Annotated in this window: 95 protein-coding genes and 2 pseudogenes (2 of these 97 running past the window's edge); 50 read left to right on the top strand and 47 right to left on the bottom strand. The window is 64.8% G+C overall.

What is annotated here, in order from left to right:
* The 9 genes from JN280_RS31265 to JN280_RS31225 form a co-directional block, all read right to left on the bottom strand.
* Positions 1-713: the beginning of a TIGR02680 family protein gene (locus tag JN280_RS31265; protein ID WP_244742330.1), read on the bottom strand. It extends 3,412 nt beyond the left edge of the window; only the first 713 of its 4,125 coding nucleotides appear in the window; the start codon lies at positions 711-713; its stop codon lies beyond the left edge, outside the window.
* A gap of 41 nt (positions 714-754) precedes the next feature.
* Complete coding sequence (locus tag JN280_RS31260; RefSeq protein WP_202308031.1) at positions 755-2,044, bottom strand: TIGR02678 family protein; 1,290 nt, start codon at positions 2,042-2,044, stop codon at positions 755-757.
* Complete coding sequence (locus JN280_RS31255) at positions 2,041-3,696, bottom strand: TIGR02677 family protein (RefSeq protein ID WP_244742328.1); 1,656 nt, start codon at positions 3,694-3,696, stop codon at positions 2,041-2,043. Before JN280_RS31255 ends, JN280_RS31260 begins: the two co-directional genes overlap by 4 nt.
* A gap of 102 nt (positions 3,697-3,798) precedes the next feature.
* Entirely contained in the window at positions 3,799-5,166 is a 1,368-nt protein-coding gene (locus JN280_RS31250; RefSeq protein WP_202308029.1) for an FGGY-family carbohydrate kinase, read from the bottom strand.
* Positions 5,167-5,292: 126 nt separating this feature from the next.
* A complete protein-coding gene (locus JN280_RS31245; protein ID WP_446720856.1) occupies positions 5,293-6,327 on the bottom strand; it encodes an ABC transporter permease in 1,035 nt (344 codons plus the stop codon).
* A 14-nt stretch (positions 6,328-6,341) separates the two neighbouring features.
* Positions 6,342-7,328, bottom strand: coding sequence for an ABC transporter permease (locus JN280_RS31240; protein WP_202308025.1), 987 nt, complete (start codon positions 7,326-7,328; stop codon positions 6,342-6,344).
* On the bottom strand, positions 7,325-8,827 hold the full coding sequence (locus JN280_RS31235) for a sugar ABC transporter ATP-binding protein (RefSeq protein ID WP_244742326.1): 1,503 nt from the start codon (positions 8,825-8,827) through the stop codon (positions 7,325-7,327). Before JN280_RS31235 ends, JN280_RS31240 begins: the two co-directional genes overlap by 4 nt.
* A gap of 86 nt (positions 8,828-8,913) precedes the next feature.
* Positions 8,914-9,933 (bottom strand): rhamnose ABC transporter substrate-binding protein, encoded by a 1,020-nt coding sequence (gene rhaS, locus JN280_RS31230; protein WP_202308023.1) that lies wholly within the window; start codon positions 9,931-9,933, stop codon positions 8,914-8,916.
* A 126-nt stretch (positions 9,934-10,059) separates the two neighbouring features.
* Positions 10,060-10,866, bottom strand: a complete 807-nt coding sequence (locus JN280_RS31225) for a DeoR/GlpR family DNA-binding transcription regulator (protein WP_202308022.1) — start codon at positions 10,864-10,866, stop codon at positions 10,060-10,062.
* Positions 10,867-11,049: 183 nt separating this feature from the next.
* Here JN280_RS31225 and JN280_RS31220 point away from each other — a divergent pair, with 183 nt between their 5' ends.
* The 5 genes from JN280_RS31220 to JN280_RS31200 all read left to right on the top strand — a co-directional run bounded on the left by JN280_RS31220 (position 11,050) and on the right by JN280_RS31200 (position 18,491).
* Complete coding sequence (locus JN280_RS31220) at positions 11,050-13,152, top strand: bifunctional rhamnulose-1-phosphate aldolase/short-chain dehydrogenase (RefSeq protein ID WP_202308021.1); 2,103 nt, start codon at positions 11,050-11,052, stop codon at positions 13,150-13,152.
* 91 nt (positions 13,153-13,243) lie between these two features.
* Positions 13,244-14,536 carry an L-rhamnose catabolism isomerase gene (gene rhaI / locus JN280_RS31215; protein WP_202308020.1) on the top strand — a complete coding sequence of 431 codons (1,293 nt, stop codon included), beginning with the start codon at positions 13,244-13,246 and terminating at the stop codon, positions 14,534-14,536.
* Positions 14,537-15,030: 494 nt separating this feature from the next.
* The gene (locus JN280_RS31210; protein ID WP_202308019.1) at positions 15,031-17,061 is read left to right on the top strand and encodes a phage tail sheath C-terminal domain-containing protein; all 2,031 of its coding nucleotides are present in this window, start codon (positions 15,031-15,033) and stop codon (positions 17,059-17,061) included.
* A gap of 12 nt (positions 17,062-17,073) precedes the next feature.
* On the top strand, positions 17,074-17,598 hold the full coding sequence (locus tag JN280_RS31205) for a phage tail protein (RefSeq protein ID WP_202308018.1): 525 nt from the start codon (positions 17,074-17,076) through the stop codon (positions 17,596-17,598).
* A 29-nt stretch (positions 17,599-17,627) separates the two neighbouring features.
* Positions 17,628-18,491, top strand: coding sequence for a T4 family baseplate hub assembly chaperone (locus JN280_RS31200; protein ID WP_202308017.1), 864 nt, complete (start codon positions 17,628-17,630; stop codon positions 18,489-18,491).
* A gap of 340 nt (positions 18,492-18,831) precedes the next feature.
* Here the strand turns inward: JN280_RS31200 and JN280_RS31195 are convergent, their stop codons facing one another.
* Positions 18,832-19,230 (bottom strand): hypothetical protein, encoded by a 399-nt coding sequence (locus tag JN280_RS31195; protein ID WP_202308016.1) that lies wholly within the window; start codon positions 19,228-19,230, stop codon positions 18,832-18,834.
* 57 nt (positions 19,231-19,287) lie between these two features.
* On the opposite strand from JN280_RS31195, the gene JN280_RS31190 reads away from it, so the two are divergent.
* From JN280_RS31190 to JN280_RS31105, 18 genes are all read left to right on the top strand, one after another.
* Positions 19,288-20,607: a DUF4255 domain-containing protein gene (locus tag JN280_RS31190; RefSeq protein ID WP_202308015.1), complete on the top strand. Its 1,320-nt coding sequence runs from the start codon at positions 19,288-19,290 to the stop codon at positions 20,605-20,607.
* Positions 20,608-20,609: 2 nt separating this feature from the next.
* Positions 20,610-22,589, top strand: a complete 1,980-nt coding sequence (locus JN280_RS39655; RefSeq protein WP_244742324.1) for an ATP-binding protein — start codon at positions 20,610-20,612, stop codon at positions 22,587-22,589.
* Between the two features lie 3 nt (positions 22,590-22,592).
* Positions 22,593-22,856, top strand: a complete 264-nt coding sequence (locus JN280_RS31180; protein ID WP_202308014.1) for a hypothetical protein — start codon at positions 22,593-22,595, stop codon at positions 22,854-22,856.
* Positions 22,853-24,106, top strand: coding sequence for an eCIS core domain-containing protein (locus JN280_RS31175; protein ID WP_202308013.1), 1,254 nt, complete (start codon positions 22,853-22,855; stop codon positions 24,104-24,106). The genes JN280_RS31180 and JN280_RS31175 overlap by 4 nt, the downstream gene beginning before the upstream one ends.
* A gap of 63 nt (positions 24,107-24,169) precedes the next feature.
* Entirely contained in the window at positions 24,170-25,708 is a 1,539-nt protein-coding gene (locus JN280_RS31170) for an eCIS core domain-containing protein (protein ID WP_202308011.1), read from the top strand.
* Positions 25,709-25,748: 40 nt separating this feature from the next.
* Positions 25,749-27,878, top strand: a complete 2,130-nt coding sequence (locus JN280_RS31165; RefSeq protein ID WP_210387825.1) for an eCIS core domain-containing protein — start codon at positions 25,749-25,751, stop codon at positions 27,876-27,878.
* A 341-nt stretch (positions 27,879-28,219) separates the two neighbouring features.
* Positions 28,220-28,873: a hypothetical protein gene (locus tag JN280_RS31160; RefSeq protein WP_202308007.1), complete on the top strand. Its 654-nt coding sequence runs from the start codon at positions 28,220-28,222 to the stop codon at positions 28,871-28,873.
* 16 nt (positions 28,874-28,889) lie between these two features.
* Positions 28,890-29,177, top strand: a complete 288-nt coding sequence (locus JN280_RS31155; RefSeq protein ID WP_202308005.1) for a hypothetical protein — start codon at positions 28,890-28,892, stop codon at positions 29,175-29,177.
* A gap of 2 nt (positions 29,178-29,179) precedes the next feature.
* Positions 29,180-30,313: a phage late control D family protein gene (locus JN280_RS31150; RefSeq protein WP_202308003.1), complete on the top strand. Its 1,134-nt coding sequence runs from the start codon at positions 29,180-29,182 to the stop codon at positions 30,311-30,313.
* Positions 30,314-30,323: 10 nt separating this feature from the next.
* Positions 30,324-31,040, top strand: a complete 717-nt coding sequence (locus JN280_RS31145; protein ID WP_244742321.1) for a phage baseplate assembly protein V — start codon at positions 30,324-30,326, stop codon at positions 31,038-31,040.
* A 5-nt stretch (positions 31,041-31,045) separates the two neighbouring features.
* Positions 31,046-31,351 carry a hypothetical protein gene (locus JN280_RS31140; RefSeq protein WP_202308002.1) on the top strand — a complete coding sequence of 102 codons (306 nt, stop codon included), beginning with the start codon at positions 31,046-31,048 and terminating at the stop codon, positions 31,349-31,351.
* Positions 31,348-31,728, top strand: a complete 381-nt coding sequence (locus JN280_RS31135; protein ID WP_244742319.1) for a GPW/gp25 family protein — start codon at positions 31,348-31,350, stop codon at positions 31,726-31,728. Before JN280_RS31140 ends, JN280_RS31135 begins: the two co-directional genes overlap by 4 nt.
* Positions 31,729-31,735: 7 nt before the next feature.
* On the top strand, positions 31,736-34,240 hold the full coding sequence (locus JN280_RS31130) for a hypothetical protein (RefSeq protein ID WP_202308000.1): 2,505 nt from the start codon (positions 31,736-31,738) through the stop codon (positions 34,238-34,240).
* A gap of 1 nt (position 34,241) precedes the next feature.
* Complete coding sequence (locus JN280_RS31125; RefSeq protein ID WP_202307998.1) at positions 34,242-37,742, top strand: hypothetical protein; 3,501 nt, start codon at positions 34,242-34,244, stop codon at positions 37,740-37,742.
* Position 37,743: 1 nt separating this feature from the next.
* Positions 37,744-39,987: a hypothetical protein gene (locus JN280_RS31120; RefSeq protein WP_202307996.1), complete on the top strand. Its 2,244-nt coding sequence runs from the start codon at positions 37,744-37,746 to the stop codon at positions 39,985-39,987.
* Positions 39,988-40,020: 33 nt separating this feature from the next.
* On the top strand, positions 40,021-43,290 hold the full coding sequence (locus JN280_RS31115; RefSeq protein WP_202307994.1) for a DUF6519 domain-containing protein: 3,270 nt from the start codon (positions 40,021-40,023) through the stop codon (positions 43,288-43,290).
* 119 nt (positions 43,291-43,409) lie between these two features.
* Positions 43,410-43,793: a hypothetical protein gene (locus JN280_RS31110; RefSeq protein WP_202307992.1), complete on the top strand. Its 384-nt coding sequence runs from the start codon at positions 43,410-43,412 to the stop codon at positions 43,791-43,793.
* Between the two features lie 108 nt (positions 43,794-43,901).
* The gene (locus JN280_RS31105) at positions 43,902-45,314 is read left to right on the top strand and encodes a helix-turn-helix transcriptional regulator (RefSeq protein ID WP_202307990.1); all 1,413 of its coding nucleotides are present in this window, start codon (positions 43,902-43,904) and stop codon (positions 45,312-45,314) included.
* A 108-nt stretch (positions 45,315-45,422) separates the two neighbouring features.
* Here the strand turns inward: JN280_RS31105 and JN280_RS31100 are convergent, their stop codons facing one another.
* Genes JN280_RS31100 through JN280_RS31090 form a run of 3 tightly spaced genes read right to left on the bottom strand, consistent with a single transcriptional unit; the run spans position 45,423 to position 49,451 of the window.
* Positions 45,423-46,550 carry an acyl-CoA dehydrogenase family protein gene (locus JN280_RS31100; RefSeq protein ID WP_202307988.1) on the bottom strand — a complete coding sequence of 376 codons (1,128 nt, stop codon included), beginning with the start codon at positions 46,548-46,550 and terminating at the stop codon, positions 45,423-45,425.
* The gene (locus JN280_RS31095) at positions 46,550-47,740 is read right to left on the bottom strand and encodes an acetyl-CoA C-acyltransferase (RefSeq protein ID WP_202307986.1); all 1,191 of its coding nucleotides are present in this window, start codon (positions 47,738-47,740) and stop codon (positions 46,550-46,552) included. Before JN280_RS31095 ends, JN280_RS31100 begins: the two co-directional genes overlap by 1 nt.
* Positions 47,741-47,777: 37 nt before the next feature.
* Positions 47,778-49,451, bottom strand: a complete 1,674-nt coding sequence (locus JN280_RS31090) for an acyl-CoA synthetase (protein WP_202307984.1) — start codon at positions 49,449-49,451, stop codon at positions 47,778-47,780.
* A 143-nt stretch (positions 49,452-49,594) separates the two neighbouring features.
* Between JN280_RS31090 and JN280_RS31085 the strand changes: the two genes are divergently transcribed.
* Complete coding sequence (locus JN280_RS31085; protein ID WP_202307982.1) at positions 49,595-50,578, top strand: AraC family transcriptional regulator; 984 nt, start codon at positions 49,595-49,597, stop codon at positions 50,576-50,578.
* A 269-nt stretch (positions 50,579-50,847) separates the two neighbouring features.
* Here JN280_RS31085 and JN280_RS39650 read toward each other — a convergent pair whose 3' ends face one another.
* Entirely contained in the window at positions 50,848-51,411 is a 564-nt protein-coding gene (locus JN280_RS39650) for a hypothetical protein (protein ID WP_244742317.1), read from the bottom strand.
* Between JN280_RS39650 and JN280_RS31080 the strand changes: the two genes are divergently transcribed.
* A complete protein-coding gene (locus JN280_RS31080; protein ID WP_244742315.1) occupies positions 51,385-53,325 on the top strand; it encodes a DEAD/DEAH box helicase in 1,941 nt (646 codons plus the stop codon). The genes JN280_RS39650 and JN280_RS31080 overlap by 27 nt on opposite strands.
* 129 nt (positions 53,326-53,454) lie before the next feature.
* Here JN280_RS31080 and recQ read toward each other — a convergent pair whose 3' ends face one another.
* Positions 53,455-55,260 carry a DNA helicase RecQ gene (gene recQ / locus JN280_RS31075; protein ID WP_202307978.1) on the bottom strand — a complete coding sequence of 602 codons (1,806 nt, stop codon included), beginning with the start codon at positions 55,258-55,260 and terminating at the stop codon, positions 53,455-53,457.
* A gap of 555 nt (positions 55,261-55,815) precedes the next feature.
* Here recQ and JN280_RS31070 point away from each other — a divergent pair.
* The 4 genes from JN280_RS31070 to JN280_RS31055 all read left to right on the top strand — a co-directional run bounded on the left by JN280_RS31070 (position 55,816) and on the right by JN280_RS31055 (position 58,427).
* A complete protein-coding gene (locus JN280_RS31070) occupies positions 55,816-56,415 on the top strand; it encodes a YdeI/OmpD-associated family protein (protein WP_202307976.1) in 600 nt (199 codons plus the stop codon).
* A gap of 31 nt (positions 56,416-56,446) precedes the next feature.
* Positions 56,447-56,671, top strand: coding sequence for a hypothetical protein (locus JN280_RS31065; RefSeq protein WP_202307973.1), 225 nt, complete (start codon positions 56,447-56,449; stop codon positions 56,669-56,671).
* A 156-nt stretch (positions 56,672-56,827) separates the two neighbouring features.
* Positions 56,828-57,199, top strand: a complete 372-nt coding sequence (locus tag JN280_RS31060) for a YciI family protein (protein ID WP_202307971.1) — start codon at positions 56,828-56,830, stop codon at positions 57,197-57,199.
* On the top strand, positions 57,192-58,427 hold the full coding sequence (locus JN280_RS31055; protein WP_244742312.1) for an RNA polymerase sigma factor: 1,236 nt from the start codon (positions 57,192-57,194) through the stop codon (positions 58,425-58,427). The genes JN280_RS31060 and JN280_RS31055 overlap by 8 nt, the downstream gene beginning before the upstream one ends.
* 84 nt (positions 58,428-58,511) lie before the next feature.
* On the opposite strand, the gene JN280_RS31050 is transcribed toward JN280_RS31055, so the two are convergent.
* Both JN280_RS31050 and JN280_RS31045 read right to left on the bottom strand, forming a co-directional pair.
* A complete protein-coding gene (locus JN280_RS31050; RefSeq protein WP_202307967.1) occupies positions 58,512-60,161 on the bottom strand; it encodes an acetolactate synthase large subunit in 1,650 nt (549 codons plus the stop codon).
* Positions 60,162-60,288: 127 nt separating this feature from the next.
* The gene (locus tag JN280_RS31045; RefSeq protein ID WP_202307965.1) at positions 60,289-60,789 is read right to left on the bottom strand and encodes a peptide deformylase; all 501 of its coding nucleotides are present in this window, start codon (positions 60,787-60,789) and stop codon (positions 60,289-60,291) included.
* A gap of 164 nt (positions 60,790-60,953) precedes the next feature.
* Here JN280_RS31045 and JN280_RS31040 point away from each other — a divergent pair, with 164 nt between their 5' ends.
* Positions 60,954-61,370, top strand: coding sequence for a VOC family protein (locus JN280_RS31040; RefSeq protein WP_202307963.1), 417 nt, complete (start codon positions 60,954-60,956; stop codon positions 61,368-61,370).
* Between the two features lie 424 nt (positions 61,371-61,794).
* Here JN280_RS31040 and JN280_RS31035 read toward each other — a convergent pair whose 3' ends face one another.
* Both JN280_RS31035 and JN280_RS31030 read right to left on the bottom strand, forming a co-directional pair.
* Positions 61,795-62,760: a helix-turn-helix transcriptional regulator gene (locus JN280_RS31035; RefSeq protein ID WP_202307962.1), complete on the bottom strand. Its 966-nt coding sequence runs from the start codon at positions 62,758-62,760 to the stop codon at positions 61,795-61,797.
* 214 nt (positions 62,761-62,974) lie between these two features.
* A complete protein-coding gene (locus tag JN280_RS31030; RefSeq protein ID WP_202307961.1) occupies positions 62,975-64,504 on the bottom strand; it encodes an ABC-F family ATP-binding cassette domain-containing protein in 1,530 nt (509 codons plus the stop codon).
* Between the two features lie 599 nt (positions 64,505-65,103).
* On the opposite strand from JN280_RS31030, the gene JN280_RS31025 reads away from it, so the two are divergent.
* The 3 genes from JN280_RS31025 to JN280_RS31015 all read left to right on the top strand — a co-directional run bounded on the left by JN280_RS31025 (position 65,104) and on the right by JN280_RS31015 (position 68,167).
* Entirely contained in the window at positions 65,104-66,489 is a 1,386-nt protein-coding gene (locus JN280_RS31025; protein WP_446720793.1) for an NfeD family protein, read from the top strand.
* A 12-nt stretch (positions 66,490-66,501) separates the two neighbouring features.
* Positions 66,502-67,278 (top strand): slipin family protein, encoded by a 777-nt coding sequence (locus JN280_RS31020; RefSeq protein WP_202307959.1) that lies wholly within the window; start codon positions 66,502-66,504, stop codon positions 67,276-67,278.
* A gap of 511 nt (positions 67,279-67,789) precedes the next feature.
* Positions 67,790-68,167: a c-type cytochrome gene (locus tag JN280_RS31015; RefSeq protein WP_202307958.1), complete on the top strand. Its 378-nt coding sequence runs from the start codon at positions 67,790-67,792 to the stop codon at positions 68,165-68,167.
* Between the two features lie 53 nt (positions 68,168-68,220).
* On the opposite strand, the gene JN280_RS31010 is transcribed toward JN280_RS31015, so the two are convergent.
* From JN280_RS31010 to JN280_RS30995, 4 genes are all read right to left on the bottom strand, one after another.
* Complete coding sequence (locus tag JN280_RS31010) at positions 68,221-68,784, bottom strand: thioredoxin family protein (RefSeq protein ID WP_202307957.1); 564 nt, start codon at positions 68,782-68,784, stop codon at positions 68,221-68,223.
* A gap of 169 nt (positions 68,785-68,953) precedes the next feature.
* Positions 68,954-69,784 carry an FAS1-like dehydratase domain-containing protein gene (locus JN280_RS31005; RefSeq protein WP_202315143.1) on the bottom strand — a complete coding sequence of 277 codons (831 nt, stop codon included), beginning with the start codon at positions 69,782-69,784 and terminating at the stop codon, positions 68,954-68,956.
* Between the two features lie 208 nt (positions 69,785-69,992).
* Complete coding sequence (locus tag JN280_RS31000; protein WP_244742309.1) at positions 69,993-70,676, bottom strand: DUF6064 family protein; 684 nt, start codon at positions 70,674-70,676, stop codon at positions 69,993-69,995.
* Between the two features lie 21 nt (positions 70,677-70,697).
* Positions 70,698-71,615: an aldo/keto reductase gene (locus JN280_RS30995; RefSeq protein WP_202307956.1), complete on the bottom strand. Its 918-nt coding sequence runs from the start codon at positions 71,613-71,615 to the stop codon at positions 70,698-70,700.
* Positions 71,616-72,118: 503 nt separating this feature from the next.
* Here JN280_RS30995 and JN280_RS30990 point away from each other — a divergent pair.
* The 6 genes and pseudogenes from JN280_RS30990 to JN280_RS30965 all read left to right on the top strand — a co-directional run.
* Entirely contained in the window at positions 72,119-73,375 is a 1,257-nt protein-coding gene (locus tag JN280_RS30990; RefSeq protein ID WP_202307955.1) for an ABC transporter substrate-binding protein, read from the top strand.
* Positions 73,376-73,489: 114 nt separating this feature from the next.
* Positions 73,490-74,395: a carbohydrate ABC transporter permease gene (locus JN280_RS30985; protein WP_244742305.1), complete on the top strand. Its 906-nt coding sequence runs from the start codon at positions 73,490-73,492 to the stop codon at positions 74,393-74,395.
* Between the two features lie 9 nt (positions 74,396-74,404).
* Positions 74,405-75,253, top strand: coding sequence for a carbohydrate ABC transporter permease (locus JN280_RS30980; protein WP_202307951.1), 849 nt, complete (start codon positions 74,405-74,407; stop codon positions 75,251-75,253).
* Between the two features lie 2 nt (positions 75,254-75,255).
* Positions 75,256-76,317, top strand: coding sequence for an ABC transporter ATP-binding protein (locus JN280_RS30975; protein WP_202315140.1), 1,062 nt, complete (start codon positions 75,256-75,258; stop codon positions 76,315-76,317).
* Complete coding sequence (locus JN280_RS30970) at positions 76,304-77,083, top strand: formylglycine-generating enzyme family protein (RefSeq protein WP_244742302.1); 780 nt, start codon at positions 76,304-76,306, stop codon at positions 77,081-77,083. The genes JN280_RS30975 and JN280_RS30970 overlap by 14 nt, the downstream gene beginning before the upstream one ends.
* Positions 77,056-77,949 (top strand): annotated as a pseudogene (locus JN280_RS30965) (ScyD/ScyE family protein); the annotation flags it as partial. The gene JN280_RS30970 and the pseudogene JN280_RS30965, both read left to right, overlap by 28 nt.
* A gap of 85 nt (positions 77,950-78,034) precedes the next feature.
* On the opposite strand, the gene JN280_RS30960 reads toward JN280_RS30965, so the two are convergent.
* The 3 genes from JN280_RS30960 to JN280_RS39645 form a co-directional block, all read right to left on the bottom strand.
* Positions 78,035-78,520: an adenosine-specific kinase gene (locus JN280_RS30960; RefSeq protein ID WP_202307947.1), complete on the bottom strand. Its 486-nt coding sequence runs from the start codon at positions 78,518-78,520 to the stop codon at positions 78,035-78,037.
* A 307-nt stretch (positions 78,521-78,827) separates the two neighbouring features.
* Entirely contained in the window at positions 78,828-79,724 is an 897-nt protein-coding gene (locus JN280_RS30955) for a sigma-70 family RNA polymerase sigma factor (RefSeq protein ID WP_202307945.1), read from the bottom strand.
* Positions 79,725-79,772: 48 nt separating this feature from the next.
* Positions 79,773-80,198: a hypothetical protein gene (locus JN280_RS39645; RefSeq protein WP_244742299.1), complete on the bottom strand. Its 426-nt coding sequence runs from the start codon at positions 80,196-80,198 to the stop codon at positions 79,773-79,775.
* A 50-nt stretch (positions 80,199-80,248) separates the two neighbouring features.
* On the opposite strand from JN280_RS39645, the gene JN280_RS30945 reads away from it, so the two are divergent.
* Complete coding sequence (locus JN280_RS30945) at positions 80,249-80,968, top strand: DUF1428 domain-containing protein (protein WP_202307944.1); 720 nt, start codon at positions 80,249-80,251, stop codon at positions 80,966-80,968.
* 93 nt (positions 80,969-81,061) lie between these two features.
* Here JN280_RS30945 and JN280_RS30940 read toward each other — a convergent pair whose 3' ends face one another.
* The 9 genes from JN280_RS30940 to JN280_RS30900 form a co-directional block, all read right to left on the bottom strand.
* Complete coding sequence (locus tag JN280_RS30940; RefSeq protein ID WP_202307943.1) at positions 81,062-82,378, bottom strand: aspartate aminotransferase family protein; 1,317 nt, start codon at positions 82,376-82,378, stop codon at positions 81,062-81,064.
* A gap of 300 nt (positions 82,379-82,678) precedes the next feature.
* Positions 82,679-83,353 (bottom strand): cysteine hydrolase family protein, encoded by a 675-nt coding sequence (locus JN280_RS30935; protein WP_202307942.1) that lies wholly within the window; start codon positions 83,351-83,353, stop codon positions 82,679-82,681.
* Positions 83,350-84,378 carry a branched-chain amino acid ABC transporter permease gene (locus JN280_RS30930; protein ID WP_202307941.1) on the bottom strand — a complete coding sequence of 343 codons (1,029 nt, stop codon included), beginning with the start codon at positions 84,376-84,378 and terminating at the stop codon, positions 83,350-83,352. The genes JN280_RS30935 and JN280_RS30930 overlap by 4 nt, the downstream gene beginning before the upstream one ends.
* Positions 84,379-84,385: 7 nt before the next feature.
* On the bottom strand, positions 84,386-85,276 hold the full coding sequence (locus JN280_RS30925) for a branched-chain amino acid ABC transporter permease (RefSeq protein ID WP_202307940.1): 891 nt from the start codon (positions 85,274-85,276) through the stop codon (positions 84,386-84,388).
* Positions 85,273-85,986, bottom strand: a complete 714-nt coding sequence (locus JN280_RS30920) for an ABC transporter ATP-binding protein (RefSeq protein ID WP_202307939.1) — start codon at positions 85,984-85,986, stop codon at positions 85,273-85,275. The genes JN280_RS30925 and JN280_RS30920 overlap by 4 nt, the downstream gene beginning before the upstream one ends.
* Positions 85,979-86,713, bottom strand: coding sequence for an ABC transporter ATP-binding protein (locus JN280_RS30915; RefSeq protein WP_202307938.1), 735 nt, complete (start codon positions 86,711-86,713; stop codon positions 85,979-85,981). The genes JN280_RS30920 and JN280_RS30915 overlap by 8 nt, the downstream gene beginning before the upstream one ends.
* A 120-nt stretch (positions 86,714-86,833) precedes the next feature.
* Positions 86,834-88,006: an ABC transporter substrate-binding protein gene (locus tag JN280_RS30910; protein ID WP_202307937.1), complete on the bottom strand. Its 1,173-nt coding sequence runs from the start codon at positions 88,004-88,006 to the stop codon at positions 86,834-86,836.
* A gap of 100 nt (positions 88,007-88,106) precedes the next feature.
* Entirely contained in the window at positions 88,107-88,760 is a 654-nt protein-coding gene (locus JN280_RS30905; RefSeq protein ID WP_202307935.1) for an isochorismatase family cysteine hydrolase, read from the bottom strand.
* Positions 88,750-89,556 (bottom strand): N-formylglutamate amidohydrolase, encoded by an 807-nt coding sequence (locus tag JN280_RS30900; RefSeq protein WP_202307933.1) that lies wholly within the window; start codon positions 89,554-89,556, stop codon positions 88,750-88,752. The genes JN280_RS30905 and JN280_RS30900 overlap by 11 nt, the downstream gene beginning before the upstream one ends.
* 172 nt (positions 89,557-89,728) lie before the next feature.
* Here JN280_RS30900 and JN280_RS30895 point away from each other — a divergent pair, with 172 nt between their 5' ends.
* From JN280_RS30895 to JN280_RS30885, 3 genes are all read left to right on the top strand, one after another.
* Complete coding sequence (locus tag JN280_RS30895; protein ID WP_202307931.1) at positions 89,729-90,592, top strand: MurR/RpiR family transcriptional regulator; 864 nt, start codon at positions 89,729-89,731, stop codon at positions 90,590-90,592.
* A 4-nt stretch (positions 90,593-90,596) separates the two neighbouring features.
* Positions 90,597-91,895 carry a glutamine synthetase family protein gene (locus JN280_RS30890; RefSeq protein ID WP_202315136.1) on the top strand — a complete coding sequence of 433 codons (1,299 nt, stop codon included), beginning with the start codon at positions 90,597-90,599 and terminating at the stop codon, positions 91,893-91,895.
* 281 nt (positions 91,896-92,176) lie between these two features.
* Positions 92,177-92,932: a glutamine amidotransferase gene (locus JN280_RS30885; RefSeq protein ID WP_202307929.1), complete on the top strand. Its 756-nt coding sequence runs from the start codon at positions 92,177-92,179 to the stop codon at positions 92,930-92,932.
* 50 nt (positions 92,933-92,982) lie between these two features.
* On the opposite strand, the gene JN280_RS30880 is transcribed toward JN280_RS30885, so the two are convergent.
* From JN280_RS30880 to JN280_RS30850, 7 genes are all read right to left on the bottom strand, one after another.
* On the bottom strand, positions 92,983-93,891 hold the full coding sequence (locus JN280_RS30880) for a carbohydrate kinase family protein (protein ID WP_202307927.1): 909 nt from the start codon (positions 93,889-93,891) through the stop codon (positions 92,983-92,985).
* 28 nt (positions 93,892-93,919) lie between these two features.
* Entirely contained in the window at positions 93,920-95,164 is a 1,245-nt protein-coding gene (locus JN280_RS30875) for a Gfo/Idh/MocA family protein (protein WP_202307925.1), read from the bottom strand.
* Between the two features lie 24 nt (positions 95,165-95,188).
* Positions 95,189-96,199 carry a LacI family DNA-binding transcriptional regulator gene (locus tag JN280_RS30870; RefSeq protein ID WP_202307924.1) on the bottom strand — a complete coding sequence of 337 codons (1,011 nt, stop codon included), beginning with the start codon at positions 96,197-96,199 and terminating at the stop codon, positions 95,189-95,191.
* Positions 96,196-97,152: an ABC transporter permease gene (locus JN280_RS30865; protein WP_202307923.1), complete on the bottom strand. Its 957-nt coding sequence runs from the start codon at positions 97,150-97,152 to the stop codon at positions 96,196-96,198. Before JN280_RS30865 ends, JN280_RS30870 begins: the two co-directional genes overlap by 4 nt.
* Positions 97,149-98,138 carry an ABC transporter permease gene (locus JN280_RS30860; RefSeq protein ID WP_202307922.1) on the bottom strand — a complete coding sequence of 330 codons (990 nt, stop codon included), beginning with the start codon at positions 98,136-98,138 and terminating at the stop codon, positions 97,149-97,151. Before JN280_RS30860 ends, JN280_RS30865 begins: the two co-directional genes overlap by 4 nt.
* Positions 98,138-99,640, bottom strand: coding sequence for a sugar ABC transporter ATP-binding protein (locus tag JN280_RS30855; protein WP_202307921.1), 1,503 nt, complete (start codon positions 99,638-99,640; stop codon positions 98,138-98,140). Before JN280_RS30855 ends, JN280_RS30860 begins: the two co-directional genes overlap by 1 nt.
* Before the next feature lie 74 nt (positions 99,641-99,714).
* Positions 99,715-100,740: an ABC transporter substrate-binding protein gene (locus JN280_RS30850; protein WP_202307920.1), complete on the bottom strand. Its 1,026-nt coding sequence runs from the start codon at positions 100,738-100,740 to the stop codon at positions 99,715-99,717.
* 524 nt (positions 100,741-101,264) lie between these two features.
* On the opposite strand from JN280_RS30850, the gene ugpB reads away from it, so the two are divergent.
* From ugpB to JN280_RS30820, 6 genes are all read left to right on the top strand, one after another.
* On the top strand, positions 101,265-102,575 hold the full coding sequence (gene ugpB / locus JN280_RS30845; protein WP_202307919.1) for a sn-glycerol-3-phosphate ABC transporter substrate-binding protein UgpB: 1,311 nt from the start codon (positions 101,265-101,267) through the stop codon (positions 102,573-102,575).
* Positions 102,576-102,879: 304 nt separating this feature from the next.
* A complete protein-coding gene (ugpA, locus tag JN280_RS30840; protein WP_202307918.1) occupies positions 102,880-103,764 on the top strand; it encodes a sn-glycerol-3-phosphate ABC transporter permease UgpA in 885 nt (294 codons plus the stop codon).
* A gap of 85 nt (positions 103,765-103,849) precedes the next feature.
* A complete protein-coding gene (gene ugpE / locus JN280_RS30835; RefSeq protein WP_202315134.1) occupies positions 103,850-104,698 on the top strand; it encodes a sn-glycerol-3-phosphate ABC transporter permease UgpE in 849 nt (282 codons plus the stop codon).
* Between the two features lie 4 nt (positions 104,699-104,702).
* The gene (gene ugpC, locus JN280_RS30830) at positions 104,703-105,737 is read left to right on the top strand and encodes a sn-glycerol-3-phosphate ABC transporter ATP-binding protein UgpC (protein WP_202307916.1); all 1,035 of its coding nucleotides are present in this window, start codon (positions 104,703-104,705) and stop codon (positions 105,735-105,737) included.
* A 332-nt stretch (positions 105,738-106,069) separates the two neighbouring features.
* Entirely contained in the window at positions 106,070-108,796 is a 2,727-nt protein-coding gene (locus tag JN280_RS30825) for an ATP-binding cassette domain-containing protein (RefSeq protein ID WP_202307914.1), read from the top strand.
* Positions 108,797-108,814: 18 nt separating this feature from the next.
* Positions 108,815-109,276: a cyclic nucleotide-binding domain-containing protein gene (locus JN280_RS30820; RefSeq protein WP_202307912.1), complete on the top strand. Its 462-nt coding sequence runs from the start codon at positions 108,815-108,817 to the stop codon at positions 109,274-109,276.
* An 849-nt stretch (positions 109,277-110,125) separates the two neighbouring features.
* Here JN280_RS30820 and JN280_RS30815 read toward each other — a convergent pair.
* Positions 110,126-110,512, bottom strand: coding sequence for a DUF3307 domain-containing protein (locus tag JN280_RS30815; RefSeq protein ID WP_202307910.1), 387 nt, complete (start codon positions 110,510-110,512; stop codon positions 110,126-110,128).
* A gap of 215 nt (positions 110,513-110,727) precedes the next feature.
* Between JN280_RS30815 and JN280_RS30810 the strand changes: the two genes are divergently transcribed.
* Complete coding sequence (locus JN280_RS30810) at positions 110,728-112,137, top strand: adenylate/guanylate cyclase domain-containing protein (RefSeq protein WP_202307908.1); 1,410 nt, start codon at positions 110,728-110,730, stop codon at positions 112,135-112,137.
* Positions 112,138-112,199: 62 nt separating this feature from the next.
* On the opposite strand, the pseudogene JN280_RS30805 reads toward JN280_RS30810, so the two are convergent.
* The 4 genes and pseudogenes from JN280_RS30805 to JN280_RS30790 all read right to left on the bottom strand — a co-directional run.
* Positions 112,200-112,948 (bottom strand): annotated as a pseudogene (locus JN280_RS30805) (MBL fold metallo-hydrolase).
* A gap of 2 nt (positions 112,949-112,950) precedes the next feature.
* Complete coding sequence (locus JN280_RS30800; RefSeq protein WP_202307906.1) at positions 112,951-114,006, bottom strand: ABC transporter ATP-binding protein; 1,056 nt, start codon at positions 114,004-114,006, stop codon at positions 112,951-112,953.
* Positions 114,003-114,785: an ABC transporter permease gene (locus JN280_RS30795; RefSeq protein ID WP_202315132.1), complete on the bottom strand. Its 783-nt coding sequence runs from the start codon at positions 114,783-114,785 to the stop codon at positions 114,003-114,005. The genes JN280_RS30800 and JN280_RS30795 overlap by 4 nt, the downstream gene beginning before the upstream one ends.
* 2 nt (positions 114,786-114,787) lie before the next feature.
* On the bottom strand, positions 114,788-115,343 hold the 3' portion of the coding sequence (locus JN280_RS30790) for an ABC transporter permease (protein ID WP_202307904.1). The gene runs 281 nt beyond the window's last position; 556 of the gene's 837 nt are visible here — the last part of the coding sequence; the start codon falls outside the window, past its right edge; the stop codon is at positions 114,788-114,790.

Genomic DNA, 115,343 nt, shown 5'->3' with positions numbered 1-115,343 from the left:
AGCTGGCCCAGCGCTTCGGCGACGTCGCCGAGCAGTTCGGGCGCCAGCGGCGGCAGGGCCTCGGTCAGGGCATTCGAGAGCGCCATCTCGTCCGGTTTCCTGGAGAGCTGCGGTTGGCGGAGCTGGATCAGCGTGTCCATCAACGCGTCGTAGCGCTTGCCTCCCAGGTGGAACAGACGCTCGTCGACGGCGCGGCGGTAGCTCGCCGCGGAATCGAACACCTGACCGCGGCCTTCGAGCGCGTCGCGCAGGCGCTCCCTGGTCAGTACGACCCGTTGCGGGCTCGTCAGCCACAGATCCTGGTTGATGCGCGGCGCGCCGTCGTCATCTTCCAGCAGGAAGAACCAGATGTCGACCTGCTGGCGGGCAGCCGTCGCCGAAAGGCCGGCGCCGAGCGAGAGGAACCGTGGCGTGCCGTCTTCCGTGACGCGGCCGAACTCGATCCAGGCATATCCGATGCGCCGGTCGTAGCTGTTCATCAGAAGGTTCCAGGCCATCTTCTTGCTGCCGTCCCCATCGGGCTCGATGCGCGAAGACTTGAGTTGCGCGTCGAACAGGAGCGGCAGTGTCAACGACAGCACCTTGGACTTGCCGGTGCCATTGTTGCCGCGCAGCAGCAGATGGCCGTCGCGGAACCAGAATTCCTCGCTGTCGTAGTGGAAAAGCTCGACCAGACCCAGGCGCAAAGGTTGCCAGCGCTGCCGTGTCGGCATCGGCAAAGCAGGCTTCCCCGGTTGCGGAGCGAACAGGTTCATCACTGATCGAACCGAAGGCCGCCGACCGCCGCCGGCACAGTGCGCGTTTCGCGGATTTCGGCGTCGCCCAGCGCAAAACGCGCGAGCGCCGGCAGCGGATGCACGGCGCCGGCCTTCCGCTCGGCGAGTCGCAGCTTTTCCAGTCGCTCTATCGCGATGCGGGCGAGCTCGCCCTCGGCGCCCGGCTCGCGGGCCGACTTGCGCCAGTAGCGTCCGTACCGGGCCTTGGCCTCGTGCAGGAAGTCGGCAATGTCATGCTCGTGAATGCTTCGGGCGGAGGCTGGCGCCGCACCATCCCCGTCTGCCTGGTGCTGCCTCTGCCGGGAGGCCAGATACTCGGCGACCAGCAGCGTCACATGGGCATCGGTACCCTCGGCCGGCATGGCCACGTCGGTCAGCAGACCGGCTTCGTCGACGAGTGCCAGCCCTTCCGCGCGTTGCTCGGCCACCAGGCCGGCGGCCTCGCACAGCCGACTGGCCATCGGCCCGCGCTGGTTGAGGAAATAGGCCCGTGCTTCCGGGTCCAGCGTCTCGACATAGACCACCGGATCATCCAGCAGCCGGCGCGCGAGCTGGTGGCGCAGCGCCGTGCGCCTGCCTTCCTCGCTGTCGGCCACATGTTCGCCGACCAGGGCGCGCAGCCGCTCTTCGAGCGTTGCGGGCGCCTCTTCCGGCGTCCAGGTGGAGGGGCCACGCACGGCCGCCAGCATGCCCGCGAGCAGACGGCGCTGCACGTCGTAGAGCGCATCCGCCTGATCGCTCCCGGCATGAACGAATGTTTCTTCGTCGCCGGCCACGCGGTGCAGAACCCCGAGACCCAGCAATGTGCGGCATACCGATACGAGGTCGCGCCGCTCGTGTTGCGCCTCGAGGGTGAAGGTGAAGTCGAGCGACGGGTCGGCGGCGAGCTCCAGCAGCCTTTCTCCCAACAGGCGCAGGGTGATCTGCGGGTCGGCGCGTTCGAGCACCGCGCAGGCGAGGCAAAGCAGAACGTAACGGCGGCGGTTGTAGCCGGGGAGGCCGCGTGTGACGTCGGTCAGGTCACCCGGCCGCTTGTAGAGCCGCGCACCCTCGCGCTCGACCTGCAGCAGCCAGCCCGTCTCGCGCGAAAACCATTCGCGCAGGGCTTCGGCCTGCCGACGTATGGCGACGAAATCCTCATGCGCAGGGCCCATCAGCGGCGTCATCACAAGGGCACGCACGCCGGAGCGAAACTCCTCACGCTGGAACCGCTGCTGAAGGACGCCGATGCCGCGGCTGTCGTTGGAGCCGTTCGTCGTCGCCCTCATAGGCCGTCCTGCAAGGGTGTGATGGTGATCAGATGGTCGCGCCCGGCAAAGACGCCATTGGGCGTATCGATCGTAGCGCGGCTGTCCGGGCCGAGCGGCTTCAGGTGGATGTGCAGCAAGCCATCGCCCGTTTGCCGTTCCACCGGCTTCTCCGGGCCGGCCTGTTCGCCCAGCGCCTCTCCGAGCAGGCCCAGGAACAGGCCGAAGGCATGCGTGTCGAGTTCCCCCAGCTCCGAAAGCCGCGCGGGTTGGCTGGTGGCGAGGCGCTTGCGCGCCGCCTCGACTTGCTGCGATTCCTCTGCGAGCTGGAGCGCCAGGAACGCGCGTTCTTCTGCGCGGTCGCGCACGCGCGGCAGCGGTCCGCGCGGAGCCGCTTCGCCATATTCGCGCAAGCGCGGATGTATGACGAGCGGCGCGGCATCGGCCCAGGAGGTGGTGGCCGACAGCCCGGCGTCAGCGTCGCCGCCGAGAGAGAAATGCCGCGCCGGATTGAGGGCGAAGGCGGCTCGCGCAAGCCGGTGCGCTTCGCTATCGTCGGCGCAGGCGGCGAACCAGCCGGCGAGCACGCGGAAGTCTGCCGAGCGATCACTGCGGCCACCGCGCCGCTCATTGAGCGCGGCGATCGCGGCCAGGAGCTGCGGAATGGCCGAGCGTGCTCGCGCCCTCAGCAATTCGGCCTGTGGCGGCTCGTGGCCGGTGCTGAGGAACCAGCCGCGCAGCCCTTTCCAGCGTTCCCGCCAGGCTCGCAGGTAACCTTCCCGCGAATCGGCACGGTCCTGCGCGCTGCCCGGAGCAGCGTCGCGCGATTCGCGCTCGGCCACCTGCCCGAGCAGCGCATCGACGTCCGGCTCCAAGGCGAGGATGAGGCGCGCGATGGTGTCGGAACGGCGCACGAGATCGCCCATGAAGCGTTCCAGATAGTCGATCAGCCGCTTCTTGTAGTTTGCCACGGCCCCTGCCTCGGCCTGCTGCAGCTCGATGCTGCGTGCGACACCGGCCATGAATGCCTGCGCGTTTTCGGCCAGGCCCTCGAACACACGAACGAGATCCCGCAGCGTTTCGTGGATCTTGGCGACGTCGGGTTCAGCGGCGCCGGCCAATGCCCTCAGAGCCTGCAGCCGGCTCGCGATGTCTTCAAGCGCCACCGTTTGCAGTTCGGCGCGCCGCTGCAGGGTCTGCACGAACACCGCCAACGCCGATTCCACGGCCTCGCCGCCCTGCGAGAGTCGGTAAAGAAAGCGTGCACGGTAGAAGTCGCTGAGGCTGGAAACCCGTGCGGTGTCGGGATGGGATTCGAGATTGCCCCATTCTGCAAGTTGGGCGAGCGCCGCATTGACTTCCTCGATGCGCGGCGTTCCGCCCGGCCATCGGGCCTCGGCAAGTACTTCGTCCGGTCTCAACTGCAGGCGATATTGCCGCTTGGCCGCGGCGAAGACGTCCATGATACAGCGGTAGAATGTGGCCTTTTCCGCGCTCACGTGGCGAAACAGCTCGGCCGAGTTATTCGCAACCTGCATGAGCAGCCACTTCCTCGCAAACCCAACGGATGTTTTTGCTTTGTTCTTGCGCCACGTCAAGGCTGCGCGTCGATCGTTCAACAGATATCCGTGAGCGCCGCGTCCCGCGCAGGGGGGCAGCGGCGCCGGCCGCATCGGCCCGACGTCACGCGGGAGAAGGACACATTGCGTGGCCTCGGAACGTTCCATTTCGGCTTGTGCCTGATGCTTCTGGCGAGAAACAACGGGCTCTGGGTCCTATCGCCGAAGCTCGTTGCGCCACGCCGCCGCGCATCGTTCCCACTGCTCGAGCCCGGCCGGGTCGAATGTTACCATCGGCCCTGCATCGTGCCCGGTTGCCGAAGCCAGCAAGGCAGCGCCGATGGTGGTTCCGGTCGTCATCATTGCCGATGCCAGTACCGGCCGGCCGGTCGCGGCGGCGAGCATGCCGACGAAAAGGCGGTTCGCGACAAGCGGCCCCTCAACGATCGTCGGGCCATCGGCGCCGATGAGATCAAGGCAGGTTGCCGTCATCAGCGCGACATAGAACGACGCCGCGACAGCGCGTTCGGCCGGCGAGGCGGGTTCCGACGGAATCCATTTGGATCGATGGCCTGGGAAGGGGCCTGAACCTTGCAGAACGGAGGGCAGCAACATCGTCTCCTGAGCAAGGACGCGTTCGACATCGGCGTCGGTCCAATGCGCGCCATCACCGTCCATCAAAACCTCGAACTCGCGGCCGCCCATGAAGCGGGCGGAGGGCACCGGATCGCCTGATGCATCGACGTTGATGAGCGTGTCTCTCGCCGCATCGAGCGTTACCTTGTTTCCGCCCATCGCCATCGAGACCACCCATGTGCCCGATGAAACGACCGCGAAGGGCTGGCTGCGCGACAGGAGATGCGGCAGGAGCGAGGCGTTGGAATCGTGAATGCCGCAACAGACTGACGTGCCGGCGGCCAGTCCTGTCTTCTCCGCGATATCAGGGAGGAGGGGGCCCAGCCGGTCACGCGCCGGGCGGATCGGGGGCATCAGGGCCCGCCACCCATGGCCGTCGACGAGGGAGGAATAGTCGCGGGCCGCCGGGCTCCAGAGATCGGTATGACAGCCGAGCGAGGTGACTTCGTTGGCAAGCACGCCCGACAGGCGCCAGGTCCAGTATTGAGGGTAGGTCACGATCGAGGCGACGTGAGCGAACTGATCCGGGAACGTCTTCGACAGCCAGAAGACCTGGGCCCCGAGATTGAGCCCGCCCGGCAGGCGAGGGGAGCCCGTTTCCTCGAAAGGTGGCCGTACCGCCGCATAGGCGGCAGCGGCCGCGTCAGGGCCGCTATGCTCGTAGTCGAGAACCGGAAGGGCAAGATCGCCCCGCGCGTCGAGCAAGGCGGCGGTTGCTCCATGGGTCGTTACCGAGATTGCGTCCACCTGATATCCGCGGTTGAGCACCGAAAGGCTCTCCAGGATGAAATCCCAAAGCGCATCGGTGTCGAAGTGAGGATAGGGAGCGCCGGGAAGCACGGTATTGGGGCGCGTGCGCACCGCCATCTCCCGTGTCAACTCGAGATCGACCAAGGCGACTTTCGCATTGGTCTTGCCGATGTCGATGACGGCGACGTAGCGGGTCATTTCCAATGGGACCTGGCTTGGAGGCGCTCAGGGGCGTTATCCGGCTTTGCCCCCATGGCCGCAGGAGCCCACCGGCGTTTCGTCGCTGGATGATGGGGCAGGGCGTCCGTCGTGTGATCCATGACGCTACCTGACGGGGCGTATGCGGATCTTGTCGACGATGCGCGGGATAGCGATGACGGCGATGAGCAGCGCGCCGATATAGACGCTGACGACCTGGCCGGGAATATTGTTGAGCGACATGCCGAAGGTGACCAGGCCGAGCACCAGAACGGCGAGCACGACGCCGAGAATGGAGCCGACGCCGCCCGCGATGGAAACGCCGCCAAGGATGACCATGGTGACGATATCGAGCTCCCAACCGACGCCGATGTTGGAGCGCATGGAGCCGAGACGCGCGGTGAGGAGCGTCGCGGCGAGGCCGGAAAGAGCGCCCGACGTCACGAACAGCAGGAAGCGCAGACGGTCGACCGGGATGCCGGAAAACCGCGCGGCGACCGGGTTCGAGCCGATGGCGAAGAGCTGGCGGCCGACCGCGGTCTTGTGCAGGAACAGGCCGAACAGCACAGCCAGCACGAGAAAGATCAGGAACGACAACGGAACGGGCGGCACGAACAGCCAGGGGATTCCTGTCTCCTTCATCTTGATGAAATAGCTCTGCCCGAGGTCGAGGAATTCCTGCGGATATTTCGTCTTCGCCTGATCGCCGAGAATGACCTGGGTCAGGCCGCGAAAAAGCGACATGGTGCCGATGGTGATGACGATCGACGGCAGGCTGAACCAGGTGACCACGAAGCCGTTGAAGATGCCGCACAGGAGCCCGACGCCGATGCCGACGGCGAACAAGGCAAACGGCCCGAAGCCGGCTTCCGCGGCATAGCCGATGGCCATGGCGGCGAGCGCCACGATCGCGGCGACCGAAAGGTCGATCTGGCGCACCAGGATGAGCAGCGCCATGGCCAGCGCGATGATCGCCTTCTCGGAGAAATTGAAGGTCGCATCGGCAAGATTGAAGACGTCGAGAAAGTAGGGGGACACGATCGTGTTCACGACAACTGTCGCCGCCAGCAGGATGACGAGGATCACCTCCCAGCGCAGCAGCACGTCGCGCAAGCTGTGCGGCGGTGCATCGAGGACGGCATAGCGATCTTGGGGCGGCATCGGCGCGTTCATGATCACACTCGTTTCAGGCGCCGCGCCTCTGGCAGGATCAGCTTGTCCGGCCTGCGTTCCGCCCGCGCGTTGATGACGACCGCGGCCAGGATCACCGCGCCCGAGATCGCCATCTGCCAGAAGGGCGAAATCTGCAGCACAGGTAGCGCGGTCATGACGATGCCGAGGAAAAGCGCGCCGAGCAACGTGCCGGCGACCGAGCCGACCCCTCCGCCGATCGAGACGCCGCCGATGACACAGGCCGCGATGACCGTGAGTTCGTAGCCGCTGGCGATTTCGGAATAGGCGACGCCGTAGCGCGCGACCCAGAGATAGCCGCAGAGGCCGGCGACCGCGCCGGAGATCGCGTAGGAGAGGAGTTCCTGGCGCCGCAGGTCGATGCCGCAATAGCGCGCGGCGACGGGGTTGCCGCCGACTGCATAGAGGCCGCGGCCGGCACGCGTATGGTTGAGGAACGCCCAGAACAGGAACGACACGACGATGGCGATCCAGACGGGGCTCGCAAGGCCGAGGAAGACCTGCTTCGGAAAGGCCTGGAAGGCGGCGCCCATCTCCGAGGCGTTTACCTGGTCTCCGCCGGCGATGATGATGATCATGCCGCGGAACACCGCCAGGGTGCCGAGTGTCATCACGATCGGCGGAATGCCGAGAAAGGCGATCAGCAGGCCGTTGAAGAGGCCGAGCACCAGCCCCGACAAGACACCGGCAAGGATCATGAGGACCAGCGGTGTATCAGGATAATACTGGCTGACGAGTGCCGCCAGCATGCCCGACAGAGCGAGGTTCGCTGCCACGGAAAGGTCGATGCCGCGCGTCAGGATGACCGTCATCTGGGCAAGCGCCATCATGAACAGCACCGATGTCTCGGTGAGCATATCGCTGATGTTGTCCCAACGCAGGAAAACCGGCTGATAGCTGCCGATCGCGGCGACCCCGACCACCAGGACAAGTGCGAGGATCAATTCGCGATAGTCGAACAGGCGCTTCACGCGGCCTCCTTCGCAGCGCCCGTCGCGGCGCCGACGATCGCCTCGGCGCTCCACTGGCCGCGCCGGAACTCGTCGACGATCCGCCCTTCCTTCATGACGAGCACGCGGTCGGCCAGGCCCATGACCTCCGGCAGCTCCGAAGTGATGAGGATCACCGCGAGCCCATCGCCTGCCAGTTCGCCGATGAAGTCGTGGACCGCCGCCTTCGAGCCGATATCGATGCCTTTTGTGGGCTCATCGAGCACGATCACCTTCGGCTGCGTCGCCAGCCATTTGGCGATCACCACTTTCTGCTGGTTGCCGCCGGAGAGCTCGCCGAGCTTCTGTTCCCAGTTAGCTGCCTTGACGGAGAGGCGTCTGCCGAGGCGGCGCGTTTCGGCCTGCTCGGACGGGCGGGACAGGAACAGTCCGCGGACATGCTTGGCCAGATTGGCGAGCGTGAGGTTTTCGCGGATGCTGAGTGAAAGGATCGCACCCTGTTCCTGCCGATCCTCCGGAACATAGGAGATGCCGGCAGCGATGGCGTCAGACGGGGTGCGAATGGAAAGCTGCCGGCCGGCCAGCCTGATCGTGCCCCGGGTTCTCGGCGTTATGCCGAACAGGCCCTGCATGGCTTCCGTGCGGCCGGCGCCGACCAGTCCGTAAAGGCCGAGGATCTCACCCTTCCTCAGGTCGAAGGAGACGTCGGCATATTCGGTCGCATTGGAGAGGCCGGCGACCGACAGGATGACATCGCCAATGGCCACGTCGCGTTTCGGGAAAACCTGGTCGACCGGACGCCCCACCATCATGCGGACGAGCTGCGGCTCCGTAACGGAGGCGATGTCTCCTTCGCCGACCTTCTCGCCGTCGCGCAGGCAGACGAAATCGTCGGCGATGCGGAAGATCTCGTCAAACTTGTGCGAAATGAAGACGATCGCGCGGCCCTCGGCCTTCAACTGCGCGACGATACGGAAGAGGTCGTCGATCTCGTTGGCCGAGAGAGCAGCCGTCGGCTCGTCCATGATCACGACGCGGGCTTCGTGGGAGAGGGCGCGGGCAATCTCGACAAGGTGCTTTTGCGCGACGGACAGCCGCTTGAGCTTGAAATCGGTGGGTATCGCGGCGTCGATGCGCCTCAGGAGATCCGCGGACCTGGCATGCATCTCGCTCCAGTCGATCAGGGGCGCCCGGCCTTTCGGCATATGGCCCATGAAGATGTTCTCGGCGACCGACAACTCGTCGAACATCACCGTTTCCTGGTGGATTGCGGCGATGCCGGCTGCCCAGGCATCGCGCGGCGAGGAGAAGGCCTTCACTTCGCCGCCAACCCGGATCTCGCCCTTGCTCGGGTGGTAGATGCCGGTGAGGATCTTGACGATCGTCGACTTGCCGGCGCCGTTTTCGCCCAGAATTGCGGTGACGCGGCCGGGCCGCAAGGAAAAGCTTACGTCATGCAACGCCCGCACGCCGGGGAAGCTCTTGGAGACGCCGGAAAGGGTGAGGATGGCTTCAGACACGGCGGTTGGTGCGAAATCCACATTTCGGTGCGGTCATGACCGGAACCTCCGGTCATGACCCTGGCTCGTGCTTGCGGATGCGTCGATCAGAAGATCTTGGCGAATTCCTCGACATTGGTCTTGTTGAACTCGAAGGGTTCGCCCATCACGGCCTCGCCGTCGGCGCCCACGGTGGTCTCGCCCTTCTTGCCCATCGAGAGCTTGGCGCCCTCGGTCGCTTCCTTGCCGTTGAGCAGATCGGCCATGATCATGGTCGAGGAATAGCCGTATTCCACCGGGTTCCAGATCGCGAAGGAATCGCAGGCGCCCTTCAAGACATAGTCCTTCATTTCCGAAGGCAGGCCGAGACCGGTGATGAACACCTTGCCGACGAGGCCCCCGTCGACGATCGCCTTGGCGCCGGAGCGGATGCCGATCGTCGTCGGAGAAATGACGCCCTTCAGGTTCGGATGGGCCTTCACCAGCCCCTGCATCTCGCGGTAGCTCTTGTCGTCCTGGTCGTCGCCATAGACTGTCGCGACCAGCGGCATTTCCTTGTATTCCGGTTTCTTCCACTCCTCCTTCATGGCCTCGATCCAGGAGTTCTGGTTGGTCATGGTGGAGGCGGCCGACAGGATCGCGACTTCGCCCTTGCCGCCGAGAGTCTTCGCGATCATCTGCACCTGCTTGGCGCCGATCAGCGGCGTCGAGGAAGCAGAAAGGTGCACGATGCGGCCGGCCGGCGCGATCGCCGAATCGAAGCTCATCACCTTGATGCCGCGCTCCATCGCCTTCTTGCCGACCGGCACCAGTGCGTCGGCATCGTTGGCGGAGACGATGATGCCGTCGACCTTTTGCGCGATCTGCGCGTCGATCACCGCGATCTGCTCTTCCGCGGTCGGCTTGGCGGAGGCGGTGTAGATGATCTCGATGCCGCCGAGTTCACTGGCGGCCTCCTTGGCGCCGTTGGCGCAGGCATCGAAATAGCTGTTGCCGAGATTCTTGACGATCAAGGCGATGCGCTTGTTCGCCTGCGCCCGCGACGGGCCTGTCAGTATGGCGGGCGCAGCAGCGACGAAGGCTGCTCCCCCTGCGATTTTCAAGATAGTGCGACGCGTCGTTTTCATGGCAATTCACCTCCCTGCCATTGTCAGCTTTCCCGAACCGGCGCCTGCCTGTCCCCTGGCGTTGATCTGTCAGGGACGTCGATCAAGCGTCAACCAAGGCTCCTCCAATATTGTCCGGCATGCTCCTCAGCCATGCCGGGCCTTCTGATCCTGCGTTGCCGCTGACGTCGCGACAACCAGTTTCACGCCCGCCGCCTCGAGCATCTTCGCATCACGGTCCTCGAGGCGAGCGTCGGTGACCACCGTCGCGATACGTGACAGCCCGCACAGGATGAGGCTGGAACGTTGCCGGAACTTGGATGAATCGATCAGCACGACCAGTTCATCGGCCTGGTCGATGAGCTTCTGTTCCGCCTGGATCAGCAGCGGATCGCCTTCCATGAGGCCCTGCGGACCAAGACCCTGTGCGCCCATGAACATGCGTTTGGCGTAGAAATTGCGCGTGACGTCGTTTTCGAACGGCGAGAGGATGACGTTCTGCTCGCGATAGATGACGCCGCCCGATACCATGACGGTGTTCTTCGAGTGCCTCAGCAGATGATCGGCGATCGGAAAGGAGTTGGTGAAGATCGTCATGCGCCGGTTGGCAAGGAAATGCACCATCTGAAACGTCGTCGTACCGCCATTGATGATGATGGACTCGCCGTCCCTGCACAGTTCGACGGCTTCCTTGGCGATGGCGCGCTTCTCGGCCTGGTGAAGCGTCTCGTTGACGCTGTAAGGGCGACCGGCAATGCCCATGAACTGGGGCGGGGTGAGGGCCTCCGCGCCGCCGCGCACGCGGCGCAGCCGCTTCTGAAGATGGAGTGCGGCGATATCGCGCCGGATCGTGGCCTCGGAGGAATCCGTGAGTGCAACCAGTTCCGCGACCGTCACCACAGGTTTTTCCTGGACGGCCGACAGAATGATCCGGTGGCGCTCTTTTTCGTGCATTGCTCCTCCCAGCCAGACAATCTAGGCAGCGGTTCCGTATATTGTCAATCAAGTCCGATCACGAATTTCAATTGTGCGGTGCAGAATGATCGATGGTGATCGTTACTGATTGACATTTGAAAGATCGGCGTGCGAATTTGACTCCAACAAGGGTGCGGCCATCGATCGGGAGGAATGCCTGTCATGCCTGAACAGCGAACCGCCTCGCGACTCGCCAACCTCTGGGATGACGAGAAAGCCGCTTCGATGACGGAAGCCGAGCGGCTGCTCTACCGTTCCAACCTGCTCGGTTCGGACAAGCGGATCACCAATTACGGCGGCGGCAACACGTCCGCGAAAGCGGTGGAGCGCGACCCGCTGACCGGTGAGGCGGTCGAGGTCCTGTGGGTCAAGGGTTCGGGCGGCGATGTCGGCACGATCAAGCTTGACGGTTTCGCCACGCTCTACATGGACAAGCTCGAGGCCCTGAAGAAACTTTATCGCGGCGTCGAGCATGAAGACGAGATGGTCGGCTATCTGCCGCATTGCACCTTCAATCTCAATCCGCGCGCGGCCTCGATCGACACGCCGCTGCATGCCTATGTGCCGAAGGATCATGTCGACCACATGCATCCCGATGCCGTCATTGCCATTGCAGCCTCCACGAACAGCAAGGAATTGACGCAGACGATTTATGGCGGCGAGATCGGTTGGCTGCCATGGAAACGTCCAGGCTTCGAACTCGGTCTCTGGCTTGAGAAATTCGCCCGCGAAAACCCCGATGCCGTCGGCGTCGTGCTTGAGAGCCACGGCCTGTTCACCTGGGCGGACAGTGCCAGGGAGTGCTACGAAACGACCATCCGCATCATCAACCGCGCGATCGAGTGGTTCGAGACCGAGACCCGCGGCAAGCCGGTCTTCGGCGGCGCTGCGGTGAGGTCGCTGGCGGCGGACGAGCGCCGCGCCGTCGCGGCGAAACTCATGCCGGCGATCCGCGGCATGATATCCGCGTCGGGACACAAGGTCGGGCATTTCGACGACCAGGACGCCGTGCTCGAATTCGTCGGGTCGAAGGATCTGCGCAAGCTTGCGGCCTTGGGCACCAGTTGTCCCGACCACTTTCTGCGCACCAAGATCAGCCCGCTGGTCATCGAATTCGATCCGGAAAAACCAGACCTCGAGAAGGCGCTGGCCGCTCTGCCTCAGGCGGTCGAAGCCTATCGCCAGGGCCATGCGGCCTACTACCAGCGCTGCAAAATGGCGGACTCGCCTGACATGCGCGACCCGAACGCCGTCGTCTATCTCGTGCCCGGCGTCGGCATGATCACCTTCGCCAGGGACAAGGCGACGGCGCGCATATCAGGGGAGTTCTATGTCAACGCCATCAACGTGATGCGCGGGGCCTCCACGGTATCGGCCTATATGGGCTTGCCCGAAAGGGAAGCATTCGGCATCGAATACTGGCAGCTCGAGGAAGCGAAACTTCAGCGCCTGCCGAAACCGAAACCGCTCGCCGGACAGATCGCGCTGGTAACGGGCGGCGCCGGCGGTATCGGCAAGGCAAGTGCTGCGCGCCTGCTTGCGGACGGTGCCTGCGTGGTGCTCGCCGACATCGACGAAGCGGTACTGAACGCAGTAGTGGCTGAGCTTGGCGAGAAGGCAGGCAAGGATTTTGTCCGTGCAGCAAGGGTCGATGTGACCGACGAGGCTGCCGTCATCGCCGGCTTCGCGGAGACGGCGGTGGAATTCGGCGGCGTCGACATCCTGGTCTCCAATGCCGGCCTCGCCTCGTCCGCGCCGGTCGAGGAAACGACGCTCGCGCTCTGGAACAAGAACATGGACATCCTGTCCACGGGTTATTTCCTGGTCAGCCGCGAAGCGTTCAAGCTGTTTCGTGCGCAGGGTATTGGCGGCAAGGTCGTGTTCGTCGCCTCGAAGAACGGGCTCGCCGCCTCGCCGAATGCCGCCGCCTATTGCACGGCGAAAGCCGCCGAGATCCATCTTGCCCGCTGCCTCGCACTGGAGGGCGCGGAGGCACAGATCCGGGTGAATGTCGTCAATCCCGATGCGGTCCTGCGCGGCTCGAAGATCTGGACCGGCGAATGGAAGGAACAGCGCGCGGCAGCCTATAAATTGTCGACCGACGATCTGGAAGAGCACTATCGTTCGCGATCCATGCTCAAGCGATCGGTGTTTCCGGAGGACATCGCCGAGGCCGTATATTTCTTCGCGTCCGAGTTGTCGGCCAAGTCGACCGGCAACATCATCAATGTCGACGCCGGCAACGCACAGAGCTTTCCGCGGTAGTGTCGGCCCTCCGTCGTTACGTCGGGAGTAACGCAGCCGGACAGGAGGCTTCGGCGATCGATGGGGGCGGTGATCGATTGGGAGGATATCAATGCCGGAGCAACTTATCTCCGCTGACGTCGTGGCGACAGAAAACGCGTCCCGTGAAGCAGGTCTGAAACGGGACTATGAAGCGCTTGGCGAGCAACTTTCCCGTCGCGGCATCCAGATCGACAACATCAAGAAGAAGGTCGCCGAATTCGCCGTCGCGATACCGTCCTGGGGAGTGGGGACCGGCGGGACGCGTTTTTCGCGTTTCCCCGGCGGTGGAGAACCGCGCGATATCTTCGACAAGATCGAGGACTGCGCGGTCATCGCGCAGCTGACGCAGGCGACACCGAGAGTGTCACTGCACATCCCCTGGGACAAGGCCGATCCGGGGCGACTGAAACAGGCCGCGTCGCGCTTCGGCCTTGCCTTCGACGCGATGAACTCGAACACCTTCTCCGACGCAAGGGACCAGAGGCTTTCCTACAAATTCGGTTCGCTGAGCCATGCCGACGCCGCCGTCCGCAGGCAGGCGATCGAGCACAACATCGAATGCATCGAGATCGGCAAGGGCATCGGTTCCAGGGCGCTGACGGTGTGGATCGGCGACGGTTCGAATTTTCCGGGCCAGGTGAATTTCGCCAAGGCGTTTCGCCGCTATCTCGACGCCATGCAGGAAATCTACGCCGTCCTTCCGGACGACTGGCGGCTCTTCACCGAACACAAGATGTATGAGCCGGCCTTCTATTCGACCGTCGTGCAGGACTGGGGAACGAATTATCTGATTGCCCAGGAGCTAGGGCCGAAGGCCTATTGTCTGGTCGACCTCGGCCACCACGCGCCCAATGTGAACATCGAAATGATCGTGTCGCGGCTGATCCAGGTCGGCAAGCTCGGCGGCTTCCATTTCAACGACTCGAAATATGGGGACGATGATCTCGACGCGGGCTCGATCGATCCGTACCGGCTCTTCCTCGTCTTCAACGAACTGGTGGAAGCGGAACTGTCTGGAGCGAAGGGCTTCGATCCTGCTCATATGCTGGATCAGAGCCACAACGTCACCGATCCGATCGAAAGCCTGATGCTGTCCGCGATAGAGGTGCAGAGGGCCTATGCGCAGGCGCTTCTGGTCGACAGGCAGGCATTGGAGGGCTACCAAGAAGAGAACGACGCGCTGATGGCCACGCAAAGCCTGAAGGTAGCATTCCGCACCGACGTCGAGCCGATCCTCGCCATGGTACGCCGGGAAAGGGGCGGCGCCGTCGATCCCGTTGCCGCCTATCGCGCCGCCGGCTATCGCGCCAAGGTGAGCGCAGAACGGCCAACCGTTGCGGCGGGAGGAGGGGGAATTGTCTGATTGATGCACTGGGCCGTGCGAACCGGCCGAAGCATCGCCGGATAGGTCACCCAGGTTCCCTCGATGATCCGCAAAATGTGACCGGATGTCTTGGTAGACCGCACCGATGAGGGCCGACGGTCGCGGCGCCTATCATCTGGCGCTGAAGCTTCCTGACATCTTCATAGGGTGGACGCCAATTGATCGAGGTGAATTCGCCTGTAACGCCGGTCTTTTTGTTGTTGCCTGGAAAATCGGGGCGTCGGCCAAGTCAGGCCGCCAGTTTCGGCTACGGATACCTTATCCGGCAAATGTACTCTTCTGAAGATTTCCCGTCTTTGCAAGAGATTGGAAGCTGGACAATTTGACTTGCGCGTGTAAGATATCGTGCGGGCTTCAAGCTAAAAGTCGAAAGACAAGTATTCTGGTACCCTGCGCACTGTAACGGGGGGCGCAGCTATACGTCGTTCATTCGAGCGCAGGCGGATGGCAACCCTCGGCTGGCGGAGGATGTCATGCCTGTTCATCCGACTTATCCCGGTGTCTACATCGAAGAAATCCCGAGCGGCGTAAGACCCGTCGCGGCGGTGGCGACGTCGATCGCCGCTTTTGTCGGCTCGTTTCGGAAGGGCCTGCTCGACGAAGCCGTGCAACTGCTGAGCATCGCCGATTTCGAGCGCGAATATGGCGGGCTCGACCGCAACAGCGAGACCTCCTACGCGATCCAGCAGTTCTTTCTCAATGGCGGCACCGAGGCATGGGTGGTCAGGGTGGCCGACACGCTTACCGGAGCCGGCGCTGCCCCGCCGACGAACGCCAGATCGGCCACGGTCACGCTCACGCAGGATCCCGGCGGCGGAACGGCGATACTGAACGTCACGGCCGGTCGCCGCATCCGGGGCGAGAGCGCCGAAAATCCCGGCGCCTGGGGCAACTTCCTGCGCGTCGATGTCGACTACGGCACTGCGGACCCGCTTGCGCAGTTCAACCTGACAATCAGCGAGGTGCGGATCGACGGTGACCGCACTGTGGTCCTGCAGACCGAGACGTTTCGCAATCTCACCTTGGAACCGGACACGGTCAACAACGCCATCGAGGTCGTGAACCAGGGATCGCGGCTGGTGCAGATCGAGCTTGGCTCGGCCCTGCCGGCTCCCTTCGTGGCGGACTTCAGGCCGGCCGTCGGCGGTACGCTCGGCGACCTGCTGCCGATTCCCGCGACGATCCCCGCCGACGGCAGTGCCTTCGGCGTCGATATAGGCAGCGGCGCAATCGCCGGCACCATCGACTATGGCGGGGCTGCCGCACCCACGACCTATGCCGCGCTTCTGCCCTTCGTGCAGAATGCCGTACGCCGTGCCGCCAGCGACGCGACGGTGCCCAACAATCTGAAGCCGCTCCTGAGCGGGGCGACCGTCACGCTCGTCGGCAACAGCACGGCAAACAATGCCTCACGCTTCCACGTCCAGCTGGGGCGCGCGGCACGGCCTTTCGACCCGACGCTGCAGATCGCCCTTACCGGGGCTGGAGCCGACACCATCAATCTCTCCAACGCCAACGGCGCCCTGGAGAACGCGCAGCAATTCGCCCTGGCCGACGGCCATGACGGCACGCCGGCAGCGGCCGGCACGACGTTCCGGCCTATCCCCCTTGCCTTCTTCCAGGGCTCGGCGGCGGCCCGCACCGGCATCTTCGCGCTGGAGGACGTCGATCTCTTCAATATCCTGTCCATACCGGAAGCCACGTTTCTGGCCCCGGACCAGAGCCAGACGCTCTATGCCGCGGCGGAAGCCTATGTCGAGAGCCGTCGCGCCATGCTGATCGTAGACATCCCGGACGCTGTCCGGCGGCTGGATCAGATGCATACCTGGCTGACCGAGAACGAGAGCCTGCGCCATCCCAACGCCGCCGTCTATTTCCCCCGCACCAACGTGCTCGATCCGCTGAACGGCAACCGGCCACGCTCCATCGGGGCGAGCGGTACCGTCGGTGGCCTCTGGGCACGCACGGACTCCCAGCGCGGCGTCTGGAAGGCGCCGGCAGGGACCGATGCGAGGCTGCGCAATGTGGAGAGCCTGGGCTATCTCCTGACCGATCTGGAGAACGGGACGCTCAACCCGCTCGGCGTGAACTGCCTGCGCAATTTCCCCGTCTACAGCAACATCTGCTGGGGCGCCCGCACGCTGGAAGGGGCGGATGTCATCGCTTCGGACTGGAAATACGTGCCCGTCCGGCGCACGACGCTGTTCATTGAGGAAAGCCTCTACCGCGGCACCAAATGGGTGGTGTTCGAACCCAACGACGAGCCGCTCTGGGCGCAGATCCGGCTGAATGTCGGTGCCTTCATGCACGATCTCTTCCGCAAAGGCGCCTTCCAGGGCACGACGCCGCGCGAGGCCTATTTCGTCAAATGCGACGGCGAGACCACGACGCAGACCGACATAGACCTCGGCATCGTCAATATCGAGGTCGGGTTTGCGCCGCTGAAGCCCGCCGAGTTCGTCATCATCAAGATCCAGCAGATCGCCCGGCAGACGGTAGAGTAAGGAGGAAAGGTCATGGCGTCCTTCAGCACCAATCCCCGCCGTTTCGACCCTTACAAGAACTTCAAGTTCCGGGTGAAGTGGGACGGCCGTTACGTTGCGGGCATCAGCAAGGTCGGAGCGCTGAAGCGCACCACCGAAGTCGTCGAGCACCGCGAAGGCGGCGACCCTTCTACCGGCCGCAAGTCTCCGGGACGGACCAAATACGAAGCGATCATGCTCGAGCGCGGCGTCACCCACGATCTCGAATTCGAGCAATGGGCCAACAAGGTGTGGAATTTCGGGGCAGGGCTGGGCTCCGAAGTATCGCTTGCCGACTTCCGCAAGGACGTCATCATCGACGTCTTCAACGAGGCAGGACAGAAGGTGCTGTCGTACCAGGTGTTTCGATGCTGGGTTTCGGAATACCAGGCTCTGCCGGACCTAGACGCAAACGCCAATGCCGTGGCGATCCAGACCATCAAGCTCGAGAATGAAGGCTGGCAGCGCGACGTCTCGGTGACCGAGCCTTCGGAGCCGAGCTTCGTCGTTCCGGCATGACGATCGCCGCATGATCGGGATGAAGGGCGATGATGTCGGACAGGGCCACGATCTTCTTGTCGCATGGTCTCCGGGCAGCAGGCGTGCGGGCGTTCGACGCGGAACTGCGCGGCCTGACCGGCCATGAGGAGGCCCTGATCTCCGAGTGTCCCGGGCGTCTCACACCCGCCGAATGCACGACGGCCCTGCTCGCCGCCGTGACGACGCGGATCGGCCCCGTTGGGCAGGTCACGCCGGAGATGGTGGCCGAGCTCGTCATCGGTGATCGCGAACGGCTCCTGCTCAATCTCTGCCGCCTGACCTTCGGCCCGCAGCTCGATCTCGTCGCGACATGTCCGAGGGAAGGATGCGGCGCGGTCGCGGAGGTTCCGGTGTCCCTGGACGACATCGTCGCAGGACGCCCGGATGCAAGCCGCGACATCGAGCAAGAAATCCGGCTCGTCGCGCCCGCGGGCCAATGGCGTGTCCGCTTCAGGCTTCCTTCGGGGCGCGATCAGGAAAGAGCCGCCCGCTTGCACGATCGAGCCGCGGCTGCACGGGCACTCGTCGTCGATTGCGTGCTGGAGATCGCCGATCCGTCAGGGACGCCCGTCTCGCCGGCCGATCTGCCCGCCGCCTTCGAAATCCCGCTTTCCGACGCCTTCCATCATCTCGATCCGTCCGCCGAAACGACCACCGGCATCGCCTGCCCGAGTTGCGGCGTCGAGATCCAGGCGATGCTCGACGGCTTCACCATCCTTCATTCCAGCCTTGCCCGGTCGTCGGGTATCTTCGGCGATGTATTCCGCATGGCGCGCAGCTACCACTGGAGCGAGGCGGAGATCCTGGCTTTGCCGCGTGAACGGCGAATGCGCTACCTCGAGGTTGCGGCGGAGATGGAGGCGGCGGGATGAGCGGCTTCGTCGAGCGCCTCGTCGCACGCGGCTCGGGCCTGGCAGCTGTTCCGGGCTTTGCTACGCTGAAGCCACGGCCGCTGTCTCGATTCGAGAGGCCTCCCGAGATTTCCGACGGATCGGGGAGCGAGGAAGTTCATGGGACTGGCTTCGTTCCCGACAGGATAGCCCCTTTCGCGGCCGTGCCGGCGACAGGTGCGATCGCACCGGGGGCCGAGCCCGATGCCCGCCCGGCGCCGCCTCCCGTCAACGCAGCTGTCGGACCAACCGGTGCACAGGCGGCATCACGCCCATTCATCGGCCGGGTCGAGGTGGAGGAGGTGCGTCCAGGTCGCCGGATTCAGTCGGCGACTGCGCGATCCGATCCCGGTTCGGGGACCGTTCCGGCTTCGGAGCCGGCGCCGGCGCGACCCGACGCGGCAGCAGTCCCGACCAACCGCGAGCCCGTCGCACCGTTGCAGCCGACGCCGGCATCGACACCGCGCGCGATGGTAGAGCCGGCACCGTCGCCAGGCGCGCCGGTGCCGATGACGGCGATACGCTCGACGCAGCCGCCGCCGGAGCTGCCGTCGACGGAGCTGCCGTCACCGGCGGCAACGATAGACCGGCGCCCTGGCCGTCCGATCGGGACGGCGGAGGATGATCCCGCGCCGCCCGTCACGGTCACCGTCGGGCGAATCGACGTCCACTTCGTCCAGCCTCGGCCTGCTCCTGCGCCGCCGCCCCAGGCACCGCGCACGCGCGGCTTCGAGGCCTATGCCCGCGTCCGCCGCGGCCAACCACGTCAGGAGCGCTGATGGCCACGCATGCCGCGATCGCCGCTGTCAGCAGGACGCTCCGCACCTTGCTTCTCGACCGCATGGTGGTGCCCGTCTCGGTGACGCTCGCCCCGCCGGACGTGACGGTCGACGGCATCGATGGCGCGCGCGTCAATCTCTACCTCATGCAGCTCATCGAGAATGCCGGCCTCAAGAACCAGGAGATCCCGGGCAGCGGCCATCCCGCCGCCTACGGACATCCGCCGCTGTCGCTCAACTTGCGCTACCTCGTGACGACGCACAGCGCGATGGAGACCCAGCCGGACGCCGATCTCAATGCCCAGACGCTGCTTGGCGATGCCATGCGCGTGTTCAACGACTTCTCCAATCGGATCGACCAGCTGGCCATCGTCAATCCGGCCGCCGGAACGGTGGGTGACCCGCTGCTCGATCCGGTGCTCCAGGACGAATTCGAGCGGCTGCGGATCGTGCTTCACCCGGCTTCGCTCGACGACATAACCAAAGTCTGGTCGGCGGTGTCGGGCACCAATTTCCGCCGCTCGGTCGTCTATGAGGTCACCGTCGTGCAGATCGAGACGCCGCAGCCCAGGGTTCGGCCGCAGCCGGTCGAAACGCGCCGCATCCTCATGACCGTCCGCCGCCGGCCGGAAGTCCTCGACGCCTATGTCACGCCGGCACCGAACGGCCCGATCGGCGAGATCCGGGCCCGCATCGGCGACGAGATCACCATCCTTTCGCAAGGATCGCTCGCCGACAGGCTCTATGTCAGGCTCGGCACTCTGGAACCGATACGGGTCAGCCCGCCGGCCGACGGGCGTATTCTGATCACGCTGCCGGACGCGCAATATCCGGCCGATCTCGACAATCCGCTGCCGCGGCCTATCCCACCGGAGCGGCAGCTCCAGCCGGGACCGACCGAGGTTCAGATCATCGCCGGTCACCCGGCCGAAGGGGTCGAGGGCGGCCTTGGCCGGGGCACGCCTGTCGCGGCTATGCGGCGCTATCCGTCCAACCTCGCCCTCATCCAGCTTTGCCCACGCATCACGTCAATCGTGCCGGTCGCCGGCAACGCTGCCACGGTGCTCCGGGTCAACGGTCAGCGCCTGTGGCATGCTCGCGCCCGCACGGCGGAAGTGATCGTCGGCGACGCTGCCATTCCGGTGCGCCCACCGCAGCCCGGCGATCCCTGGGCGGCGCCGACGGCGACGGCCGTCGAAGTCCCGATGAGCGCGGCGATGGAGATCCTCGACGTCTCGGCGACGCCGTATCCGGTGGCCGTGCAGGTCGACGGTGCGCGCAGCCGCGACACCGGTATGCTGTTCACGCTGGGACCCTAGCCATGAAGGTCGCAGCCAAGCCGAAGCCGGAACGAGAACCAGAGACGGATCAACCGACATGGTACGACCGCAACCGGCTGGCGATCGAGGCGGGTCTCGCATGGATCGATGCACTCCTCGACGACCGGCTGGCGCCGGTCCGCCTTCCTCGTGAGACCGAAGTCGGTTCGGCCCCTAGATCGCCGGCCGCGCTCGCGGCCCGGGGGGCGTATGACAGAGCCCGCGAGGAAATGCTCAGGGCCGGCGAGCCCGCGCCGATCGACCGTGTCTCGGCCCTGTTCCGGCTGTCGCCCTTCGAGGAAGACGTACTCCTGCTCGCGCTCGCGCCGCTGCTTCGCGCGAATTTTGCCTCCCTCTACGCGCAGATCCACGGGCGCGCTGCGCTCGACAAGGCAACGCCGCATCTTGCCATGGCACTCCTTGCCGCCGCGGGACCGGAAGGCGAGGCAAGAGCCTGGGAGCGTCTTTCGCCGGAAGCTCCCCTGCGCCGGTTCCTGCTGGTCGAGAGTGCGGACCGGACGCTGACGCCGCTGACGGCGATCACGCTCGACGAACGCGTCAGGCGGCTCCTTACGGGCGAACACTCGGAGGAGCCGCGCACGCAGCCGATGCTCTTTGAAGCGGAGCCGGCGTCCTTCCCCGAGCGTCATAGGGCAGGCGTCGAGCGGTTGGCGGTACGGCTCGAGACGGCTCGGCGACCCCTGGCGGTGATCGTCGGCCCGAAACGCAGCGGCCGGGCCGCCGCGGCGGCCGCGCTCGCCGCCCGCTTCGGCCTCGGCCTCGCCGTCTTCAAGCCGCGGCCGTTCGAACCGACGCAGGATCTTGTCGCGCTGGTCGGACGTGAGGCTGTCCTCGGAGGGCTTGCGCTGATGGTCGACGCCGGCCAGCCCGATGTCGTGGCACTCTTGCATCACCGCATCGACGCGCTCGTTATCGCAATCGCCGAGACGCGCCCCGATCTGCCGTTCGACGTTCCGCATCTGCGCCTCGAGGCGCTCGACCAGGCCGACCATGCGGCGCTGTGGCGCGAGACGCTCGGCCCTGGCTCCGCCGAGACCGACGAGCGGATCGACGCGCTTGCCGACCAGTTCAGGTTCGGCCCGGGCGAGATCGCGGCGATCGTCGCAGAAGGCGGCGATCTCCGGCAATCCTGCCGCGACCGCGCCGGGCGGGCGCTCGAAGAACTCGCCGAGCGGATCGTGCCGCGCTACCGCTGGGATGACATGGTCATGCCCGCCGAGATCCTCCACGATCTGCACGCGGTGACCGCACAGGTCCGCCACCGCTCGCTCGTCTATGTGAAACACGGTTTCGCGAAGAAGCTCGTGCGCGGGCGCGGCGTCTCGGTGCTGCTGTCGGGCCCGAGCGGAACCGGCAAGACCATGGCAGCCGAAGTGATCGCCGGGGAGCTCGAACTCGACCTCTTCCGGATCGACCTGTCGGGGGTGGTCTCGAAATATATCGGCGAGACCGAGAAGAACCTCAAAGCCGTCTTCGATGCGGCGGAAGCGAGCGGTGCGGTACTCTTCTTCGACGAGGCCGACGCGCTGTTCGGCAAGCGCAGCGAAGTCAAGGACAGCCATGACCGCTATGCCAATATCGAGGTCAGCTATCTCCTGCAACGCATGGAGAGCTATGGAGGGCTTGCCATATTGGCGACCAACATGAAGGGGCATCTCGACAGCGCCTTCCTGAGGCGGCTGCGCTTCGCCATCGATATCCCTTTCCCGGACGCCGCGCTGCGGCGGGCGATCTGGATGAAGGCCTTCCCGGAAGAGACGCCGAAGGCGGCGCTCGACTTCGACGCGCTGGCGCGCCTCGACATCGCCGGCGGCAACATAGCGGTGATCGCCGTCAATGCGGCATTTCTCGCAGCGGCAGAAGGCGTACCGCTCGCCATGCGCCATGTCGCACGTGCGGCACGGGCGGAGTTCCGCAAGCTGGACAAGGAGTTCCGCATGTTCTGGCCGGAGGCTTCGTGAGCCATGACCGACAGAGCGGACCATAACCCATCCGTCTCCCTGGGCAGCATCCGGGTCAGCGGCAATGGCGATGCCCGTTCTGCAACGCGGGGCGCTCGGGACGTGGCCGCCGCACTCGCCGAAGTTCTGCGCGGCAGCGCGATCGTCGGCAACGGGCTTAACATCGAAAGCCTGAACGTGACTTTGCCGGCGGGGGCGGGCCGGGCCGAGATCCTGCGCGCCGTCCGCGCGGCGCTCGCCAGGCATGTGGAAGGCCGTCGGCGATGAGAGCGGCCCTCCACGCGCCAGCGCCGACGAGCGTTCCTGCCCCGAGGCTTGCCGCGCCGCAGCGCGCCATCCTCAGGAAAACGGTCCTCGGTCCGGTCGACGACCCTCTGGAACGGGAGGCCGATCAGGTCGCGGATGCGGTGGTGGGCGATCATGCCGTCGGGGGCTTCGGCCAGGCGCCGGCTGGAACGGCTCAGCGCAAATGCGCGGAATGCGAGGACGAGGAAGGAATTCAGCGCAAATGCGCTGCCTGTGAAGCAGAAGAAAAGATCGAGAGAAAGCCGGCCGAGGCAGCCGCGCGAGCCGTGTCGCAGGGCGGCGAGCCCCTGTCGCCCGAAGCCCGCGCCTATTTCGAGCCACGCTTCGGACGGGGCTTTTCCGGTGTGAGGATACACACCGGCGGCCGGGCAGCCGCCGCGGCCGGGGCGATCGACGCCCGCGCCTATACGCTCGGCTCAGACATCGCCTTCGCATCAGGAGAGTTCGACCCGCAACGGGACGCGGGCCGGCGGCTCCTCGCCCACGAGCTGACGCATGTCGTGCAGCAGCAGCGCGGTGCTGCGCCCGCGCTGCGCAGGACGCTGACCGCCACGTCGCGGTGCCCGCCCAATGTCCACGGCGCGCCTGCCGATCCGATCGCCGAGCTGACGGCGGATGACGAGCGCGCCCAGCTGATGGCGCTCGGCACGTCGAATGTGCTGGCGCTCGAAGCGCTGACTTTCGCCGACCCGACTTTCGGCCGTTCCTACGTGTCGGATGCCTATGAGCGACGCTTCGGGCTTCCGCCCGCCGCGGCGCGCGGAAGGTTCCGAAACCGCTTCACCGGACGCACGCATGCCACGCAGAACGAAGCGATGCGCGAGGAGATGCTGTCGCTTTCCGATCGCTTCCGCCAGTTGCACGATTTCCTCAGCGGCCCGATCCGATACCGCTGTCCCGGCACGGGCGCCATCACGCTGCCGGGCTGTGCCTCGGCGCGGTGCGGCGGCTCGATCGCCTTGTCCTGTCCCGGAGGCAGGCAGATCGCGATCTGTCCGACCTTCTGGACCTTCCCGCTGATGCAGACCGTCGATCAGCGCGGCGGCAACATGATCCATGAGTCCGTGCATATGCGCCTCGGCTTCCGCGGCCATGGCCTTGCGAATGCCAATCAACGCGGCCGTAATCCGGAGTGCCACGCGGCCATCGTGGCCGACGTCTATGGGTTTCAATCGGACGACACGACGGATTGCACGCCACTCATTCCGTGAGCGTGGAGGAAGAAGCGCAGCACTGAGGGTCGGAAGGAGCGGGAGCATGAAAGGAAAATGGCGGTGAGGGGTTCCTTCGGGTCGTCATTTGCGCTGCAAGCGCCGCCAATACGGCTCGATGCTTTGCGCCCGGCGTCTAGAGCCGTTCAGCCGAAGGCCAAGCTCGGACCGGTAGACGACCCCCTGGAGCGCGAGGCCGACCAGATCGCGGAGGCGGTGATCGGCAAGGGCACAGTTGCCGCCTTCGGACAGGCACCGGCCGGGACAGCACAGCGCAAATGCGCGGAATGCGAGGAAGAGGAAACGCTTCGGAGGAAAGACGACAAGCGCGTGAGTGCGCGGCCGGGCGGGAGAGCTGCGGCCGAGACAGCTGCCGGTGCCGTCGCGACCGGCGGCATGCCGATGTCGGCGGAGGCTCGAGCCTATTTCGAGCCGCGTTTCGGCCGGGATCTTTCGGATGTAAGGATACACACCGGCAGCCGGGCCGCGGGCGCGGCGAATGCGATCCATGCGCGCGCCTATACGCTCGGCTCCGACATCGCCTTCGCAGAGGGCGAGTATGCCCCGGCGGCGCCGGTCGGCCGGCTGCTCCTCGCCCACGAACTGGCACATGTGATCCAGCAGGCCGATGGCGCCGTTCCGGCGGTTCGGCGTGCCGGCTACGGTACGGGAACGCCGCCCAATTGGGGCGCCGTCACCACCGCGATTGTGCCGCCGGATGAACGAGAACGCGTCGACCAGGCCATAGCAAAGGTCGATGAAGTGGTGAACGACCCGTCCGGATTCTCCGAATGCCACGATCATTTCAGGGAGCGTTGTCCGGGAGGGACCGCCGGGACGCTGGCCAGCGTCTGGGGCAGGGCCACGATCTGGAAGATCACCAACGGCACGGACGAAAACGCCCGCGGCTCTGTCGGCGGTTCCGACATAGCCTACACCGACATGGGATACGATCAGGGTGCGGAAGGCCTTGCCGGATCCTTCCTGCACGAGGCGGGTCACAATTGCGGCGTTCCCGGCGGATCGACCCACTGGCATGCCGCACAGATCCGCTCCTACTGTATGGGACCGGGCCGTAACGAACTCAGCGTCGGCGCCGGGGTCGAACTTACCGGAGAGCAGCCGATCGTTCTGCTCTCCTATCGCCGCTTTCTCGGCGATTGGGCGTCGGGCCGCCTGCGCGCCACGCTGGGCCTCGATCTGAACGTGTTCGGCACCGCATCCGAGCTTGGTGCGGTCGGCGCCGAGACGCCGGAGGAGCGTCGTGTGCCGACCGAGTTCGGCGGTGCTCTCGCCGGAATCCAGGCGCGGGCGGGCGGCTGGGGAGGCACGCGTTATGGCGGCTTTTCATTCCGCCTCGAGACCGGCGTCGGGGCCGGGCGCTTCGCATTGCGTCCGGCCACGCCCGAAGAGGCGCCTTCCACCGCCATCGCGCCTGCCTGGATCCTTCAAGTCGGGCCGCGGGCGGAATTCCTCATTCCCTACGGCGACGCGTATGTCTTCCCTCTGTCGGTCGGCGCCGCCTATCGCTGGACACAGCCGCTGAACTCGGAAGCCGAGGCGCTGCATGGACTGATCGGATCATTGGAGGTGCAGTTTTGACCGGCAGGGAAGGCGAGGCCGAAATGCGAGGTCTTGGGCGATGATCGCAGCAAGGGCATACGGGACAGTTTCGCCATCGCCGCAGATGGCCAGACCCGCGCCCGCGCTTCAGAGGAAGGCGCGCGTCGGCCCGGTCGATGACCCGCTCGAACGGGAGGCCGACCGGATTGCCGATGCCGTGGTGAGCGCTGACATCGTCGGCCCGTTGGGGTGGGCTCCGGCTGCGACAGCGCAGCGCAAATGCGCCGAATGCGAAGAAGAAGAGCGCGGAAACATCCAGCGCAAGTGTGCGGAATGCGACAGCGGGGAACTGACACGGAAGGAGCCCGCCGAAGCGGCCGCCCGGGCCGTCGCCGCCGGCGGCGCGCCGATGTCGGCGGAAGCGCGCGCCTATTTCGAGCCGCGCTTCGGCCGCGATTTCTCTAGCGTGCGGATCCATACCGGCGGCCGCACCGCTGCCGCAGCGGATGCTATCCAAGCCCGCGCCTATACGCTCGGCGCCGACATCGCCTTCGCTGCGGGCGCCTATGCTCCCGGCGAACCGGCCGGCCGGCGGCTCATCGCCCATGAACTGGCGCATGTCGCGCAGCAGAGAGGATTCTCGACCATCCGGCGTGCGCCCGAAGATGAAACGGCAAAGAAGGAAGCGCCCACGACTACGGAAAAACCATCGGAGAAGGTGACCTTCACGGCCAAGGACCTGCTCATCTATCCGCTGTTCATCGATCTGTGGAGCGACATCTTTGCCCAGAAGCTGACCGACGAACAGAAGAAGGAGTTCAGGCTCAAGGGCAAGGAAGGCGCCGCGATCTGGAACCTGATCTTTGCCGGCATGCCGGCGGGAAAGTCGCTCGACGCGGGCTCATCCTTCGGCGACTTCCTGGGGGCCTGGCTGAAGCATGCGGAAGACATCCACAAGATCGCCGGCGGCGAGAGCTTCTATCTCGACCTGTTCAGCAGCTTCGTCCGCATCAATCTCGATTCCTATCTCGGCTCCGATCTGTTCAAGAGCCGGCTGAAGAAGCATGCCGCGAGCCTCGTCTCGATCTTTGCGCTGGCGCAGGCGACGCTCTCCACCGTCCAGGCCGTGAAGAAGCCTTCGGCGAAAACAGGCGAGTTTGAAGCGACACAGCTCGAAAAGCAGACATTGCTGTTGAAGACGATCTTCAACCTCGTCCTGGCGGAACAGATCAAGGCGCCGGATTTCTTCGCGACAGGCCCGCTCAAACTGTCGACGCACCCTGCCTATGCGGCGACCTCGGCCACCGCCGGGGGCGGGCCGGCCGAACTCATTCTGGAACACAAGAAAGGAGAGGGAGAGGGCCAGGGCGGCGAGCAGCGGAAGCTCGGCCTGACGCTCAACCTGCCGCAGATCGTCAGCCTGTTCCGGGAAGGTGGTCCCTCTGCGAAGGACCAGGCCGACCTGCAGAAATATCGGGGCTGGCAGGGAAGCCTATGGTTCAGCTACGACCTCACCGACCCCACGGCGCTGCAGCGCCAGGCAGGCAAGCTGCCGTCCGAAGCCTTTCACGTCGGCACGCTTTTCGGCGGCGGCGGCTTCCTCGGTGAGATCGAAGGCGGCGCGCGCTACAGCGGGGACCAGGCAAGGCAACTCACGGGCTGGTTCCTGCGCGGCGGTTTCGGCTACAGCGGCAAGAAGGGCGCCATCATCAAGAAGATGGGCTTCACCGCCGTTTATACCGACTGGACCGAGCAAGACATCTTCGCGCCCCGCCTCGGCGAGGGCGGCGCGCCGGTTGGTGGGCGCGCAGGTCAATTCACGCCCTTCGCCAATCTCGAATTCGGGCGGCGGCACAAATTCGGCGTCGGCGCCGCGCTCGGCTTCGTCACCGGCACGCATGAGAAGTTCAATGTCTCCGATTTTCGCGGGGATTTTTCCTACACCTATCTTGGCGACCGCTCGGAGGAAAGCCTGCCTGTCTTCAAGATCGACCTGTCAGGCTCGGTCAGCCGGCTCGATTGGTGGAATCCGGATTCGCCCCTGCTGGGCGGCGTTCGACTGCGCACGAGCTTCGACCAGTACTTCGTCGCAGGTCAGGTCAGCACCGGGGCAGGCAAGATTCCCGAGCAGCGCGCCGTCCAGATCGGAGAGAAGGAAAAGGTGCTTGTGCCGACCACGGTGCTGTTCACAGGAGGTGTCTATTTCTGAGGGCAACGGCCCAGGATAACTCAAGCTGCCAGGCTGCGGCCGGCGACCAACCGTCTTGACGGAAGTGAGACGGAATGGATGTCGCTGCCAAATTTTCATGGAAGCGTGGCCAATATTGTGCAAGTTTTCATAAAAATTAGTTCTACAACCTTGGATTTCACAATGGATGATGTCGTCAACTATCGATCGGTATAAATGCGATGAACAACACGCATTACTTATAGATATTTTGCGAACGTTATCGTTCGGCGAATAAGATTGCAGAATTTGGTTTTTCCGCCCGTCAAACAATGCTACTCTCACTGGTAATTCCTTGGGGGGCGTTCCGAGGAGGGCAGGCGATGGGGTCGGAGTTTCCACGCAGTCCGCGCGTGCTCAAGGGCGGTATCGTCGCCTATCGGCTGCCCGACCTGTTCCCGACCGTCATCGTCTTTCAGTACAATCCCGACGAGGTGTCGCGTTCGCTCCAGTTGCAGGGCAGCAGCGGCGGAGGGCGGGGAGACGCCAATCGCGTGAACGGGCCGCCGCAGGAAACGCTGACCTTTTCCGTGGAGATCGATGCGGCCGACCAGCTCGAACGGCCGTCGGAAAATGCCATCACCGTCGAGAACGGGCTTCATCCGGTTATCGCAGCGCTCGAGCGGCTGGTCTACCCCTCCTATCCGGTGGTGATCGCCAACGAGGCTCTGGCGCTGGCCGGCAGCGCCTTCATCCTTGGCGAGCAGGCACCGCTCGCGCTTCTGATCTGGGGGCCCAGGCGCGTTCTGCCGGTCCAGATCCAGAGCCTGTCGATCAAGGAAGAGGCATTCGACCAGAAGCTCAACCCGATCCGCGCCAAGGCGGACCTGTCCTTGAAAGTGCTGACCTATCGCGACCTCGACGTCACCAATCCGGGCTACTGGGTCTATCTCGCTTCCTTCACGCAGAAGGAGGCGATGTCCGCCCTGAACCTGCTCGGCGACAAGACGGGACTGGAAGCGATCACACCGATCTAGACGACCAGGAGGCGCCATGTTCTTCAGGGGCAGCCGCTACGAACACATCGCTGATGCATTCATCGACGGGCCCGATGGCCGCATGATCCGCTACAAGCGCATGCGTTTCATACCCGTGGGCTCGGCCAGCCTATCGATGAAGGTGAATGAGGGCGACCGCACCGACCTTCTGGCGTGGCGCGCCCTCGGCGATCCGGAACAGTTCTGGCGTCTCTGCGACGTCAATCTCACCCGCCGGCCCGTCGATCTCTCGGAGCCGCCCGGCCGGCGCATCGGCGTGCCGGGCCCCGATGGAGGCGTGTGAGCATGGGCCTGCTGCCATCCTATTTCGTCGTCCAGGTCGCGATGGCGCCGCTGCCGGTTATCTTCTTCCAGGCGTTGCGCGAAATCGAGGTGGAGACCTCGGTGGGACAAGCCTCGGTTTTCCGCCTGCACTTCGATCTGAGCCGCAACATGTTCGGCGATTTCGATGCACTGGCGATCGACATCTTCCGCCCGCTGGTGCCGATCACCATCCGCGTCTCGCTCGGTCTCGGCATTCCGCAGGCGCTGGTCAACGGCTACGTCAAGGACGCGCGGTTGAGTGCCGCCAACCAGCCCGGCGCCTCGCGGCTGGAAGTGGTGGGAATGGACGCACTCGCCACGATCATGGCGCATATCCAGCAGCCCTTCACCTGGCCGAACCTGCCGGACAGCGCGATCGCAGCCGCCATCTTCGGCAAATATGCGATGATCCCGTCGGTTTTCCCGACGCCCCCGCTCCGAACCATGCTGGACACGACGTCGAACCAGCGCGACTTCGACTCGTCCTATCTGTTCCAGATGGCGAGCCGCAACAATTACGAGCTTTACGTCCAGCCCGATCCGGTGGTCGGCCTCGATATCGGACATTTCCATCCGCCTTTGACCCATATGCCCCCGCAAGGCGTGCTCTCGATCGATTTCGGCACCCAGACCAACCTCAGCAATTTCTCCGTTTCCAACGACATGCTGGGGCCGACATCCGTGATGGGCGTTTCCGTCGATCCGCGCAGCCGGGCGCCGATCCCGACGGTCGCCCCGGTCTCGACCGAATTGCCAATGGGGCTGGAGCCGGCCCTCAACCGCATCATCCCGCCACCGGTCACGCGCCCCGCCGCCACCGACGCGGCAAGCCCGGCCGAAGCCCAGGCCCAGGCCTTCGCGCGAGCCAGCGAATCGAGCCGCGCGATAACGGCGAGCGGCGAGGTCGACGGGATAAAATATGCGCGCCCGCTGCTGGCCGGCCTGCCGGTACTCGTGCGGGGTGCGGGCCGGCAGAACAGCGGCCTCTATTACGTCCAGTCGGTGACCCATCGCATCTCGCGCGACAACTACAGCCAGAGCTTCTCGGCATGGCGCAATGCCGTCGGGCTGACGGGAGCCGAGGTGTTCATCGATCCACTGGCAGCGGTGGCGTGAGGAGGGGCTGGTGTTCGGCGACGGCATGACGACTGGAGCGGGCAAGGGTGACGGGCGCAACCGCGTCTACGGCAAGTTCGCCGGAACCGTGATGAACAACAACGACCCCCTGTTCCTCGGCCGGCTGCAGGCCTTCGTGCCGGAGGTTCTCGGCGAGATACCGACCGGCTGGGCCAAGCCGTGCACGCCTTATGCCGGACCGACGTCCGGCTTCTTCTCGGTGCCGCCGGTCGGAGCCGGCGTGTGGATCGAGTTCGAAGCGGGCGACGTGTCGCGGCCGATCTGGGCGGGATGCTATTGGGGCACCGGCGAACTGCCGATGAAGCCGCCCGGAAGCCCGAGCGAGCCGATGACGAAGATCTGGCGCAGCGAACTCGGCCTGACCACCGTCCTCGACGACAAGACGCAGACGATCACTCTGACCGACGCGCTCGGTTTGAATTCCGTCGAAGTCAGCGTCGCGACGGGCACCGTCACCATCAAGGGTGCCGTTCGTGTCGTCTCCAGCGCCCCGCTGATCCAGGAAGGCAGCGACTCGGCCGCGCATCCGGCCGTGCTCGGCGACCAGCTGCTCAGCTATCTGGCGCAATTGGTGGGGCTCTTCAACACGCATGTACATCCGGGCGAGCTGGCTCTTGGCATACTGCCCGTCACGCCGGCGCCGCCGGTCGCGCCCATGCCGCCGCCGAGCCCGAGCCTGGTGTCCCTCAAGGTCTTCCTGGAGTAGCGGGCATGGCAGACAAGCTGATCCCCGGAAATCTCAGTGCCGCCGGCAGCGTCGGCTTCACCGACCCTCGCTTCACCGACTCCATGGCCGAGGACATCGAGCAGGAGCTCAACGCGCTGATGACCGCGGACGGGCTGCCGTCGCTCGACCTCAACGCGTCCGACACGACCGTGCGCGACCGCAGGCGCCTGTTTGTGGCGATCGCGCGCGGCATCGTGCGGCATCTCGAGAACAACAAGTCCGCCATCAAGGTGTACTGCGAGCACGATGAAACCAAGCCGGTGACGGTCGTCGATGTGGATTACGGATGATGCTGGCTGACCGCCCATTCCTGGATTTCCCCTTCGCCGTCAGCGAATCGGGAGCGAGCGCGCTTACCGGCCGCGACGACCACCTGCGGGATCTCATCTATCTCGTCCTGTTCACCGCGCCCGGCGAGCGGGTCAATCGGCCGGAATTCGGCTGCGGGGTCAAGCAGCTGGTTTTTGCCCCGGCATCGGATGCGCTGGCCGCGGCGACGGAGCAGCTGATCCACGGCGCGCTGATCCGCTGGCTGGATCCGGTGGTCTCTGTCGAGAAGGTCTCGGTGCTGGCGTCGGAGGCTACGCTCGAAATCACCGTCGCCTACAGCCCTCGGGATACGGGGGAGCGGCGCGAAGAAGTCTTCAGGCATCCTGTCGCGGTTTGAGGGGAACATGGTGGTTCTGTCGTCAGATGGTCTGGTGCTGTGCGAGGACGAACGCCGCTCGGGCGTGCTGCGCGACCCCGCCCATCCGCTGAACGGCATCGACTTCATCGAATACCGGCGCGACCTCCTGGCGCTGCCTGGGTGGCAGCACGTGCTGGACGTGGTCTTTCTGAAGCCTGCTCCCGTCCCGCCGGCAGTGACGGCCGCCAATTTCTCCGTTCTCGGCGGCATCAGGATCGTGGACATCAGGGTACTCGATGTCGAGCCGGATCCCGGCGACCCGCTGACCTTGCGCGTCTTCGTCGACCGCGAAGGGGACTTCTCGGCCTATGTCCTGGACATGGACCATGCCGCGATCGATGTCGAACGCTCACAGGCCCAGTTCGGCTTCAAGGCCAGCTGCCCCAGCGATCTCGATTGCCGGCCGACGCACGACTGTCCGCCAACGGTGCTGGAAGAGCCGGCGCTCGACTATCTGGCGAAGGATTATCAGAGCTTCCGCCGGCTGATGACCGACCTGATCGCCGAGCGCAATCCGAACTGGCTGGAACGGCTTCCGGCCGATCTCGGGATGACGCTCGTCGAGCTGATGGCCTATGCCGGCGACTATCTGAGCTATTATCAGGACGCCGGACCGGGCACGGAAGGGTTCCTCGATACCTGCCTGCATCGCATCTCCGCAGCGCGGCATGCCCGCCTCATCGACTATACGATGCGGAACGGCCGCAACGCTGCGACCTTCGTCCACTTCGTGGCGGTAGCCGGCTCGAATGCCGTCGTGCCTCGGAGCACGAGGCTGGTCAGCCGGATCGGTGTCCCGCTGGTCGGCGAAGCTGGGGCGCCGGGACCCGTCATTCCGGTCACGGCCGATTTCGACAGCGATCCGGCACTGAGCGAGGCCACGGTGTTCGAGACGATGGCGCCGGTCCGCGTCATCGACACCAACAACGAGATCAGGATCCACAGCTGGGCGGACGCCCAGTGCTGCCTGGCGAAGGGGGCGACCAGCGCCTTCCTCTACGCGGTCACCGCGGGTGGCATCGCCATCCCGCCCGACCTCGCAGCCGGAGAATACCTGCTGCTGGAGGAGGTCCGCAGCCCCGTCACCGGCTCGCTGCCCGATGCGGATCCGCGGCATCGGCAGGTCGTCCTCGTCGAGGAGGTCGAACTGACCGAGGATGCCGCCTTCACCAACGCCTTACCCGGGGGCACGCTCACGCCCCGCCTCAATGTCGCCGACCCGGCGTTGCCGCTGCTGCACGTCACCTGGGTTGAAGACGATGCGCTCGTTTTTCCGCTCTGCGTATCGGCGTTGACGGACCAGGATGTGCCCGTCGATCCCGTAACGGTGGCCCGCGGCAACACGGTTCCCGCCGATCACGGCCGCACGGTGGAGCGCGACACGTCCCTCGGCACGCTGACGCTTCCCGACAGCGGAGCCGGCCGCTGGCCCTTGCCCTCGTTCGCCTTGCGCGACGCGCCGCTCACCCAGGCGGCCGACGGCCCCGCCGTCCGGCTGTCGCTGGAGTTCGCCGGAATTCCGGGCGCCGAATCCTGGACACCGGTGCCGAACCTGCTCGATAGCGGTCCCTTCGACCAGCACTTCGTGGCCGAGATCGACAATGCCGGCGATGCGGTGCTGCGCTTCGGCGACGACCGATACGGGAGGCGACCGCTCGGCGCCCGGCGCGCGGTGGCGCGTTACCGGATCGGCAACGGTGCCGCAGGCAATTGCGGCTGGGGCACACTGGTCCATGCGGTGGCCGACGGCCCGGCCGCGGCCGCCATCGAGCGGGTGCGCCAGCCGCTGCCAGCCCGTTTCGGCGAGGACCCCGAGACGATCGAGCACGTCCGCCAGATCGCGCCGGAAGCCTTCCGCGCCGTGCAGTTTCGCGCCGTGACCGAGCGCGACTGGGAAGAGGTCGCGCTCAGGCATCCGGCGGTCGCGGCAGCCAAGGCGAGCTTCCACTGGACGGGAAGCTGGTACACCGTTTTCGTCGCCATCCACCCTGTCGACGAGGCGGACCTGAGGAGGCTGCCGGGTGGCGGCGCGGAACTGCAGCCGGCTTTCGCGGCGGCGGTCAAGTCGCATCTGACCCGTTTCAAGCTCGCCGGCTACGACCTGAACATCCGCGCTGCGATCTACGTTCCGCTGGAGATCGACATCCGGCTCTGCGTCGGCACCGGCCATTTCCGCGGCGACGTATTGGGCGAGGCATTGCGGGTGCTCTCCAACCGCAGCTTTGCCGACGGCTCGCGGGGCTTCTTCCATCCGCTCAACTTCGGCTTCGGGGGAGCGGTCTACCTGTCGCGCCTCTATGCGGCGGTCGAAGCCATCGAGGGGGTGAACTCGGCAGAAGTCATGCTGTTCAAGCGCTTCTGGGAACTGCCGCAAGCAGAGCTCGATCGCGGGCTTATCGAGATCGGCCCCTTCGAGATCGCGCGCCTCGACAACGACCGCAACTTTCCCGAGAACGGCGTGCTGCGTCTCAGCGCGGTCGGAGGCTTGTGACATGTCGCTGCCGCATTCCGCCTTCTGCTCCTGCTGCAGCTCGCCGTCACCGCCGGTTCCGTTCGAGGTCTGGAACCGCCCCGGTCTCTCCGCGATCGCCTACAGGATCGGGACCTTCGCCAGCTTCCGCGAGACGATGCTCGAGGCAATCGCCGGACAGCCGGCTCTTGCCGCGCTGACCACCCGCGAGAGCGACGATTATGCGATCACGCTCATCGAACTCTTCGCGGCCGTCGGCGACGTACTGACCTTCTACAACGAAAGGATCGCCAACGAACTCTATCTGCGCACGGCGCGCGAGCGCGATTCGGTGCTGCGGCTGACACGGCTGATCGGATATCGAATGCGCCCGGGCCTCGCCGCGCAGACCATGCTCGCCTTCACGCTCGATGCCGGCGCCGAAACGCGCATCCGCAGGGGCCTCAAGGTGATGAGTGTGCCGGGCCAGGACGAGCGGCCGCAGACCTTCGAGACGATCGAGCAGATCATCGCTCATGGCGACGTCAACGATGCCGCCGCCTTCGGCAGGCCGGCTCCCGTCAACCTGCTTCGGCTGGGCAGCACCGGCGGTCCTGTCGTTTCGCGGCCGGCAAAGCTCGCTGTCGGCGACCGCCTCGTTTTCTTCGGGCTTGAAGCGATCGAGGAAAAAGCGGTGACGGCGCTCGAGGCGCGACAGGACGGCGAGGCCGTGACGTTCGCCCCGTCGGTGCAATCGAACAGCTGGTGGCCCGAGATCGCGCGTACGGCGAAGCTTGAAGGCAGGCTGCGCTTCTTTGGCCACAATGCCCCGGCAACGGTCAATGTCTATGTCCCGGCCAATCCTCCGGCCGTGCTGTGGCCGAAATGGATAGCGAAGCCCGTCGTCGCGAATTTCGGTTCCGGCGACACCGTCTATCCGCTCGACGGCCGGCATACCGACATCGCCAGCGGGGCGCAGCTTCTCGTCGACGCGGGGCCGGCCGCCATCCCGCGCCTGCGTACGGCAGTCGTCGTCAAGACCGAGGATCTGCCGACGAGCCTCGAGACGCTCGAAGACACGGTCACGCATCTTCACCTGCGCCAGACCATTCGCGGCCGGCCTGCCGTCGTTGCGGAGATGGGCGGCGGCCACGCCGTCTTCGCCCGTTCCGGCAATGGCGCCACGCTTGCGCTCGGGACGACCGGGGTTAGGCAATGGACCTATCAGAATCTCGACAGCGCCTCCTCGGATCTGGCGGGCGTCGGCCCAGCGGTGGGCCGGACCGACATCTTCGCGCGCGACCGATCGGGACGCCTGCGCCAGAGGATCCTGACGGGCGCCCCGGCCCTCGTCTGGGTCAATCACGGCGGCATATTGACGTCGGAACCGCGCCCCGTCGCGCGCCCGGGCGGGACGGTCGACGTCTTTGTGCGTGGCCTCGACCTCGGCCTGTGGACCATCGACGCGACGTCCGGCGCTCCGGGCAACTGGAACTCGCTCGGCGGCGTCCTGACGTCGCCGCCGACACCCGTGGCGACCGGCGGCACGACACTCGCGGTCTTCGCGCGCGGGCTCGACCGCGGGCTCTGGTATCGCGCATGGAACGGCGCGAGTTGGTCCGGCTGGACGTCGCTGAAAGGCGTGCTGGCCACGACGCCGGCCACTGCTTCGACGGCTGCCGGGCGGATCGACGTCGTCGCGCTCGACGATGCCGGCAGTCTCGTCCACCGCCTCTTCAATGGCAGCAAGTGGTCGGACTGGCGCAATCTCGGCGGCAAGCTTGAAGGCGATGTCGCAATCACTGCCGCCGCCCCGGACAGGATCGACGTGCTGGCGAAGGGCACCGACGGCGGGCTCTGGCACATCGCGCGCATCGGCAATGCCTGGACCAGCTGGACCGCACTTGCCGGAGCCCTGACCTCGGCGCCCTCGGCGGCGCGCGACGGTTCCGGCCTGCATGTCTATGCGCGCGGCGGCGACGGGACGATTGCCTATCGTGCCCTTCTCGGTGGCGGGTGGACGCAATGGGCGAGCCTCGGCGACGGGATCGGACCGGTTCCTGATCGACGCAAGACGGCGATCTACCGGATCTCCGCCGACGATCTCGTCTGGCGGGAATATGACTATCCGGAAGAGGCCTCGCAGGCCCAGGTGGCGTTGCGCCTGACGCCGCAACAGAAGGCCGGCGATCTCGCCGGCCTGAAGCAGTTGGTGAAGGGCCGCCGCATCATGCTGCGTTCGGGCGGCCGCAACCACCTGGCGACCGTGACCGCGGCAACGCCCTTGCCGGTCGTTCCCGGCGACCTGCCCGACCATCTCTTCGTCGACTTCACGCCGCCGCTGCCGGAGCCGTTCCCCGCGGCAAGTCTTGCCGGCAACATCGCGGCGGCCAGCCACGGCGAGACGCAACCCGACGAGCCGCTCGGCCATGGCGAGGCGGCGAAGGCGTTCCAGAAATTCAGGCTGTCGCGCCAGAATCTGACCTATCTGCAGAGCGCCGCGAAGCTGGAGGGCGAAGCTGCACTCGAGATCAGGGTCAACGGCGAATTGTGGAAGGAGGTTGCGAGCCTCTACGGCCGCAAGCCGGGCGAACGGGTCTATACGGCACGACAGACCGATGCGGCCGAGACAATCGTCACCTTCGGCGACGGCAAGACCGGCGCCCGCGTTCCGTCCGGAGCGCTCAACATCGTTGCGCGATACCGCACGGGCATCGGCCTGGAGGGGCTGATGAAGGCCGATCAGCTGTCGATCCCGTTGGAACGGCCGGTCGGGCTGCGCGCGGTTACGAATCCTCTGCCGGCGGACGGTGCTGCCGATCCCGAAAACCGCGACGACGCGCGCACTTCCGCGCCCAACACGGTGCGAACCTTCGGCCGGGCAGTCTCGCTGGCCGATTTCGAGCAGATCGCCACGAGCTCCGGGCTCGCGCAGAGGGCGAGCGTCACCTGGGTGTGGCGCGATCTTGGCCGCTCCGTGCATGTGACGGTCGCCGGGCCGGGCGGGTCGAAGCTTTCGAGCCTTTCGTTGGACACGCTGCGCGCGGCCATGGACAGCGTACGCGACGTCAACCGGCCGCTCAGCCTCGGCAATCTGGTGCGGGTGCCGATCGTGGTTTCGGCGCGGATCCTGCGCGATCCCGCCTTCGAGGCAGACAGCGTGCTCGAGACGGCACGGACCCAACTGCTCTCGCTCTTCGCCTTCGAGACGATGGGCTTGGGGGAGGCGGCTTTCCTGAGCGGCGTCTATGCCGCGCTGCAGGCCGGGCGAGGCGTCGCCGCGGTCGATGTCGACGTGTTCCAGTTGAAGGGCTACGCTTCGCTCACCCCGGCGGAGCGGACGATCCGCGCCGTGACCGCCGGTCCGGTGCAGCCGCATATCAGGATCTTCCCGGCCAGGCCGACCCCACCCGCCGCGATGATCGACCGCTTTGCAAGGGCCGGTTTCGAGGGGCCCGTTCCTCCGCCTGTCCTGGCGGCCGAGCAGGCATTCATCGAGACCCCGGCGACGGACATCCAACTGACGATGGTGGAGGCCCTGTGAGATGAGCTTCTCCAACGCCGATAGCGACAGGCTCTATGGGCTCCTTCCTGCCTTCATCCGCGAGAAGGACGTAGCGGAAGGAGAACCGCTGCGCGCGCTGCTGTCGATCCTCGACGTGCAGGCCGGCCATATCGAAAGCGACATCCGCCAGCTCTACGAGAATGCCTTCGTCGAGACCTGCGAGCCCTGGGTCGTGCCTTATATCGGCGATCTTGTCGGCACGATACCGCTGTTCGACGAGAGCCGCGTCAGGGACGGCGACACCGCCGCCGAACTGTTCAAGTCGCTGACCGGCCCGAGCCTGAAGCCGCTGATCGCGCTGCGCGGACGCGCCGACGTCGCCAAGACGATCTACTATCGCCGCCGCAAGGGCACGCTGCCCATGCTGGAGGAACTGGCGCGCGACGTCACCGGCTGGTCGTCGCACGCCGTCGAGTTCTTCGAGTTGATCGGCTGGACCCAGTGGCTGCGCAACCATCTGCGCCTGCACTCGCTGCGGACCCCTGATATCCGCAGCGTCGAGCGCATGGATCGGCTCGACACCGCCTTCGACGAGATTTCGCATACGGTCGACGTGCGGCCGGTCTCGCAGGACGAGGGCTGGCACAATGTCCCCAATATCGGCTTCTTCCTGTGGCGGCTGGGCGCCTATCGGCTGGAGCGCGTGGCGGCGCGCCGGCTGGGTGCCGCCGGCGATTTCCGCTACCATTTCAGCCCGCTCGGCAATTCCGCGCCGTTGTTCAGCCGCAGCCGTCGGGAGGGCGACGAAGCCGGGCTGGCGACCGAACTCCATGTTCCCCAGCCGATCCGGCCGGCACGGTTCTTCCACAATATCGGCGATTTCTACGGGCTGTTCGATCCGCTTCCGCCGCTCCCTGCCGCCGAAGCGCCCAGCATCATGGTGTTCGTCGACGGAGCGCCTGTCACCACCGACCGCGTCGTCTGCCGTAACCTGTCGGTCTGGTCGCAGCCGCCGACCGACAGGATCGCCGTCGACGTCGTGCGCGGACGCCTGGCGCTCGGTCCGGCGCTGGTGCCGGCAGACCTGGTCGAGGTCTATTACCACTACGGCTTTCCTGCCGATCTGGGCGGCGGGCCCTATCGGCGGCGGGCATGGCTGACGCGGCCGGGCTTCGCGCCGAACGTGCAGACGCTGCTCGTCGACGGCAGCGGCGCGCCGGGAACTTTCGCCACGATCACCGCCGCCCGCGACCAATGGGTACTGGACGGCAAGCGCAATGCGATCATCCGCATCCGCGACAACCGCACCTATGCCGAGGCGCTCGCCATCGACGTCACGGCGGTCGCGGCGGATCCCGGGACCGCACTGGCGATCGAAGCGGCGGACGGGGCGCGCCCGCATCTCCTGCTCGACGGGCCGCTGGTCATCGACGGCGACCGGCCGGACTATTCGATCACGCTGGGCGGCTTGCTGATTGAAGGGCGGATCGAGATCGCCGGCTCGCTCAATCGGCTGCGCCTGCTCCATACTACGCTGGTGCCGGGCGTTTCGATCGCCGAGCAGGATCCGATACCACCCCCACAGCCCCCCGACCCGAGCATTGCCGCTGCTGCCGCGCTGCTCTCGGGTGCGCCGGCCAATACAGAACTTGGCGTCGAACTCGCCTTCTCTATCTGCGGGCCTATCCGACTGCCGGCACATGCCGAGGCACTGATCGCGCTGGACAGCATCATCGACGGTGTCGGTACGGACGCCATTGCCGGGGTCGGTGCCGCCAATCTCCCCGGTCCGCCGGCGAGGCTCGAGCGAACAACCATCCGCGGCCGGACCCGTGTGCGCCAGTTCGACTTCGCAACCGAGACCATTTTCGACGGCCTCGCCACGGCCGAGCGTGTCCAGGTCGGCTGCGTGCGTTTCAGCTTCGTGCCGCCGGGATCTCGCACGCCGCGCCGTTACCGCTGCCAGCCGGATCTCGCCGAGCGCAAGGCGATCGCGGAGGAGGAAGCGCGCGCGGGACCGCTGACCGATCCTGAGCGCGATGCGATCCGTGCCGCCGTGCGGCTGAGGGTCAAGCCGGAATACACGGCCGAGCCCTATGGAATGCCGGCCTATCTTCAGCTGTCGCTAAAGGGACCGGCGGAGATCGCGCAGGGCGCGGCGGACGGGTCGGAAATGGGAGTCTATTGCCATCTGAAGCAGCCCCAGCGCGAGGCCAATCTCAGGCTGCGGCTTAAGGAATACCTGCCGTTCGGCCTGGACTACGGCGTGATCTACGTGACCTGACGGCCGGGAGGGCAGGATGACGGAGGGAAGGCGATGAGCGGCGACTATACGAGGTTCGGCTTCGATCCTCTGAAACGCTATTCGGGCGTGCTCATGCAGCAGGGGCGCGTGCAGCTCGATTCCGACTGGAACGAGGAGATCGACATCCTCAAGCGGCGGCTGCGCACGACGGCGCTGGACATATTCGGCCCCGTCGGGGTGCCCTATCTTTCGACGCCAAACGCCTTCGCGATCGGCCTGATCGCGGGACCGCCGGCCGACCTGTCGATCGCGCCGGGGCGGCTCTATGTCGACGGCGTGCAGATCGAAGCCTTTGCCGAGGAGAACTTCACCTATCTCAACCAGAAATTCCTGCCGGCTCCGCTTCCGGCGCCGTTGCCGGCCGGTGATGCCGTCGTCTATCTGGACATATGGGACCGCGAGGTCACCTATATCGAGGATCCCGAGCTTCTCGATGCGGCGCTCGGCGGCGCCGACACCACCACGCGCGCGCAGACCGTGTGGCAGTTGCGGGTCGAGGAGAGGCCGGGGGCCACCTGCGACCTCGATGTCGGCGAGCCGCCTTCGGCCGGGCGACTGACGACGCAGGCGATTGCGCCGCCGGCGCCTGACGATCCCTGCATATTGCCGCCGGCGAGCGGCTATCGCGGGCTGGAAAATCGTCTCTACCGGATCGAGATCCATGCCGGCGGACCGCTCGGTACCGCCGCCTTCAAATGGTCGCGCGACAACGGCACGATCGTCTCGTCGGTGCGGTCGATCGCGGTGAGCGGCACCCAGACGACGCTCGGCGTCAACCGCATCGGCCGCGACCAGTTCATGCGTTTCCAGATCGGCGACTGGGTGACCGTCACCGACGATCACCGCGAGTTGACGGGCGAGGCGGGCGAGATGGCCGTCGTTGCCGATATCGACGAGACCAACCTGCGTGTCGTGCTCGACCGCGTGATCCCGACCGGCGGCGGCAGGGTCTTCGGCGCAAATGACGCGGAAGTGGTCGAACGCCATACCCGCATCCAGAAGTGGGACCAGACGGCGGCCGCCAATCCGGGCCTCGACCTGGTTTCGGGGCTGATTCCCACAGGTGCCGGGCCGATCGCCATCGAGGCGGGCATCGAGGTGAGCTTCTCCGTCGATCCGGCTGGCGGGTCGTTCCGCATCGGCGACTATTGGGTGTTCTGGGCACGCACGGCGACCGCCGAGATCGAAATCCTCAACGCCGCGCCGCCGCGCGGCATCGAGCACCGCTATCTGCAACTGGCGGCGATATCCGGGCTCGGCGGGGCGAACCCGGCCGTCATCGACTGTCGTCCGCCGCCGCCGGTGCAGGGCCAGGGCGACTGCTGCTGCACGATCATCGTGCGCCCGGGCGAGGATATCCAGGCGGGCATCGACGCCCTGCCGGAGCAGGGCGGATGCGTCTGCCTCAAGGCCGGCCTGCATCTCGTGCGCGAGCCGCTGAGGATTTCGCGGGGCAGCATCGTGCTGAAGGCGGAAAGCCCGGGCACCACGGTGCGCTCGGCCGGCGCCGGGCCCGTCCTCATCGCGGGCAATGCCGCGGGTTTCCGGATCGAAGGCATCGACATTCTGGGCATCGAGTTCGAAGCGAATGCGGCGCGCCAGGCCGCGGAAGGTGTTGTCACCGTCGCCGGCTGCGCCGATGTGAGGATCGCTCATTGCGCGATGCGCGCGCTGCAGTCGCGCCAGTTCATGGGCATCTCGATCACCGCTTCCGACCGGGTCACGGTCTCCCACTGCCGGGTCGAGGCGGTCACCCTGGGAATCCTTGTGCAGGTGCGCTGCGAGGATTTCGAGGCCGACGGCAACACGATCGAGCTTGGGGCCGAACGCGGGGACGACCAACTGCAGGTGGTCGCCGGGATACTGGTTCGGGAGACGGCCTTCCCTTGCCGGATCACCCGCAACCTTGTCGAAGGCGCCCTCTTCGGCATCGTGCTCAATGACAATCCGGTCGGCCGCCCCGCCTCGCTGGCCGAGCGATCCATCGTGGCCGACAACCTGGTCGATTCTCCGATCCTTTCCCCGGGCCTCGACGCCACCGCGCGCCCCTGCGGCATCGATTGCGCCGCCGACTCCTGCACGATTTCCGATAACAAGATCCGCCACCGGCACCCGCTCTTCACCGGCATCAGGGTGAACGGATCACGCGCAACGGTGACCGGCAACGCGGTGCTGTCCACCCAGCGGGAGCTCGACATTCGCGGCCCGATTGCAATCCGCCTCGGGGAAGCGGATGAAGCCGACCGGAGGTCTATTCTCGGCGGCGTGGTCAGCCACAATGTGATGTTGGGCTCGCAGCACGGCATCCTCATGATCGGCGCCGACGATCTCATCGTCAGCGACAATGTTTTCGAAGGGGGCGGCCAAGCGGGCCTTGCGCTGTTCGGGACGCGCCTGCGCGGGGCTCGCCTCGCCGGAAACCGCATCCGCTCGGCGCTCAGCGGCATTTTCGTCGGGGACGGCAACCAGAACCGCATCGCCGAGAACGACATACGCGACGGCAATGCCGGCATATCCCTGTTCCGCGAGTGGGGACCGGCGGTCGACGGCAACAGGCTCGACAGGCTGAGCCTGTGGGGCGTCATCGGCGTGCAGCTTTCGGCACGCTGCGAAATCACCGGCAACCGGGTCGTCGGCTGCGCCGGCAACATGGCCCCGATCGCGAGGGCCGTCAGCCTCCTTGCCGTCGCCGGGGAGGCGCACATAACGGACAACGAGATCATGGACACGGGCACGTTGGCCGGTGTGCCGCCGACATCGACGGCCGACCACGGCATTTCGGGCGACCTTATCCTGGAGGCCCGCGTTTCGAACAATCTGGTGACCTATTCGAATGCGTTCGCCCGCGACCCGCTGCGCGAGGATCGGGCGCTCGTCATGCGCGGCCTGTTCGATCTGCAGGTCAACGATCTCATCGTCTTCGGTTTCGCCATCCAGATCCACGGCAACAAGTTCATCGGCACGGGCCAGACCGCGCTGGTGGAATTGCTTCAGGCGCAGCTCGGCAACGGCTTCGTCAGGTTCGAGCGGGCTTCCTTCGACCAGAACTACTGCATGCATGTCTCGCCACCGGCTGCAGACGACAGGAGGGCGACAGTCTCGCTGAGGGGCAGGGCGGCGATCGTTACCGGCAACCATATCAAAGCCACGACGCCGCGGTATTTCTCGGTGAACTTCAACGGCATACCGGGGCCGTTCATCGGCAATGTCACGCAGGGCATCACCCTCCAGCATCCCGACTTCCCGGCGCCGGCGAATGCCTTCAACCTGGTTGCACCCTAGAGCATTTCCGCTTTTCCCTGAAACCCGAAAATGCTCTAACTCTTTGTTTTTACGCAATTCCGGACGCACAACCGCAACGCACTTTTGCTGGAATTGCTCTAGACGGAAAGGACCGCGCCATGACGCTCGACGAAATCCTCAAGGAACATTCGGCCTGGCTCGACAAGACTGCCAAGCAGCCGCTCTTCGGGCGGGTCACCGAGAGGGAAACGAACTTCCCGCAGGAGCTGCGCGATCAGAGGGCGAAAGAAATCAAGGCCGCGATCGAAGCCTTGACGCAACGGCGAGACGAGACTGTCTCGCTCTACGAGTCCGCGATCGAGGGCTATAAGAAAGAGCTCGAGGCACTTACGTCGGCGCCAGGCATCAAGCCGCCGACAGCGAAGTCGAGGGCGGCCAAGTCAGAGGCATCGACGCCCGAGGCGAAGCCACAGACAGAGAAACCGGCTGCCTCGACGAAGGCAAAGAGCGCCCCGACGCGGTCTCGGGCGAAGAAGAAGTAGCCCCGTAGCCCATGCGGCGATCGACCCGTCGGTTCGAATGGTGCTTGCCGCCGACACTTCGGCGCGGGGACTCCGGCTCCCACGCGTATCTTCGCCCTCGCGCCCTCCATGGGCTTTTCGCCAGCATGGGGTTGGTGCGGCGTTGTCGATGAGATCACCGCGTGGAATTTCGGCCGAGCCAAACTCGGCATCGTTCCTCTGGCATCCCCGATCCAGATCGAACTCAGGACACTCGAGCTTGCCCGCAGTCGGGCCCGCCGCGGCATTTCCATTTTCATGTCGGCGATTGGGTTAAAGGCATCCAAGTCCGACAGACGCACCGAATTTGCCCTCGTTTGGAGTCAAGCCTTTACAAGGCGTCCATATCATGGATGCTCATCGACGGGCCGCGACAACGGGGACGGGGAACAAAACGGCGCGATGGATGATTGCGACCGACTGATTCGGAAGATCTATGAGGCTGCGGTCAATCCGGACTATTGGAGCCCGCTTGGAATCGAGATCGCCGACTTCGTCGGAGGCGGCACGGTGCATCTGCTGCTCGCCTCTGCCGACGGCGGTGACGAATACTTCAGTCTCTTCCCACGCGGAGACCCCGGTTTTGCGTCCGAGTATCTGCGTGACTATGTAGACACGGACTTCCGTGTGCCACGGATCTTGAAGAATGATCCAGGCGTCCTGCTCGACGAACGCAGCTACGTTTCACGGGAGGAGGCACGCAGAAGCCCGATCCATCAGGAATTGCTGCCCAAATACGCGATCTACGACATCATCGGCGCCCATATGTCGGTCGACGGCTGTATCGGCTGGTTCGGCGTCTCGACACTCAAGCCGGGTGACGATCTCGATCCCGTCAGGAAAGCGGCATTGGCACGGCTGACTCCGCATGTTCTGCAGGCATACAAAACCACCAAGGCCAACCGCGATCTTCAAATCAGCAGGGACATGAGCCTGGGTGTGCTGGATCGTTTGAACACCGCCGTTATTGTCGTTCGCGGGCGAAAATTCATGCATGCCAATCATGCGGCCGCGCAGATCCTGGATACGGGCTTCCTCTTGGTCGACAATGGCCGGCTCGTCTGTCCCGATACGGTGGAAAACAACCGACTGGCGCAGTTCCAGGAACGGATCCGGACCACCGGTCGATCGCACGTCATCGTCCATGACCAGAGGATTGACGTCGACTACAGCATCCGCGCGCATGCATCCGCCCCGAGTTTCGGCGCCGACGGCAAGCTCCGAAGCGCCGAGATCGTCTTCTCGATTTCGGAACTGGGCCGAGGCGGCGAGGCGGACGTGGAGACGGTCGCCCTGTTCTGCGCGGACCGCAACGTCACCAATGCGGAAACGGCCGTCTTATGTGCCGTTCTGAATTCCCGGAACCTGAGAGAGCTGGCCGCTGAACGTGGTGTCGCGCTCGATACTGTTCAAAAGCAGCTCAAATCAGCTCTGGAAAAACTCGGATTCGCCAACCAGAAGACATTGTTTCGGGAGTTCGCGCGCTTTCGAACGCTTGGGTAGCGCTGGAAAATCGAAGGGACCAGCCAATACTCTTATAGATCGGCCCGCTCCTGGAACGCTGCCCGCTGGATGAAGGGGTGAGCGAACACGTGGCCATCGCCCCCGATTTCACAGCCCCCGCGCTATGACCAGGCGCTGGACGTCGCTGGTGCCTTCATAGATCTGGCAGACGCGGACGTCGCGGTAGATGCGCTCGACCGGATAGTCGGCGAGATAGCCGTAGCCGCCATGGATCTGGATCGCGGCGGAGCATACCTGCTCGGCCATTTCGGAGGCGACGAGCTTCGCCATCGAGGCTTCGGAAAGGCACGGCCTGCCGGCCTCGCGCAGGGCGGCCGCGTGCAGGACCATCTGCCGTGCGGTCTCGATCTTCGTCGCCATGTCGGCCAGGCGGAAGGCGACGGCCTGATGCTCGATGATCGGCTTGCCGAAGGTAATGCGTTCCCGGGCATAGTCGCGCGCGGCCTCGAAGGCCGCGCGGGCCATGCCGACCGATTGCGCGGCGATGCCGATGCGCCCGCCCTCGAGATTGGCAAGCGCGATCCGATAGCCTTCGCCCTCGGCGCCCAGGCGGTTGTCGACCGGCACGCGCATATTGGTGAAGCCGAGCGCACAGGTGTCGGAGGAATGCTGCCCGAGCTTGTGCTCGACAGACAGAACCTCATAGCCTGCTGTGTCGGTCGGCACGATGAAGGCCGAAATGCCTTTCTTGCCCGCTGCCGGGTCGGTTACCGCGAAGACGATGACCACGCTGCCGCTCTTGCCCGACGTTATGAACTGTTTCGCGCCGTCGATGACGTAGTGGTCTCCGTCCAGCCGCGCCCGTGTCTTGAGCGCCGAGGCGTCGGAACCGGCCTGTGGCTCCGTCAGGGCGAAGCCGCCGATCCATTCGCCAGTGGCCATCTTCGGCAGGAAGCGCCGCTTCTGATCTTCATTGCCGAAACGCAGGATGGGCACGCAGCCGACCGAGGAGTGAACGGAGAGTATGGTCGAGCAGGCTCCGTCACCCGCCGCGATCTCCTCCAGCACCAGCGCATAGGCGACCATGCCGAGATCCGAGCCGCCCCACTCCTCGGGAACCAGCATGCCCATGAAGCCGAGCGCCCCCATCTCCGTCAGTTCGGCGCGCGGGAAAGCGTGCTCGGCATCGCGTTTCGCGGCGCCCGGAGCAAGGCGTTCCTGCGCGAAATCGCGGGCAGCGTCGCGGATCTGTTCCTGCGTGTCGGAGAGCAGCATCAGACGATCCTTTCGATGCCGACCGCCGTGGCTTCGCCGCCGCCGATGCAGACGCCCGCGACGCCACGCTTCAGGCCGTGGGTTTCGAGTGCGGCGAGCAGCGTGACCATGATGCGTGCGCCCGATGCGCCGATCGGATGGCCGAGCGCACAAGCGCCACCATGGATGTTGACCTTGTCATGCGGCAGGTCGAGGTCACGCATCGCGGCCATGGCGACCACGGCGAAAGCCTCGTTGATCTCGAACAGATCGACATCCGCGAGGTTCCAGCCGATCTTTTCCGAAAGCTTGCCCATCGCGCCGATGGGGGCGGTCGGGAAGAGGTTCGGCTTGTCGGCATGCGTGGCGTGGCCGACGAGGACAGCGCGTGGGGTGAGGCCACGTCTCTCGGCTTCCGAGGCGCGCATCAGGAGGAGCGCTGCGCCCCCGTCCGAGATCGACGAGGAATTGGCGGCCGTAACCGTTCCGCCCTCGCGGAAGGCCGGGCGCAGCGTCGCAATCTTGTCCAGCCTGGCCTTCCCCGGCTGTTCGTCGACGGAAACCTGGGCTTCCGAGCGGCCCGACCGCACCGTCACCGGCACGATCTCGGCGTTGAAGAGACCGTCGGAAATCGCCTTCTGTGCGCGGGTCAGCGACGAGATCGCATAGTCGTCCTGCGCTTCGCGCGTGAACTGATAGGCCTCGGCGCAATCCTCGGCGAAGGTGCCCATCAGGCGGCCCTTGTCATAGGCGTCTTCAAGTCCGTCGAGGAACATATGATCCATGATCTGGCCATGGCCCATGCGATAGCCGCTGCGTGCCTTCGGCAGCAGATAGGGCGCGTTGGTCATGCTCTCCATTCCGCCAGCGACGATCACGTCGGCGGAACCGGCCAGCAGCAGGTCATGGGCGAGCATGGCCGCCTTCATGCCGGAGCCGCACATCTTGTTTATCGTCGTGGCGCCCGTGGCGATCGGCAGCCCGGCCTTGGTCGAGGCTTGGCGTGCCGGAGCCTGGCCCTGGCCGGCGGGAAGCACGCAGCCCATGATGACGTCCTCGACCGCTTCGGGGGCAAGGCCCGCCCCGGTCAGTGCGCCTGATATCGCGGCCGCGCCGAGATCGGTTGCCTGCGCGCCGGCGAGTTCGCCTTGGAAGCCACCCATGGGGGTGCGTGCCGCGCCGACGATGACGATGGGATCGCTGTTTGACATCTTCATTCCTCACGCTGCGGATTGGGCCGGTCGATGCTCAGCCCTGTGCCTGTTTCTGCTTCTCGACTTCCGCCTTGCGCAGGAGGAAGCGCTGGATCTTGCCGCTCGGCGTCTTGGGCAACTCGGCCACGAAATCGATCTCGCGCGGATAGGCATGGGCCGAGAGACGCTTCTTGACGTGCTGGGCAAGCGCTTCGGCAAGTTCCGGGCTGCCCTGGTGGCCTGATGCCAGGACCACGAATGCCTTCACGATCTCGGTGCGCTGCGGGTCGGGAACGCCGACGACCGCTGCCTCATTCACCGCGGGATGCTCGATCAACGCGCTTTCGACGTCGAACGGTCCGATCCGGTAACCCGAGGAGGTGATGACGTCGTCCGCGCGCCCGATGAAGCTGACGGAGCCGTCCGGCTCTAGTTCGACCGTATCGCCGGTGCGGTAGTAGCCGCCTGATATGGCCGGGGTTTCCTTCCGGTAGTAGCCGGTGAACCAGAGCAGCGGGGATTTCTCGATGTCGACGGCAAGAACGCCGGGCTGATTGGGGCCGAGTTCGTTTCCAGCCTCGTCCAGCACGGCGACCCGATAGCCCGGCATTGCATATCCCGCTGAACCATGGCGAACGGGATGGACCAGCCCGTGGTGATTGTTGACGACCATGCCGAGCTCGGTCTGGCCGTAATGATCATGGATCGGCGCGGCGAGATTGGCGTCGAACCAGCGGATCACCTCCGGATTCAGCGGCTCGCCGGCGCTGCTGACGACACGCAGCTTGCCCTTGACGCGAGCGGCGGCCTCCGGTCCCGCCGCGAGCAGCAGGCGGAATGCGGTCGGCGAGCCGGCGAGGCTGGTGACCCCAAGCCGCTCGATGATGTCGTAGGTGCTTTCCGCGGTGAAGCCGCCTTCATAAAGCGTCGTCGCGACGCCGAGTTGCAGCGGCCCGGTGATGGCGTAGTAGAGGCCATAGGCCCAGCCCGGATCGGCAATGTTCCAGAAGATGTCGTCCTGACGCAGCCCGATCGCCTCGCGCATGTAAGCGCTGAAGGCCATCAGCGCGCGCAGCGGAACCGGCACGCCCTTGGGCAGGCCTGTGGTGCCCGAGGTCGACATCATCATGAAGAGGTCGTCGCCCTTGCGTAGCACGGGCGGACAGTCGGTCGAAGCGGCTGCAACGGCCGCACGGAAATCGATGTCGCCTTCCGGCAAGGCTTCTCCGGGCGCGAGCACCGTCGCGACCCGCGGGCAATTCTCCACCTCGGCCAGCTTGCCGCGATTGGCCATATTGGTCACGACCAGCTTTGCGCTGCTGGTTTCGAAGCGCTGCTCGATCGCTTTTGGGCCGAAGGCGGTGAAAAGCGGCTGATAGACGGCGCCGATGCGCCATGCGCCGAGGATGGTCGCCACCAGATCCGGCGTGCGCGGCAGCAGGCCGGCCACCACATCGCCGGCGCCGACGCCCGCTTGCTTGAGCACATTGCTCACGCGGGCGGCCATGTCGCGCAGATCGTCGAAGCTGTATTCCGTGACTTTCCCGTCGGTCGAGATCGCACACAGCGCCAGGCGGTTGCTGCCGGTATAACGGTCGCAGCATTCGACGCAGGCATTGATGCCGGTCGCGGGATCGCCCTGAAGCAGGGCGGCCGCATCCTCGATGCGAAACCGAGCGACGGCATCGTCGTAGCGAGCCAACGGCGCCGAAGCAGGTGTTCCGGTCATTTCGCTTTCCTCCTGGCCAGCTTCCTCCTGGCAGCCCCCACCTCCTCGCGGGGTACTGTAGGCCAAAGGGTAGCCGCTCATCCATTGCAAACAATGACAACTGCGGTCTCGATTCATGATCGGTTCTGCAATATGAGCCAGCCATGGAGCGACACAACATCACGCCGGGCTTCGTCGAGGATGCGCTGGCGAGCCTGCGGGAGAGGGGACTGGACACAGTGCCCTTCATGGCGGCGGCCGGCCTGCCTGAAAAGGTGATCGAACCGGTCACGAACGTCCAATACGGGCGGCTGTGGTGGCTGATCGCTGAAGCCATTGAGGACGAGTTCTTTGGTCTGGCCGCACGCCCGATGCGGCCGGGCAGCTTCGATCTGTTGTGCTACGCAGTCCTGCATTCCGGCACGCTCGAGCGTGCCTTGCGCCGGGCACTGCTGTTCCTCAACGTGGTGCTGGACGACCCGCGCGGCGAATTGCACATCCGCGACGGCATGGCCCATGTCGTCCTGGCCGACCAGGGGCTTCCGCGCCCGGCCTTTGCCTATCGCGCCTACTGGCTGATCCTGATGGGGGTTGCCTGCTGGCTGATCGGGCGGCGTATCCCGCTGCGCCATCTCGATTTCGCCTGCCCGGCGCCGGTCCATCGGAAGGACTACCGCAAGTTCTTCGGTGCGCCCGTGCTGTTCGACCGGCCGTCGACGCGTCTCGTATTCGACTCGTCCTATCTCGCGCTGCCGGTGATCCGCAGCGACACCGCACTTGAGAGCTTGCTGCGCGAGGCGCCGGCCAACATTCTGATCCGATACCGGCACGACCACGACACCTCGTCGCGCGTGCGGGCGCGGTTGGCCGCGATGCCCGCTTCGACGTGGCCGTCCTTCGAGGCGATGGCGAAGGCGCTGCGCATGTCGGAGGCGACGTTGCGGCGCAGGCTGCGGGCCGATGGCCTCAGTTTCGGCGCGATCAAGGACGAGTTGCGTTCCGTCCGGGCGCAGAGGCTCCTGCAGGAGAAATCGTCGAGCGTGGCCGAAGTCGCCGCCGAGCTTGGCTACAGCGAGCCCAGCGCCTTCTATCGTGCATTCCACAAATGGGTGGGCCAGAGCCCCGGCGACTTCCGCAAGGGACTGTGATCCTTCCGGCCCCCAAGGCCGACTGCTGCAGGCTTCGAATGGCGATGTCCTGGAAGGAGGCGGATCGCTGCGTGCTCAATCAGGGCGGCAGTGCGTTTTCCGGCACCCAGTCATTCCGAAACATGCTCCTGGCGTGATAGTGAGGTGACGCGAATTTCAGAATCGAGACGCCGGCCACCGGCTTCGATGTTATCTCGGCGGCCGATGCATTGGTTGCGTCGCCAGCACCGGGATGAGTGCTTTTTTGTGCCGAACGGAGCGGATACATTTCAATGGAATCGAAGCGCCGAAGCCTCGCGGCCAAGCCGAACAAGGAACCCAAACTCTCTCGCACGGATGCGCCCGCAGGTCTTTCGCCGCTGGACTGGCAACGCGGCCTGCGCCGGCAGTTCGGCCGCGAGCAGGCGTTCGGTCTTGAAAATCTTGGGAGCGAACCGTTCTTTTCTGAATTCAGGGTCAGCAATCCTGTCTCGAAATCCAGCTATCGGGTGGCGATCAGAGGCCGAGGGCCGGGAGGGAATTTCTGTTCGTGCCCTGACTACGCCACCAGCGAGTTGGGCACTTGCAAGCACATCGAATTCACAATCGGCAGGCTGGAGAAGAAGCGCGGTGCGAAGACCGCCTTTGCCCGGGGCTACCAGCCCGCATTCTCCGAACTTTATCTTCGCAACGATGGAAAACGTCGCCTGCATTTTCGTGCAGGGACGGATTGCCCTGCCGAATTGAGGGAAGCGGCCGCCGGCTTGTTCGACCTCGAACAGGACGGCCTGCTGCCCGAGGAACGCTTCGGCGAGCTCGAACGGTTCATGGCCGTGGCATCGAAGTCCGGACATGAATTTCGCGCCTATGACGATGCTCTCGATTTCGTCGCGGGGCGACGGGATGCCGACCGGCGGTCCGCCATGCTTGAGCAGTTGTTCCCGCGCGGAGCGGCCGATCCCAAGCTGCTGTCTGTCCTGAAGGCGCCGCTCTATCCCTATCAGGCCGAGGGTGCGCTGTTCGCGGTCAAGGTGGGGCGGGCGCTGATCGGCGACGATATGGGCCTGGGCAAGACCATACAGGCGATCGCCGCGACCGAAATATTGGCTCGGCATTTCGGCGTATCGAAAGTGCTCGTGGTTTGCCCGACCTCGCTGAAATACCAGTGGCAAAGCGAGATCATGCGTTTCACGGGGCGACATGACGAAAATGCGGTGAGGGTCATCAACGGCGGACGGGCGCAGCGGCAGAAGGACTACGCCCTGACGGATTTCTGCAAGATAACGAACTACGAGAAGCTCAAACCCGATCTCGACCTGATCGCGGCCTGGGCGCCCGATCTGGTGATCGTCGATGAAGCACAAAGGGTGAAGAACTGGAACACCATTGCGGCGCGCGCTTTGAAACGCGTCGACAGCCCATACGCGATCGTGCTCACCGGAACACCGCTGGAAAACAAGCTCGAAGAGCTGATTTCCATTGTCCAGTTTGTCGATCAGCATCGGCTGGGACCGACCTGGAAGCTGCTTCACGAGCACCAGGTCAAGGACGAAGCCGGGCGAGTCACCGGCTATACCAGGTTGGAAAAGATCGGCCAGACATTGGCGCCGGTCATGGTCCGCCGCCGCAAATCGGAGGTGCTGCGGCAATTGCCCAGCCGGACCGACCAGAATCTTCTGGTGCCGATGACCGAGATGCAATCGCTCCATCACCAGGAAAACGCCGACGCGGTCGCGAAGATCGTCCAGCGTTGGCGCAAGACCAGGTTCCTGTCCGACAAGGATCAGCGGCGGCTGACCTGTGCGCTGCAGAACATGCGCATGTCGTGCAACAGCACCTACCTGCTGGATCAGGAGTCCGACCATGGCGTGAAGGCCGACGAACTGGCGGCGCTGTTCGAAGACCTGTTCGCGGATTCCGAGGCCAAAGCCGTGGTGTTTTCGCAATGGACGAGAACGCATGACATCATCATTCGCCGTCTCGATAAGCTCGGACTTGGCTATGTCAGCTTCCACGGCGGCATCCCGTCGGACAAACGGCCGGCACTGGTCGAGCGGTTTCGTGACGATCCCAACTGCCGCATCTTCCTGTCGACCGATGCCGGCAGCACAGGTCTCAACCTGCAGCATGCCTCGACCCTCGTGAACATGGACCTGCCCTGGAACCCGGCGATCCTCGAACAGCGTATCGCCCGCATTCATCGCATGGGCCAGGCCCGGCCGGTGCGGATCGTCAACTTCGTGGCGAAGGGGACGATCGAAGAGGGCATGCTTTCGGTTCTTGCGTTCAAGCGCTCTTTGTCGGCGGGCATCCTGGACGGCGGCGCAAGTGAGATTTCGCTCGGCGGATCGCGGCTCACCCGCTTCATGAAGGATGTGGAGAACGTCACCGGCCGTATGGGACAGAGCGAGGCCGTGACGCCAGCCGAGGAAATGAACAACGTCGTGGCTGACGGTGCCGGCGGCTTCGGGGAGGATGCGGGTGCCGACATCGAAGCCGGCGAGATTGCGGCCACAGGCGTGGACGACGGCGGGGCGCCGGCGCGCGTCGCGGCTCCCGATCCGTGGCAGGCGCTGGTGCAAGTCGGCGCGCAGTTCGTTGCGGCTCTCGCTGCGGCCAACGACCCCAGCGCTCCGGCGCATCCGTGGATCGAGCGCGATCCGGCCACGGGAGGGCGAAATCTCAAGATGCCACTGCCGCCGCCGGAAACAGCAAGGCAGATCGCGGACGCGCTCTCGGCGCTGGCGGACAATTTGAGGGGAAGGTAGGAGAGCGATCGATGGGGCGGCTCGCGATGTGACGAGCCATTGCGTGGAGCAGGGGACTCTTCTTCTTGTTCTTGGGCCGTCGACGGGAGCCGAGTGCGGCACTGGTTGATTTCGGCCGAGCGTCTGCTCTCAAGCTCCCTCATCGCCCCCGTCGATGACCTCCAGGAACGCCGCCCCGTAGCGTGCCAGCTTGGCCTCGCCCACGCCGGGGACGGCGGCGAGTTCCGCGGCGGATCGCGGGCGGCGCGCGGCCATTTCGGCAAGCGTCCGGTCGTGGAAGATGACATAGGGCGGCACGTTCTGCGCCCTGGCCAGTTCCATGCGTCTGGCGCGCAGCCTCTCGAAAAGTGTGCGGTCGGCGGCAGGGAGCGCTTCCCGTGTTTCCCGGCGGGCGGATTTCCGGTCCTGCCCGGCCTTCTTCAGGAGCCGCAGACGCAAAGCCGGCTTTTCGCGCAGAAACTGGCGGCCGTCGGTAGAGATGGACAGGCCGCCATGACCCGCCACATCCACCTCGATCAGCCCGCGGGCGACGAGTTGCCGGACGATCGAGCGCCAGCCGTTGCGGTCGTGTTCTCCTCCGATGCCGAAAGTGGAGAGCCTGTCATGGCCCAGGCGCCCGATGCGCTCGTCGCTCTCGCCCAGGAGAACCGAGATGACATGCGCCTGCCCGAAACGTTCGCCGGTGCGATAGATGCAGGAGAGCAGCTTCTGGGCGGCGATGGAGCCGTCGAAGGTTTCGGGCGGGTCGAGACAGATGTCGCAATTGCCGCAAGGCCCGCAGTCATCGCCGAAATAGCGCAGGAGGACCTGTCGGCGGCACTGGCAGGATTCAGCGAAACCCAGGAGCGCGTCGAGCTTGCGGTGCTCCATGCGCTTGCGTGCGTCGGTAGCCTCCGATTCGTCGATGAAGCGGCGGCGGAGCGCCATGTCCTGTGCGCCATAGAGCATCAGCGCTTCCGAGGGCAGGCCGTCGCGTCCGGCGCGGCCCGTCTCCTGGTAGTAGGCTTCGATGCTGGCCGGCAGGTCCACATGCAGCACGAAGCGCACATCGGGCTTGTCGATGCCCATGCCGAAGGCGATGGTGGCGACTATGATCAGGCCTTGCTCGTGCTGGAAGCGGCGCTGGTTTTCGTCCCGCGCCCTCATCTCCATGCCGGCATGGTAGGGCAGGGCGGTGAGGCCGTGGGCGTTGAGCGTGGCGGCGACTTCTTCCGTCTTGCGCTTGGACAGGCAATAGACGATGCCGCTCTCGCCCCTGCGGGGTTCGAGGAAACGCAGCATCTGCTGGGTCGTGCCCGTTTTCTCGGCGGCGCAGTAGCGGATGTTGGGGCGGTCGAAGCCGGAGACGAAGCTGTTGTGGGCGCCGATGTGCAGATGCTCGACGATCTCCGCTCTCGTCGGCGCATCTGCCGTGGCGGTGAGCGCGATGCGCGGTACGCCGGGGAAGACTTCGACGAGACAGTCGAGCGCACGGTATTCGGGCCGGAAATCGTGGCCCCACTGCGAAAGGCAATGGGCCTCGTCGATGGCGACGAGGGAGAGGCGCGCGGATTTCAGCCGGTCCAGGTTCTCCGGCTTCAACAGCGTTTCCGGGGCCATATAGAGGAGATCGAGCGCGCCGTCCTCGACTTTGCGCCAGAGCTGGTCCTTGTCCGCGCCCCAGAGCCGGGAATTGAGCGCCGCCGCCTTGACGCCGGCCTGTCTCAGTGCCGTCACCTGGTCTTCCATCAGCGCAATGAGCGGCGAGATGACGAGACCCATGCCCGGAGAGGCAAGCGCCGGAACCTGGTAGCAGAGCGACTTGCCGCTGCCCGTCGGCATCAGCACGAAGGCGTGGTTGCCCGCGATCACATGGTCGATGATCTCGCGCTGCCGGCCGCGAAAGCTGTCATAGCCATAGACGCTTTTCAGGATGGATAGCGGATCGGGCGGCATGGGCGGAATCGATTCTGGAACGACGACTTCCTTGAATAGCGGGTTTCTCCCGCGGAAGCAGCGTCGGGCAAGTCTTCATTTCATGCTGCCGGCGCAGCGAGGCGCACCTGGCCCGAGGTATGTGACGCTTCCGCGCGACCTGAGCGGAGTATTTCGCGGCCGTGCTCAGGCGACGTATAATTGCAGGTCTTCGATGGAATGTCTCCGGCTCGTTCGTTCCTCCATATTTCCCGGCAGCAATCGCGATGCGACATTTCAAGTCAACCCATGGCGCCGAAGCGGCCGAATTCCCTTTCCCGCCATGCCGTCGATTTCTCATGACCTGCGATGATGCCGGGCAATCGGATCGACCGCTTCACGCAGGATCGCTTCGCTCGCCCCAGCCCGTCTTTCCGCCGGCTGACCGCGGTCAGCCGCAAGCGCGAGGGATCGGCGAGGTTCATTTCCCTTCGCTATTGATGCGGAGAACCCAGGGCAAAACCACGATCGGCTTGCAATCGTCGGAGGTCCGGGCGACTACGTCACCGGGACGAAGATGCGGAGACGAAGAGGCTGATGGCGCCGGTCAAGGTCGACCCCGACAAGGTCAGGGAATTCAGGGATGCCGAGAGCTTCTACACATGGCTCGGCACGCATCACGACCGGGAAGAGGAGGTCTGGATCAAGATCCACAAGGTGGATTCAGGGCTCGAATCGATCACTCCCAAGGAAGCGATCGACGTCGTGCTCTGCTGGGGTTGGATCGACGCGGTGCGGAAGGGGCTCGACGCGACCAGCTATCTACAGCGCTATACGCCACGCGGCAGGAAGAGCATCTGGAGCCAGATCAATGTCGACAATGTTGCAAGGCTCATCCGTAAAGGCAGGATGACGGATCACGGGCTGAAGCACGTCGAGGCGGCGAAGGCTGATGGACGCTGGGACCGGGCCTACCAGAACGGCAAGAACCTGAAGATTCCCGATGACCTGCAGGCGGCCATCGACGCCGAACCGGAGGCGCGGGAAATGCTCGACAAGCTCAGCGAGCAGAACCGCTTCGCGCTGGCATTCCGCATGCACAACATCAGGACCGATGCCGGTCGCAGGAGGAGGATCGAGAGCTTTGTCGAGATGCTGAAGCGGGGCGAGACGATCTATCCGCAGCGCGCCAAGTGAAACGGTGCGCAAGTATCGGGTCGGGACGGGCGTGAAGCTTGACCTTGCACGGGCGACCGAGGCGACCCATTCCCGGGAGGCCGTGAAGGTCTATGTCGAGCGTGTTGACGAGCTTGTAAGGACGGGCGGCAATCAGGCCTACGAAGAGGCCGTGAAACTCATCCGCCACATTGCCAGCCTGCGCGACGGCCGCGAGCAGTCCACCCATGTCGCCGCGCTCAAGGAGAGCGCTATGCCCGCAAGCACAATTTCATGAAGCTTCTGGGGTAGCATCGGTCCTGGATTCATCGCGAGCGAGGCGGCAAAAAATATTGCCAATCCCGCGCGATCGATGTCGATTCGGGGGATAGCCGTTCGTTTGACGGGTGCAAGGCCGGCATGGTGCCGGCTCTGCTGCCTGAAGGACAAGCCGATGACCCTTTACCTGCTCAGCATCTACCAGCCCGATGGCCCGCCTCCGCCGCAGGAGATCCTGGAGCCGATCATGCGCAACCTCGACGAGATCAACAAGGAGATGAAGGCTTCGGGCGCATGGGTGTTCGCCGGCGGTCTCCATCCACCGAGCACCGCGACCGTGGTCCGGGTGAAGGAGGGACAGTTGTTGACGACCGATGGCCCCTTCGCCGAAGGCAAGGAACATATCGGCGGCTTCACCGTGATCCAGGCCGCGGATCTCGATGAGGCTCTGAAATGGGGGGCGAAGCTTGCCCGGGCGATCACGCTTCCCATCGAGGTCAGGCCGTTTCATGGCGACCCCAGGCACGACATGTGCATGCGTGGCTGACCCGCCTCGGCTCCCGGCAGGGGCGATAGAGCGCGTCTTCCGCGAGGAGCATGGCCGCGCCGTCGCTACGCTGATCCGCCTCTTCCGCGACATCTCGCTCGCGGAAGAAGCGGTCCAGGACGCCTTTGTCGAGGCGCTCAGGCGCTGGCCGATCGCCGGCATCCCGCCGAGCCCGGCGGGATGGATCATCACGACGGCGCGCAACCGCGCCATCGACAGGTTGCGCAGGGAGGCATCCCGCAATGAACGCCATGCGCACGCCGTGCTGATGCAGACGGAGGAAGAAATGGAGGGTGCCGTGGAAGACGTGACCGACGATCGCCTGCGCCTCATCTTCACCTGCTGCCATTCGGCGCTCGGAGCCGATGCGCAGGTCGCTCTCACGTTGCGGCTGCTGGGCGGCCTGACCACGGCGGAGATCGCCCGTGCCTTCCTCGTGTCCGAAGCGACAATGGCTCAACGCCTGGTCCGGGTGAAGGGCAAGATCCGCGATGCAGGCATCCCCTATCGCGTTCCGAAGGCCGAGGATCTGCCGGAGCGGCTTCGTGCGGTGCTGGCCGTGATCTATCTGATCTTCAACGAAGGCTATGTCGCGGGCCGCGGGGAGCAGCTCACGCGCGACGCCTTGTGCGCCGAGGCCATCCGGCTGGGCAGGCTGCTCGTCTTGCTGATACCGGCTGAGCCGGAGGCGAAGGGCCTTCTTGCGCTGATGCTGCTCGTCGAAGCGCGCCGGCCCGCGCGACTGGATTCGGCGGGCGAAATCATCCTCCTGGCCGACCAGGATCGCCTGATCTGGGATCGCGCCTTGATCCTGGAAGGGCAGGCGCTGGTGCGGCAATGCCTGGGCTTGAACCGGCCGGGTCCATATCAGATCCAGGCCGCGATCAACGCCGTCCATGACGATGCCGCGAGTGCTGGCGACACGGACTGGAGGCAGGTCCTGCAACTCTATGACCAGCTCATGGCGATCGCGCCGACCCCGGTGGTGGCGCTCAATCGTGCTGTCGCAGTAGCGGAGGTCGAAGGGCCGGCGGCTGCGCTGGCGATCGTCAACGAACTCGAACTCGACCGCTACTATCTGTTCCACGCGGTCCGGGCCGGCCTGCTCGCGCGGCTGGGCCGGCTGCCGGAAGCCGCCCGCGCCTACGACGCTGCCATCGCCTCGGTCGGCAATGAGGCCGAGGCCGAGTTCCTCAAGCGCCGGCGGGCGTTGTGCTCGGCCCATTGATGTTGGGCTGCGCGCCCGGAGGTGCGACCACCGCAACGCGGCGCCGAAATGGAGGATTGATCGGCGCGCCGCCACCCGTCGCGTTCACCTTGCGTCGATCGAACGGGCGCCCAGTTCCTCGACCAGCACGCGTGTGTTCTCGGAATAGTCGATCGGCACGTCGACGAGATGGACGCCGCCGCCGGCGAATGCCGCCTCCAGTGTCGGCGCCAGCATCGCCGCATCGGTGACGCGCGAACCTTTGGCGCCATAGGCCTCGGCGTAGCGCACGAAATCCGGATTTCCGAAGGTCAGGCCGAAATCCGGGAACGCGTCGACCGCCTGCTTCCAGCGGATCATGCCGTAGGCGCCGTCGTTGAGGACGACGACGACCAAGTGGAGCCCGAGCCGGACGGCGGTCTCCATCTCCTGCGAGTTCATCATGAAGCCGCCGTCGCCGCAGACCGCCATGACGCGCCGTTCGGGATGGAGCATTGCCGCCATCATTGCCGACGGCAGACCGGCGCCCATGGTGGCGAGCGCATTGTCGAGCAGCAGCGTGTTGGCGACATGGGTGCGGTAGTTGCGGGCGAACCAGATCTTGTACATGCCGTTGTCGAGGCAGACTATGCCGTCTTCCGGCATGACCTTGCGCACATCGTGCACGAGGCGCTGCGGCGTGACCGGAAAGCGGTCCTCCTCGGCGCGGTCGTTGATCCGCTCGAGGATCTCCTGGCGCAGGGCGATGAAGGCCGGGTCTGGATCGAGCCGACCGCCCAGGCGCTCGGCGAGCGCGGTCACGGTCGCGCCGATGTCGCCGATGACCTCGGCATCGGGGTGATAGACCTGTTCCACATTGGCGGAGCCGTAGCCGACATGGATCACCCGGGGGCCGCCGGCGCTTTTCATCAGGAAGGGCGGCTTCTCCACCGTGTCATGGCCGATCGAGACGATCAGGTCGGCCTGGTCGATCGCATCATGCACATAGTCGCGTTCGGACAGGGCGGCCGTGCCCATATAGAGATTGGATCCGCCATGGACGGCGCCCTTGCCCATCTGCGTGTTGAAGAAGGGCAGGCGCGTGCGGCGCACGAAGTCCGACAGCGGTTCGACCAGCCGCGGGCGATTGCCGGCCGCGCCGATCATCACCAGCGGACGCTTGGCCTTCAGGATCATCTCCACGGCCCGGTCGATCGCTGCGGCGGCGGCCACCGGCCTGTCCAGGGGATGGACCGGGATCAGCGGGGCCTCGTCGACCATGTTGCCTGCGACGTCTTCCGGCAATTCGAGATGCACCGGGCCCGGCCGTTCCTCCATGGCGACGCGGAAGGCGTCCCGAACGGCGGAGGGGATGCTGCCGGCGCTGACGATCTGCCGCGTCATCTTGGTCAGCGGCCGCATGGAGGCGACGACGTCGACGATCTGGAACCGTGCCTGCCTGGCAGTCATGATCGGCTTCTGGCCGGTGATGAGGATCATCGGCATGGCGCCGAGATTGGCATAGGCGGCGCCGGTCGAGAAATTCAGCGCGCCCGGCCCGAGCGTCGACAGGCAGACGCCTGGCCTGCCGGTCAGCCGGCCATGAGTGGCGGCCATGAAGGCGGCAGCCTGCTCATGCCGCGTGAGAACCAGCTCGATGCCGGACGTACGCAGGGATTCGACCACATCGAGGTTCTCTTCGCCCGGAACGCCGAATATGCGATCGACGCCTTCGTTCTCGAGCGCCGCTACCAGTATGTCGGAACCCTTCAGCATGGCCATTTCCCGGATTTCCATCATTCGCTGGCGCGGGCGGCCAATCTTCGGGCCCGCGACGGATTCGCCGATAGGTCTAAAGTGCCCCGAGTCCGCGCGCGAGTCACGCGCTCGCCGGTGCGTTCGGTCAGGAGCCCCTCATCAATTTTTCGTAGCGCCTGAGCAGCCGGTCACGCTTCAGCCGCGACAGCCTCTGGATCCAGAAGATGCCGTCGAGCTGGTCGATCTCATGCTGGTGACAGACGGCGAGCAGGCCCTCTGCCTCCTCCGTCTGCTCTGCCCCGGCCAGATCCTGATAGGCTATGCGTATCCGCGCATGGCGCTCAACCACTTCTGTCACGCCGGGCATGGAGACGCTCCCTTCGGTATGGCGGACCATCTCGGGAGAAGCCCAGTCGATTCTCGGATTGATATAGATACGCGGACCGTCAGCGGCCGGCAGCTCCAGCACCACCAGCCGCAAGGGAACGCCGATATGCGGCCCTGCAATGCCGATCCCGGGCGCTGCCCGCATCGTGTCGAGCAGGTCCTGGGCGAGACCGCTCAAAACCGCGTCGAAGACGGTCACGGACTCGGCGACCCTCCGCAGGCGCGGATCGGGAAACCTGACGATCGACCGGATGCTCATGAAATGGTGCGCACCTTGCTATTCCTCATCTTCGACGCCACCTTCACCACCGGGACGGTATTGGTCCCCGGACGGTGGTCCGGGCCAGAAGCTGGCATCGGGCATCCGAGCCGGGGTGGCGACGGGTCAGCTTTAGTGCAGTTCAGATATTGAAAGGAAGTTCCGTGTCCAAGATGGTCTTCATCAATCTTCCGGTCCGCGACCTCGCGAAGTCCACCATTTTCTACCAGGCGCTCGGCGCGAGCAAGAACGACCAGTTCAGCGATGACACGGCCTCCAGCATGGTGTTTTCGGATGCCATCTACGCCATGCTGCTGACCCACGACAAATACAGCCAGTTTACCTCGAAGCCGATCGCCGATGCACGCAAGACCAGCCAGGTGCTCATCGCCATCACGGCGGAAAGCCGGGCCGAGGTCGATGCGGTTCTCGACAGGGCGAAGGGAGCGGGCGGTGCGGTCGATCCCCGCCCCGCGCAGGACCACGGCTTCATGTATAGCCGCAGCTTCGATGATCCGGACGGGCACACCTGGGAAGTGGTGTGGATGGACGTCGAGCAGGCGACGGCCTCGCAAGGGTAGTCACGGCGGTCTTCGGTAGTTTCGGCAGGAGAGGGGCAGCGCTCCGGGAGCCGGTCTCGAGCAATTTCCGCTTTTCTCCGAGTCCATAGTACACGACAGAATGGTCGCCGGTAATCAGCGGGCAACATGTCCGCTTCGTCATCCACGGACGAGCGCACGCAGCGAAGCGCAGGGCGCACCGATCCGTGGATCCATGCCGTGACCGACCCGAAGGCCGGAGACGGTCGAGGAAGAGGATGGCTCCCCTATCCACCTGCCCAAGCCCGCACATATTCTGCACCGAGACAGTCGTCCGCGATTTCACGGCATGGATTCTCGGGTCACCTCGCCCACGCTTCGCGTAGGCGCGGGCCCGAGAATGACGAAGATAGGGCGGCGCAGCTTCCGGGACGCAAGACCGCTGCGCACTCTTGCTGGAATTGCTCTATCTGAGCTGGCGACGGGCATCCGTCGGCGTCATGCCGTAGCGGTGCCGGAACTGCCGGTAGAAGGTCGACGGCTCGGTGATGCCGGCATCGAAGGCGATGTCGGCGACCCTCCGCAATATCTGCCGGGGGTCGGTCAGGCAGCTATGCACATGGGCAAGCCGCTGCTCCGTCACATAGTCTGAGAAGCTTGTGCCTTCGTCCGCGAAGAGCTGGCGGATATAGCGCGCGCTGATCTCGAATTTGCGCGACAGCTGCTCGGCGCTAAGTCCGGGGTCGCACAGATTGCGCAATATATGCTGCTTGATCGCGGCGAGGCGCGCGGCGCGCACGCCTGGCGTCTGCGGCTCGTGTTCGAGGTCCCCGAATGCCGCAGCGAGAATGTCGGCGATGTGGCGCGACAGGAGAGGCGCCAGGTCGCCCGGGGGCCCAAGTTCCTGCAGCGACCACAGATAGCCGAACAGCAGGCGGTGCGCCGGCCGTGCGCGACCTATGCTGTCGGGGCGGATGTCGTCGAGGTTCCTGACCAGAGGCGCCAGCAGCGAGCGCTTGAACTGCAGCGCCATGGTCCAGCGGGAATCGCGCGTTTCGACCGAGAATCGGCGGTCGAGCGGCAGGATCGCCGCGGTGCCGGGGCTTGTCTCGAACTCTCCGCGGCCCGGCATGTCGAAGCGGTAGCCGCCGCTGTTCCAGGAAAGGATGATGTCGTCGTTGCCGTCGGCCATCAGTTCCTCGGTCCGGTCCCATGCCATCGGCGACACGGAAGCCTTCGTGCAGGTGATGCCGGGAAGCAGCAACGTCGTCGCCTTGAATTTCAGGGAATGATCTTCATGCGGCTTAATATGCAAGCGCATCTGTATGCGGCCGTAGAAGTCACGGATATACTCATCCCGGTGATGCTCCGGAATGTCGCCGGCACAGAAGGATGAAAGCTGGTCGGCCTGTTCAGCGGTATGCGGAGGCACTTGTGCGGCTCCCAATATCCCCGCCGCGACAATACTCATCTTCTATGCATTTGCAAGTTATGCGTGTGCCGGTGACCTTCGCACCCTTTTGGCCACGTCGGTCCCGGCGAACAGAGGTACCGCCAGGGACCCATGGTATCGGCCCGAAAACTGTACGCTTTCTTCGAACGGCCTTTGGGCGCCGATGTGTGTGCGGCGCTCAGGCGCTGCGTCGTCAGGCGGTGCCTCGGGCGGCAGCAGCGAAATAGGCCTCAGGGCCGTCGACCTCGATCATGCGTCGCCTGTCGATGAGCCAGAACCGGTTGGCCACGCCTCGCACGAAACTGCGGTCGTGCGAGACGAAGAGGCAGCTCGCCTCACGCGCCGTCAACTCGCCTTCGAGCGCCTCCTGCCCGTCGATGTCGAGATGGTTGGTTGGCTCGTCGAGCAGGTAGAAATTGGGATTGGTCAGCCGCAGCACCAGCATCGCCAGGCGCGCTCTCTGCCCGCCGGACAGCCTGCCGACCACCTTGCCCTGCATGTCGATACTCATGCCCACTCCCGCCAGCAGGCTTCGGGCGCGTTGGTCTCCGACCTCGAAGCGCTGCAGGATGGCGCTCATCGGCGTTTCGTCGTCGCCGACCCCCGACAGCGCCTGGTCGCTGTAACCGAGTTTCAGCGAAGGAGTGGCCTTGACCGCGCCAGCAGAGGTGTCGGGATTGGTGATCGCCTCCCTGACCATCTCGATCAAGCGTGATTTGCCGGCGCCGTTGCGTCCGAGCAGCGCGACGCGGTCGCCTTGGCGGAGCCATTGTTTGCCCGTCCGGAACAGCAACGTCCCGTCTGGCGTCCCCACCGGGGCGTCGTCGATAGTGACGAGCACCTTGGCATGCGTTCCGCGGTTGGCGAGTTTGATGGCGCCTGCCGAGCGCTCCTGATGTCCCGGCCGCGCGGCGTTCTCCAGCCGCTCCGCCCTTTGCCTGAGCTGCTTGGTCTTGACCGTGAGAAGGTCGCTTCCCGAGTTGATGCCGATATTGTTGAGCTTGGTGGCCTGCCGGCGCAGCTGATCGGCGGTCCTCATGTCGCGCTCGTACTGCCGCTGCTGCGCGGCGTCGACCTCGTCGAGGGCGGCGCGCGCATGCGCATAGGGCAGCGAGAAGACGTGTGACGCCTCGGGCCGAAGGAACAATGTCCGGTTGGTGGTGGCGTCGAGGAACGCACGGTCGTGACTGGAGATCACCACCGGCACGTCCCGCGGCAGGGCATTCAGCCAGTCCTCCAACTGCATGATCCGGGCGAGGTCGAGATGATTGGTGGGCTCGTCGAGCAGCAACATGTCCGGCTCGGTCACCCACGCCCGGCCAAGCATGGCAAGCCTTTGCCAGCCGCCGCTCAGCCTGCCCAGCGGTCGGTCGCGGAGCGGCTCGGGCACTTCGAGGGATTCGAGCACCATGTCGGCCCGCCATGCCTCGCTTTCGGCCTGGTCAGGCGGCAGCGCCAGCCGCACAGCCTCACGAAAGGACGTGTCGGAGAGGCTTGCCGGAACATCCTGCTCCACATGGCCGATGCGCAGCCCGCGCGAGCGTGTGATGTCTCCCGACGTCGGCTCGAAGCTGCCGGCGATGCAACGGAGCAGGGTCGACTTTCCTCTGCCGTTGGCGGCGACGACGCCCAGCCGGTCGCCGGCCGTGATGGCGATGTCGAGATTGGAATAGAGCGTGTCGACGAGTGTCACGCCGACATTTCTCAAATTGATCGAGGTCATTTTTGTTCTCTGGTCTGCCCGATGGGACGCCAGTCATGCCGCGGACATGGCGATGCCGATTGCATGAATGGAGCCTTCGGCGGTCTGTAGGGTGGTCGAAACCGGCGAGGCATCAAGCTTCAGCGCTCGACACCTGCCGCTTGGGCGGACCGGAAGAGAACGGGATCGTCTCGGGTCAGCCCTGCAAACGCGTTTGCAGGGCCTGAACGGGGCCGCGCTGACGGTGGTGACGAAAGAACGTGATCACGCAGCCCTCCTTTCTGCTTGAGTCATCGTCAAGCAATAACCTCGCCGGGACCAAGACGCAATCGTTCGTCGCAATGCGCGCAGGGCCGTGCTCGGCCTGAACCGGATGGGCATAGACACGTTCTGCGTCGGACTCGAGTCCGATGCGGCCTCCTGTCTCGATCGTATCTTCGGGACCCCCAATGCCGTCAGAATTGGCGCCATCGATCGTCTCGCCGATCTGCTGCCGCGACCTTACCTGACCCTGACGCGATGGTGGTCGACCCCGCGGCATGGCCGCATTCACCAACGTGAGCGTGCAAAAATGGATTTCGGCGCCTGCGGCCCCATATCTAATGTATGGAGTTGTAGGCGTGAAACGAACTGGTGCGGTTGTTCTGGCATTGGTTCTGGCTGCTGCTGCGTGGCTTGCCACATTCTTGTCCATCGCACAGGAACAGAGCGGCAATGGCCGGCTTGGACTCGTCATCGAGATCGACGGGGCCATTGGGCCCGCAACCGCCAGACATGTGAAGGACGGTCTGGCGACCGCAGCCGAACGGGATGCCGAGATCGCGATCCTGCGGCTGAACACCCCGGGCGGTCTCGTCTCAAGCACGCGCGAGATCATCGCCGACATCCTCGCCTCATCCGTTCCGGTGGTCGGCTACGTCGCTCCTTCGGGAGCCCACGCCGCGAGCGCCGGCACCTACATCCTCTACGCCACCCATCTGGCGGCGATGGCCCCAGGCACCAATCTCGGCGCCGCGACGCCCGTCGAGCTCGGAAGCCCATTCCCGGGACTGCCGTCACCCTCCGACGACAACAAGGACGGCAAGGAGGGAGACAAGACGGCGCCGCCGCCAAAAGATACGATGTCGGCGAAGGCGACCAATGATGCCGCGGCCTTCATCCGCAGTCTTGCCGAACTGCGGGGGCGCAATGCCGATTGGGCGGAAAAGGCCGTGCGCGAGGCTGCCAGCCTGTCCGCCGACGCAGCACTGAAAGAGCGTGTCATCGATCTCGTTGCCCGCAATACGCCCGCACTCCTCGAAGGAATAGACGGAAGGGACGTGAAGGGCGCCGATGGGAAAGAGCGGCCTCTCGCGACAAGGGACTTGCGCGTCGAGACGCTGGAGCCGGGCTGGCTGATCCGTATCCTCTCGGTGATCACCAATCCCAACGTCGCCGTTATCCTCATGCTGATCGGCATTTACGGTCTCGTCTTCGAGTTCTCCACGCCCGGTGCGGTCGCTCCGGGCGTGATCGGCCTCATCTGTCTGTTGCTCGGTCTCTTTGCGCTCGACCTGCTGCCGATCGACTATGCCGGCCTCGCTCTGATGCTTCTGGGGATCGTCTTCCTGATCGTCGAGGCTTTCAACCCGACCATTGTTCTTGGCCTTGGCGGGCTCGTGGCGTTTCTCCTCGGCGCAAGCATGCTGCTCAGGGTCGAAGCGCCCGGCTTCCAACTGTCGTGGACGGTAATAGCGATCGCGGCAGCCATGATCTTCGGGCTGACCTTGCTCACCGGGCGCTATCTGTGGCGGGCGCGCAAAATCCCGGCGCGCATTGGGACCCAGGCCATGCGTGGCCTGCCGGTTGAAATCCTGGATTGGTCGGGAGATGCCGGGCACGTGGCGGCGCAAGGCGAACGATGGCAGGCACGGGGAGGAGAGGGCTTTGTTCCAGGCGAAACGGTCCGGGTGACGGCCGTCGACGGACTGACCCTGGTGGTGGGGCGGCCCGACGACGACAAATGAAGGGTGTTCACGATGATCGAATATGTAAGCTATCTTGTCATTGCGCTCGCCATCGTCCTGTTTCTTTCTGCGGCGATCCGTATCTTGCGCGAATACCAGCGCGGTGTCGTGTTCACGCTGGGGCGTTTCACGGGGGTCAAGGGCCCCGGGCTCATCATCCTCATTCCCTTCGTGCAGCAGATGGTCAGGGTGGACCTGAGAGTGGTGGTGCAGGACATCCCGCCGCAGGACGTGATCTCGCGCGACAACGTCTCGGTCAAGGTCAACGCCGTTCTCTATTTCCGCATCATCGATGCGGAGCGGGCCATCATCAAGGTCGAGGACTTCATGGCGGCGACGAGCCAGCTTGCGCAGACCACGCTTCGCTCGGTGCTCGGCAAGCACGAGCTCGACGAGATGCTGGCCGAGCGGGACCGGCTGAACAGCGACATCCAGGAGATGCTCGACCAGCAGACCGATGCCTGGGGCATCAAGGTGACCAATGTCGAGATCAAGCATATCGACCTCAACGAGAGCATGATACGCGCCATCGCCAAGCAGGCCGAGGCCGAACGGTTGCGCCGCGCCAAGGTGATCAACGCGGAAGGCGAACAGCAGGCGGCCGAAAAGCTCGTCGAAGCCGGCCGCATCCTTGCCGAGGAACCGCTGGCCATGCAATTGCGCTATTTCGCGGCGCTGCACGATATCGCAGGTGAGCGGTCTTCCACCGTTGTCTTCCCGCTGCCGGTCGACCTGCTGAGCCATCTCGGGCAGGGAACTGGGGAGGCAAGGCGATCGGCAACGGGTTGACGCTTCCGTCCGCCCCATCGGATGGCTTGTGCCTGGAAGTTGACCCATCCAGTGGTCGCGGATGCTCACGCATCCACGAGGCCTCGACCGCCGGTGCGGGCTCTCCGCGCCGCGAGCGGGGCCTTTCGGAGGCTGCGAGCGATCGGCGGGACTCTTTCTGAGGCCGCAACAGGCAGGCATCGATGGCGGGTCGGACGCGGCCGCGTCTCCTTGCCCGGTCCGCGGCAACTGCCCGGTCCCGCAGGCTCCATGACGTGCCGCCTTCCTCGCAGGAGGCGACTGTGAAAGCTGCTATGTTATTGTCGAATGTGTGTTTTCCTGGAATCCGCGGCATCTTGGCGCCGTTGACTTCCACTGCAGGCCTTTTAGCTTGTCGCAACATGCAGGCGCCGCAATTCCTTCGGGAGGAGCGGGCATTCCGCTTTCCCGCGTCAACGCGCATGCCGGCGGGGTCGAAGCATCGGCATGGGTCAAGTCGTCCAGAGTTCCGACGATCGATGAAGGAAACGCCATGCGCGCAATCGCATTCTTCGCCGCCATCTCCGTAGCGACCTTCGCCGCAAGCCAGTCCCATGCGCAGGACGCCGCCGCCGGCGAAAAGGTCTTCAACAAATGCAAGGTTTGCCACGTCGCCGACGAGGACAAGAACAAGGTCGGCCCATCTCTGAAGGGGGTCATCGGCCGGACGGCCGGCACGCATCCGGATTTCAAATACTCGTCCGCCATGATCGAAGCCGGCAAGGCCGGGCTGGTCTGGGACGACGCCAGCCTGACGGAATATCTGAGGAATCCCAAGGGGATGATCAAAGGCGGGAAAATGGCGTTCGCCGGCCTGAAGAAGGATGACGATCTGGCGAATGTGATCGCCTATCTGAAACAGCATCCTTAATTCGAGGCGACCGTCCCTCCACCCTCCACGGGTCGCCGTGTCGCGGCGTCCCGTCAGTGCAGTTCGCGTTCCTTCCATTTGATCGAGCAGCCAACCGATGCGACCTGCTCGCTCGGTCCCTTGCCGGTCCTGGCCACCTCCTTCATCGCTTCGAAAAGGTCGCGCCGCAGGTCGGGCGGACCCTCCTCCTTGCGGGAAGCGTCGAGCCGGCCGCGATACTGCAGCTTGAACTCGCGGTTGAAGCCGAAGAAGTCAGGCGTGCAGGCGGCACCGTAGATACGCGCCGCCTTCTGGGTCTCGTCGTGGAGGTAGTGGAAGGGGAAGCGGTGCTCGGCCGCGAAGCGCTTCATGTTGTCGAAGGAATCCTCGGGATAGGCGTGTGCATCGTTGGAGTTGATCGCCACGAAGCCGATACCCTCGGCTCTCAGATCGGCGGCGTCGCGGACGATGCGCCCGATTACCGCTTTCACATAGGGGCAGTGGTTGCAGATGAAGGCCACCACCAGGCCGTTGGGACCGGCTTGTCCGAGTATCGAATGATCCCGACCGTCGATACCGGGGAGGACAGCGTCGATCGCCGGCCAGCCGAAGTCGCACACAGGGGGGATTGCAGCCATTTCGGCCTCCTTCGCAAAAGCGAGGCCGGGATCTGCCCAAGGCGCAACAACGCCCGTCGCCGACCCCGCACCGGTGCCGATCATAGCATGGATGTCGCGCGGCGGTATCGGTTACCGTCGAGTGAACCGAGACTTGAAATGCCGCATGAAGCAAGGTGCGCTTCCCCTTTCAGCGTTCACACGTGGCGCGCATGGCGACATGCCCTGTGTCGCTCGCGGTCCAGAATGAAAGGCCCGTTGCGTCGGCATTGACGCTGAATGGCGCGCCGGCGAAGAGAGGAGCCATACCGCGGTAGCTGAAGCGGGCGGGACAGTTGCCGCCGTTCAGCCTGGTCGCGAGATGCAGCATCAAGGTTGCCTGCAAGGGGCCGTGCACGACAAGCCCGGCATAGTTCTCGACCTCTCGCGCATAGTCGACATCGTAGTGGATCCGATGGCCGTTGAAGGTGAGCGCGGAATAGCGGAACAACAGCGTCGTGGTCGCCTCGACCACCACCCGATATGCGCCCGCGGCCTCTGCGGCCGCGGGAGGCGCGACGCTGGCGGCCAGATCCTCGCGATAGACGATGTCCTGTTGCTCGCGCACGGCAAGGCCCCGTTCCGTGGCGAACTCGTGCTCGACCGTGACGAATACCAGACTGCCGCTCCTGCCTGTCTTGGCGGCGATGTCGGCGATACGGGACGTCCGGGTCACCTCGTCTCCTTCGAGCAGGGGCTCATGGAAGGCGATGCGCCCGCCTGCCCACATGCGCCGCGGCAGCGGCACGGGCGGCAGGAAGCCGCCTTTCTCGGGGTGGCCGTCGCGACCGAGCTTTTCGGGCGGAAGCGCGGTTGGCGCGAGGCACCAGTGGATAGCGGGCGGCGCGATGTCGGCGCGTTTCAGCGCATTATCTCCGAGTGTCGCGCGAAACTCGCGCACGAGGCGAGGCGTGACGGTGTCTTGAGCAGTCTCGGTGCATCCGATCCAACTCCGAATCCCTTCGATGTCGATCTCTGCCATGGCCCACTCCCTGTTTCCCTTGCCGATCGCATCCGTATGCGCGCCAAGCGACGGCACCGAGTTGCCCTTGATATCACGCCGCCGGCGCGCCGCCGCCATTCATGATCCAGCCAGGCGTTTCCACCGCAATGTGCAGCAGCGCCGGATGCGCCGAAAGAGCCTCGCGGTTTCCAACTCTGGTGGGGTTGTCGACGAAGCATGCCAGTTCTCATGCCTGGGTCGATCGGCTGCCGATCATGTTGAGAGCTGCGGCAACGAGCGCAATGACGGCTGCCAGAAAGGGGAACCAGGCTTGCGGATCGTTCATCGCAAGAAGCGTCGTGCCGCTGAGCAGGCACCAGGCGAGCGGAATTGGGATGAGTATCGACGGTAGTCTGCCGCGCGCGGAGAGGAGGAGGCCCAATGTGACGACCGCTGTGGGGTCGGGCGCCATGCCGAACAGCTCCGCGCTCGACCAGGAACGCCCGAACAGGGGCGGAAGTACGGGATATGCGACAATGCCGACCGTTGCCAGGAACAGTCCGGCACGGCCGCCGATGCCGCGCCGACCGAAGACCAGACCTTTGGGCATCGTGCCGGCAAGCAGCAGCAGAGCGGATTGGAGGGCAAAGGCCGGTGCGACATAGGCGATCGGCCAATTGATCGTCGCATACCGGTTCCACAGGAAAGACCAGCCCACGAAGGTCCACGCTGCGGCCAGGATAAGCGGGATCCATCGGTCATGGTTGCGTCCGGGGCGGAACGCCACAACTGCAATGACGAGGCCGGCAGCCAAGGCCAGGACCTGCACGGGCCAGAGCTCTGCATTGAGCAGCTCAAACAAGCGCCAGTAAGCGCGCGGGGAGAACAGCAGGAGATCTTCGGGACGGTAGGTCCACCACTCCGACATCATGCCGGTCGCCGACCGCCGCTGTCAGAGGTCGCGGACATAGGCTGCCATCCGGTCGCGCATCGCGGCATCGGGGAAGGGACCGGAAGCGGCGGCGATGTTCTCGCGCACGTGGTCGACCCGGGTGGTCGCGGGTATGGCGACGGTGACGGCCGGATGCGAGAGAATGAACTTCAGGATGAATTGTGCCCAGCTCGAAGCGCCGATCTCGGATGCCCAGCCGGGCAGTTGCTGGTCTTCAAGGTGTCTGGTGAGAGCACCCTGACGGAAGGGGCGGTTGACGATCACGGCAATGCCGCGCTCGACTGCAAGCGGCAGGAGCCGCTTCTCTGCCTCGCGGTCGACGATGTTGTAGCTGAGCTGCACGAAATCCAGCGGATGGCTGAGCATGATTTCTTCGAGGAGATCATGTCTGCGGCCCTCCGAGGTGGTGATGCCGAAATAGCGGAGCCGGCCAGCAGCCTTCATCTCGGCAAGCGTCGGGAGATGCTTGTTCCATGCGACAAGATTGTGGACCTGGACAAGGTCGAAACGAGGCACTCCCCAGAAGCGGCGCGACTGCTCGATCTGTGCCGGACCGCTTCGCCCGGATGAGGTCCAGACCTTCTCTGCCGAGAAGACATCGTCCGCCCGGCCGAGCTTTGCCAGACCATGACCGACGACAGCTTGTGACGAGCCGTACATGGGCGAGGAGTCGATCATGCGTCCGCCCGATGCGAAGAAGGCTGCGATGACGTCGGCACATTCGTCCCTGAGCAGGGGATCGTCGCCGACATTGAACGTGATCCATGTCCCGAGCCCAACTGCCGGTATCCTCTCGCCTGAGGATGGAATGGGGCGGGTCTCCGGCTGTCGGGCCCCACCGAGCGAAATCTGAGGGAATGCGGCCACAGACGCTGCTGCACCGGCACCGCATACAAAAGACCTCCGGGTCGTGATCATGAGGTGACCTCGTCGTCTGCGCTGCGTGACTGCCGCCGACCGAGCGTCGCACGGCATCGGGAAAGGTAGTGCGGCCGAGCGGGAGAGGTAGGCGCTACCGGAATGGCTATTTGCGGCCTTCGATCGGGTCAAGGCGCATTCACGCGCGGATCGACCTTGCCGCCGGCCCAAGGCCACAGCCGGCGAAGTTCGGAAAACAGCGATCCGGAAGACGAGCTGTCCCCGAGCCGCTTCCCCGCGGGCCTCGGTTGTCATTGTGGCCCTACCGGGAAAGGCATAAGATAATCAAAGGTCACGAAGGCTCCGCTTCCCAGCCATTTCATCCGGCCGAAGCGGGGCTGAGCCATGCGTCTCAGATCGCCATGGCGAACGTCGTGCTGCAGTTGCGCCCGTTTGCCCGGCGCGGACAGCCATTCCCACAAGCGGATGGCATTAGTTGTTTCGGCAAGCAACAGCACCCCGTCGCCGGATGGCCGTGGCCTCCATTGGCAAGGGAGGAAAGAATGCTTCGGAAACTGCTTCTCACGGCGGCCGTCGCGCTTTCGTCGCTGGTTGCGACTGGTGCCTCGGCTGATTTCACGGTTCTGGTGCCTTCGGGCAGCGAAGGTGACGGTCTTCGGGCCGCGGCTGCCGATTATTCGAAATCGAAGAACGTCAAGGTCGAGATCGTCCAGGCGCCCTACAGCAATGTGTTCGAGCAGGCGGCGAATGCCGGACAGACGAAATCGGGCGCCTTCGACATCGTGCTGATGGACGATCCCTGGATCCCGTTCTTCGCCGAGAACGGCCATCTCGAAGATCTGACGCCCTATTTCGGGAAAGCCGGGCTTGACGGCCCCGACAATGACTTCCTGTCGAAGTCGCTGGCTATCTGCCGCAACCCGTACAACACCGGTCCCTATGTCTGCCTGCCCTATGTCGGCAACGCGCAGATGTTCTTCTACGACGCGGCCAAATACAAAGAAGCCGGCGTCGAGGCGCCGAAGACCTGGGACGACGTGCTGAAAGCGGCCACGTCCCTGAGCAAGGAAGGCGGTGGCCGCTATTTCGGCTACGTCTTCCGCGGCGGCCAGGGCAACCCCGTGGTCGCCGATTTCATGCCCCTGTTCTGGTCCTACGGCGCCGACATGTTCAACGCGGACAGGTCGAAGGTGACGATCGACACGCCTGAAGGGGCGCAGGCCATGGAGATGTTCATGGCGCTGCGCGACGTCTCGCCGAAGGGCGTCGAAAGCTACAACGCCAATGAGGTCGGACAGGCGTTGGCGGCGGGCACCGCGGCGTCGTCGATCAACTGGCCCAACTGGGTCGCGACCTTCGAGGACCCGAGCCAGTCGAGAATGGTCGGCAAGATCTCCTACTCGCAGATACCGGCGGGCACGAAGCCGGGCAGTTCCGAGATCGGCCACTGGACCATGGGCATCATGGCTGCGGCCAAGAACAAACAGGAAGCCTTCGACTTCATGCTGTGGGCGACCTCGCCCGAACAGATCAAGATCTCGGCCGAGCGCGGCAATCCTCCGGTGCGCAAGTCCACCTTCACCGATCCGGATCTGACCAGCCAGGAGAAGTTCCGGCACTATCCGGTGCTGATGCAGGCCATTGAGGCTTCCACGCCGCGGCCGCGCCACCCGAAATGGCCCGAGATCGAGAACACGTTCGGCATCGAACTGTCCAAGGCGGTTGCCGGGACGATCACGCCGGAAGAGGCGCTCAAGAACTCGCAGCGCGAGGTCGAACAGATCACCGGCATCAAATAGCCGATCACGGAGCGGGATTGTGAGAGGTATCCCGTTGATGAACGTCGTACGGCATTGCGGGGGCGGGCCCGCGGCCCGCCGGCATGAGGACCTGATATGGCGACGGACGTTCCGATGACCATCCATGCAGGCGCGCCCGATGGCGGCGCGCTTGAGCGCTGGTCCGAGCGCCATCTGCGTGTTCTGATGCTTGCGCCCGCGATCCTGGTGCTGATGACGCTGACGATCTTCCCGGGAATCTACATGTTTGTCGCCGCGACGACGCGGATAAGCCCCAATCCGGACATTCCCTGGCAATTTGCCGGCGCGGACAATTTCCTGAGACTGCTCACCGACGGCCAGTTCCATGTCGGCCTTTGGAACACGCTTGTGTTCACGGTCTTCGCCGTCGGCGCGGAGTTCCTGCTCGGCCTCGGTCTCGCCCTGCTTCTCGATCGCTACATAAGGCGGCTGAACTTCCTGAAGACCGTACTGATGCTGCCGATGATGTTGCCACCGATCGCCGTGGCGATCACATGGAAGCTCATCTACGAGCCTCAGTTCGGGGTTCTCAACGAGATCATGTTCCAGCTGGGCCTGCCCCTCCAGGCCTGGGCCGGCGACGTCAATCTGGCCATGTTGTCGGTGATCGTCGCCGATGTCTGGCAGTGGACGCCCTTCATCTTCCTGCTGATGCTCGCCGGCCTGTCCAGCCTCCCCGACGAACCCTATGAGGCAGCGGCGATCGACGGCGCCTCGGCCTGGCGGCAGTTCTGGGACCTGACGCTGCCGTTCCTGAAACCGGTCATCGCGGTCGCGCTTTTGCTCCGCATCATGGACGCGCTGAGGCTTTTCGACCTGGTGTTCATCCTGACCGGGGGCGGGCCTGCCGACCGGACAAAGACGTTGAGCCTGTACATATACCAGGTGGCGTATCGTTTCGCGGATCCGAGCTATGCGGCGGCGATTTCGCTGTTCGTGCTGTTTGCGACCGTCGCTTTCAGCACGTGGTTCATCAAGCGCATGCGGCTCGCGAACTAGGTGACGACGATGATGCGTAGCCGACAGAGTGCGAGACTCCAGGCCGCCGCGGCTTATGTGGCGATCGCGGTGGCGCTGGTGGTCACTCTTTTCCCGATCTACTGGATCGCGGCGAACTCGTTCAAATACGACATCGACATCTTCTCGGTCCCGCCCCAGTGGTTTCCCGAGGAACCGACGCTCAAGCATTATCACGCTGCTTTCATCGAACGGCCGTTCCTCACCTATGCCGCGAACAGCCTGATCATCGCGATCTCGACCACCATCGTCTCGGTCGTTTTCGGAACCCTGGCCGGCTATGCGCTTGCCCGGTTCCAATATCCGGGCAGCTGGCGCTACCAGATCTCATTCTGGATCCTGTCGACGCGCATGATGCCGCCGATCGTGACCATCATCCCTCTCTACATCGCCTTCAACTATCTCGGTTTGCTCAATACCAAACCAGCGGTGATCGTGGCCTACACTGCCTTCAATCTTCCCTTCGCGACCTGGATGATGAAGAGTTACTTCCAGGATCTGCCGGTCGAACTGGAGGAAGCGGCGATGGTCGATGGCGACACGCGCTGGGGGGCGTTCCTCCGGATCGCCCTGCCGCTCGCGCGCCCCGGGCTTGCCGCGACGGCGATCTTCTGCCTGATCATCTCTTGGAACGAGTTCCTGCTCGCGCTCATCCTCACCCTTACCGAACGGTCGCAGACGCTGCCGATCGGCATTGCCGGACGGGTCACGCAGTACAGCACCTATTGGGGAGAGATCAGCGCCGCCGGCTTCACCGCCTGCATTCCGATCATGATCTTTGCCTTCATAGTCCAGAAGCATCTTGTGCGCGGATTGTCCTTCGGCGCCGTCAAGGGATGAACATGGCCTCGGTCACGCTCAAGGATGTTGTCAAGAAATTCGGCCAGTTCGTCGCCGTGAGCGATCTGGACCTCGCGGTGAAGGACAAGGAGTTCCTCGTTCTCCTCGGACCCTCGGGATGCGGCAAGACCACGACCATGCGCATGATCGCCGGCCTGGAGGAAGCCACCGCCGGCGACATCTTCATCGGCAACGACCGGGTGAACGACCTGCTGCCCAAATATCGTGACGTTGCCATGGTCTTCCAATCCTACGCGCTCTACCCGCATCTCAATGTCGAAGAGAACATCGGCTACCCCCTTAAGATCCGGAAAGTGCCGCCGGACGAGCGTCGCCGCCTGGTTCTCGCCGTGGCGCGGCGGGTGGAACTCGACGGCCTGCTCGACCGGCTGCCCAGGGAATTGTCCGGCGGGCAACGCCAGCGCGTCGCGCTGGCGCGCGCCATCATCCGCACGCCGAAGGCCTTCCTCATGGACGAGCCCCTGTCGAACCTCGACGCCAAGCTGCGCGTGCAGATGCGGGCGCAGCTCAAGCACCTGCAGCACGAGTTGCAGGTGACGACGATCTACGTCACCCACGACCAGATCGAGGCGATGACGCTTGCCCACCGTGTCGCGGTGATGAACAAGGGCGTTATCGAGCAGCTCGGGACGCCGAAGGAAATCTACAACGATCCGCGTACCCTCTTCGTCGCCGGCTTCATCGGCTCGCCGCCGATGAATCTGATCGGCGGCGCCGTAACAAGCGGCGTCTTCACCAATGATGGCCTGAGGGTCGAGGGGTTCGGGCAGGTGGATTTGCCCCGTGCGGTCCTCGGGATCCGCCCCGAGGATGTCCACGTCGCCGACGCCACGGATCCCCGTGCCGACATGGTTGCGCCGATCTATTCGGCCGAGCTGACCGGCGAAAGCACGCTCGTCAGCGTCTATGCCGGCGATCGTCTCGTCACCATCCGCGCCGACAAGAATTTTGCCGGCGAGATCGACCAGCGGATCGGTCTCAGGATCGCGGCTGACAGGGCATTCCTGTTCGATGCGGAGAGCCAGAGACGTGTCGATTTCTGAGTTGCAGGCATCTGTCCTGGCGATCGTGCTGTTGGCCGCCAGCGGTGCGAGGGCCGGGGATGACCCCATTCCCGGCAATCCTCTGATTTTGATAGCGGCTGGTCCCTTCATCTTCGGCAATGAGGACGGTCGCGAAGACGAACGCCCGCGCCGGCTTGTCGACGGCCAGGCTTTTGTGATCAATCGCACGGAAATCACGAACCGGCAGTACAGGGATTTCGTTGAAGCGACCGGCCATCGGCCCGCCTTCTACGCCAATCACCCGGTGCTGGGTCTGGACGATCATCCTGTGGTCGGCGTGAGTTGGGACGACGCGGACGCCTTTTGCCGCCATTACGGCCTGGTGCTGCCGTCGGAGCGGGAATATGAACGCGCCGCGCGCGGAGCCGGCGGCGATGCGTTCCCGTGGGGTTCGACACCTTCCGACACCGGGAAGTCCAATGCGGGCGCGGCCGAATGTTGCGCTGGCGACGATGCGGACGGCTATGAAATGTCTGCGCCGGCCGATTCCTTCGTAGAAGGAGCGAGCCGCGAGGGCGTGCTGAATTTGGTCGGCAATGTCTGGGAATGGACGCGCGACTTCTACGCGCCTTACCTCGGTGAGCCGGACCCTGCGATTTCCGGCCGGTTCAAGGTGCTGCGCGGCGGATCCTGGAACAGCGATCCGTCCCGCCTCACCACGACGGCTCGGCTTGTATACAATCCCGACTTCCGTTTCGCGGCGAATGGAGGCTTTCGATGCGTTCGCTCCGGGTCGTCGTCCTGATCGCCCTGATGCTGCTTCCAGCCGTGGCCGCGGCCGAGCCCAGGGCCGGCCCCGGCTCCAGGCTCGAAACCGTCACGATGGCGGGGGCCATCTTCGCGGGTCTCTCCCGTGAGGGAGATGATCTGCTGGTCACCGATCTCGCCGGTGGGAGGCTCTTTCGCCGCCATCCGGACGGCACATTGACCGCCTTTGGGCCGGTCTTGCCGCATGGCCGCGACGTGATCGGCGATCCGACCGGTCCTTACCGCGTGCTGGCCGTCGAAGGCGCCTATGTCGTCGCGCAAGGCTGGACGCCTGTCGATCTGGAGGAGGGACCTTACGACCACGCGCTCCTAGCGATCGATGGCGAAACGGTGCGCGTGATAGACGATGATTTCTGGAACCCGTACGACTTCCTCGTCTCCAGGGGGAGCACCTATGTGGTCGATGCCGCCCGCAACACGGTCGAGCGGCTGGAGGCTGACGGGACCGGCAGGAAGACCCTCATCGCCTTTTCGAGGATCAGTCAAACCGGTCTGCAGGATCTCTCGCCCACGGAGTTCCCGAAAGGGACCACCCACGCGGTCGACGCGGTGCCGACCGGTATCGCGCTTCGCGACGGGCGCCTCTACGTCTCGCTGTTCGGCGGGTTTCCTTTCGTTGCGGGCGGTGGAAAGGTCGTGTCATTGCTCGAGGACAATGATGCGCGGGCCCAGCGCGTCGAGCGCGAGGGATTGAATGCGCCGGTCGATATCGCCTTCGATGACCAAGGGCGCCTGCTCGTCCTCGAACACGGCCTCTTCGACCAGGCGACAGGCTTTCGATCCGGCAGCGGGCGGCTGCTTCGTTTCGATGGCGCGGGCGTGCCGGAAGCGCTTCTCGAAGGACTGACCCGTCCGGTGTCTGTGCTGGTGTGGGACGACAGGCAGATTGTCGTCTCCGAACTTGGCGGCAAGCTTCATTTTCTAGCCATTACAGCTTGTAGCCGATCTTTCGCAGCAGGTCTTTCCGCCACGCAATGTCGTCGTCGGTTTCGACACCCAGCGGCGAGGCGCCATCCACCACGCCGAGCACGCCGCGGCCCAACTCCGTTTGCGCGACGATCACCTGTGTCGGGTTGGCCGTCGCGCAATAGATGCGGCAGACCTCCGGCACCGCGCGCACCGCAGCCAGCACGTTGACGGGAAAGAACCCGTCGCCCAGGAAGATCAAGAAAGTGTGGCCGGCGCCGATGGCCAATGCGTTGTCGCGCGCCAGGGCGAGGGAGGCCTCGTCATTGCCCGACCAGCGCACCAGCCGCTTACCGGAGGCCTCGCAGAAGGCCAGCCCGAAGCGGATGCCCGGAACCGCGCCGACCAGTGCCTCGTGCAAGTCTTCGACGGTCTTGATGAAATGCGACTGGCCGAAAATGAAGTTGGCAGCGTCCGGCTTGACAATGGGCACTACGGTGAAGTCCATGGCTGCACTCCTATAGGGTGAGCTACGCGATCCATGGTAGGCCGCCGGACGGTGATTGCAAGCCGTCCGACCCTGACCCAATGCGCCTTTCACGGGAGCTGTCCAGATGCGGCGAGAGGGCGGGCCCGGGCTGATCGATCCGCATCGCTTTCCGCAGCGCTTGCTTTCCGTCCCAATCTTTATCAGCCACGACGGCGGCCAGAACTTCGCCGGCAAGGCCGGCCGGACGCCATGCCCGGGAGCGCGATGGAAGTCGACACGAACGACGGTGCCGGCTGGACGGAACCGATCATCGTTCCGTCGCACCTCATTCATCGAGCCCGCGGATGTCCGCGCCATCGAGGCAGTAGGGGGCGTAGCGGAAATCCCTGATGCTGACGACCTCGTCCTCAAGCCACTGTAGAAGCATGAAGCCGCGAGGCTTCAGATCCGATCCGGCGGGATCGTGGACGAGGATGGCGGGGTTGCCGTCGACAAAACCGAGGGAGAGGACCCAATCCACGGCTCGGTCATAGTTTCCGAAGTAGTTGGACACTTCCGCCTTGCCGCGCATGCGGGTGCGATTGACGACCTCAAGCTGGACATCTTCGGCGACGAGCGCGCGCACGGCATCGAAATCGCGCGCGTTGAAGAGATCGACGTAGCGGCGGAGGCGCTTCTCGTCGTCGGCGTCAAGCGCGGGCCTGGCAATTTCTTCGGGCTCCGCAGCGAGCGATCGAAGCTGCGCCCTGCCGCGATGCAACGCCGCTTTGGTGGCGGCGAGTGTCGCGCCGGTGACGTCGCAGGTCTCGTGCAGGCTCAGCCCGAGAACATCTACGAGGATGACGGCACTGCGATGGGCGACCGGTAGCTGCATGAAAGTCCGAAGGCTGGTCTGGGCGATGTGACGGGCGTCGGCGCGGCCGGAGGGGTCTTCGATCGTGGTCATGTCGGCTTCGCTCATTCGCGACCTTTCCCGGCTACGGCGGCGCAGGTGGTCCTGGGTGGCATTGTGGGCGATCCGGAACAGCCATCGCTCAGGCTGCTCGACCGTGATGTTGCCGTCGAGCGCATTGAGCGCTTTCACAAACGTCTCCTGCACGATGTCCTCGCCGTCGATCACCGAACCGGACATGCGCGCGCAGTATCTGTGCAGCCTTGGGCGGAGACCGGCGAGCATGGCATCCAATGCCGGCCGATCGAGTTTTTGCGTGCTCGCGTTCATCGTCTCCGGCAAGGTCCCATCTCTATCGGAAGGTTCGAGCGCCATGGTCTAGGTCGCCGGCTCGGCAGCGGCAAGCATTCGATGGTTGCCGACTATCCTTGCCGGGGATCGGATGATCGCGGTCGAGCGCCGGTCCGCGTGGTTCTCGGTAAAGGCCTTGAAAGCAGCCAGCCGAGGCAAGGGAGAGGCTTCGTCGCTGTCAAGCGTTCCGACAATATGGACGAACTCCCCGTCGTCCAGTTCCAGCACCAGATATTGCAGGCCCTCGGTTGCGGACTCCTCCAGTTCCTGGAACACCTTCGCGATCAAGGCACGGTTCTCCGCCACCCCTGCCGCTTTCACCCCATAACGTACGACTGCGTAGTTCATTGTCTTTCTCCAACTCATCGTCGACCTGCCGTGAAGACGCCCGCCGACGGCAAAAAGATTCTCGCCAGTGGATGAATCTTTTTGGCTATCGGCACCGTCTTTCATGCGAGGGCCGTTCCAAGACAGGAAGAGAGGCCGCGAAAGAGGAGAGAGTCATGACCTATGTGGAAGGTTTCGTCGCCGCAGTGCCTGCAGCGAACAAGGATGCCTATATCGAACATTCCGCCGCCGCGGCCGCGCTTTTCAAGGAGTTCGGGGCGACCCGCGTCGTCGAGGCATGGGGCGACGACGTTCCCGACGGCAAGATCACGGATTTCAGGCGTGCGGTGAAGGCGAGGCCCGACGAGGTCATCGTATTCTCGTGGCATGAATATCCTTCCAAGGAAGCGGCCGACGCTGCCTATGAGAAGGTCATGAGCGACCCGCGCATGCAGGCGATCGGTGCGGCCATGCCTTTCGACGGCAAGCGGATGATCTATGGCGGCTTCACGCCCCTCAGCATCAAGAATGCCGGCGGCAAGACGGGTTATGTCGACGGATCCCTGATGCCGGTTCCGGCCTCCAGGAAGGAAGATTACCGCGACCTCGACACTAGGATATCGGCGGTCCTGATGGAGCACGGCGCAACGCGGGTTGTCGACGCCTGGGGCGACCACGTCCCCGACGGCAAGGTCACCGACTACAAGGGGGCCGTGCTGGCCTCGGGCGACGAGAAAGTCACCTTCTCCTGGATCGAATGGCCGTCGAAGGAGGTTCGCGACGCCGGATGGGAGAAGGTGATTGCCGACCCGCGCATGTATCCAGATCCGGATGCCATGCCCTATGACGAGAAGCGGCGGGTCCACGGCGGCTTCGTTCCGGTTCTCGATATGTAGTCGCTGACGGCGAGAAATCGATCATGGCCGGAGAGGCGGATTCTCGTTGCGCCTCTCCGGGACGTTGGCGGAGCACCGGACTTCGGGTCGTGCCTACCAACCCGCGAAATCCGCAAGCGCGGTCCGGTCGATCTTTCCCGAAGCCACGTCCGTCAACGCCTGGTCGAGCAGCGCGACGCCGGCCGAAGCCTCTTCCTTGGTCAACGTCAGGGGCGGTGTGAATTCCAGCACATTCGAGGACATGCCCACATAATAGAGCACCAGACCGAGTTCGAAGGCGCGGTAGGCGGCAAGCGCGGTTTCCTGTCTGGCCGGGCTCTTCGACGCCCGGTCGGTGACCAGTTCGACGCCGATCGCGAGCCCGCGCCCTCTGACGTCGCCGATCAAGGCATGCTTCTGCTTGAGCCGTTCCAGTTCCTGCATCAGGTGCCGGCCGATTTCAGAGGCACGATCGGCGAGCCCTTCGCGTTCGATCGTCTCCAGAACGGCGAGCGCCGCGGCCGCACAGACCGGGTTGCCGTGCACGGTCTGGAAGGAAAAGGCCGGGCTGTGGTTCATGATGGCCTCCGGCCCGACCGCCGCCGAAACCGGCAGGCCTCCACCGAGCCCCTTGCCGAAGACCACGATGTCGGGCTCGATGCCGAGATGGTCGAACGCGTGCAGCCTGCCGCTGCGTCCGAGCCCGACCTTCACCTCGTCGGACACGATGAGGATGCCGTGCTGCCGGCAGATCGCCTCCACCCGCCGGAAATAGTTCTCCGGCGGGACAACCATGCCGCCGTCGGACTGGATCGGCTCGAGAAGTAGGGCCGCCACCTCGTTCGGCGGGACCGGACCAGCCAGCAGGCTTTCGAGCTCGGCGAGCGCCGTATCGGCCGAAGTGTAGTCGCCACCATCCCGGTACGGGTTGGGGTAGGGGATCAATGTGAGCCCCTGCGCCTTCGGCACGCCCTGCTGCACCGGGTGGCCGGAAACGGCCATCGAGCCGGTCGTGCCGCCATGATAGGCGCCCTTGAAGGCGAGGATGCGCGGCCGCCCTGTTGCCGCGACGACGACACGCGCGACGGTCTCGTTGGCGTCGGAGCCTGAATGGCCGAGCCAGACGCGGCCCGCGGCGCGGCGCGGTACGATCGACAGCAGCTTTTCCGCCAGTTCCACCGCCGGCAGATTGGCGCTCGACAGATGGCTCGCGCCGGCGTGGTCGGAGAGCGCCCGCAGGACGGCGTCGCGGACAGCGGGGTGCGAATGGCCGAGGCTCGCCGCGCCCCAGGACGCCGAAAAGTCGAGCAGCCTTCGCCCGTCGTCGGACGTGAGATAGGCGCCCTTGCCGCCAATGACGGCCTGCGGGAAGAAGCGCAGATGGGAGAGGCGGGAGAGCGATTTGAGATCGCGTTCGTAGAGGCTGGGCATATCACCACCGATTGGGTAGTCTTTTGTGACGAACCGCTTCAGGTTTACCCCTCATCCGACCGCGCTTCGCGCGGCCACCTTCTCCCACAAGGGGAGAAGGGAACGCTTGCGGCAACGTCTGCGCTAGTCGTCGACGCTGGTGATTTGCGGAGCCGGGAAAGCTAGGCTCCCGCCTTCTCCCCTTGTGGGAGAAGGTGGCCTCGCGTAGCGAGGTCGGATGAGGGGTACCCAGCGCGATGCGAATGAAGGAAGAGCACCAGATTTCCCGACTTTGTTGCGTTCGCGAAGCAGGCATCTCCCTCACCCCTTCACGAAAAACCCCGCCAACTCCTCGCTGCTGGCCACGTGGCAGTAGATCATGTTGATGATCTCGAGCTCGCGCTCGTGAAGCTCCATCGTCGCGGCGGCGCAGCAATCGTCGGCGACAACCACGCCGAAGCTCTCGTCGGCGAGGCTGCGCACCGTCGAGGAGACGCACTGGTCGGTGAAGATGCCGACGCAGATCACGTCCTTTATGCCCATATTGTGCAGGATGAGCCTGAGATTGGTGCCGGTCAGCGCGCTGTCCGTGGTCTTCAGGATGGTGATCTCGTCGCCTTTCGGCGTGAGTTCGGGAACGATCTGTCCTTCCTCGAGGTCTTTGGGCAGGAGCAGATAGTTGAAGCCCGGCTTCTTCTGGCTGAGCGAGCGGTCGCGGCCGTCGAGCTTGTGGCAGGCGATGCGGGCGAAGATCACCTCGACGCTGCGGGCGCGGCAGTCCTCGATCAGGCTCGCGACGTTGGGGATGACCGTGCCGCGCATACGGTCATAGAAGGGCTGCCAGCGGGCCGTTTCCGCCTCGGTGTCCTTCGGCGCGAGATAGGTGTTCTGGACGTCGATCACGAGCAGCGCCGTCGTCGACGGATCGAGCCGGATGTCGGCCGGCTCCTCGGCATTGGCGTAGTAGAAGGAACGGCGGTCGGTCTTCCAGCTCATGGGATCTTCTCCTTTCGGACGAAACGCCTTGCGATCAGTGTGCCGATCTCGCGTGTCGGGAAAAGGCCGCCGGGGCGCAGCACCAGCACCGCGACCATGACGAGCGACAGCACGATCTCGGTGAGACCGATGACGGGTTCGGCCGAGAACTTGGCCTGGTTGAGCGCGCCTTCCAGCCCGCGCAGCGCCTCATAGGCGATGGTGACGATGAAGGCGCCGACCACCGCGCCGGTGACGGTGTTGGCGCCGCCGATGACGAGCATCGACAGGATGAGGAAGGTCTCCTTGAGATAAAAGGCCTTGGGCGAGAAGGAGGTGATGAAATGCCCCCACAGCGCCCCGCCGATGCCGGCGAAGAAGGCGGCGACGATGAAGGCGCGCCAGCGCAGGAGCGGGATATGAGCCCCGATGGCCGCGGCTGCGCGTTCGTCGTCGCGGCTGGCGCGCAGCAGCTTTCCGGCCCGCGATTCCTTGAAGGCCAGCGCTGCGATCACCGCAACTATCGCGACCAGGGCAGACAGCCTCAGATCGGTCGCCTTGGGCAGGCCGAAGAGCGTGCGCGGCCCGTTGGTCAGCGCGCTCCAATGGGTCATCACCGTGTAAAGCACGACCAGCAGGGCGAACGAAGTGATGACCGCCGCCGCATCCGAAAGCCGCATCAGCGGATAGGAGAGGATCGCCGCGACCAGCGCCGCGAGCAGCCCGCCGACAACGATAGCAATGTAGGGCGAGATCACCACACCCTGCAGGAAGGGATAGAGATCGGGCAGCGCCATGCCCTTCATCTGGGCCGGAATGGTGAGCACGGCCGACGCATAGGCGCCGACACCCATGAAACCCATATGGGCGAAGGACAGGATGCCGGAATTGCCCATGAACACCTGCAGGCCGAGCACCAGCACCAGCGAGATGCAGAGATTGGTCGCGACGCGGTCATAGAGGCGGATGCCGAGCGCTTCGGTCACCACGACCGCCAGTATCACCAGGCCTGCGAGGATCGCGACAGTGGCAAGATGGTTCTTCATCGCGGCCTCACGTCCTTTGTCCCGAAGCCGGGCCCTTCATCAGCCCATCCGGCCGCCACAACAGGATCAGGATGACCAGGCTGAAAGTGAAGGCATCGCGGAATTTGAGCAGTTCCTGAGGCAGCGTGTAGTTGAGCGTGGTGTCGATCAGGGCGAGCAGGAAGCCGCCGATCACCGCGCCGGGGAGGCTGCGCATGCCGCCGATGACGGTAGCGATGAAAGCGACGAGCAGCGGTTCCAGCCCGATACCTGGCACCACCGTGCCGATGCGCCCGATCCACAGGAGTCCGACCACACCGGCGAGAAAGCCCGATATGGCGAAGGCGGCCGTGATGATGAGGTTGGCCGGCACGCCCAGCATGCGCGCCATGGTGAAGTTCGCGGCCGCCGCGCGCATGGCGATCCCAAGGACGGTGCGGCGCATCAGGAGCGCGAAGAGGGCGAGCAGCACCACGGCGGCGGCGATCGTGATCAGGTTGCGCATCGGGGTGACGGCGCCGCCGATCGTCACAGTCTGCGAGAAGATCTCGGGCAGGGGCACGGCCCGCGGGCGCGGCGAGATGAACAGCAGCGCCGCATTCTGCAGCAGGGTGGAGAAGGCGAAGGAGGTGATCAGCACAGCTGTCACCGATTTCGCCCGGACCGGGCGGAAGGCGACATAGTCGGTGGCGATGCCGGCGAGCACGGCCATGCCGACGGCCACGACCGCCATGACCAGCCAGGGCAGGGGAGAGCCGCCGAGCAGGAACATGGTGTAGCCGGCGACCATGATGAGTTCGCCATAGGCGAAATTCACCAGCTTCAGGATGCCGTAGACGATGACGAGGCCGAGCGCCATCAGCGCATAGGCGCCGCCCAGGCTCAGCACGTCGATCAGGAACTGCAGCGTGAATGTCACCGTTCGCCCCCGAGATAAAGCGCGCCGAGATCGGTGGCCGCGCCGATTTCATCCGCCGTGCCGCTGGCGGCGATCCGGCCCAGTCGCATCACATAGGCGCGGTCGGCAACCGACAACGCCTTGGCCACGTTCTGCTCGACCAGCACGATCGTGAGCCCCGAGGCCTTCAAGGTAGCGATCATCGCGAAGATCTGGTCGACGATGACGGGCGCGAGACCGAGCGAAGGCTCGTCGAGCAGCAGCACCTTGGGGCGTGACATCATCGCGCGGGCGATCACGAGCATCTGCTGTTCTCCGCCGGACAGTGTGCCGGCGGGCTGGGCTGCGCGCTCGGCCAGCCGCGGGAAGAGCTCGAACATGCGGGCGCGATCCTCCGCGACGCCCGCCGCGTCGCTGCGCCTGATATAGCTTCCGAGCGTCAGGTTCTCGTCGACGGTCAGGTCGGGGAAAACGTCGCGCGTCTCCGGCACGGTGGCGATGCCCCTGCGCACTACGGTCTCTGGCTTGGCCGAAGTAAGGTCCTCGCCATCGAGCCTGACCGAACCGCTGGTCGCCTTGAGCGCACCGGCGATGCACATCAGAGTGGAGGTCTTGCCGGCGCCGTTGGCGCCGAGCAGCGTGATCAGTTCGCCCTTCGCAGCGGAGAGTGAAATGCCGCGCACGGCATTGATCGCGCCATAACGCACCGCGAGTTCCGATACTTCAAGCATGGCCGGCCTCCGAGCCCAGATAGGCTTCGATCACGGCGGGATTGGTGCGCACCTCCTCAGGACTGCCTTCGGCGATGGTACGACCGGATGCCAGCACATGGAGCCGGCCGCAGAGCCGCATGATGAGGCCCATATCGTGGTCGATGATCAGCAGGCCAAGCCCGCGCGATCGCGGCAGATCGGACAACAAGCCGAGCAAGGTCTCGGTCTCCGCTTCGTTCATACCGGCCGCCGGCTCGTCGAGCAGCAGGAAGCAAGGGTCCGCGGCCAGCGCACGGGCGATCTCTACCCGCCGCTTGTCGCCGTAGCTGAGCACACCGCCGAGATCGTCGGCCTTGCCGGCAAGGCCGAATTCGTCGAGAAGGGTGGTCGCCTTGGCGCGGGCGACACGCTGCCCGTCGCCATGGGCGAGCGCTGCCGCCTCGACATTTTCGGCCACCGTCAGATTGTTGAAGAGCCGCACGATCTGGAACGAGCGGGTGATGCCTTTCAGCGCGATGGCGCGCGGCGGCAGCCCCGAAATCGTCTCGCTGTCGAGCGTGACGCTGCCGCCGGCGAGCGGCACCTGTCCGGTGATCGCATTGATCAGCGTGGTCTTGCCGGAGCCGTTGGGCCCGATCAGGCCGACGATCTCCCCGCCGCCGAGCGCAAGCGAGACGCCGTTCAGGGCGCGCAAGCCGGCGAACTCGACCGTGACGCCGGTCGCCTTGAGATGCATGTCAGGCATTTTCTTCTTCCGACGATGGAACGCATTGCCCAGCAGCCTGCGCCGCCCTCCCGAACCGGCCCCTCAGCCCGTAAGGATCAGGGGCTTTTCATTCAGTGGCGGCGTAGCCCGCCGCTCATGTCAGGGCGCCGGCAGCGTCTCCGGCGTGCGCCAGCCGAGGAAGGTCGGCTTGCCGCCCTTCAGCTCCACCAGAACGGCGGCCTTGTTCGGCACATGGCCTTCCTCGGCCGTCCCGTAGTCGAGCTCGCCCGTAAGCAGCTTGAACTTGCCGTCTTCGAGCGCCTTGGCGACCGCGGCTCCGTCGGTGCTGCCGGCGGCCTTCACGGCTTCGGCCATCATCATTACTGTGTCCCACCCCGTGGCGACGAAGGACGTGTCCGGCGCCGCGCCATGCATCGCGGTGTAGAGCTCGACGAATTTCTGCATGTCCGGATGGGCTTCCGGAGCCATGAAGGTATGGGTGACGAAGAACACGTCGTTGCCCAGCTTCTCGCCGAGGGCCGCATGCATGGCCGGATCGTCATAGGCATCGCCGCCCAGCACCGGCGCGTCGTAGCCGACCTCCCGCAGCGCGCGGATGATCGCACCGATGTCCTGCCCGTAGGAGGAGAGGAAGATCACGTCCGGCTTCTTGCCGAGCGCCTGCAGGCGCGCGAGCTGCGCGGAGAAATTGTTGTCGCCGTTGGTGTAGGTGTCCTCGAGGATCACTTCGCCGCCATTGGCCCTGTACTGGGCGACGAAATATTTGGACAGCGACTTGGTGTAGGCGATGAACTGGTCGGTGACCACATAGGCCGTCTTCCAGCCCTTCTCCTTGAATGCGAAGTCGGCGGCGGCCGCACCCATCGTGGTGTTCCACATGGACAAGGTGAACTGCTTGTCGCCGAGCGACCAGGACGAATAGAGCGGGTCGGACGCGCAGGTGGAGATGCCGACCAGGCCGGCTTCCTGGGCGGCACGTCCCGCCGGGCTGCCGAAGTCGAAGTCGCATGGCGCCATGATGAGGTTGGCGCCCTTGTCGACCAGTTCGACTGCGACATTGCCGACGGTCACGGGATCGGACTTGCCGTCGATATTGATGAACTCGACCTGCTTGCCGAGCACGCCGCCATTGTCGTTGAGATATTTGACCGCCACCTCGGCGCCCTTGACGCCCGGCGTGTCGAGCGGCGCCTGGACGCCGGTGAGCGACAGGGCGCCGCCGATCACGATCTTGTCGTCGGCGGCCTGCGCCGTGGTCGAGAGCAGCAGCAGGGCTGCCGCAGCACGCATGATGTGTCCCGATGTACTCATCTTCATTCCCCTTTTGGTGTTTATCGGTACTGTCGTCCTACGTTCCGGCCGCATGCGGAACCCTTGCCGACGCCGCTTCCCGGGCGCCGGCCCTTCCTCGTTACTTGCCTGATATCTCCCTGATCAGTTCGTCGGTGGAGACCTGCCGGCAATAGCCCTTGATGGTGCGAAGCGAATTGTCGTGCCGCTCCTGGCTGTAGGTGCCGCAGGCATCCGGCACCAGCGTCACAAGATAGCCGAGATCGCAGGCGTCGCGAACGGCCGACTCCACGCATTGATCGGTGAGCAGGCCTGCCATCACGACCTGCCGGACGCCGAGATTGCGCAGGAGATAGTCGATATGGGTCGAGACGAAGACGCTGGACGACGATTTCGGGAGCACGATCTCGTCATCCCCCGGGGCGAGCTCGTCGATCACCTTGCCGTCCCATGATCCCTTGGGCACGTTGAAGCCGGTGATCTTGTAGTCGAGGCTGCGATCGCGCCCGTCCTTGGTCAGGTTCTCGATCGTGGTGTAGAGCACCTCGATGCCCGCCTCGCGGAAGGCCTTCTGCAGGCGCTGCATGTTGGGGATGGCCAGCGACCGCAGCCGATCGAAATAATAGGCATATTGGCCCGAGATTTCGGCGTCGGGCAGGTCCTTGAACTCGCCGCCATCGCGCCGCACGGAGAAGTTCTGCACGTCGATGAAGAGCAGCGCGGAAGCCTTCGGGTCGAGCGGGATCTCGCGCGTCTGGGGGAAATCAGCGGCCATGGGCAGGGTCTCTCGGGGTTGCGGCGGCGGCTAGGACAGCGGCGACGAGCGTGGCCCATCGCTCCTGACCGTCGCGGTCTGAAATGAGGTCGTTGCGGATCTCGAGCAGGACATGCGGCAGGCCGCGACCCTCGCCGTGGACCGGGATCGTGTAATCCGACAGGTCGTCCACGATATAGGGCTGGTTGTGCGCGCAGGGGACGTCGGGACGGGCCGAACCGAGCTCAGCCAGGAAGGCTTCCGCGAAGCTCGCGTCGCGATTGGAGAGGGCGCCGACGAACCAGGGCCGCGACGTGCCGCCGACCAGCTTCGGCGTGAAGCTGTGGGCCGAGACGAGGATCGTTTCCTCCGCCGATGCGGCCCGCTTGTCGAGCATTTGGGCGACCTTACGGTGAAAGGGCTGGTGGATTTCCTCGAAGCGCCGCCGCCGATGCTCGACGCCAAGCCCGGCATTGGCCGGAACCGGGGTCCTGTCGCTTACCTCGGGAATGCAGTCCGCTGCTTCCAGGGGGCGGTTGCAATCGATCACCAGGCGGCTGTAGCGCTGCAGCACCAGCGGAGCGTCGAGCAGGGCAGACAGCCGGCGCGAGAAACCTTCCGCGCCCACGTCATAGGCAATGTGACGATCCATCTCGGAGTCGGATACGCCAAGGTCGCCCAGGCTCGCCGGCACGGCCCGGCCGGCATGCTCGCAGGTGATGAAGAATCGCGAGCCGCCATCGGGATTGACGACCTCGACAGGCTCGGGATCCAGTTCCGAAAGCACCCCGATGTCGGCTTCGATGGACTGCAACATGAACTCCGGTGACAAGCGGATCTCGCGTGCGGCGTGGTTGCCGACCGTCCCCGGAGTGAAGGAAAATTTTCGATCATAGTCAACGAAATTTTTACGTTTGACTAATTTTTTTCAGCATGAATAATGCAGCGGAAAAATCCCATCAGGCAAACTCAGGACTGTTGCGGCGTCGATGACCGTGCGCGAGACGATCAGGCGGGAAGCGGGCAATCTGACGGCAAGCGAACGCAAGGTCGCCAATGCCGTGCTTGCCGACTATCCATTCGGCGGCCTTCAGACCATCCAGGAACTGGCGGAACGCTGCGGCGTCAGCGCGCCGTCGATCACGCGTTTCGTCGCGAAGATCGGCTTTGGCGGCTATCAGGAGTTCCAGCGCCAGTTGATCGGGGAACTGCGCGAGGGCGGTCGGTCGCCGCTCGACCTGAAGGCGACGGAGAAGTTGGGCAAGGATGAGGAGTTCCTGGCCGACTATGCCAGGCGTGCGGCAGCAAGGGTCGAGGAGATGGCGGCCGGCGTGTCGCCGGAGCAGTTCGACGCCGTCGTGCGGCTGGTCGCGGACCCGGCCCGCAACATCTTCGTGATCGGCGGGCGCGTCAGCGACAGCCTCGCCATATTCTTGTCGATCCATCTCCAGCAGATCCGGCAGAAGATCTTCCATCTGCCGCCCAATCCCGAGCATTGGCCGGACCATCTGCTGCGCATGCGCAAGCAGGACGTCTTCATCGTCTTCGATTTCCGCCGCTATCAGGGGAATCTGGTGCGGCTTGCCGAGATCGTCGCTACGAAACGGCAATGCTCGATCGTGCTCGTCACCGACAAATGGATGTCGCCCGCCGCCCGGCACGCCGATATTGTCTTGGCGCTGCCGATCGAAAGCGAGACCGCATGGGACACCGTCGTCGGTGCCGTCGCCCTCCTGGAAGCCCTGATCGTCAAGGTTTCGGAAGCCGACTGGCCGGCGACACGCAGGCGCATAGAGGCATGGGACGAGCTTCGCCTCGTTCCGCCGGGAAACGGGGACGACGACAATGCGTGAGGAAATGATCATCGCCTGCTGTACGGACCTCGCAGGCAAGGTGAGGGGCAAGGCCTTTCCGGCCACGCAGTTCGAGAAGCGGACGCGGCGCGGTGTCGGCTGGACACCGACCAATGTGCAGATCACCTGCTTCGACGCGATCGCCGACAGCCCGTTCGGATCGCTGGGCGATCTCGTCATGATCCCCGATGAGGCCGCGCGCGTGCGCGTCGATCTCGGCGGCGACGCCGGCGTCGAGCATTTCGCGCTGAGTGATATCCGCCATCTCGACGGCAGGCCGTGGGAGCTCTGCACGCGTTCGATCCTGAAGGCCGCGCTCGACCGGCTGGAGCGTGTCGCCGGGCTCGGGCTGTTCGGGGCGTTCGAGCATGAATTCCAGTTCGCCGATCGCGGCGGCGTTGTCGGTTCCGCCTACACGATTGGCGGCTTCCGCACCGAGCGACGTTTCGCCGAGTCTCTCATCGGCGCCATGCGCGCGGCCGGTCTCGACCCCGACACCTTCATGAAGGAGTACGGCGCGGGGCAGTACGAGGTGACGATGGGGCCGGCGCGCGGCGTGGCGATCGCCGACCATTCCACCATTCTGCGGGAACTCGTGCAGGCCCTGTCGGAGCGCGAGGGCCGGCACGCGACCTTCACGCCGATCCGCGACCCGGCCGGGGTGGGCAACGGGGCCCATATCCATCTGAGCTTCCTCGACCATGCCGGCAAGCCGGCGACATGGGATCCAAAGGGCAAGCACGAGATGACCAGGACCGCCGGACAGTTCGTCGCCGGCATCCTCAAATATCTCGATTCGATCGTCGCGATCACCGCGCCGAGCGTGGTTTCCTATCTCAGGCTGACGCCGCATCGCTGGAGCGCGGCCTTCAACAATCTCGGCTTCCGCGACCGCGAGGCGTCAGTGCGCATCTGTCCCGTCTCGGACCTCAGCGACGTCGCAAAGGCGGCTCAGTTCAATTTCGAGTTCCGCGCGGCCGACCCCGCCGCGAGCCCGCATCTGCAACTGGCCGCTATCGTCAATGCCGGCGTGCAGGGCATCGAAGAAGGTCTCGAGGTCCCTGAAGCTACCGAGGAAGATCTGTCGCTGCTGGATGCCCCCGCACTTGCCGCACGCGGCTACGTCCGGCTGCCGCAATCGCTCGGCCAGGCGCTGGAGCGCTTCCAGTCCAACCCGACCGTCGTCGGCTGGTTCCCCGAGGGTTTTGCCGACGTCTATGTCAAGCACAAGACGGGCGAGATCGCCTTCCTGGAGGGCAAGGAACAGCAGGAGGTCTGCGCTCTCTACGAAGCAACTTACTGATCGAGCGTCGCGGCGGGCTGTTCGCCCCGCCGATTCCTGCGACAGGCCACCAATTCGATAGCGTTCCTGTCGACTTTGAAGCTCCACGGAGACAGTGCTCCTTGGAGCCGATGCCAAGCTTCGGCCGGATCGGGCCGTGGTCGCCGCAGCGCCAGCGATCCTTCAGCCGAGCGTCCAATGGCTGTGAAAATCGGCTTGGTGCTCATGAAAGCGGTTTACTAGCTTCTTTTCGTGCGTCACGCTCGGGAAAGGGCCCTTGGTCGAATTAGGGAGGAAACGAGATGAGCAAGACGAGACGCGTCCTGATCGCGGGCGAATCCTGGACGGTCCATTCGATACACCAGAAAGGCTTCGACAGCTTCACCACCACCGAATATGCCGAGGGCGTTCGCTGGCTGAGATCGGCGCTGGAGGAGGGTGGCTGGGAGGTGACCTATCAGCCGGCCCACGTCGCGGCCCGCGATTTCCCCTTCGATGCGGCGGCCCTGTCGGCCTATGATTGCGTGATGTTGAGCGACATCGGCGCCAATACGCTGCTGCTGCATCCCGATACGTTCGTCCGGTCCCGCCCCTTGCCGAACCGGCTGGAGGCCATCCGCGACTATGTGCTGGCGGGTGGCGGCTTCGTGATGGTCGGCGGCTATCTCACGTTCCAGGGCATCGAGGCCAAGGCACGCTATCGCGGCACCGCGGTGGAGGAGGTGCTGCCGGTGCATATCGAAGCCGGCGACGATCGCGCCGAGAAGCCACAAGGGATCACTCCGAAAGTGGACGACGAAGCTCATCCGATCGTCGCCTCGATCGGTTCGGACTGGCCCGACCTTCTCGGCTACAACCGCTTCGCTGCGAAGGACCATGCGACCATTGTGGTGACAGTTGGCGATGACCCGCTGATCGTCGCCGGCCAGTTCGGAAAGGGGCGGTCGGTGGCCTTCGCTTCCGATTGCGGTCCGCATTGGGCGCCGCCGGCTTTTGTCGAATGGAAGGGTTATGCCCGGCTCTGGCAGCAGATCGTCGGCTGGGCGGCGGGAGCGTGACGCGGTCCAGGCCAGGAGCTGTGCGTCGTCCCGTCCGGGCGGCGCGGCCGTCAGCCCGCGTCGTAGCGGCGCGGGAAGGTCGATATGGCGCGGGCGGCCGTCTCGACTCCTGAGGACAAGGCTGCGTGAAGATCGGCGCCCTCGACGAGGGCGGCCAGGAAGGCCGCGTTGAACGTATCGCCCGCGCCGACAGTGTCGATGACGCGGACCTCGGGCGCCTGCACGGCGAAGGTCTCCCCGCCGCGATAAGCGCGGGCGCCCTCCGGTCCCATCTTGAGCACGAGCGCCTGCGACTGTTTCAGCATGCCGGCGACCGCGGCGGCGGCATGCTCATGTGGCTCGATGCCGGTGAAGCCTTTGATCTCTTCGGCGTTGAGCAAGGCGTAGTCGGCAAGGCCGAGCCATTGCGCCATAATGGTCCTGGTCTTGTCATCCCAGGACGAGGGCGGCCAGCCCGGATCAATGGCCGTGCGCCAGCCGAGGGCCGACAGTTCCCAGAGCAGACGGGCGGTTCCGGCGGCAATGTCGGGCATCAGGAAGCCGCCGGCGATCGTGGCGACGGCCCGGTCGTGCGGAGCAGGGGGCAGGGCCTTCAGCAGGTCGGCGATGCGCGCTGCCTGGAGATGGCCTGGCGTCGTGAAGAAGACTCGGTCGCCACCCCGATGCACGATCCCGACGGTCACCGTCGTGTCACCGCCGTCGATGATCCATTTGCAGAAGCGCGGGTCGAACTGGCTGCGCAACCAGGCGCCGTTCGCATCGTCGCCGGTCGACCCGATGAAGAGATGAGGGACGCCGATACCTGACAGAGCCAGCGCCATGTTTCCGGCGGAGCCGCCGGGCCTGGTCTCGCTGCGCTCGACCATGGTTTCGGTCCCGACCGCCGGCCATCCGTCGATCTCGCCGAGCACGAGATCGACATTGGCGTTGCCGAAGAGGAGGATGGCGGGCGTGGTCACGGATTTTCCCTCGGCAACGCTCTGGTCGTCAGGCGCGCGGGCGCGCGACGGGGGGAACGTAGTCTTCCAGCTCAGGCGCCGGGAAGCGGACCGTCCCGCCGATCTCGGCCGAGCGGTAGAGCCCCATCAGGATCTCCACTACGGCGAGGCCGTCATGGAAGGTCTCGAGCGGCGTCTCGCCCTTGCGGAAGCACTCGACCATATGACGGTTCTCGTCGGTGTAGCCGTAGACGCCCGCCTCGTCTTCCAGGACGGGCATCAGCCCCTGCTCGGCATTCTGCTTTTCGACGAGATCCTCCCCCTCGGCGCCGGTCACGGCGCGCGACATGAAGATTTTGAGCCCTGTGCCGAGGGAGTTGAATTCCATGGCATATTCCGGGCCAAGCAGCTCGAGCTGGATGCGCAGGCCGGCGCCGACATAGGCCCAGGAGGTCGTCGCTTCGATCATCAGTTCATTGCCGTCCTCGTCCTCCAGCGTGACAGTGCCGCGCGCGAAATCCTCGGAGGGCCGCCTGCGATAGTCGACTTCCGCGCCGAAGCGCTGCTTAAGTTGCTCGGCATAGGCCGGGCGCGTCCATTTCAATGTCGCGACGGTGCCGTTCACCTCCTTGACCTTCAGCGATCCGCGCGGCGCGCCGGGTCGGGTGAGAAGATGGCGGGCCACCTCGACGCTGTGGCACATCATGTCGGACAGCACGCCGCCGCCTTGCTTGTCGCCCTGCCAGAACCAGGGCTCGTGCGGGCCCGAATGCTCCTCGGCGGCGCGCGCCAGATAGGGCCGCCCGGTGGTGGACGCCGCCCGCCGCCAGATGATCTCCTTGCCGCGCAGCACCGGCGTGCTGAACACCTGGTTCTCGAGATAGCCGTGATTCAGCCCGGCGTCTTCGGCGAGCCGCAGCATCTCACGGGCTTCTGCGACGGTACGCGCCAGCGGCTTTTCGCAGGCCACCGCGAAGACCTTGCTGCGGCCGGACTTCACCTCCTCATGGATCACGCGCATGGCGTCGAGGCGGGCATAGTTCGGCGCGAGGATCCAGATCGCGTCGACATCGTCGGCCCTCAGCAGCGATTCCAGGCTGTCATGGCTGCGGCACTCGCCGAGGCCAAGTTCAGCCACGGCCGCGGCGAAGCGAGCGCGGTTCTCCTCCTTGCGGCTATAGACTCCGGTCACGTCGACATTGCGCACGCCGACCAGCGACTTCAGATGGAAATGGGCGATGAAGCCGCTCCCCACGAAGCCGATGCGCAGGGTTTTCCTCTGGCCAGTGGTCATCTTCCAAACTCCTTGTGAAAACCATTATCCGTGGTGAGGCGCCGTGCTGCCCCTGATCTGCAATGTGACCGGCATCTCGACCGGCTCGGCCGGGCCCGGTTCCCCTGCCAGCATGCCCAGCAGTATCGTCATTGCCTGCCTTCCGATCTCGGTGCGCGGCTGGCTGATCGTGGTGAGCGGTGGGAAGAAAGCCGCGCTGAGATAGAGATCGTCGAAGCCAACGACGGAGACGTCGCCAGGCACGTCGCGCCCGAGCCGGCGCAGCTCGTGGATCGCGCCATAGGCCATTTCGTCGTTGGCCACGAAGATCGCGCTCGGCGGCTCGGGGAGCGAGAACAGGACGCGGCAGAGATCCTGCCCGGACCGAAGCAGATAGTCGCCGCGCTGCTCGTAGCCTTCCGCGATCGGCAATCCGGCCTCGGCCATTGCCTGCCGGTACCCGTCGCGCCGAAGCTTGGCCATGATTTCCGGGATCGGCCCGGCGATATGGGCGATGCGACGATGGCCGAGACCGACGAGGTGGCGGACGGCCTCCCGCGCCGCCGCGGCGTTGTCGATCTGGACATGCGGCAGGCCCGAACCTTCGATGGCCTCGAGAGCGACGACGACGGGAGCGTCCGGCGCCGGATCATCCCTGATCTCCTGGGGCAGCTTGCCGGTCATCAGGATCATGCCGTCCGCGTGGCCGTCGCGCAGCATGTTGAAATATTCGGTCTCTCGGCCGGGATCGTTCTCGGTGTTGCCCATCAGAACCGAATAGCCGGCCGCGCGTGCTGTCGCCTCGACGCCTTTCAGGACATCCAGATAGAACGGATTGCCGACGTCGCGCACCACCATGAGCACGTTCATCGAGCGCCTCGTCCGCAGCCGGCGGGCACTGACATTAGGCCGATAGTTGAGCGCCTGCGCGGCATCGCGTATGCGGCTCAGCGTCGGCTCCGCCACCAGGCCGGAGCCCGAGAGCGCCCGGGACACGGTGGCAGGCGACACACCGAGCTGCTCCGCGATGTCGCGTATCTTCGGCCTGCCGCTCATGCGCGCAACGCCCGCCCGCGCCCGTAGAACAGCATGAGCACCAGGAGCGTGGCGCCGAACACCATCTGCCGCCCGGACTCGTCGATGTTCACCGTGGTGAGGATGCTCTGAAGAATGACCAGCAGCACCGCGCCCGCCATGGTTCCGGTGTAGCCGCCCTTGCCGCCGGCAAGCGGCGTGCCGCCGAACACGACGGCGATGATGGAGGGCAGCATGTATTGCTCGCCGACATTGGCGAAGGACGTTCCCGAATAGCCGAGCAGGCAGATCCCGGCGATCGCCGCGAACACGCCGGACAGCACGAAGAGCGCGATGCGCACGGTCCTGACCGGGATGCCCGCCATGAGGGCGGCCTGCTCGTTGGAGCCGATAGCATAGATACGGTGGCCGAAGACGGTGCGCTTGAGCAGCAAGGCCATGACGAGCCCGATCAACATCCACAGCCAGATGATGCCAGGCAGGCCGAGCAGGAAGGGCTGGGTGACGAAACGCGACAAAGCGGGCGCGGCCTGGCCGGAAGGAATGCCCTGGCGCACGACGACCAGGAGGCCCTGGAGCACGCCGAGCATGCCGAGCGTCATCACCAGCGGCGGGATCCTGAGCAGCGTGACGCCGAGGCCGTTGATCAGGCCGAAGAGCGCGCCGACCGCCACGCAGCCGAGTATCGCGACCGGAATGCCGGCATCGGTTCCGTTCATCAGGTTGCCGGCGACGATCGCCGAAAGCGAGACCACGCCGCCGACCGAGAGGTCGATGCCTTCCCGGCCGCCGAGGATCACGAGATTCTGACCGGCCGCAACGATGCCGAGCAGGGCGGCCACGATGAGCAGGCGCAGGATCTGCTGGCCGGAGGCGAAGCCCGGCGACAGAGTTTCGCCGAGCAACAGCAGGGCGACGGTCAGCGCCAGCGCGACGACCAGCGGCTGTTTGGCGAAGTCGAGGACACCGCTCATCTGCGCGCCCTCCGACCGACCATGATGCCCGCCATGAGGGCGACGAGGATGGCAAGGCCCTGCACGAGGTTCTGCCACTCGGACGGAGTACCGACGAAGAACACCAGCGAGTTGATGAGGCCGATGATGAGCGCGCCGATCATCGAGCCGACCATGGTGCCGTAGCCGCCCGACAGCGCGCTGCCGCCCAGCACCACGGCCGCGACGCTGAACAAAGTCATCTTGCCGCCGACCAGGGGGTCGCCGCTCGCCGTGTCGCCCGTCACGCAGAAGGCCGCGAGTGCGGCGAACAGGCCGCAAAGCGCGTAACCCTTGATGCGTATCGCCGTCACGGGGAGGCCGCTCTGGAACGCCGCCTGGCTGTCGTCGCCGACCGCCAGCAACTGGGTGGAGAGGCGTGTGCGTGCGGCGATGGAGAGCAGGATCGCCAGCGCGACCGCTACATAGAGAACGAAGGGGATTTCGAGCAGGCGGCCGCCATAGGTCCGCCAGAAGGCGGCCGGGGCGGGGGTGCCCGCGACGGGAAGAACGTAAAGCGCAAGGCCCGTGAAGAAGATGCTTGTCGCGAAAGTGGCGACGATCGCCTGCAACCGAAGGGCCGCTACCACGATGCCGTTGACGATGCCGCAGGCGAGCCCGGCGACGAGGCCTACCGCAAGCGCGCCGAGCACCGCGCCGCCCCCGCCGCCCCATCTTTCCATCAGGACGATGATCACCACATTGACGAGCGAGACGATCGCGCCGGCCGAGAGATCGATGTCGCCGGCATAGACGACATAGGTCTGGGCGACGGCCAGCATCATCAGGGCGAGATAGGTGCTTACCAGGCCGGTCAGGGCGCGGAAGCTCAGACTGTTGGGTGAGAAATAGCCGTTGAGAGCGAGCAGAGCGACGAGGATGAGCAGCGCCGGCACGAATGGAAAGCGCTCGACGAGCCGCCTGAAGCCGCCGGGTGCTGTGGTGGAGGGATGGGCAACCGACGTCATCAGGCGGCCTCGTAAGCAGCGTGATAGAGGTTGTAGCGGGTCCGATCCGTTCCCTTCAGCTCCCGCGTGATGGAACCGCCGTTGAAGACAAGGATGCGGTCGGAATTGTTGAGCAGTTCCGCATCTTCCGACGAATAGAGCACGATCGCGACGCCTTCCTCGGCGAGCTTGCGTATCAGCGTGAAAAGATCGGATTTGGCGGCGAGGTCGATGCCTTTGGTCGGATCGTCGAGCAGCAGGATATCGGGTCGGTCGATGAGCCAGCGCGCGATCACCACCTTCTGCTGGTTGCCGCCCGAGAGCGAATTGATCGGGTGGGAAAGCCCGCCGAACTTTGTGTGCAGCGCGTCGAGCGCGGGGCGCGCCTTGGCGGCGAGCGCGCCGGGGCGGGCGAGCAGGAGCCGGTTGCGGAGGTTGTGGATCGGCGTGACGTTCTCGAGGATCGGCCGGCCATGGATGACGCCGTCGCGTCCACGGTCGCCGGAAACATAAGCGACGCCGCGCCGGATCGCCTCGCGCGGCGTTGCCGCGGAGAGCCGCTCGCCGTTCAGCACGATCTCACCGGAGGTTATCGGCCGGGCCCCGAAAATCGCGCGCAGCAGGGCGGACTGGCCCTGCCCATGCAAGCCGCCGAGGCCGAGGATCTCGCCGCGCGAAAGATCGAAGTCGACATCGGCAAAGCCGGGGCCGGTCAGCTTGCGGACCGACAGGACCCCATTGCCGCCGGCCGCGGCCACGGCCGGGGCGGCCGACGGCGGCGCGAGGTCGGCCTGTCCGCCGACCATCTGCCGTATCACGGAGGCCTGGTCGGTGTCGGAAATGCGCCAGGTTCCCACCGTCTCGCCCTCGCGGATGACGGTAACCCGGTCTCCGATGGCGAAGATCTCTTCCATGCGGTGCGAGATGAACACCATGGCGCGGCCGGTGGCTTTCAGATCGCGCAAGATGGTGAAGAAGCGCTCCACCTGGGCGCTGTCGAGCGCCGATGTCGGCTCGTCGAAGATGAGCACGGGCGCCTCGGTGGCGAGCGCCTTCATGATCTCGACGAGTTGCCGCTGATCGGCGCGCAATTCTCCCACCGGCGCCTCGGCCGAAAAACCGTCGCCGGTGACGCCCTCGAACAGCGCGATATAGCGCGCGGCCCGCGCCGAAAGCGACTTGCGGTCGACGAACAGGCCCGCCTTGATCGGCAGGTCCGGCAGGCAGATGTTTTCCTCGACCGTGCGATGCGCGGCGAGGCTGAGCTCCTGGTAGAAGATGCCGATGCCGAGCGCCTTGGCGCCGCGCGGCCCGGAGATGGCGACCGGCTTCCCGTCGAGCAGGATGTCGCCGCCGTCGGGCCGCACGCTGCCGGCGGCGATCTTGCAGAGCGTGCTCTTGCCGGAGCCGTTGGAGCCGATCAGCACATGCACTTCGCCGGCCGCAACCTCGAGGTCGCCACGGCGCAGGGCCAGCGTCGCGCCATAGGCCTTGCTGACGCCGCTGAGCTTCAATTTTGTCATGAAAGCCTCACCGTCGATACGGTTCGGGCGCCCAACGGCAATGTACCATTCGGCGCCCGAGCCTTGGGAGGAACTTACTTGAAGAGGGCTTCGGCTTCCGGAATGGAAAGCTGGCTGGTGTAGGAATAATAGCCCGGCTTGCCTTCCAGCGCCTTCGCAGCCTCGGCGAGGTTCTTGCTGTCGATGAAGGGGATCGGCAGATAAAGCGCATTGCCGTACTGGCCTGCCGTGGCGGGCTCCTTCAGTTCCTTGCCCTGGAGCATCAGCACCGCGACGTTGAGGGCGCTCGCCATCACGCCGGGAGGATTGACCGAAGCGCCGGAATTCAACTTGTCCTTCGTCCACAGATCGATGAAGTCCTTGCGGATCTCGCCGGTCGCGGCGATGTCGCTGGCCTTGCCAGCATCGATGATCGACTTCCAGGCGCCGGCGGCCATGCCGTCCTGCACCCAGACGCCGTTGATGTCGGGGTAGGTGGCGAGCAGGTTCTGCATGGCCTGCTGTCCCTGCGCCTGATCCCAGTTGGCATTCACTTCGTTGACGACCTTGATGTCCGGATACTGGCTGAAGACCTCCTTGTAGCCGGCGACGCGCATCTCGTTGGCCGGATGGCCGGCGACGCCGTTGATCGCAACCACATTGCCCTTGCCGCCCAGCGTCTCGGCCAGCCATTTGGCGCCGGCCGCGCCCCAGGCCTTCTGGTCGATGCCGACGTAGGTGGCATCCGGCGAGGAGACTTCGGCGTCGGTCGAGATCACCAGGATACCGGCTTCCTTGGCTTGGGCGAAGACCGGGTCGAAGGCGGTCGGGCTGTTCGGATTGATGATGATCGCGTCGACGCCTTCGCTGATGAAGTTTCTGATATGGGCGATCTGACCGGGCACGTCGACATTGGCGCTCTGCACCACGACCTCGACCTTCTGCCCCTTGTCCCCCCATGCGGCGGCGGCAGCCTTGGCCTCATCGATCATCTGTGTACGCCATTCGGAGCCCACCCAGCCGTTCGACAGGCCGATCTTGAGGTCCTTTGCCTCGGCCGAGAACACTGAAACGGCGATTGCCGCCGCGGTGGAAAGCGCGAGCGCGGTCAATTTTTTCATAAAAGAACCCTCCCTTTGGAATTGGATGAAATCGATTGTAAGCGAAAAATGAAATCGATTTCAAGGCAGGATTTTTACCCTTTCGGCGTTGTCCCTGGGGGATATGCGGCCATTCTCCCTTGAAGAGTTCGGGGCGATCCGGAAATACGGCGCCCGGGTGCCCCGGTTCGGCCGCCCGACGGCCGGCAGAATCCTCCCGGGAGCGTCGCTTGGCGAACTCGGCCTGGAATCGGGTCGGTCACATATCGTCGATCATCTGGACGGCAGAGGGCCGCGGAACACGCGATTCAGCATTCGAATGATTTTCGCAATCGCGCTCGTCGGCATTGATCGAAATTGGAACGATGGTAGAGATGGCGGCGGCGGATCGCGGCCGGGCAGCGGAGCATGGCGCGCCGCCCGTCAGGGGACGTCGCGCATGGGCGAACCCCAACCTTGAAAAAAACCGTTGTCCGATCGCGGCTTAGGACACATACTCCGACCCCGCGAAACTGATGCTTCGCCAATGAAAACGGGAGAGAAACATGAAAATTCAGTGCTTCGTGGCCGGTGTCGCCGCCAGTTTCACCTTGCTTTCGACTTCTTCCTCCTATGCCGTGACCGAGATCTCGTGGTGGCACGCGATGACCGGAGCCAACAACGAAGTCGTCGAAACGCTGTCCAAGGAGTTCAACGAGAGCCAGAGCGACTACAAGATCGTTCCGGTCTTCAAGGGCACCTATCCGGAAACGCTGAACGCCGGCATCGCCGCCTTCCGTGCCGGACAGGCGCCCGATATCATGCAGGTCTTCGACGCCGGGACGGGCGTCATGATGGCGGCTGAGCAGGCGATCAAGCCGGTGGCCGAGATCCTGTCCATGGGCGGGGGGACCTTCGACAAGAGCCAGTACCTGCCGGGTATCGTCTCCTACTATTCCAAGCCGGACGGCACCATGCTGTCGTTCCCCTATAACTCGTCCTCGCCGATCCTCTACTACAACAAGGACATCTTCCAGAAGGCCGGTCTCGACGTCGACAATCCGCCCAAGACCTGGCCCGAGGTCTGGGAGGCGGCGAAGAAGATCAAGACCAGCGGTGCGGCACCCTGCGGCTTCACCTCGACCTGGCTCACCTGGATCCATACCGAGAATTTCGCTGCCTGGAACAACCTTTCCTATGGCACGAACGAGAACGGCATCGCCGGCACCGATGTCGAGCTGAAGATCAATTCGCCAATCTTCGTGAAGCACTTCCAGGAACTGGCCGACCTCGCCAAGGACGGCACCTTCAAATATGGCGGACGCACCTCGGAGGCGAAGCAGGTCTTCCTCGCCGGCGAATGCGGTATCTTCACCGAATCGTCCGGCGGTCTCGGCGACATCGTCAAATCGGGCATGAACTATGGCACGGGCCAGCTGCCTTACGAGCCGGAAGCCGAGGGCGCGCCGCAAAACACGATCCCCGGCGGGGCGAGCCTGTGGGTCTTCGCCGGCAAGTCGGACGAGCAGTACAAGGGTGTCGCGGCCTTCTTCAATTTCCTGTCGCAGACCGCGGTCCAGGCGAAGCTGCACCAGGTGTCGGGCTACCTGCCGGTCACGCTGGCGGCTTATGAAGAGACCAAGAAGTCCGGCTTCTACGAGAAGAACCCGGCCCGCGAGATCCCGCTCAAGCAGATGATGGGCAAGCAGCCGACCGAGAATTCGAAGGGCGTGCGTGTGATCAATCTTCCGCAGGTGCGCGACATCCAGAACGAGGAGTTCGAGAAGATGCTGGCCGGACAGCAGACCGCGCAGCAGGCGCTCGACAACGCGGTCGCGCGCGGCAATGCGTCGATCAAGGAAGCGCTGGCGAACTGACGTCGTCCAGCCGGTTTCGTCCTTTGGCGATTGCGCGCCGGAACGAACGGAGCGCGGCTTAAGGCATGTCTCCCGAAAGTGGGTACCGGTTTCGGGATAAAGACATGCGTCAAATCAAAGACCTACAGCGTGTTGCGTGAAATCCGTTTTCACGCAACACGCTGTAGGAGTTTCCTCTCCCCTTCACGGGGAATGGAAAGGGTGGGAGGCTGACTTGAAGCTTCGCCCCTGCCTGCCGGCATCTTTTCCCGAGAAGGACGAGGGAGAAGACGCATCGCCGTAACCATCCGCCCCAGGAGCCAGCGTGTCGCCCCGTGTCGTTTTTCCCAACAAGGTGCTGCCATATCTGCTGCTCGCGCCGCAACTGGCCATTACCTTGATCTTCTTCTACTGGCCCGCCAGCCAGGCGCTCTACCAGTCGCTGCTGAAGGAGGACCCGTTCGGGCTGAGGAGCCGCTTCGTCTGGTTCGCCAATTTCTCGAAGGTGCTCTCCGACCCGAACTATCTCAACTCGGTCAACGTGACCGTGGTTTTTTCAGTCGCAACGGCGGCGGTCGCCATGACCGTGGCATTGCTGCTGGCCGTCATGGCCGATCGGGTGGTGCGGGGACGCGGCTTCTACCGCACCCTGATGATCTGGCCCTATGCCGTGGCCCCGGCGATCGCCGGCATGCTGTGGCTGTTCCTGTTCAATCCGTCGATCGGTTCGCTGGCCTATGGGCTGCGCTGGCTCGGCATCCGCTGGGACCCGCTTCTCGACGGCCCGCAGGCGATGATGCTGGTTGTGGCGGCCGCTGCCTGGAAGCAGATCAGCTACAACTTCCTCTTCTTCGTCGCCGGCCTGCAGGCGATCCCGAAGACGCTGATCGAGGCCGCGGCAATCGACGGGGCCGGGCCGACCAAGCGGTTCTGGACGATCGTATTTCCACTGCTTGCGCCGACCACCTTCTTCCTGCTCGTGGTCAACACCGTCTACGCCTTCTTCGACACTTTCGGCATCATTCATGCGGTGACCGGCGGCGGCCCCGGCAAGGCCACCGAGACGCTGGTCTACAAGGTCTACAATGACGGCTTCGTCAATCTGATCGTCGGCGATTCCGCAGCTCAGTCGGTGATCCTGATGGTCATCGTAATTGCGCTGACGGCCGTCCAGTTCCGCTATGTGGAAAGGAAGGTGCATTATGGCTGACGCGCGGCCGGCCGGCTCGCCGCTGGCGCGAGGCGGCACGATCGAAAATGCGCGCCGGGCCGGCCCGGCGGCGGCGCAGGGCGGCATGATCGAGAACGCCCCGGTCCGCACCGCGATCGCGCATCTGGTGCTGGTGCTCGGGCTGCTGATCGTCGCCTTTCCGATCTACTACACCTTCGTCGCCTCGACGCAGTCGCTGCAGACCATCCTGCGTCCGCCGCTGCCGCTCCTGCCCGGCGACCAGTTCGTGGAGAACTATTCGGCGGCTCTGTTCGGCGGCGTCGGCCGCATCGGCGGGGTGGGTGTGGGAACCCTGCTCTTCAACACGACGGTGGTCGCTTTCGCCATCGCTGTCGGCAAGATCGTGATCTCGATCCTGTCGGCCTATGCGATCGTTTTCTTCCGTTTCCCGTTCCGCATGACCTTTTTCTGGCTGATCTTCATCACGCTGATGCTGCCGGTGGAGGTGCGCATCGTGCCGACCTACAAGGTGATGGTCGATTTCGGCCTGATCGACACCTATACCGGTCTGACGCTGCCGCTGATGGCGTCGGCAACCGCGACGCTTCTGTTCCGCCAGTTCTTCCTGACCATTCCGGGAGAACTGGTCGAGGCGGCCCGGGTCGACGGGGCGGGGCCATTCCGGTTCTTCCGCGACATCCTGCTGCCGCTGTCGCGGACCAACATGGCGGCGCTGTTCGTCATCCTCTTCATCTATGGTTGGACCCAGTATCTGTGGCCGCTGATGGTCACCAACCGCAACGACATGAACACCATCGTCATCGCCTTGCGGAAGATGATCTCCTTCGCCGATGCCGACACCGAGTGGCACCTGGTGATGGTGACGTCGATGCTCGCCATCGTGCCCCCGATCCTGGTCGTGGTGCTGATGCAACGCTGGTTCGTGCGCGGCCTGGTCGAAACGGAGAAATGAGCGCGTGGCGACTGTCGAACTGAAGGATGTACGCAAGATCTATCACGGCGGCGTCGAGGCGGTGAAAGGCGTCTCGATCGCCATTCCCGACCGCGCGCTCTGCGTCCTGGTCGGCCCGTCGGGATGCGGGAAGTCGACGCTGCTGCGCATGATCGCGGGGCTGGAGTCGATTTCGGCCGGCGATGTGTCGATCGACGGCAAGGTGGTCAATTCGATCGGCCCGACCGAGCGCGACATCGCCATGGTGTTCCAGAACTATGCGCTCTACCCGCATATGAAGGTCTATGACAACATGGCCTATGGCCTGAGAAACCGGGGCACGCCGAAGGACGAGATCGACCGGCGGGTGCGTGACACCGCCAAGACGCTGGAACTGTCGCATCTGCTCGACCGCCGGCCGCGCGAACTGTCCGGCGGCCAGCGCCAGAGGGTCGCCATGGGCCGGGCAATCGTGCGCAATCCGAAGGTTTTCCTCTTCGACGAGCCGCTCTCCAACCTGGATGCCAAGCTGCGCGGACAGATGCGCGTCGAGATCAGGAACCTGCAGCGCTCGCTTGGCGTCACCAGCGTCTATGTCACCCATGATCAGCTGGAGGCGATGACGCTGGCCGACATGCTTGTCGTCATGAATGCCGGCGTCGTGGAGCAGATCGGGGCGCCGCTCGACGTCTATGAGAGGCCTGCCTCGACCTTCGTGGCGAGCTTCATCGGGGCGCCGCCGATGAACCTGATTCCGGTCGTGCGGCTCCAGCCTGGCGTGAATTCTCCCGGGTTTCCGGACGGCGCCGCGACGCTCGGTTTTCGTCCGGAAGATGTCGCTATGTCCAGCGGGCACAAGCCTGGCAGCTTGTCGCTTGAAGCAACGGTGGAAGGGATCGAGCCTGTCGGCGCCGAGAGTTTCCTCTATTGCACCACCATAGGCGAGCGGGTCGTCCTCAGGGTGCCCGGGCGCGCCGCGGCGCAGCCCGGGGACCGGCTGTTGACGACGGTCGACGCCGCGAAGCTCCATTGGTTCGACGGCAAGGGCAAGCGCCTTTGATTTCCTGCCGGAGGCGTCCTGGACGACGCCTCGCACGCTCGCCCCGAAGACGACAGCCACCGGGCGCTACATTGAGGTCGGGGCCGCCAGCAATCGTGTTGGCTTGCTCCTCTATCGCCTATGCCCCGATGCTCACCAAATCGGCATCACCAGCATTCCCGAATCCCCATGGACGAAAGTGCCTGCGCGAACTAGCGTCTCGTCGAAAGGGGCCTTCAGAGTGCACGCATCCTTTTGGATGGGCAAAGGACGATCTAATAATTTGAACCGACGCATCATACTTTCCGAAAATCGGTCTCGGTTTTCGGGCCGAAGCGATAACCGGAGCGGTGATGGAGAAGAGTCTCCTCAGATATACCTGGGTCCACAGCCGGGCGCTGCAGATCTGGATTTTCGCGGTCATCGTCGCTTCGATGCCGCTCTACTACTATTCGCTCGAACTGCCGAAGCAGATCATCAACGGTCCGATCCAGGGGCAGGGCTTCCAGTCCGCCGCCGATACCCAGACTTTCCTCAGGATCGTGCTGCCGTTCTCGGAGAGCCTGACGGGCAGTCCGGTCGTGGTCTTCGAGGGCTTCGAGATGACGCGCATGACGCTGCTCTATGCGCTGTGTTTCGTCTACACCGCGCTGCTCGTGCTCAACGGCTGGTTCAAGCTCTACATCAACACCTATAAGGGCAAGTCGGGCGAGCGTGTGCTGCGCCGCATGCGCTACGAGATGTTCGACCGCGTCCTGCGCTTCCCGGTTTGGCGCGCACGCCAGGTCAAGGCGTCGGAAGTGGCCGGGATCATCAAGGATGAAGTCGATCCTCTTTCCGAATTCATCGGTGATGCTTTCTCGGCCCCCTTGTTCCTTGCCGGCCAGGCGCTCACCGCACTCGTCTTCCTATTCGCGCAGAACACGCTGTTCGGCATCCTGACCGTCGCCGTTATCGGCCTGCAAGTGTGGATCATCCCCAGGCTGCGACGCCGTCTGCTCGAGCTCGGCAAGCAAAGGCAATTGACCGCGCGCGCCATGGCAGGGCGCATCGGCGAAGTCGTCCAGGGCATCGACGACATCCATCTCAACGACACGTCGAACCTGGCGCGTGCGGAAATGTCGGGCCGGCTGAGCAACATCTTCTTCATCCGGCTGGAGCTGTTCAAACGCAAGTTCTCGGTGAAGTTCCTCAACAACCTGCTGATGCAGATCCTGTCGGTGATCTATTACATCGTCGGCGGCTATTTCGTGATCTCGGGCCGGCTCGACATCGGCGCGCTTGTCGCCTCGATCTCCGCCTACAAGGATCTGCCGACGCCCGTGAAAGGCCTGATCGATTGGGACCAGCAGCGGCTCATGGCGCAGCAGCGCTACGCCAATGCGATCGAGGACTTCTCCCGCGATGACCTTCTCCCGGCCAAGGTGCAGGATCCCGCGGTGCCGGCCGGCCGCATCGCCGGCGGCTTCGAACTGCGCAACGTGGCCTTTCACGAAGAAGGCGTGTCGACCCGGCTGGAGAACGTCACGGCGCGGTTGGCGCTCGGCGAGACCGTGGCGATCGTCGCCGAGCCGCCGCAAAGCGCGACCGTCTTTCTCGAATTGTGCGTGCGTCTGCTGTCGCCGGTCAGCGGTCAAATCCTGCTTGACGGCAGCGAATTGAAGAACACGCCCGAGGCCGTCACCGGGCGCAGCATAGGCTATGCCGACAGCGGTGTGGTTCTGCCGGGCGGCACGATCGAGGACTGCCTGCTGGAAGTTCTGAAGAACCGGCCCGTGCCCGCGCAGCGGGTGCCTGGAGAGCGTACGGCGCGGGAGACCGCATGGCTTATCGAAGCCCGTGCTTCGGGCAATTCGGAGTTCGACGTCAACGACGACTGGATCGACCGGGCGCGGATCGGAACGCCGACCGACGCCGCATTGCTCGAGCACATCCAGCACGTGGCTCGCACGGCCGGGCTGCAGGGCGACATCCTCGAGATCGGCCTGAACAGCCGCATCCGCGCCGAGGACGTCGAGCGGATCGCCGCGGTCATCGGCAGAGCTCGGACCTTGCTGCGCGACAAGCTGGACGCGGCCGGCCTGGCCGGCCTGGTCGAGCAGTTCCACGTCGCGCGCTACAATTCACAGGCATCGGTGGCGGAGAACATCCTGTTCGGTATGCCCGTCGACCCGACCTTTGCGCCGCAGGCCTTGCCCGGCAACGCCATGGTTCGCGATCTCCTGCGGGAAGAAGGCCTGCAGGAGCCGCTTGTTTCGCTCGGCCTCGAGATCGCGCGAACCTTCACGGACATGTTCGCCGACCTGTCGTCCGCCAGCCCGCTCTTTGACCAGGCAGCCGGCATGACGCCGGAGCGCATCGCGATGCTGGCGCAGGTCGTGACCCGGGTGGATACTTCGGGCCTTGCAGGCGCCGGAAAGGCCGATTTAGACGAGTTGATGGCGCTCTCCATGGCCTATGTCGAGCCGAGCTATCGCTTCGGCCTGTTGGACGAGGCCCTCAAGGCCAAGGTCCTGTCCGCGCGCGGACGACTGCACGATGAGCTGTCGAGATCGGCCGAGCCCAAAGTCGTCTTCAACGACTACGACACTTACAATCCGTCTCTGACGATCGCCGACAACATCCTGTTCGGCCGGATCGAAACCAACCTGGTCGGCGGCCGCACCCGCATCATCGCCGCCGTCACCGAGGTCCTGGCCGAGCTCGGCCTGTCGGATGCCGCGTTCCGGGCCGGCCTCGCCTTCGACGTCGGCACGGGCGGCCGGGCGCTGTCGGAGGCGCAACGCCAGAAGCTTCGCCTCGCGCGGGCATTGATGAAGAAACCCGACTTTCTGGTCCTCAACCGGGCTTGCGCGGCGTTGCCGCCGCGTGAACAGCGTGTGATCCTGGAAGCTGTCCTGGCCGACGCCAGGGAACGCGCGGACAGCCGCCCGGGCATCATCTGCGCGCCGGCCGACCGGGGCGACGTGATGCTCTTCGACCGTGTGGTGTTCCTTCAGCATGGCCGCGTCGTCGAGGAGGGTTCGCCCAAGGTCCTTCTGGAAACTCGCCGGGAATTCGCTAAGTTAGTAGAAGGCTGATGGTCTTACGGGGCTAACATGACATCGCTCAATGAAGAGGTGATCCTGCTGCGCAGTGTGCCGTTCTTTTCCTCCATGGAGGACGGGAAGCTCAAGCTGCTTGCCTATACGTCCGAGAAGCAGGGCTTCGAGGATGGCGAGGTGGTCTTCCGGCAGGGGTCGGCCAGTGGTGATGCCTACTTCATCCTGAGGGGCGAAGTCGATGTCGTCACCGAGACAAACGGCCATGAGAGGGTCGTGGCCCATCTGCCGCAGCATTCGCTGTTCGGCGAGATCGCGATCTTTTGCGAGGTGCCGCGCACCGCAACGGTGCGCGCCAGCGGAAACCTGCTTACGCTGCGCATCCGCAAGGACCGGTTTCTCGAACTGATCTCGGAGTCCCCGGGCGCGGCCCTGCAGATCATGCGCGTTCTCGCGCAGAGGCTCGCCAACACGACCAGCGACCTGACGGCCGCGCTCGAGGCGCGCAACAGTCACTGATACCAATGGCACTCTACGGCATGCACACATCTCTGCAGTCGATCAATCCTTGATGACCACCGTTGACACCGGCGCCGCCACAGTGAATTTTTGACGCCTGCTTTCAACGTGATGAACTACGCCCGCCGGCTCCGCTGCCGAGGATGCACCTATCCGCAGAACGAGGCGGGCCGTCCCGGCAGGCGGTCCTCTCCGATCCTTTCACGCGATGTCGGTAGCCAGGCGAGGGCGGCGCAAACGCTGCAAGCATTGCCCCGTCATCCCGCCTTCGACGGCATGCCGAAATAACAGGCCCGTCCTGTTAATTTCCAGTTTTCTACAGGACGCCGGCCGTCCGGGCTCGGTTGTCGCCGGCCGAAAAACAGGAGCCGGGCAGCTACGCGTCAGACCAATGGCAGTGGATGCGCATATGTCGGTTTGCACTGAGAGGCGCGACGTGGAGGTCCCCCTCTCCACGTTTTTCACGGGGGGTGCGAAGGACGGGCGAGACCCGTGGCGCGCCCCGCAACCGGTAAGGGTGAGCGGCCTTCTTGGGCCTCTGGGCGGCGCCCTTCATCTGCCTGCCGAGACGCCTCGCCTCGTTCTGTTGAGATAGGTGCAACCCATAGCTGGCACTGGATGTTGAACACATCCAGGCCCGGTGGATGCTGCGCATCCACCTTACCTCAATCGCCGGCGCGGCCCTCCGGTCCCCCAGGCTTCCGGGGCAGCGGGCGTGGGCGGCGCGGTCGCGGGCTCCAACGATTTCGTCGATCGTTGGTGTGATTACGCGTCCGGGCCGTTCGGCTCTCGCGCCAACAGGGGCGGCACGCAGGCACGCTCCGACGGTCAATCTCATCGACCGTTGCTTTACATGCCGTGCGCAGATGTGAGCACGACATAGACCATCACCGCATAGGTGATCTGGTGCAGAAGCTGGTCGGCACCGTGCGCCGCCCAGAACGGGGCCGAGGTGATGTCGGCCGGCCGGTTCCTCGACCATGCCGCCTTGCCGAAGTCGATGAGGTAATGCACCACCGCCTCGGCGATGAGAAGCACCGCCATCATTGCCGCAGGCACGCCGGCGAGGATGAGTACGATGAGCGAACCGACGGCGTGAACACCGACATGGCAATAGCCGCCAGGCTTGCGGAAGCTCGCCTTGCCGGCAAGCATCCACCGGGTCTGCAGCAGATAGTCCGCCACGAAATGCTTGGTCTGGAGCCCGACAAGAAGAAGGAGCAGATAGGTCGCCATGCTGCATCATATTCGTTTTCGCCGCGCGCGAAACAGCCTTGAGGCCTTCCGGGTTCGGGCTTGGATCGGGCTCGGTCTGTCGGCTACTGCTTTTGCCTGGAGTGCAGCCGCGTTCCGCGGGGTTCACCGCAGTCCGACCGCCATGGCGAGGTGGCAGCCACCGCCACGAAGGTGTAATCTCCGGTCTCTGTCGCCCGACGCGGAGAGACGATGCGATGAGCGAAGCCAGCGATCTTTTCCCCATTCTGCGACAATTCGCGGACGAGAAGGCGGTAGCGGCGATCGAGCGGCTGGTTGCGGGCGAGCCGGACTACAGGCTGTGCCGGGTCAATGTGCTGGCTTTCGCGGCCGAGCACGGTCTCGACGAGGATACCGCCATCGCGGCGTTCCTCCATGCTGCACGGATCGGCCTGTTCGATATCTCGTGGAACGTGCTCTGCCCCGGCTGTGGTGGCGTCCTGGACACCAACGCGACGCTGAAGACGATCCGCAAGGACGAATATGTCTGCGCGCTCTGCGCCGCCGGATATGAGCCGACGCTCGACGAAATGGTCGAGGTCACCTTCACGGTCAGCCCGCGGGTGCGCCGGATCGCCGCGCATTCCCCGCACGAGCTGCCGCCGGCGGAGTATTTCCGGCAGATCTATTGGGGGTCGGGGGTGGACCTGCCCGAAGAGGGGTTCGAGTCGCTGGTCGAGGACTTCATCATCGAGACCGTCGAGCTTCCTCCAGGGGAAAAGGCTATCCTGTCCATCCAGCTGCCGCCGGAATTCGTGATCGTCTTCGAACCCGTCACGCATTCCGTGCAGTTCCTCGACGTGAAGGGCGAGCCGACGCGCGACCGGCAGAGCCTGATCGTGATCATCGACCGCGAGCATACCCATAGCCAGACATTGGAGATGCATCCCGGGCCGATCCGGATAACCTTCGAGAACAAGATCGACACGCGGACCCTGCCTTCGGTCTGTATCGCGGGGGACGTGCTTCACCAGATGCTGGCGAAGCGTCGGCCATTTCTTACGGCAAAGCGCCTGCTTACCAACCAGACCTTCCGCGATCTCTATCGGACCGACACGCTCGACGTGGACCAGCGGCTGAAGATCACCAGCCTCACTTTCCTGTTCACCGATCTTCGCGGCTCGACCGAGCTCTACGACCGGGTCGGAGACCTGGCCGCCTTCGATCTCGTTCGCGCCCATTTCCGTGTGCTGAACGAGATTGTCGCGGCCGAGGCGGGCGCCGTTGTCAAGACCATCGGCGACGCGGTCATGGCGACTTTCCCCACGCCGGACAGGGCGGTGGCGGCAGCCTTGCGCATGCGTGAGGCAATGCGTGAACTCAACGAAGCGCGCGGCCGCGAGGACCTGCTCCTGAAGATCGGCATCCACGAAGGACCCTGCATCGCCGTGTCCATGAACGAGCGGCAGGACTATTTCGGCCAGACCGTCAACATCGCCTCGCGCGTCCAGGGATTGGCCAATTCGCAGTCGATCTACGCGACCGACGCGGTGGTCGGCGACGCTCGCGCCGTGCAGGTGCTCGAGGCGGCGAGGGTGACGCCCGTGTCGAAGGGCGCGATGCTGCGTGGCATCGCCAACGAGGTGGCGCTTTACGTCATTCCGTGACGGCCCGAGCGAGGGCGCTCGATCAAGGCTTCGGGATTGCCCCACCCCCAGGTGACTGCCCTTTATGCGAGATGGCAGCCTGGCTTGCGCTTCTGCGCCAGATATTCGTCGATGATCTGGCGGTAACGGGTGCGGCCGAAACTCGGGAAATGTCCGCCGTGGACGACGTCGACATCGAGTTCGCGCAGGTGCTCGAGCGTCGCCATGTAGTCGTCGACCTGCGAATGATAGGCGTCGTCGATGAGCGGCCCGTCATAGACGATGTCGCCGGAGAGCAATGTGCGGGTGCTCCTTTCATAGATATCCCGCCCGGCGAGTGGCCTGGCGTATGGACGACCTCGAAGGCGCGGTCGCCGAGATCGACGACGTCGCCATGTTCGAGGATGCGTCCGGCCGGCGCCGGCTCGATGTGGTAGCGCGTCGTGTCCCACCCTTCCGGCAGCGCGTCGAACATATCGTCGGTCGCGTAGCGGTCGGCGAGCGTCCATTCGTTGCGCGGGTCGGCCAGGATGGCGGCTTCGGCGGCGTGGACGCAGCGATCGGGGAATTCATGATGGCAGCCGATATGGTCGAAATGCGTATGGCTGGCCACGCAGACGACCTTCCGTTCGGTGACGAGGGGGACGTGTGCCGCGAGGCTGACATGGCCGAGCCCGCTGTCGAAGAGCAGGTCCCGGTCGCGGCCGCGCACATGCCAGATGTTGCAGCGATAGAAGGGTTTTATCCATGGCTCGTGGATCAGCGTAACCCCGTCGGCCATGCGGATGGTCTCGTACCAGGACGCGTCTTCGACGACGCACGGTCGGCTCATGCTCACTCCGCCAGAACGACGATATCGGAGGCTTGGCAGCATAGCGGGACAGTTTCACCTTGGCGAACCCTGGCCTCGGCGCCGAGCCGGAGGGTGAAGCGAACGGCGGGATCGTCGAGCGATGTCGCCAGCACGCGTTTGAAGCTTCCCTGGAAAACCACGTCCTCGACCTTGGCCGTGCCCAGCCGCACAGCTGTGTCGCCGACTTTGAGATGCTCCGGCCGGATGGCGAGCCAAATCGCCGATCCCGGCGCAGCGTCGCTGGGCAGGGGGATCGGCCCGAAGCTGCTGACGATCGACGACGTTCCGTCCTGCGCTGCGACGACCTTGGCGGGCAACAAGGTGCTCTCGCCCATGAAGCTCGCAGTGAACCGGGTCGCGGGTCGGGCATAGACGCGTTCCGGCGACCCCTGGTCTTCGATGCGGCCCTCGTTCATGACCACGCAGTGGTCGGCCAGCGCCATCGCCTCCTCCTGATCGTGGGTGACGTGCACGAAGGCTGTGCCGACACGCTTCTGAAGCGACTTCAGCTCGTCCTGCATCTGGCGACGCAGCTTGAGGTCGAGCGCTCCGAGCGGCTCGTCGAGCAGCAGGACCGCAGGTTCCACCACCAGCGCTCGGGCGAGCGCCACACGCTGCCGCTGCCCGCCCGAGAGCTGGTGCGGCTTCTTGGCGAAGGCGTCGGCCAGGCCAACCAGGGCCAGCGCCTCACGCGCCCGAGCCGCACGCGTCGCACCGTCGACGCCGCGCATGCGCAGGCCGAACCCGACATTGCCGCCGACGCTCATATGCGGGAACAGGGCGTAGTCCTGGAAGACCGTCGTGGTCGGGCGCCGGGCCGGCGGCACGGCGGTGCAGTCCTCGCCGCCGATGAAGACCTTGCCGTCGGTCGGCGTGACGAAGCCGCCGAGGATCGAAAGGAGCGTCGTCTTGCCCGAGCCCGAAGGGCCGAGCAGGACCGTATAGCTGCCCGGCTCAATGGAGAGCGAGATGTCCTTCAGCACCTTGAGGGTGCCGAAGCTGTGCGAGACATTGCGGACGTCGACGAGCGCCGTCATGTCGACCTTTTCCTGAACAGCGTGAATTCGAGGATCAGGACCAGGACGATCGAGACTGCGAAGACCAGGGACCCGACCGCATTGGTCCTGGGGTTGAGACCGGCACGCAGCAGGTTCCAAATCTCGACGGGAAGCGTTGTGTCGAAACGGGTCAGCAGGAAGGAGATCACGAACTCGTCCCAGGAAAAGGTCATGGACAGGAAGAAGGCGGCGAAGATGGCCGGTGCCATCACCGGCACGGTGACCATGGTGAGCACCTGCCATTCCTGAGCGCCGAGATCGCGCGCGGCGCGCTCGATATTGACCTGATGATCGCCCATCTGGCTGTACATGATGGCGAAGCAGAGGGGCAGGTTGACCACGACGTGACCGACGCCTGCGGCAGCCAGCGATTTCGGCAGGCCGATCCAATTGAACAGGACGAGAAGGCCCATGCCGATGATCAGGTAGCTGACCGTCAGCGGCAGCGTGATCAGGCCGCGCAGCCAGGCCGACCCTGGCAGGAGAAATCGCGCGAAACCCCAGGCACTGAGGAAGCCCAGAACGACCGCGACAAGGGAAGACGAGACGGCGACAAGGATGGAGTTGAACAGTGCCGAGGTCAGCCTGACATCCGATAGCACGGCGGCGTACCAGCGCAGCGACGGCCCGGTGAAGGGCGGGATCGGGAAGGAGGTCGACTGCAGCGAGAACAGCACCAGGACGATCACCGGCAGGAAGATGAAACCGTAGACCAGGAGCGCATAGATGGCGGCAAGGGTGCGGATCAGTCGGCGCATCGTCATGCCCGCTCGATCTTCAGCCAGCGGGCGCAGGCGAGATAGCCGATCGTGACCACCGCCATCAGGATGATCGACAGGGCCGAGGCCAGCGGGAAGTCGCCGCGCCGTCCGATCTGCATCATGATGAGCTGCGGCATGAGCAGTTCGTTGTTGCCGCCCAGGATCTGCGGCGTGATGTAGTCGCCGATGGCCAGCACGAAGGTCAGGAAGGCGCCGACCATGATGCCGGGCAAGGTGAGGGGCAGCACCACATGGACGAAGGTGCGGACCGGCCCCGCGCCAAGGTCGGCGGCTGCCTTGCGGTAGCTGGGGCTGAGCTGCTTCAGATTGGCGAAGATGGTGAGCGTCAGGAGCATGACGAAGAAGTGCACGAAGCCGACGACGGTCGCGAGCCGCGTGTTGGCCAGTTGCGCCGGCTCGGCAAGCAGTCCGACGCCCGTGAGAGCGCGATTGACGACGCCGTTCTCGGCGAGGACCAGGAGCCAACTGTAGGAACGCACGACATAGGACGTCCAGAACGGCAGGACTGCCAGCATCAGCGCGAGGCGCTGGAAG

This window comes from Mesorhizobium sp. L-8-10 (assembly GCF_016756635.1).
GTDB lineage: Bacteria > Pseudomonadota > Alphaproteobacteria > Rhizobiales > Rhizobiaceae.
This window is presented reverse-complemented; position numbering and strand designations above follow the sequence as displayed.

Excerpts from the sequence above, each read along its gene's own strand:
- JN280_RS31260 (WP_202308031.1), bottom strand. The coding sequence starts at position 2,044 with ATGAGGGCGACGACGAACGGCTCCAACGACAGCCGCGGCATCGGCGTC.
- JN280_RS31255 (WP_244742328.1), bottom strand. The coding sequence starts at position 3,696 with ATGCGGCCGGCGCCGCTGCCCCCCTGCGCGGGACGCGGCGCTCACGGA.
- JN280_RS31250 (WP_202308029.1), bottom strand. The coding sequence starts at position 5,166 with ATGACCCGCTACGTCGCCGTCATCGACATCGGCAAGACCAATGCGAAA.
- JN280_RS31245 (WP_446720856.1), bottom strand. The coding sequence starts at position 6,327 with ATGCCGCCCCAAGATCGCTATGCCGTCCTCGATGCACCGCCGCACAGC.
- rhaS (WP_202308023.1), bottom strand. The coding sequence starts at position 9,933 with ATGAAAACGACGCGTCGCACTATCTTGAAAATCGCAGGGGGAGCAGCC.
- JN280_RS31225 (WP_202308022.1), bottom strand. The coding sequence starts at position 10,866 with ATGCACGAAAAAGAGCGCCACCGGATCATTCTGTCGGCCGTCCAGGAA.
- JN280_RS31220 (WP_202308021.1), top strand. The coding sequence starts at position 11,050 with ATGCCTGAACAGCGAACCGCCTCGCGACTCGCCAACCTCTGGGATGAC.
- rhaI (WP_202308020.1), top strand. The coding sequence starts at position 13,244 with ATGCCGGAGCAACTTATCTCCGCTGACGTCGTGGCGACAGAAAACGCG.
- JN280_RS31210 (WP_202308019.1), top strand. The coding sequence starts at position 15,031 with ATGCCTGTTCATCCGACTTATCCCGGTGTCTACATCGAAGAAATCCCG.
- JN280_RS31205 (WP_202308018.1), top strand. The coding sequence starts at position 17,074 with ATGGCGTCCTTCAGCACCAATCCCCGCCGTTTCGACCCTTACAAGAAC.
- JN280_RS31200 (WP_202308017.1), top strand. The coding sequence starts at position 17,628 with ATGATGTCGGACAGGGCCACGATCTTCTTGTCGCATGGTCTCCGGGCA.
- JN280_RS31190 (WP_202308015.1), top strand. The coding sequence starts at position 19,288 with ATGGCCACGCATGCCGCGATCGCCGCTGTCAGCAGGACGCTCCGCACC.
- JN280_RS39655 (WP_244742324.1), top strand. The coding sequence starts at position 20,610 with ATGAAGGTCGCAGCCAAGCCGAAGCCGGAACGAGAACCAGAGACGGAT.
- JN280_RS31180 (WP_202308014.1), top strand. The coding sequence starts at position 22,593 with ATGACCGACAGAGCGGACCATAACCCATCCGTCTCCCTGGGCAGCATC.
- JN280_RS31175 (WP_202308013.1), top strand. The coding sequence starts at position 22,853 with ATGAGAGCGGCCCTCCACGCGCCAGCGCCGACGAGCGTTCCTGCCCCG.
- JN280_RS31165 (WP_210387825.1), top strand. The coding sequence starts at position 25,749 with ATGATCGCAGCAAGGGCATACGGGACAGTTTCGCCATCGCCGCAGATG.
- JN280_RS31160 (WP_202308007.1), top strand. The coding sequence starts at position 28,220 with ATGGGGTCGGAGTTTCCACGCAGTCCGCGCGTGCTCAAGGGCGGTATC.
- JN280_RS31155 (WP_202308005.1), top strand. The coding sequence starts at position 28,890 with ATGTTCTTCAGGGGCAGCCGCTACGAACACATCGCTGATGCATTCATC.
- JN280_RS31150 (WP_202308003.1), top strand. The coding sequence starts at position 29,180 with ATGGGCCTGCTGCCATCCTATTTCGTCGTCCAGGTCGCGATGGCGCCG.
- JN280_RS31140 (WP_202308002.1), top strand. The coding sequence starts at position 31,046 with ATGGCAGACAAGCTGATCCCCGGAAATCTCAGTGCCGCCGGCAGCGTC.
- JN280_RS31135 (WP_244742319.1), top strand. The coding sequence starts at position 31,348 with ATGATGCTGGCTGACCGCCCATTCCTGGATTTCCCCTTCGCCGTCAGC.
- JN280_RS31130 (WP_202308000.1), top strand. The coding sequence starts at position 31,736 with ATGGTGGTTCTGTCGTCAGATGGTCTGGTGCTGTGCGAGGACGAACGC.
- JN280_RS31125 (WP_202307998.1), top strand. The coding sequence starts at position 34,242 with ATGTCGCTGCCGCATTCCGCCTTCTGCTCCTGCTGCAGCTCGCCGTCA.
- JN280_RS31120 (WP_202307996.1), top strand. The coding sequence starts at position 37,744 with ATGAGCTTCTCCAACGCCGATAGCGACAGGCTCTATGGGCTCCTTCCT.
- JN280_RS31115 (WP_202307994.1), top strand. The coding sequence starts at position 40,021 with ATGAGCGGCGACTATACGAGGTTCGGCTTCGATCCTCTGAAACGCTAT.
- JN280_RS31110 (WP_202307992.1), top strand. The coding sequence starts at position 43,410 with ATGACGCTCGACGAAATCCTCAAGGAACATTCGGCCTGGCTCGACAAG.
- JN280_RS31105 (WP_202307990.1), top strand. The coding sequence starts at position 43,902 with ATGGGCTTTTCGCCAGCATGGGGTTGGTGCGGCGTTGTCGATGAGATC.
- JN280_RS31100 (WP_202307988.1), bottom strand. The coding sequence starts at position 46,550 with ATGCTGCTCTCCGACACGCAGGAACAGATCCGCGACGCTGCCCGCGAT.
- JN280_RS31095 (WP_202307986.1), bottom strand. The coding sequence starts at position 47,740 with ATGTCAAACAGCGATCCCATCGTCATCGTCGGCGCGGCACGCACCCCC.
- JN280_RS31090 (WP_202307984.1), bottom strand. The coding sequence starts at position 49,451 with ATGACCGGAACACCTGCTTCGGCGCCGTTGGCTCGCTACGACGATGCC.
- JN280_RS31085 (WP_202307982.1), top strand. The coding sequence starts at position 49,595 with ATGGAGCGACACAACATCACGCCGGGCTTCGTCGAGGATGCGCTGGCG.
- JN280_RS31080 (WP_244742315.1), top strand. The coding sequence starts at position 51,385 with ATGGCCGTGGCATCGAAGTCCGGACATGAATTTCGCGCCTATGACGAT.
- JN280_RS39650 (WP_244742317.1), bottom strand. The coding sequence starts at position 51,411 with ATGTCCGGACTTCGATGCCACGGCCATGAACCGTTCGAGCTCGCCGAA.
- recQ (WP_202307978.1), bottom strand. The coding sequence starts at position 55,260 with ATGCCGCCCGATCCGCTATCCATCCTGAAAAGCGTCTATGGCTATGAC.
- JN280_RS31070 (WP_202307976.1), top strand. The coding sequence starts at position 55,816 with ATGGCGCCGGTCAAGGTCGACCCCGACAAGGTCAGGGAATTCAGGGAT.
- JN280_RS31060 (WP_202307971.1), top strand. The coding sequence starts at position 56,828 with ATGACCCTTTACCTGCTCAGCATCTACCAGCCCGATGGCCCGCCTCCG.
- JN280_RS31050 (WP_202307967.1), bottom strand. The coding sequence starts at position 60,161 with ATGCTGAAGGGTTCCGACATACTGGTAGCGGCGCTCGAGAACGAAGGC.
- JN280_RS31045 (WP_202307965.1), bottom strand. The coding sequence starts at position 60,789 with ATGAGCATCCGGTCGATCGTCAGGTTTCCCGATCCGCGCCTGCGGAGG.
- JN280_RS31030 (WP_202307961.1), bottom strand. The coding sequence starts at position 64,504 with ATGACCTCGATCAATTTGAGAAATGTCGGCGTGACACTCGTCGACACG.
- JN280_RS31020 (WP_202307959.1), top strand. The coding sequence starts at position 66,502 with ATGATCGAATATGTAAGCTATCTTGTCATTGCGCTCGCCATCGTCCTG.
- JN280_RS31015 (WP_202307958.1), top strand. The coding sequence starts at position 67,790 with ATGCGCGCAATCGCATTCTTCGCCGCCATCTCCGTAGCGACCTTCGCC.
- JN280_RS31010 (WP_202307957.1), bottom strand. The coding sequence starts at position 68,784 with ATGGCTGCAATCCCCCCTGTGTGCGACTTCGGCTGGCCGGCGATCGAC.
- JN280_RS31005 (WP_202315143.1), bottom strand. The coding sequence starts at position 69,784 with ATGGCAGAGATCGACATCGAAGGGATTCGGAGTTGGATCGGATGCACC.
- JN280_RS31000 (WP_244742309.1), bottom strand. The coding sequence starts at position 70,676 with ATGATGTCGGAGTGGTGGACCTACCGTCCCGAAGATCTCCTGCTGTTC.
- JN280_RS30995 (WP_202307956.1), bottom strand. The coding sequence starts at position 71,615 with ATGATCACGACCCGGAGGTCTTTTGTATGCGGTGCCGGTGCAGCAGCG.
- JN280_RS30990 (WP_202307955.1), top strand. The coding sequence starts at position 72,119 with ATGCTTCGGAAACTGCTTCTCACGGCGGCCGTCGCGCTTTCGTCGCTG.
- JN280_RS30985 (WP_244742305.1), top strand. The coding sequence starts at position 73,490 with ATGACCATCCATGCAGGCGCGCCCGATGGCGGCGCGCTTGAGCGCTGG.
- JN280_RS30980 (WP_202307951.1), top strand. The coding sequence starts at position 74,405 with ATGATGCGTAGCCGACAGAGTGCGAGACTCCAGGCCGCCGCGGCTTAT.
- JN280_RS30975 (WP_202315140.1), top strand. The coding sequence starts at position 75,256 with ATGGCCTCGGTCACGCTCAAGGATGTTGTCAAGAAATTCGGCCAGTTC.
- JN280_RS30960 (WP_202307947.1), bottom strand. The coding sequence starts at position 78,520 with ATGGACTTCACCGTAGTGCCCATTGTCAAGCCGGACGCTGCCAACTTC.
- JN280_RS30955 (WP_202307945.1), bottom strand. The coding sequence starts at position 79,724 with ATGAACGCGAGCACGCAAAAACTCGATCGGCCGGCATTGGATGCCATG.
- JN280_RS39645 (WP_244742299.1), bottom strand. The coding sequence starts at position 80,198 with ATGAAAGACGGTGCCGATAGCCAAAAAGATTCATCCACTGGCGAGAAT.
- JN280_RS30945 (WP_202307944.1), top strand. The coding sequence starts at position 80,249 with ATGACCTATGTGGAAGGTTTCGTCGCCGCAGTGCCTGCAGCGAACAAG.
- JN280_RS30940 (WP_202307943.1), bottom strand. The coding sequence starts at position 82,378 with ATGCCCAGCCTCTACGAACGCGATCTCAAATCGCTCTCCCGCCTCTCC.
- JN280_RS30935 (WP_202307942.1), bottom strand. The coding sequence starts at position 83,353 with ATGAGCTGGAAGACCGACCGCCGTTCCTTCTACTACGCCAATGCCGAG.
- JN280_RS30930 (WP_202307941.1), bottom strand. The coding sequence starts at position 84,378 with ATGAAGAACCATCTTGCCACTGTCGCGATCCTCGCAGGCCTGGTGATA.
- JN280_RS30920 (WP_202307939.1), bottom strand. The coding sequence starts at position 85,986 with ATGCTTGAAGTATCGGAACTCGCGGTGCGTTATGGCGCGATCAATGCC.
- JN280_RS30915 (WP_202307938.1), bottom strand. The coding sequence starts at position 86,713 with ATGCCTGACATGCATCTCAAGGCGACCGGCGTCACGGTCGAGTTCGCC.
- JN280_RS30910 (WP_202307937.1), bottom strand. The coding sequence starts at position 88,006 with ATGAGTACATCGGGACACATCATGCGTGCTGCGGCAGCCCTGCTGCTG.
- JN280_RS30905 (WP_202307935.1), bottom strand. The coding sequence starts at position 88,760 with ATGGCCGCTGATTTCCCCCAGACGCGCGAGATCCCGCTCGACCCGAAG.
- JN280_RS30900 (WP_202307933.1), bottom strand. The coding sequence starts at position 89,556 with ATGTTGCAGTCCATCGAAGCCGACATCGGGGTGCTTTCGGAACTGGAT.
- JN280_RS30895 (WP_202307931.1), top strand. The coding sequence starts at position 89,729 with ATGACCGTGCGCGAGACGATCAGGCGGGAAGCGGGCAATCTGACGGCA.
- JN280_RS30890 (WP_202315136.1), top strand. The coding sequence starts at position 90,597 with ATGATCATCGCCTGCTGTACGGACCTCGCAGGCAAGGTGAGGGGCAAG.
- JN280_RS30885 (WP_202307929.1), top strand. The coding sequence starts at position 92,177 with ATGAGCAAGACGAGACGCGTCCTGATCGCGGGCGAATCCTGGACGGTC.
- JN280_RS30875 (WP_202307925.1), bottom strand. The coding sequence starts at position 95,164 with ATGACCACTGGCCAGAGGAAAACCCTGCGCATCGGCTTCGTGGGGAGC.
- JN280_RS30870 (WP_202307924.1), bottom strand. The coding sequence starts at position 96,199 with ATGAGCGGCAGGCCGAAGATACGCGACATCGCGGAGCAGCTCGGTGTG.
- JN280_RS30865 (WP_202307923.1), bottom strand. The coding sequence starts at position 97,152 with ATGAGCGGTGTCCTCGACTTCGCCAAACAGCCGCTGGTCGTCGCGCTG.
- JN280_RS30860 (WP_202307922.1), bottom strand. The coding sequence starts at position 98,138 with ATGACGTCGGTTGCCCATCCCTCCACCACAGCACCCGGCGGCTTCAGG.
- JN280_RS30855 (WP_202307921.1), bottom strand. The coding sequence starts at position 99,640 with ATGACAAAATTGAAGCTCAGCGGCGTCAGCAAGGCCTATGGCGCGACG.
- JN280_RS30850 (WP_202307920.1), bottom strand. The coding sequence starts at position 100,740 with ATGAAAAAATTGACCGCGCTCGCGCTTTCCACCGCGGCGGCAATCGCC.
- ugpB (WP_202307919.1), top strand. The coding sequence starts at position 101,265 with ATGAAAATTCAGTGCTTCGTGGCCGGTGTCGCCGCCAGTTTCACCTTG.
- ugpE (WP_202315134.1), top strand. The coding sequence starts at position 103,850 with ATGATCGAGAACGCCCCGGTCCGCACCGCGATCGCGCATCTGGTGCTG.
- JN280_RS30825 (WP_202307914.1), top strand. The coding sequence starts at position 106,070 with ATGGAGAAGAGTCTCCTCAGATATACCTGGGTCCACAGCCGGGCGCTG.
- JN280_RS30820 (WP_202307912.1), top strand. The coding sequence starts at position 108,815 with ATGACATCGCTCAATGAAGAGGTGATCCTGCTGCGCAGTGTGCCGTTC.
- JN280_RS30815 (WP_202307910.1), bottom strand. The coding sequence starts at position 110,512 with ATGGCGACCTATCTGCTCCTTCTTCTTGTCGGGCTCCAGACCAAGCAT.
- JN280_RS30810 (WP_202307908.1), top strand. The coding sequence starts at position 110,728 with ATGAGCGAAGCCAGCGATCTTTTCCCCATTCTGCGACAATTCGCGGAC.
- JN280_RS30800 (WP_202307906.1), bottom strand. The coding sequence starts at position 114,006 with ATGACGGCGCTCGTCGACGTCCGCAATGTCTCGCACAGCTTCGGCACC.
- JN280_RS30795 (WP_202315132.1), bottom strand. The coding sequence starts at position 114,785 with ATGCGCCGACTGATCCGCACCCTTGCCGCCATCTATGCGCTCCTGGTC.